Here is a 115343-nt window from a genome sequence, read left to right as displayed (position 1 = left end):
CATTCACTAAAAATTTGACTTGTTTGACCCATTTTTCGTCATTATAAACATCTACTACATGTACAAAACGAATGCGTTTTTGCTCTTCTAACGAGAAATTTGACAAGATCATTTGCTCGCGCTCTACTGCTAAGAACGGATTTTTAATATTACGTTCCATTTGAGCAGAACCTAATGCCAAAACGACATAGTGGCTTTGTTGTAAGGCAATTTCAATTGTCTGCATATGAGCTAAATGAAATGGTTGAAAACGCCCTATAAAAACGAGATAGTCAAATTTATACATAATTAGATTTTCACTTTTTATGAACTCACCAGTTAACCGCATTACAAAAAATATGCGCCATAATGAGAACCTAAAAATTAACAACGTGGTTTAAAGCAAGGATAGTACGATGACACTTAGCTGTATTCAACAACCTCATCAACATTTACACGCAAATTTAGAAGGTGGCGTACTCACCTTAGCCATAAATCGCCCAGAAGCAAAAAATGCACTGTATGGCGAACTTTACTTATGGATTGCCAAAGCACTTGATGAAGCTGATCAAGACAAAGATGTACGTGTAGTCGTTCTACGTGGTGTAGAGCAAGACTTTACCGCTGGTAATGACATGAAAGATTTTATGGGTTTTGTACAAAATCCTAATCTAGGCCCAGCAGGTCAAGTTCCTCCGTTTGTACTCCTTAAATCTGCTGCTAGATTATCGAAGCCGCTTATTATTGCAGTAAAAGGTGTGGCTATTGGTATTGGTGTTACGATTTTATTACATGCAGATTTAGTTTTTGCTGACAATACCGCCCTTTTCCAAATTCCATTTGTAAGTCTTGGCCTTTCTCCAGAAGGCGGTGCAAGCCAACTATTGGTTAAACAAGCGGGTTATCACAAAGCAGCTGAACTTCTATTTACTGCGAAAAAATTTAATGCAGAAACCGCAGTACAAGCAAGCTTAGTGAATGAAGTTGTTGAAGATGCTTATGCATCTGCTCAGGCAACCGCTCAACATTTAGCAGCTTTACCACTTGCCTCATTAAAACAAACCAAAGCCTTGATGAAACATAATTTAGATCAAATTATTGAATGTATTGATCATGAAGCTGAAATCTTTATGCAACGCGTTCAATCTCCAGAAATGCTAGAAGCTGTACAAGCATTTATGCAGAAACGTAAACCAGATTTCTCGCAGTTTAATTAAAAATCAATTTCTATGATTTGAATAAACTCAAAGGCAGGCTCTTCATAAGGATGGCTTGCCTTTAATGCTTTTGCCACAGCCTTTGCATTTTCTTCAATTACAATTGTTTCAACTCGCCACTCATCTACTTGCTCAAGTTCACCCAGCTCTCCGATATAAGGATCTGCACCTTTGACTGGTTTAAATTGCCCTATTCCTTTCACTTGCCATGCGCAGTTTTCGTAATTACCGATACCCCCCGCACCAGCAGAAAAAATAGCTTGTTTAGTCGACTCAAGATGTGAATCAGGCACGTAATAAATCAGCTTTAACATAAGTAGAATGACTCAAAACTAGTAAACTTGCTTTAAATCATACCGTTAAAAAAGCTTCTAAATCAAAGTCAGCTCATCATTACCAAATAATTTGCTCCAATAAAGAGGATTTGAATGGCAAGCGCCAAGCCAAACAAGCGCCAGCCCTTATCTTTGGTATACATTGTTCTTATGTGATACTTATTTTTCATCATTTTGATCTCCGATTTTTATCGTTGTTACAGAGAAAGCAAAAATTGATCCAATTTTGAACAAACTATAAAGTGTTAAATAGCCGAATGTCTATAGGCTTATAATTTTTCTAAAATGCTTAAAAGAGCTACACTCATTTATATGTAGCTCTTATTCTGAACAAAATTTTAAATTTCAGTGTGATAGCTGCATCTTTATAATTTTAAGCATTCGATTTCTTTAAATATCTGTTCTCATATATTGTCATCATAAATGCTAAACCACATAAAATGACGAAGCCGCCAGTCATTGGTATTAATGTACCGTTATATAATTGCCCAATAATAGATGCCAGAATAAGTGACAAAACGGAGGATGCTGCACCAATAATGGCCGATGCCATACCTGCAACATGCCCCATCGGTTCCATTGCAATTGCGTTTAAATTTCCAAATAAAGTTCCAAATAATAAAAATAAAATGCAGGCATAAAGCATAAACATCCAAAATGAAACAGCCACACCTAAAAGTTGAATTCCTAAGAAAACTAAAGAAATTAGGCACAAACCTAGAAAGCCGTAAATACAGATTGGACGCATACCAAACTTCATGACAATTTTAGAATTTGTAAATGAAGCGATTCCCATCACACCTGCAAGCACAGCAAAATAAGCACTAAACTCTTGCCCTGTTTTACCAAACTGCTGCATAAAAATTTGCTGAGAAGTACCTAAGTAACCAATGAATCCACCAAAGCAAAAACCTGCACATAGCAAATAGCTCATGGTAGTTTTATTACTTACAACTTCTTTAAAGCCCTCTTGAAATGCTTGTAGGCGCATAGGTAAACGATTTTCGGGAAGCAACGTCTCTTCCAAACGTAAAGCAACCCATGCCCCCACAACTGTGGCATAGATCATATATAAAACAAAGATCTCACGCCAACCAAAGAAATGGATAATGAGCTGTCCCAAACTTGGTGCAATTGCTGGGGCAACCATAAACACCATCATAATTAAAGACATGATGCGGGCCATTTGAGCCCCACTGTATTTATCCCTAACAATTGAAATAGAAGCCACGTAAGGACCTGATACACCAACCCCTTGAATAAAACGTCCAACTAAAAACCATTCAAAACTTTGTGTTGTAAAGCACAACAAACTTCCAAGAAAGTAAATAACAATTCCAGTGAATAAAATACGTTTACGGCCAATTGCATCGGATAGAGGGCCAGCAATCAGTTGACCAATCGTCATACCGGAAAAAATACCAATAATGACCCACTGTGTCTGATTATTATTTTTTAAGTCAAAAATTCGTCCGATTTCGCCCAAAGCAGGTAGGACTGCATCTATTGAAAAAGAAACAATAGACATGAGCAATGCCATTAGAAGTGCAAATTCATGGAAATGGATTTTTGATTTCATTTTTCTTCTCTCAATTTTTTATATTAAATGAAAAATTATCTTCCTTTCTGAAACTCCCAAGTTGAAAATAAAAATACAGCCATCGTACCAGCTAAATTAACTGCAAGTTCAGCATGTCTTGAAGCTGGTCTAAAGTTTATTTTACCTTGACCATGAGCATCACTTATTCGATTTCGCAGAGCCCCCAACCCTTCAATAACAGAAGTACAACCACCTAAAATTTGTTTAAATACCGATTGAGTATGGTCAGAAGGTGCTATGTTGAGTTGTTTAGCTGTTAATCTATATAAATGGTTCAAATCAGGTGTAGTTCCATAATCCACATTTTTATCATCAAGGATATATTTACAAGTTGATTCTAAAAGTGTACGAGCAATTGTAATAGCACCTTCAGGATCATCTTGACGACGCTCCAGTGCTTTTTGCCATGTCAAATGAATATATTGCGAATCAATATTTTGGATAGCTGCTTTAATTACAGTATCAGATGGTGAAATATTAATTTTTTCTAACTTCTCAAATAATGGTTGAAATGATTTCCAAATAAAATCTCTCCTCTCAGCATAAGTTCCATATTCAAATTTAATAAACTGCCAAAATTGACTTAAATTTCTACAAGTTACTAAATATCTTGGGACTAATGAACTATCAAACCCATTAGATAAAATTTGATGCCTTAACTTCTGATACTCAATGTCATTTTCACTCCCGCCTGTAGCATGTGAAATCAATAAATTTTGTAATGTTTCTAACGTTATGAGTAAATTATCCATTTTCCAATTATTAGAATTAAAAGTTAATCATACTGAAAAATTTCTCTCTTTTAATAGTTAAATACGACTAAATACACATTAAAAAGCCCCTTTCGGGGCTCTTTAAGTAATAAATTTTATTAACCAATAAACTTACGTGCGTTACGGAACATACGTAACCATGCACCATCTTCAGTCCATTCTTCTGGACTCCAAGAGTGTTGAATTGCACGGAAAGTACGCTCTGGGTGTGGCATCATGATCGTTGCACGACCATCTTTAGATGTTACACCAGTAATCGCTTCCGGCGAACCATTCGGGTTCAATGGATAATGTTGAGTCGGGTTACCATGGCTGTCAACATAACGCAAAGCAACTTGATTCGCTGCATTCAAGCCTGCAATATCAGCTTCACTCGCAACTGCACGACCTTCACCGTGTGCTACAGCAATCGGTAAAATCGAACCTTCCATTCCATTAAGCAATACAGAAACAGATTTTTCAACACGAACGTTTACACTACGAGCTTCAAAAACTTCTGACATATTGCGGTGGAAACGTGGCCAATGTTCAGCACCTGGAATAAGTGGCGCTAATTGTGACAACATTTGGCAACCATTACAGATACCTAAGCTAAACGTGTCTTCACGATGGAAGAATTGTTCAAACTGATCACGTAATTTCGCATTGAACAATACAGATTTTGCCCAGCCACCACCAGCACCCATTACGTCACCGTAAGAGAAACCACCACAAGTCACTAAACCTTCAAAATCACTTAGGCTAACGCGACCAGCAAGTAAATCACTCATGTGCACGTCAACGGTATTGAAACCAACCTTATCAAAGGCTGCTGCCATTTCAATATGACCATTTACACCTTGCTCACGCAAGATCGCCATATTTGGGCGACGTGTATTAATGAACGGTGCTTCAATAGGTTCATTCAAGTCAAATGTTGGTTTAGCAATTAAGCCTTGATGTGATTTATCTGCAATTAAAGCAAATTCTTGGTCAGCAGTTTCAACGTTATCACGTAAACGTTGGATCTGATGAGATACTTCAGACCAAGCTTGTTGCAATTCTGCACGCTCTAGAGTCAAACCGTTTACAGATAATTGATCTGTGTTGTTTACACGACCAACTACAGCAATTGCATCTTTTAAGCTAGAAGCAGCAACTTCTGCTTGTAAAGCTTCCCAATCAGCTGCTTTGATTTGAACAACTGCACCAATTTCTTCAGCAAACAAACTTGCTGGAGTTTGATCTTCTAATGCAACACCTAAACGTGCAGCAAACATCATTTCAGCAACAGTTGCGAGTAAACCACCATCACCAATGTCGTGATAAGCTTGAATCAAGCCACGGTTGTTCCAATCTTGAATTAAAGCAAAGAACGCTTTGAAATCATCAAAACTATCAACGTCTGGAGTGATTGAACCGATTGCTTTATATACTTGCGCAAGAATCGAACCACCTAAACGGAACTGGCCTTTAGATAAATCAATACGTACAAGTACTGAATCTTCTAAATTCTTAAGTTCAGGTGTTAAAGTTTTACGAACATCCATTACTGGAGCAAATGCGGTAATTACACCAGTCATTGGAGACGTTACAGCTTTATCTTCGCCGTTGTCATTCCAAGTGGTACGCATTGAAAGTGAGTCTTTACCTACAGGAATCGCAATTCCTAAAGCTGGACACATTTCCATACCAATCGCTTTTACACCTTCGAACAACGCTTGGTCTTCACCTTTTTGACCAGCAGCAGCCATCCAGTTTGCAGAAAGTTTGATATCGCTAATTTGTTCAATGTTTGCACATGCAATATTAGTAATTGCTTCAGCAACTGCCAAACGAGCAGACGCTGCTGGATTTAACAATGCAACTGGTGGACGTTCACCCATAGCCATTGCTTCACCAGTGAAGCCTTGTAAGCTTGTAGTCGTCACTGCCGCATCTGCAACAGGAATCTGCCAACGACCAACCATTTGGTCACGCGCAACCATACCAGTAATTGAGCGGTCACCAATGGTGATTAAGAATGATTTAGAAGCAACTGTAGGATTTTTCAATACACGGAAAATCGCATCTTTCAAATCAACTTTTGAAGCGTCAAACTCGTTACCTTTACGCTCAATTGTTTCATAAGAACGTTGCATACGCGGTGTACCACCAAGCATTACTTGCATTGGGATATCAACTGCATTGTTTTGGAACAATGGATCTTCAACAGTTAAATGACGTGCTTCTGTTGCTTCACCTAACACGGCAAATGGACAACGTTCACGAGCACAGATTGCTTCGAACTGTTCTAAAGACTCTGGACGAATTGCAAGAACATAACGCTCTTGTGCTTCGTTTGACCAGATTTCCATTGGGCTCATGCCCGGTTCTAATGAAGGAATCTTACGAAGGTTAAGAACTGCACCCAACTCATGGTCATTCACAAGTTCAGGCATAGCATTTGATAGACCACCCGCACCAACGTCATGTACAGAAACGATTGGGTTGAAGTCTTCTAAGCGCCAGCATGTATCGATTACTTCTTGGCAACGGCGTTCCATTTCTGGATTTTCACGTTGTACAGAAGCGAAATCAAGGCTTTCACCCATTGTACCGCTATCTACAGAAGATGCTGCACCACCACCAAGACCGATTAACATTGCAGGGCCACCCAATACAATGAGCAAGTCACCAGGTTGAATCGCATCTTTTTCTACATGGTCAGGACGAATGTTACCGTAACCACCAGCGATCATGATTGGCTTATGGAAGCCCTTCACTTCACCATTTACATTTTGTTCGAAAGTACGGAAATAACCATTTAATGCAGGACGACCGAATTCGTTGTTAAATGCCGCGCCACCTAATGGACCTTCAATCATGATTTGTAATGGCGATGCCATACGTGAAGGTTTACCGTAGTTTTCTTCCCAAGGTTGTTCAAAACCAGGAATATTTAAGTTAGAAACTGTAAAGCCTGTTAAACCAGCTTTTGGTTTACCACCACGACCAGTTGCACCTTCATCACGGATTTCACCGCCTGAACCAGTTGCAGCACCAGCAAATGGAGAAATTGCTGTTGGGTGGTTATGAGTTTCAACCTTCATTAAAATATGAGCTGCTTGGCTCTTATATTTATAAACAAAGTGACCATTTTCATCCGCTTTTGGATAAAAACGCATCGTGTCATAACCCACAATTACTGAAGCATTATCTTTGTATGCAGATAAAACATCAGTTGGTGATTCTTTGTAAGTGTTTTTAATCATTTGGAACAATGATAATGGTTGTTTTTCACCATCAATTGTCCATTCAGAACCGAAGATTTTATGACGACAGTGTTCAGAGTTCGCCTGTGCAAACATCATCAATTCGATATCATTTGGATTACGACCAAGCTTACCGAATGCTTCTGTTAAATAATCAATTTCTTGTTCAGATAACGCAAAACCGAACTCATTGTTCGCTTTAACCAAAGCTTCTTTGCCTTGACCCAAGATATCAATTGAATTTAATGGTTTTGGAGCTGTTTCTGAAAATAATGCTTTTGCATCTTCAATTTGAGCAAAAACTGTTTCTGTCATACGGTCGTGAAGTACTTGTTTAACTTCATTCGTAATTTCAGTAACGCCTTTTAACGTGAATAAAAGACCACGTTCTAAACGGTGTACTGGCGTATTACAGTTTTTGAAAATATCAGTTGCTTTAGAAGACCAAGGTGAAATAGTACCCACACGTGGTGTAACTAAAATCTGAATCTCATCACTTGCAGATTGACGAAGTTCAAAAGACTCACCGTCATTCAATAATTGCAAAGCAGATTGATGTTGCTGCTCGTTGAGCGCTTGATCAAACAAATAGACCCATTGGCTGTCAAAAGATTGAACAGAACTAATTGACGATAAACGTGTTAATAGTTGAGCTTTCTTAAAAGAAGAATGTGCTGCTGCACCGGCCACGATAAACATGTTGATTTTGGCTCCACGGGCAGGTCTTGTGAACCTTACCGCAATGTGACTTTAGAGAGAGCGCATATTCTACTGCTTCTTGGTAAAATCAGCTAGATGTAGAATCAGTATTCTGTAACCTAATTCTGCAAGAAGTGATTTGTTTTTTGTTCAAAATCATTTTTTTAGTCATTCCTGCTAAAAATAAATTGTTGCATGTTTATTCAATAACATAATAAAACCCGAACTAAGACAAACTATGTCGCACCAAGCTAGTGCTTTTAAGTTTTTTTTGGCATGATCAGGTTTTATAGTTTTGAATAATGATAAATGGAACAAATGCGTTGGTTAGAACTGCTGTCTGCAGTTCGTTTAGGTAGCAAAAAAAGTAGTACAGAACTGGCTCGTAGCCCATTCCATAAAGATTATGACCGCATTATATTTTCTCAAAGTTTTCGTCAGTTAAACCGTAAGACGCAAGTTCACCCTCTAGCACAGCATGATGGCATTCATACCCGCTTAACTCACTCCCTTGAGGTTTCCTGCATTGGTCGCTCAATGGGCATGCTTGCCGCAGAAAAAATAAAAGACGAATTCCCCGTTTGGATTTCCCCTGCCGATGTCGGGGCAATTATTCAGGCAGCTTGTCTGGCCCACGATATAGGTAATCCCCCTTTCGGACATGCGGGTGAATACGCAATTCGCGAATGGTTCGATGATGCTTCACATGATGATTTTTTAAAGAAACTAAGTCCCGAAGAAGAAGCCGATGTACGTCAGTTTGAAGGTAATGCTCAAGGATTACGTTTATTAAGTCGCATTGACTATCATCCAAATGATGGCGGTATGCGTTTAACTTATGCAACTTTAGGTGCTTATCTAAAATATCCATGGCTTTCAAAAACAATTGCTTCGCAGGGTGACCGCCCTTCCCATCAAAGAGCAAAGTTTGGTTGTTATCAGTCTGAAAAAGAAATTTTAAAACAGATTGCTGAACAGCTCGGGCTGATTCAACTCGGTGAATATCATTATTGCCGTCATCCACTCACCTACCTGCTAGAAGCTGCTGATGACATTTGCTATGCATTAATTGATTTAGAAGATGGCATTGTCTTGAATATGCTGAGTTACCAAGAAGTTGAACCAATATTCCTAAATCTTATTGCCGACTATGGTCAACCTGAAGAGTTATCTCATCCAAACAGTACATGGCAACAAAAGATCTCAGCATTACGCGGCCGCGTTATGAAACGTCTTGTTGATGAAGTCACTACGGCTTTTGCCAAAAATCACTACGAAATCATTACAGGTCAGCTTAAAGGCAATCTTTTGCAATATTGTTCGCCAGATATTGCAATTGGTATCGAAACTGCCAAAAATCTGGCACGTGATAAAATTTTTGAGCACCCGCAGAAGTCTGGTTTAGAAATTATTGCGCACCAAAGTTTACAAACGATTTTAGATGCATTTGTACCACTCACAACTCCGCATAAATCTTTAAGCTTTAAAGAACAACGTTTAATGTCTATCCTTAATCTATATGGTGCTAACTTTAGCAATAATCACTACAGCAATATCATGCAAGTCCTCGATATTATCAGTAAGTTCTCAGATCATCAGGCTTATAGCTTGGCGCAAGAGCTACAAGGCAATAAAATAGGTTTGTTTTAAGCTGGCTTGATATAGAAAGAAATAAAACTAGTGTCGTTTTCAATTCATTTTAGAACGACCAGATTTACAGTTATGAATAAGTGAAATTACGCTATGATCGGATGTTTAATTGGCGAAGTGTTTGCCCTAGAAGCCCCTACTGTCTTACTAAATGTGAACGGTGTGGGTTATGAAATTGATACGCCACTTTCAACATTTTGCCAATTACAAAAAGGCCAGAAAGTTACGTTATGGACGCATTTGGTTGTTCGTGAAGATGCTCAACAACTCTACGGTTTTAGTGATGCTCAAGAGAAAACAATTTTCCGCACCTTATTAAAAGTAAACGGTGTCGGTCCGAAAATGGCATTGGGTATTTTATCGACGCTAAGTGTTGAGTTATTGGTTCACACCATTGAACATGATGATATTAATACGCTGGTCAAAGTTCCAGGGGTTGGCAAAAAAACAGCTGAACGTTTAATGATTGAACTCCGTGACCGTTTCAAAACATTGGCTCAAGGCACTTCAACTGTGGCGACCATGCCTCAAATTCAATTTGCTGCAAACTCTCCTGTTGCAGAAGCAGAAGCTGCTTTGCAATCTTTAGGTTATAAGCCACTTGAAGCACAAAAAGCTGTTGCTGCGGTTAAAGCCGATTACACAGAATCAGCCGATATTATTCGCGCTGCTCTCAAATCCATGATGAAGTAAAACACTTATGCAAGACCGTCTAATCAGTGGAATAGAAAAACCTGAAGATCATTTTGATCGGGCTATTCGCCCAACTTCTCTTGCCGACTATATTGGGCAACCAGTCGTACGCGAGCAAATGGAAATTTTCATTGGCGCTGCTCGTGGTCGTGGTGAAGCTCTCGACCACACACTGATTTTTGGTCCGCCCGGCTTAGGTAAAACCACACTAGCTAATATTATTGCACGTGAAATGGGTGGCAACCTCAAATCGACTTCAGGGCCTGTCTTGGAACGTGCAGGCGATTTAGCGGCAATGCTGACTAACCTTGAAGAAGGCGATGTTTTATTTATTGATGAAATTCATCGTCTTTCACCGGTGATTGAAGAAATTCTGTATCCAGCGATGGAAGATTACCAACTCGACATCATGATTGGTGAAGGCCCTGCTGCTCGTTCAATTAAACTCGATTTACCCCCTTTTACACTCGTCGCTGCGACCACACGTGCGGGCTTACTGACCTCACCATTACGTGACCGCTTCGGTATTGTGCAACGTCTTGAGTTTTACTCTGTAGAAGACTTGACTCACATTGTGTCGCGCTCTGCAAACTTAATGGATGTACCCATTACAGTTGAAGGCGCAGAAGAAGTAGCACGCCGATCACGCGGAACACCTCGTATCGCCAACCGTTTATTACGACGTGTTCGTGACTATGCCCAAGTGAAAGGCACAGGCGAAGTGACCCATGAAATGGCACAGCGTGCGCTTGATATGCTCAATGTTGATAAAGCTGGCCTAGATACCCTAGACCGACGTTATTTGAGCATGTTACTCGAGCGTTTTGATGGTGGCCCTGCTGGAGTTGAAGCGCTTGCAGCAGCGATGGCTGAAGACAGCGGTACGCTTGAAGACGTGATTGAACCTTATTTAATTCAACAAGGTTATGTCATGCGTACTGCACGAGGTCGGATTGCAACCAACCAATCTTATTTACAGTTTGGAATGACACCACCCGAGCCTAAAAACTAATCAAAGGAAGAGAATTTTCTCTTCCTTTTTTAATTTAATCTCTCTATCCAATTAAAATAATAATTGTCTTATCAATAAATTAGTCACTCTATACCTTTTAAGTCTTTCTTTATACCTTATTGATTTTTTAATATTTTTAAAAACTGAATTATAAGAAATCTAGATAGCAAATCTTATGAACAATAATATTTTTAGGATAAGGATATGTACAAAAAAGCCGCTTTGATTTTTCCACTCGCTTTAATGAGCCAGCTGAGCCTAGCAGATTGGGTAAAAGATGCTGCACAACAAAATGAAAATCAGGTAATTCAATTAAGACAACATATTCATGAGCATCCTGAACTTGGCAATATGGAATTTAAAACATCTGCACTAGTTCAAAAAGAATTAAAGTCCTATGGCATTCAAGTCAAAACAGGTTATGCGAAAACAGGCGTTATTGGTATTTTAAAAGGGAATAAACCCGGCCCTATTATTGCACTTAGAGCCGATATGGATGCACTACCTATGGAAGAAAAAAGTGGTGTTCCCTTTGCGAGTAAACAAAAAGCAATTTATCAAGGTAAAGAAACTTATGTGATGCATGCCTGTGGACATGATGCACACACAGCAATGTTATTAGGTGCAGCAAAAATTCTGGCTGCGAATAAAGATAAAATATCGGGTACCGTTGTCTTTGTTTTTCAACCCGCTGAAGAAGGGGGAGCAGATATAGACAACTTTACGCAAGGTGATCAAATCGGCTCAAGAAAAATGATCACAGATGGCGCATTTAGAGATTATAAACCCGAGGCTATTTTTGGAATGCATGTCATATCTGGTATGCAAAGTGGGCACCTTTATTATAAAGATGGTGCCATTTTAAATAGTGCAGATCACTTGCGTATTCAGGTCAACGGCAAGCAGGTTCACGGCTCAACCCCTTGGTTAGGTAGAGATCCGATTTATGCATCGGCACAAATGATTAATAATTTACAGAGCCTTATTAGTCGAAGAACTGATCTCACCCAAGGCATGGGCGTTGTCAGCATCGGTAACATTCAAGGGGGTACGGCAGGAAATGTGATTCCTGAACAGGTCAATATGATCGGTACTATTCGTTCTAATAACGAACAGATACGGGCAAATATCTTAAAAAGTTTACCTGCCATGATAGAGCATAACGCTCAAGCCAATGACGTGACCGCCAAAGTTGAAATTGCTCCTTACGCTCCAGTAACCATGAACGACAAAGCGCTCACTCAATTTATTCAGCCAACCCTGGCCAAAGTTGTTGGCGATTCAAAACTCCATGTTTTAGATCATAATGCAAGCGCAAGTGAAGATTTTGCCTATTATGGCAAGTTAATGCCATCATTCTTTGTTTTCTTGGGTGCAACACCAGAAAATCAGGACTTAACTCAGGCGGCACCAAATCATAGCCCTTATTTTATTGTAGATAACAAGGCTTTAAAAACTGGGACCGAGCTACATGTAAGATTCGTATTAGATTATCCGAATATATCAAAACAAGTTCAAACTTCATGGAAGCCCTCTTAACTTAAAAAGCTTGCTAGCCATAAGATATAGCGTTTTTAGATTAGAAATACAGCAACCGCAATTGAAAGGTTGTGCCATAGGACTTAGTATGCAATCTGCTAAACTGCCCCGTATTTAAAAGCAGATGTATGGCTGTTGAATAGAGCTGATGTTTTATTCAAAGCCATATTTTAAATATAAAGCTCTATAGTGAACTAAAACGGAATACTCTCATGGCGAATCATTTTGAATTCAACATTCGTGTTTATATTGAAGATACGGACGCAGGTGGTATTGTTTACCATGCCAACCATATTCGCTATATGGAACGTACCCGTACTGAATGGCTCCGTGCTTCTGGCGTTGATCATTACTGGCATCAAAAAGACTACAACTTTGTCGTACACAAAATTGACGTAAAATACATGCGTCCTATTTTAATGGATGATTTAATTACTGTTACAGCACGTGTAGTTTCATGTAAAGCTGCGTCATTTGTGTTGCAACAAAATATTTATCGTGGTGAAATCTTGCTTGCTTCTGGCGAGGTTGAGTTGGCATGTTTAAGTAAAGAACTTGTAGCTCGTCGTCTTCCAGAAGAAATACGTGATCTTATTCGTAAAGAATTGGAACAAGACTAAAAAAACAACCGGCATATGTAACCTATGGCAACAAACATTGAATCAACCCTGCATATTTCTGACCTTATTTTACAAGCAAGTCCAGTCGTTCAGTTGGTCATGCTAATTTTATTGTTAGCATCGATCTTTAGTTGGTATCTGATTGCCAAGTTACATATGAGTTATAAAAAAGCACATCAAGACGATGAACATTTCCAAAAAATGTTCTGGTCTGGTGCTGAACTCAATACACTTTATAACAATGCCCAACTCAACTCAAAGCGCTCTGGGCTTGAAGATATTTTTTATCAAGGGTTGAGCGAATTTTTTAAACTCAAAAAGCGTCAGGCTCCTGTTTCACAAACAATAGAAGGCACTGAACGTATTTTGCGTGTAGGTTTGAGTCGTGATCAGAGCCATTTAGAATACGGCTTAGGTACTTTAGCAAGTATCGGTTCTGTAGCACCGTACATCGGTCTATTCGGTACTGTTTGGGGTATTATGAATGCCTTTATCGGTTTAGCTGCGGTCGATCAGGTAACTCTAGCAACTGTTGCACCGGGTATTGCCGAAGCACTTATTGCAACTGCAATTGGTTTGTTTGCCGCAATTCCTGCTGTATTAGCTTTTAACCACTTCACTGCTAAAAGTGAAAGTGTTTATTCTGATCGCGCTTTATTTGCTGAAGAGATGATTGCTTTATTGCAACGTCAATCTGTGGGTTCATCACAGGAAGATGCATAATGGCAATTCAGCGTTCAGGGCGCTTTGAGCGCATAAAAAAACCATTAAAAAGTGATATGAACGTCGTACCTTATATTGACGTTATGCTCGTGCTTTTGGTTATTTTTATGGTAACTGCCCCTATGATTACCAGTGGTATCAAGGTCGATTTACCTCAAGCAAATAACCATCCAATTGAATCAAAAGATATGCCAGCCATGGTAACAATTGGCAAAGATGGCAATATTTATCTTCAGTATGAAGATTACAAAGATAATGAACCATTATCTCGTGAAAAGCTTGAAGAAGTTTTAAGCGATGCTCAAAAACAAGCTGAACAAGAAAATAAACAACTCACAGTTTTAGTCAATGGTGATAAGTCTCGTCCTTATGGAGAAGTCGTATCATTGATGGCGAGTTTACAAGAAGCAGGTTTAACTCAAGTTGGCCTTCTGACAGAGCCTTTAAAATAAGCTATGAACAAAAATCAAAAGCCGCCCTTTAAACAAAATGCGATTGCATTGAGCTTTACACTCGGAGTTCATGCAATTGCCATTGTTGGCTTGCTTTTTTTAGGCTTGAGTAAACCACCTGAACAGCCAAAAAAGCTTACAACTATTTTAGTTAAGCCAGAAGATTTGCCTCCTCCTTTAGCAAAAGAAGTTGAACAAGAGACTACAGCTACCAATGAAGCAAAAGAGGTATTAGCCCCTGTTGTGGATGAAACGCTTCCTCAAAATCTTCCGACTACGCCTCCTCCTCCAACAGCTCAACAACTTGCTGCCCAACAGCAAAAGGCCGAACAGGCACAACAAGCTAAGTTAGCTGAGCAAAAACGTAAAGCTGAAGAAGCTGCAAAAATGAAACAAGCAGCGGAACAGCAACGTAAAGAGGAAATACAAAAACAGCAGGCTAAAGCTAAAGCAAAATCAGAAGCCGAACAAAAGCGTAAGGCCGAACAAACGGCAAAAGCTCAAGCAGATGCCAAAGCTAAGCAAGAGCAAAGTGAAGCTCGTAAAGCTGCTGAAGACGCTAAACGTAAAGCTGAGGCTGATGCAAAATTAAAACGTGAAGCTCAAAAGGCCGAAAATGCTAAGCTTCAAGCACAACAAGAAGCTAAGCGAAAAGCTGAAGCAGATGCTAAAGCCAAGCAACAAAAAGCTGCCGATGACGCTAAACGCAAAGCTGAAGCTGCTGCTAAAGCCAAACAGCAAAAAGCTGCAGATGATGCTAAACGTAAAGCTGAAGCAGATGCTAAAGCTAAGCAACAAAAAGCTGAGGAAGCTAAACGCAAAGCTGAGGCCGATGCAAAAGCTAAGCAACAAAAAGCCAATGACGAGGCTAAACGTAAAGCTGATGCCGATGCAAAAGCTAAACAGCAAAAGGCTGCTGACGATGCTAAACGTAAAGCTGAGGCCGATGCGAAAGCCAAACAGCAAAAGGCTGCTGACGATGCTAAACGCAAAGCTGAGGCTGATGCTAAAGCCAAGCAAAAAGCTGCTGACGATGCTAAGCGTAAAGCTGAAGCAGAGGCCGAAGCCAAAGCTGCATCTGCTCAAAAAGCACAAGAAGAAGCAGCTCAAAAGAAAGCTGAAGCTAAAAAAGTTGCTTCTTCAGCTAGACGCGATTTTGAACAAAAAATTCGACGCTCTTGGGACGTTCCAACTGGCAGTAGTGGTAAAACAGTTGGTGTTCGCTTCACTCTCTCCGATTCGGGAAGCGTTAACTCTATTGTGATCACGCGTTCAAGTGGTGATGATGCCTTAGACGCAAGTATTAAAGCTGCAATTCAAGCCGCAGCACCATATCCTATGCCATCAGATCCAGATGCAAGACGTGAAGCAAGAAGTGTCAGCTCTACATTTAGAGCGCAATAATTTTGAAAGAGTTACATGCTTTAAATAGTTTAAGGCATGTAACTATGCTACAAAATCAACAGTCACAAAAATCCCTGCTATGACTTTAAACTTATGAATACGAGCCGCAAACACCTGCTATCTTTAGCACTGATCACAGCCTTAAGCCCTATTGCTTCTACAACTGCTTTTGCCCAGTTATATCTGGAAATTGCTAAAGCTCCAGATCAGGCACCCAAAATTGCTATTGTCCCGTTTACCAATGACAATGGGCTCTATCCTATTGTTGAAACAGACTTAAACCGTTCTGGGCGCTTTACAAGCTCATCTAAAAATTTGCCTGCCAATGCTGCTATCAATCAGATTCAAGCTTCTGACTGGCAAACTGCTGGTATTCCATATGTAGTTACTGGACAAATTAAACAAACAGCGACAGGTTTTGAAGTTCACTACCAACTTTATGATGTACAAAAGCAACAATACATTTTAAATGAACTTTTAAATGTACCAACTGCACGCATACGCCAGGCTGGCCATATGGTAAGTGATGCTATTTATCAAGCGCTTACTGGTATTCCAGGTGACTTTAGTGGCCGTATTGCATATGTACTAAGAAACCCTGCAACACCTGCCGAGCGTTATACACTACAAATTGCAGATACGGATGGTGAACAACCAAAGACCGTTTTATCATCTCGTGATCCAATTCTTTCTCCGGCATGGACACCAGATGCCAAAAAAATTGCTTATGTTTCTTTTGAAACTAAACGTCCAGCAATTTATTTACAGGATTTATCAACTGGAACACGTGAAGTTCTTACCAGTTTCCGAGGTCTAAACGGCGCACCAAGTTTCTCACCAGATGGCCAATCAATGCTGTTTACAGCATCTATGAATGGCAACCCTGAAATCTATCAAATGGATTTATCAACTCGCCAAGTCAAACGCATGACAAATGACTCGGCAATTGATACCGAAGCACGTTATACACCAGATGGAAAATCCTTTATTTTCACTTCTGACCGTGGTGGCTCTGCCCAAATTTATCGTTACACCTTTGCTGATGGCTCAGTAAAGCGTTTGACATTTAAAGGGTCATTTAATGCACGTGGAACTCTGAGTGCAGATGGCAAAAAGATTGCACTTGTTCATCGCCCAAGTGGCAGCAGTTATAAAGTTGCAATTCAAGACATTAATACTGGCATCACCAATATTCTTACCCCAACTAGTTTAGATGAATCACCAAGTTTCTCACCAAATGGGCAAATGGTGGTCTACGCAACTCGTGAAGGCAACCGTGGCTTGTTGTCTATTATGTCTACTGATGGACGTTTCCGTATGAATTTACCAAGCGAACAAGGTGAAGTACGTGAACCAGCCTGGGCACCAAAATAACTTTTAATTCCATTGACGGAGATGATCATGAAATCAATTAAATATTTAGCTCTACCCTTTCTTAGCGTAGCACTCGTAATGACAGGCTGTGCTAGCCGTAAACCTGCAGCGACGACCACGACTGGTACAAATCCAAGCACGGTAAACACTTCTGGTTTAAGTGAAGATGCTGCATTAAATGCTCAAAATTTGGCAGGTGCTTCATCTAAAGGTGTAACTGAAGCAAATAAAGCGGCTTTGGCTAAACGCGTTGTTCACTTTGATTATGACAGCAGCGATTTATCTACTGAAGACTACCAAACACTTCAAGCTCATGCTCAGTTCCTTATCGCAAATGCAAATTCAAAAGTTGCATTAACAGGCCATACAGATGAACGTGGTACACGTGAATACAACATGGCTTTAGGTGAACGTCGTGCTAAAGCTGTACAAAGCTATTTAATTACCAATGGTGTAAACCCGCAGCAACTTGAAGCTGTAAGTTATGGTAAAGAAGCTCCTGTTAATGCGGGACATGATGAATCAGCGTGGAAAGAAAATCGCCGCGTTGAGATTAATTACGAAGCAGTCCCTCCTTTATTAAAATAAGGGATATGCATAAAAAAACGCTCATAATAATATGAGCGTTTTTTTATTACTTAAGAAGATTTCTTTTCTTCTTCAGGATGTTGCATGGACTCAATCAAATCATGCTTATTAAAATCTTTATATTCAGGTTTTGCCTCGTAGTCTTTCCAAGCTTCCTGAACATTTTCTTTCGAAATTTCATCTAGATTGATTGGTTCCCCTGCCGTGGGGGTCGCATCAAACTTCTTTGTTGTCATTTCGATTCTCCTAAAAATATACAATCCTTTGTAATGCAATCAACATACCATTTTAATTGGGCCTTGTAAGCATAAATCCAACACAAATAAAGTAAGATAATTTTTATTTTGTGACATTCTCATCTAGAATATGCCACGTATTTATCTGACTCATTTTGATGCTTGAAGCACAGGAGCGTTTTTTTATGTCCAACCTCACTTTGTCCCAATTTTTACAACAACAAAAAGGGAATCTAACACCTGAGTTGGCTCAAGTCATCGATACTATTGCCGCGACCTGTAAAACAATCGACCAAGCATTACAAAAAGGTGCACTCGCTGGTATTTTAGGTAGTGCTGGCAATGAAAATGTTCAAGGCGAAACACAGAAAAAACTTGATGTGATTTCGAATGACTACTTAATTGATGCTTTAAAAATACACCCGCACGTAGGCGGTCTCGCTTCTGAAGAGCTTGATGAGTTCACACCTGCACAAGAAAATGGTAAATACCTCGTTTTATTTGATCCATTAGATGGCTCAAGTAATATCGATATTAATATGTGTGTAGGTACGATTTTCTCTATTTTGCCTGCAAAAAATGCAGTAACACAAGCAAACGATTTCATGCAAGCTGGTACACAGCAAGTTGCTGCTGGTTATGTGCTTTATGGTCCATCAACTATGATGGCTTTAACTGTAGGAAATGGCGTAGCATTCTTTACTTTAGATCCAGAAACTCAAACCTTCTTGCTTACTAATGAGAATGTACAGGTTGCAGCAGATACTCAAGAATTCGCTATTAATGCATCTAACCAACGTCATTGGGAACAACCCGTAAAACAATATATTGATGAATTACTCGCGGGCAAGACATCTGTTCGTGAAAAAGATTTCAATATGCGCTGGGTAGCATGTATGGTGGGTGATATTCACCGTATTTTATGTCGTAGTGGTATTTTCCTTTACCCATACGACTTAAAAGATCCGAAAAAAGCTGGTCGTTTACGTTTAATGTATGAAGCGAACCCAATGAGTATGCTCATTGAACAAGCAGGCGGTGCATCAACTACTGGCCGTGTACGCATTCTAGAGATTGAACCTACAGAACTTCACCAACGTGTACCTGTAATCATTGGTTCTAAAAATGAAGTTGAACGCGTAACAAGCTATCACTAATAATTTTAATTACTTAGGGCATCATAGTATGATGGTGCCCTTTTGTTGGATATTTTCTTATGGCGGTTATTTTTTTAGAATCAAAAGACAATGCAAAAATTAAACATTTGCGTGGATTAATCGAACTCAGTAACGCCCGAAAAAAGCACCAACAAACCGTTCTTGAAGGCACACATCTTTGCTTGGCTTGGTTACAACAGCAAAAAAAGATTTTTTCTTTATTTACTACAGAACAAGCATTAGAACACGAAGATTTAAAGAAAATAACAGAACTACATCAAGGCCATATCTTTGTTATTAGTGAAGTTTTATATAGAGATTTAAGCACATTAGGTACAAGCTTACCTTGTTTAGCGATTATTGATCTACCTAAAACTGCATCAACCATCGACTACAATGTAGACACCTTAATTCTAGAAAATATTCAAGATCCGGGTAATGTAGGTACTTTGCTACGTTCAGCAGCAGCAGCAAATATTAAACAAATCATTTGCACACAAGGCTCTGCATCACTTTGGTCACCACGAGTTTTAAGAGCAGGTATGGGCGCTCATTTTAGCTTAGATTGTTTTGAAAACTTCCAGCTGACAGATATCCTTCCAAAATTTCAAATCCCGGTTTTTGTTACTAGCTCTCATCGCTCAACTAGTCTTTACTCAAAAGACCTTTCTAAACCGTGTGTGTGGATTTTAGGAAATGAAGGTCAAGGCGCTAGTGAGTATGCATTAGATCACGCACAATCAGTGACTATTCCTCAACCAGGTGGACAAGAGTCATTAAACGTGGCAATTGCAGGATCTATTTGTTTTTTTGAGATGGTCCGCCAACGCCAATAAAACGTTAATTTATTTTACATCGCACATATTTGTGAAAAAAATCAATTACACTAGTAAAAAATAACCGATTGTTGTCAACCTCCCACCTCTTTTCAACGTTATATAAGAGATATATTGAAGATAAGGTGGGTATGTCCAATGACAGGATTTTCCATCTCCATGGATTTAGCACCGAAAAAGTCTCGATCGGAAACATCTAGTGCTCATGCCAGCACGGCTGAGCAACGCCTGAAAGTTTTTATGCAAGATGTTACTGGTCGTGCTTTGGTGATGATGGAGAGTGCTACCCAAGGTCAACAAGGTATTGCGATGGATTTGGTTCAAGAAGCATTTATTGCTTTACACAAATCTTATGCCGATAAAAGTACTGAAGAATGGTATCCCCTGTTTTACACTATTTTGAATAACAAACTTCAGGATTGGCGCCGCAAAGAAGCTCGTAGAGCAAACCCATTTTCATTCTTCAAAAAAGTTAGTCTGGATAATGACGACGACGAAGTTATCGATGTAGTTGATGAAAAAGCCATTAATCCTGCAGATTTTCTCGATCAAGCGGTAACGATAGAGGAAATTCGGGAAGCGATTGAAAAACTACCTGTTCGTCAACAACAGGCATTTATGTTACGTGCGTGGGAAGGGTTTGACACCCATACAACAGCTCAGATCATGAACTGTACCGAAGGTAGTGTGAAAACCCATTATCACCGAGCAATTCAGGGACTTAGAGAATATTTGGCACATTTAAATCCCTTGGGAGGTTCTGATGAATCATGATGATTTCACTAAAAAGGTGATATCCAAACTTGATAGTTTGGCAGATCACCATAAAAATAAAACAGTGGTCATGAATCATGTGCTTGACCATATTCAACAAAAACCAGCCTCTTATTATAGTGTCTGGAAAATGACTGGTTTCGCACTTGCCGCAGCAATTACAGGTTTTGTGATTCTGCCTAACTCAGTCGAGATTGTGGATAAGCCACAAAATCAAGTGATCGTAAATCCTAAATTATCTCCACAAATGGTGGAAGATTTAGAGATGTTAATGGTGTTGGGTGAGGATAAAGTACAACATGGCAGCTAAAAAATTAGCGCTTATCCTGTGTTCATTAAGTTTCTTGCAGACAAGTTTTGCAGGTTTTGAACGCTTTTGGATTTTTTCTAAAGATGCCAATGCACAAGTCGATGACACATGGGATGCCCTTTCCGAAGAAGAGCAACGTGCAGTCATTAAACGTTACCAGAGTTTAAAAGAGCTACCAGCGAATCAAAGCACCAACTTACAGCAACGCATGGACTGGTTTACTCAACTTCCTGAAGCTGAAAAACAAAAAATGCGTGAAGCATGGCAAAAAATGAGTACGCAAGAGCGAAAAGACTTACGTGAGCGGATGCTTAAAGCGAATGGTGAAGAAAGAACAGCAATTCGTGAAGAATACATGAACAAGTATTTAGAACACTAAGTTCTTATTTGGCTATCAAAGATAAGGCATCTAATCACTTAATTATTTTGATTTTATTTCTTATAAAAAGCCTCCAATTGGAGGCTTTTTTTATTCTTTGAGTTTATTTACGATAGCGTCTATAAGCTGCTAAACCAAGTAACGATGCTAAAGATAAAATTCCCAAGCTGCCACCACCGCCTCCACTATTACCACCTCCAGCAGTAGTATTACTACTCACTAAACTGATAGTACCTGCATTTGAAATTTTATTATCAGCATCATATACGTAATAAGTTAATGTATCATTGAAGTTATTAAAACTATTTTTAGCTTGAATATAAATATTACCACCATAACAAGTATTATCCTTATCTTCACCTGGACAAGGGCCTTCTCTATCTGCCTTAACTACTGTAAAAATTCCATCTTTTGAAGTTTTACTTGGCAAATATATAGGCAAGTCTGCAAACTGAGGTTTATTAGGCTTTGTAATAAGTGTATTAGCTGGACCATCTCCATCATCATTTGCGTATTTAAGTAAATTTAATGGAATTATTTCATTTGCTAAATATTGGAATACAACTTTACTATCACTTGCTACAGGTGCAACATTATCAAATCGTGCTTCTAAAAGACCAGATGATTGAGTAGAACCATCTTTACTACTAATCGTATATTTACAATAGTTGTAGTCACCAGCTTGAGTAGTAATATCATCCGATCGATAGAATATAATTTGCTGTAAAGCACTATTCCACTCACAAAAAAGTTTATCGTCTTTTTCCGTGCTTGCAACTTTGTCATCTATCAATCCTGTTCCAACAGATTCAAGATTAATATTATAGTCCGTACTATTAAAAAACTTTAGAAGATGGCTACTATCTTCATTTGGCAAAGGTAAGCCATTTGCCTTCAAATCAATATAGATCGCTCGGTATTTTGCATTTGCTTTAGTTTGATCAAGAAGATTTTTATAATTTGCCAAATCTATTTTTAAGACATTCCACAAATATGAATAAAGTGGATTAGTGAGATTTTTTTCTGCAGTATCATACTGGGTTTGGTATCCCTCAAGTAAAGTAGTGAGAGAGCTGTTGCCTAAACCTCTTAAATCACCAGCAGTTAATTTCATTAGTTCTACTGAACCTATATCACAGCTATTACGAGCAATGTTATCGGGCTGATAATATAGTTTATTAGTTGGGAGTCGAGCTAAACCACGTTGATCTATATCAGCGCATATAGCTTTACCCTCAGGGTCTACATCTATTAAATCTTCTTTTCCAGCAGCTACCAATGGAAAATAAAGTGGTAAAAAACCAGTTACTGCTGCAGCTTTTTCATGGCGCTCAAGTAAAGAGTTAAATGGAACACCTGAAATATCAATTGTCTTATTAGCTGACGAAAGTACCTCTGTTGGTAAATCACATTTATCAGTATTATTACTTAAATTTAGTGCATTAAAAGATAATCTAAGACCTGAGTTCTTCAAATCAGCTGCTGAGCCTGCTAAATATCGACAAGCATATCCAACTGGATTGTATCCAATTATATTAAAATTCAATTCTTTCCCACCTAAACTGTCATATAGGAAAGTTGTATGTGCGTTATTTTCAACAATAGTGTTATTTTGTAGCTTTAAACTACTTCCACCACTTAAAATAGTTGATGGATTTGTTGTATTACTAGGAATCGCATCTCCTGTAAATTTTAAAATAACCCCATTTACAGTGCTGGCAATATTTTGAGCAATTGTATTAATTGTAAAAGTAGCTTTCGGCTCGCCACAAAATTCAAATGTACTAGCAGAATTGCTCGAACCATTCTTGATAATACTTGAGGATGTAAGAGTAACCTCTCGTTTGGCATACTCAGTACCATTTTTACAACTCATAGCTAACACGCTACCAGTACTTGCTTGATTGCCTTGCAAGAGGGAATGAGTTATTGATAAATTTACTCCGCTACCACCAAGAAAAACAGCTCCACCTTTTGGAGCTTGAGAGTTTAAAATTTGAGAATTTAATAATGTAACATTACCACCCGCATAAATAGCCCCACCTTGATTTGAAGCTATACCATTTTCTATAATAATATTTTGCAGGAATAGAGCTTTTTGATTTTCCGCTGTGTTAAATATACGCGACTTGCCCGCAGCATTAATACGTGTTTTAAGTTCTGGTAGAGCAGGATAGTCATTTGTTAAAACATTCTTTTCTGACCAAATTTTATCTTCTTCACGTTCACCATAGCCATAAATAGAAATATTAGCATTGGGCACCAATTCTTTATTTAAAGTATAAGTTCCAGCTTTTAACTGAATTACCTGATCAGTATCGAGGCTAAATACAGTACACCCATAAGCGGATTTACGAGTTTCTGCAACTTTAATAGCTTCTCTTAATGAACATGCGTTCGTATTTTCACCATCTTCATCAGCAAAAGTTGTGACCTCAATTCTTTTATTTGTGGTATCAGCAAAAAGTGGCATATTTGCAAGCACAGCTAACGCTAATAATGCCTTTTTATAATTTTTCATAGTCTCATCCCTGATTATGACTTGAAACGGCGTAAAGCAATTAAACCTAATAAACTTAAAATAAAGGCCCCACCAACACTACCTCCACCTCCGGTACTGACAGATTTGTCTTCAATTCCAGATAAAGGATCCTGAACAATTCTTGTCGGGATAGTGATATATTGAAACTCTACGCCTTCATTAAATCGAGACACACTCGTAACAACCTGAATACTAAAAATATCCGCGCCATGCCAGTTCCCATTTGGTGTATAAATTACATTTCCATTTTGATCTAAAGTTATATTGCCTTTAGAAACTGGTGTGTCTGTACTTTGTTTAATTCTAAGGCATCCTGGTTGCCATTCTTTTCCATCAGCTCGCTCGCCAAACAATCGCTTACACGTAGCTGGAGTCACTAAATCTGCTTCACTTAGAGAACCAAGAATATTAAATTTTGCAACTTGGCCATATCTAATATCTTGACCTACTGAGGATATCTCAGTATCTAAAATATATTCAATCGCTCCAAGATCACATAGCTCATCATAACCGCTACGTTTTTTCCCACGTTGATCAACACTTTCACAGCTTGCTAATCCGACTGAAGTGCCGTCACTATATAAACGACCTTTATTAATAATTAAGGAGTCAGCTAAAGTATTATAACTTTCTAAAAGTCGAGGCTTAAAAAAACCTAAAAAACTATCTTTAGGAGTGTTAAAAGGACAAAATAAACCTTCTTTCGCTGTTACATCGCATACTCCCTCATCTGTACTACCTGCTATTAATTTTTCATTAGCAGGATAAAGAATATTAGGGAGCTTAGAGGTCGCATTTCTATTACATTCTGTTGTCACCAAATTACTTTGTATAATTGCTTTATCGGCACTAGTAGCCTGGCAGTTGATCGTATTTCCAACTAAAACACTATTTGAAATAGAAGCATTACCTTGGGGAGCATCTAGAAATAATCCTTTATCATTTTTAATCATCGTAATGTTATTAACAAACATCCCATCTTGAACATTTGCAATAAAACCTACTTTATTATGAAAAAAAGTACTGTTACTCAGACCGGTAGAACGCTGGCTTAAATATCCCCCTGTACTTTCATCATCAAATTTATTTGCACTGAAGAAAAGTGATCCAGCAGCAGAACTAACTTCATTGTCTCGAATCACAGACTGCGTGATCAAATACAAAGGCTGCTCACTATAAATTACTCCACCTTCTGTTGCTTTATTATTTTGAATAAGAGTATTGGTAATTGTGACGAACCCATAGGTCTGGCCACTTTTCGTGACCAATCCTCTATTATAAATTGCTCCCCCTTGAGCTGCGTATCCATCAATTAAACGAGAGTTTTGAATTTTCAATATTTCATGATTATCAATCAAACCACCAGTGACGGCTTTAAATTTTAAACCCGCACCTTGTAAATTAAGATCAGTTAGCGAAACAGAAATTGATGCTTTTTCAATACTTTCATCATCAATTTTAAATAACTGATCAGTACCAATCATTTTTATTGTAGCGTTATGCGAACCTGGTTGATCGGTATCAACTAGCGTAGAATCATTTTTAGCAGTACTAATTGTCAGAGGAGCTGTTATCTTTATTTTTTCATTAAGTGTGTACTCTTTATCTCTTTGCAAAATAATATTATTTGAGTCACCACTAGCACAGCCACGATAACCATCTTTTACAGACGCAACAACCTTAGAATCGCTTGAATTAAGTTTATTTAAAAGTTCGACAGCCTCGCGTAATGAACAGACCGTGTTATCGACGTCTTCATCAGTTGTAGTTGTGACTTGAATATCGGCAGAATAAGCGTGTCCAGCAGCAGCCAATAAAGCAAAAGCAATGCTCCGTTTGAGCATACCCATCTCCTTACATCTTTTTTCATTTTTCTTTGTCAATATTGCAAAATTTCCGCTTTTGCAATCGCATCCTTTGTGCGTACTTTGTCACAGGAAGTAGAATTTCTCAAGACATTTTGGTCGGTCTGTAGAGTCATTTTTGAGCTAGATTACAAAAAGCTTCGTAGACCTAAAAAAGTTTTTTAAATACAAAAAATTGTCGTATTAAAAAATTAAAAAAGAATTTATAAGTTATAAATATAGCTTTTCTGAAATGAAAAAAACTTATGTAGGGAAAGCCATTTTTTAAATTGTATGAGTTTAATTTAAGCAAAACAGCAAATTTAAGCTAGAAACTCTACTGTTGATACTCATCAATCAAAGCATAAATTTGTCTTAAAGTCGCATTAGAAAGTTTTGTTTTTTCACCTTTGAGTAGTTTTTCTAACTGAGCAACAGTTTGCAGTAAAAGAGATGCTTGGTGAGGACCATGTAATAATAAGTAATCAACAATTTGTTGGTCAAAGTGAATACCCCGTCTAGCCATTACAGATGTCACCAAGGCATAGCGGTCTGCATATAGACTTCCACTTGGCACTTTTACACTAACGGCTTGTGTAAGTCGTGATTGTAGGTCTGGTAATTCCAGCTTTAATTCAATCGGTGCTACACGCGACGAAAACACCAGTTGTCCTTCGTGATTATTCATTAAATGAAAAACAGCTTTCTGCCAGTGAGGCACACCACTAATCGATTCAATATCATCCAAAGCAACAAGATCATAATGTTCTAAAGAGGTAATTGCCTCAATAGGTGCATCAAGCAGTTCGAGCAAAGATACTTTAATAGCAGATTTGCCTATTTCTAAATAAGAATCACAAATTGCAGAAAGTAAATGACTCTTCCCCGTCCCCGCTCCACCGTAAATATAGAACCTACTCACCAGACCAGCATGTAGTTGACGCACGGCATCGACTACATGCCCCCAACCCGGTCCCGAAAAATCACTGATTCGGGCATCAAGTTGAGGTTCTATATCCAGTTGGAGTTGACGCATATATTGAATTAACCTTGAAATTATTTCTGGTTAGGAGATTTTAGTTCATCTGTATCTTGCTGTGTTTTAACTTCAAGATCAAGCTTAGTGCTTTCGGTTTGTACATGAATTTGCTCAATATCGCCATGTTGGATCACTAATGTAGATGGTGGAGCATAAAGTGAGCTTCTTTCGTAATTCTCTCTTAAATGCTTCAACAACACTACAATAACCGCAGCAACAGGCAATGCAATTAACATTCCCAAGAAGCCTGCAAGTTGTGCACCTGCCAATACTGCAAAAACAACTGCTACAGGAGATAAGCCAATTTTATCACCCAGTAGGAATGGCTGTAGGATATAGCCTTCTACCGCTTGGCCAATCATAAAGACGATACCAACCAGTAATAGATGCATCCAATCTAATCCAAACTGGAACAGGCTGGCAATAACAGCGGCAATAATACCTACGGCAAATCCTAAATAAGGAATAATACTAGCAAGCCCTGCGACCATACCAATAATAAGGCCAACTTCCAAACCGATGAGTTGTAAACCAACTGCATATACTACGCCAAGCAAGAGCATGACAAGAAACTGACCTTTAACAAATGCCCCTAAAACGCTATGACATTCACCAACGATCTGTAAAGTAGTTGCTTCATATGGACGCGGAATGAGACGGCGTAAGTTTTGTAACATACGTTCCCAATCAAGCAAGAAATAGAAGGCAATAATTGGAATTAAAACAACTGTCCCACCAATCTGAATAAAATTCAAACCAGATTGAGCCAGTTTTAATAACACTGCCTGAATGCTGTCTGCGCTATAGTTTGTTTGGACATATTCCATGACAGCTTTAGACAACTGCTCTGTGTCAATTTCCATTTGCTGGACATTAAATGTGGAAGACACCCAAGGTAAAAAGGTAGCGTTAATCCAGTGAATACCTGCTGGAATACTATCTCGGGCATAAACTAATTGTTTCCAAATCAGTGGAACTAAATACCAGAGTGCAATAGTTAAGGTTACACCTATTCCAACAAATACCACGCTAATTGCTAACCAGCGAGGCAATTTCATTTTTACCAGCACATCAACAAGTGGACTGAATAAATAAGCCAGGAAAAAAGCACCGATAAAAGGAATGACTACAGGCTTGAGTAAGTACAACACCCATACCAGCAATACAATACCTGCGAGTAAAAAAATACGGCGCAGTATACGATCTTGCATAAAATCTAGCCTTTTTTGATTTAATCGTTATAAATGAAAAAATATTTTTATTAAAGATAGCATTTTCGAGCATAAATAACATAAGAGTTTCGTATATTCAGGTTATAATCTGCCGCCAATGCGGAGACTTCATTTATGAGCAACTCAACTTCTACCCCAAATACCGGTTTAAGCTACAAAGATGCGGGTGTCGACATTGAAGCGGGCGACGCACTGGTCGATCGTATCAAGTCAGTCGCTAAACGTACAAGTCGTCCTGAAGTAATGGGCGGGCTTGGTGGCTTTGGTGCACTATGCAAAATTCCTAAAGGTTATGAAGAGCCTGTTTTAGTTTCTGGAACCGATGGTGTAGGAACTAAATTACGTTTGGCCCTTAATCTCAATCGTCATGACACAATCGGCCAAGACCTTGTGGCTATGTGCGTAAACGACCTTTTAGTTTGTGGCGCAGAACCATTATTCTTCCTTGATTATTACGCGACTGGTCACTTAAATGTTGACGTTGCTGCAAATGTTGTTACTGGTATTGGTAAAGGTTGTGAGCTTGCAGGTTGCGCACTTGTAGGTGGTGAAACCGCGGAAATGCCAGGCATGTACGAAGGCGAAGATTACGACCTTGCTGGTTTTGCCGTTGGTGTTGTTGAGCAAAGCAAAATTATTGATGGCTCTAAAGTAAAGTCTGGTGACGTACTTATCGGTGTTGCATCAAGTGGTGCTCACTCGAATGGTTACTCATTACTACGTAAAATTTTAGACGTTAAAAACGTTGATTTAACTCAAACGATTGATGGTCGCCCGCTTGCTGATGTAGCAATGGAACCAACTCGTATTTATGTAAAACCAGTTCTTGAACTCTGCAAACAAGTTGATGTTCATGCTATGGCGCACATTACTGGTGGTGGTTTACCAGGTAACTTACCTCGTGTATTGCCAAATGGTGCTCAAGCGGTTATTGATGAATCTTCTTGGGAATGGCCTGAATTGTTCCAACTTCTACAACGCGAAGGCAATGTAGAACGCTTTGAAATGTACCGTACATTTAACTGTGGTGTAGGTATGGTTATTGCTGTTGATGCAAATGATGCTGAAAAAACAATTGAACTACTTAATGCTCAAGGCGAAAAAGCTTGGAAAATTGGACATATCCAAGAAAATTCTGAGTCAGTGGAAGGTGCAGACGAAAAAATTCGTGTGATCTTTGCATGATAAAAATTGCTGTTCTAGTCTCTGGGAATGGCAGTAATTTACAGGCCTTGATAGATGCAAATCTATCAGGGCAAATTGTAGGTGTACTGTCTAATAAAGCAAATGCTTATGCCCTAGAGCGTGCTCAAAAAGCCAATATTGCTACGGCGGTTATCTCCCATAAAGACTTTCCAACGCGCGAAGTTTTTGATGAGGCAATGCATCAGCAACTCTTAGCTTGGGAAGTAGATGTAGTTATTTTAGCTGGCTTCATGCGTATCTTAACACCAACCTTTGTCAACAAATGGCAAGGGAAAATGCTGAATATACATCCCTCGCTTCTTCCAGCTTACAAAGGTGTGAATACTCATCAACGTGTTTTAAACACAGGTGATCGTTTACATGGTTGTACCGTACACTTTGTAACTGCTGAACTGGATTCTGGTCAATCTATTGCCCAATCAGCTATATCAGTTAAAGAACATGATACTGCCGCTTCATTAGCAGATCGAGTGCACACACTTGAGCACTTTATCTACCCACAAGTTGCAGAGTGGCTGTGTAACGGTCAACTTACATGGAAAGATGGGCAAGCCTATTTCCGTAATCAAGTTCTAAAAGACCCTATTCGTTTTGCAAGTTGGTAAAGTATTTTACTAACAAACAAAAATAAAAAAAGGACATGCTGGCATGTCCTTTTTTTATAAGCTTTAAATTAATTTAATTAATGATGAATCAATTTCTTTATAGAATTTACTGTATCAATAGGATGCTCTAGAGGGAACATATGGCCCCCTTCAACCACAGTAAATGGGATTCCCATTTTTCGCTTTGCCATTTGAGGAAAGCCTCTTTTTAAGAAATCACTTCCTTTACCCACCACTAAATGCACAGGCATCTTAGGTTTTGGCATAGGCAGCCACCACCAAGAAGGATTTTTACGGAAAATTGCAACTTCATCTTCACGAGAAATCGTTAAAGTTACTCCACCGCGAATCGAATCTTCTTTCAAAGCATAATCAATATAAGCCTGAAAACAATCCTCATCAAAATCTTTATAAAATCCTTTAGGACGAAGTAACTCAGCAGCCTGCTCTCTCGATTCCCAATGTTCACGACGACGTGCAGATAAGCCCGCCGGTGTCATCGCATCAACCAATTTAGGACGAAATAATTTTGCCATATGAAAAGCAAATGAATATCGCCCTAAAATAAGAGGCGGATCTAACATAATGACTTGAGAAAACAGTTCAGGACGTCGAAAAGATGCCATCAATGTTAAAACCGAACCAAGAGAATGGCCTAATCCGATGACTTTACGTCCTTTCGCCTGACGCACAATACTATCAATAACTTGATCAACCAAAGCAGGCCAATGGTTAGTCACAGGATAACGTTTGTCAGGACCAATGAGTGGAACATAAATTACGTCATACTCATCTTTTAATTGATCAAACAATTTTTGATACACCATAGATGGCACACCATTGGCATGTGCAAAGTGTATAACCGGTTTCATTGACATACCGTTATCCTAAAAATACAGATTTATTGTAATTTTGCGCTTTGACTAGTCTGCACCTCTTGAGCAATAGATTCACTTACTCCTTGCCCGATTTGTGCCCCCATACGACCCAAAATGGATTGTAGTGGGTTACGCTCAATTGTGTAGTCAACTTTATTATCAAGGTTTAGTTCGCGCATCAAGCTCGTAATATTACCTGAACGGTCAGCAACACCTAATTGAATTGCTTGTTCACCCGTCCAGAATAAGCCAGAAAAAATAGCTGGATCATTCGATTTCAAACGCTTACCACGGCCTTCTTTCACTGCGGTAATAAAGTGAGTATGAACATTATCAAGAACAGATTGAATATGTTGCTTTTGAACAGGATCAATCGGTTTTGTCATACTTAAAATGTCTTTATTCGTTCCGGCAGTTAAAGTGCGGTCTTCAATACCGAGCTTCTGAGCTAAACCAGTAATGCCATAGTTAGGCATAATTACACCAATTGAGCCCACTAAACTTGATGGGTTGACAATAATCTCATCCGCAGCAGAAGCGATATAGTACGCACCCGATGCCCCCATATCACCAATAACGGCATAGACTTTCTTATCAGGGTGCTGTTTTTTCAAATAACGAATTTCCTGCCAGATTTCATCAGACTGAACTGGAGAACCGCCAGGTGAGTTAATGTTAAGTGCAACAGCCTTACTATTTGAGGCTTCAAAAGCACGTTTAAGCGCTTTATTCGTATCTTCACTATTTACCGCTTGATTACTCGAAGCATCAATCGTTCCAATAATATCCACCACTGCCAAATGAGCACTACTGCTACTTACAGCAGAGCCTTCTTTGCTGGTTGAACAGCCTTTGCCCATGAGTACAATAATGAATAATAGATAAATAAAAGTTAATGTTTTAAAGAAGATACCCCAACGACGACTACGGCGTTGCTCTTCTACTGAAGCAAGTACAGCCTTCTCAAGAATTTGCCATTCTGGTCCATTTTGTTTAGGGATTATAGGTTCATTTTGTGGTTTTGGTGGCCAATCGGACATAAAATTCCAATCCAAATCAATCTAAAATGATGTCATTATATACGTTGATTTGATAAAAACTGTCTAAATTATATGATTTCATTTATAATATTTTTATCTTTTTTTACTTGTTGCCTCCTTTTTACCGCGATAGATGACCAAACTAGATGTAAAAAGCATGAACTATTACTTACTCAAAACTTTTAGCCGTCAACCCATTCAATTTGGACGTTTTATTGCCCGTATGTTGGCAGGGTTAGTCAATACTTTAAAAATTACTAGAACATCAAAAAGTATAGAACTTAACTTACAAATTGCTCTTCCCCACTTAACACCACAGCAACGAATAGATATTACACAACAAGCTATTCGTAACGAGTTAACCTCATACTTCGAGTTTTTAAGTATTTGGGGCTCATCAAATAGTAAGAATATTTCACGTATTCACCATATTGAGGGTGAACATTACTTTCATGAAGCACTAGCAGCAAAAAAAGGTGTGGTTTTGATTGTTCCACATTTTGGTACATGGGAAATCATGAATGCTTGGTGTGCCCAGTTCACTTCTATGACTATTTTATACAAGCCTGTAAAAAATGAAGATGCAGACCGTTTTGTTCGAGAAGCACGTAGCCGTGAACAAGCCAACTTGGTACCTACCGATGAGACTGGTGTTCGACAAATTTTTAAAGCACTCAAACAAGGCGAAACCACTGTAATTTTACCCGACCATACACCTAATGTTGGTGGGGATATGATCAATTATTTTGGTGTACCACTTGCCTCAAGTAATTTAAGCGCCAAGCTCATCCAAAAAACAAAAGCCAAAGCATTATTTCTTTATGCGATTCGTAATGAACACAACGGTTTTACGATGCATATTGAACCTATGGATGAGAAGATTTACGAAGGTAGTGCCGATGATGGAACTTTTGTTATTCATCAAGCCATTGAACAACTGATCCAGCACTATCCAGAACACTATCACTGGAGTTATAAACGTTTTAAAGCAAATCCCGCTTTAGATAATATTTACAATATTGATCCGAATGAAGCACTTCAAATTGTAGATAGACTTAAAGCAGAAGCTTCACAAATTCCTGTGAAGCCAAGTACGCTCGAGACGTCGAGTGTATAAAACCATCTCTTGATTGCGAGATACAAAGCTCAATGTTCCTTGCTCAACTGTGCTTTTAAATGGAATATTAAGCTCTTGTATTCTCGCTAAAACCTCTTTGCTTGGATGACCATAACGATTATTAAAGCCAGCAGAAGCAACAACAAGCTTGGGGTTTAACGTCGCTAAGAAGTCGTAAGCTGAACTATGTTTACTTCCATGATGACCTAATACCAGAACATCTACCTTGAAATCAGGATATTCTTTCATGAGTTGATATTCTGCTTCCCACCCTGCATCACCCATAATTAAATAATTTTGATAGCCATTTATCTGTTTTAAATGAATATAAACCACACAAGAATATTGATTTTGATTTGAAGAAACTAAGTTTAAATCTTTTTCTTTAGGCCAAAGGATTTCAATATCTAATTGTGGATATTGCCATTTTTGACCTTGATGACAATAGGTAAATGGTTCTTTAATTTGCTCTGTCCATCGTTCATTTGATATGACTTGTTTAATAGGAAAAGCCTGAGCGATTGAAGGAAATGCTCCGCTATGATCTTGATCAAGATGAGACAGTACGACGTGATCCAGTTGTTTAATTCCCTTTTGACGTAAATATGGAATCACCACATTTTGACCAATACTAAAAGCTTTCTCATCATAAGACCCACCCGTATCGATGAGCCATGTCTGCTGCGGGTGCTGCAAGAAAATAGCTTGCCCCTGTCCTACGTCTATAATATTTAATTGAACTTGCTGGGACGACTTATCTGGAATGATCAAGGGTAAACAGCATATTAGCCCCCAAGATTTTGGTAAAACCCCACGCGGTAAAAATAAGATAATAATAACGAAGCTAAGGCAAACTAAAGCAAGTGGTGTCAGGCTAAAACCTTGTAATGGTAGAGATAACTTTTCTAAAAGATTAAAACATGACAGTACTATACTAATCAGGACGTCATTAATTTGAAAAAGTAAATTTCCGAATGATTTAAAAATAAGCCATACACAAGCTGCAAAAATATTTAAAGGAACAATCACTCCTCCGAGTAAAGGAACTGCAATAATATTTGTAAAAGGAGCAACCCATGAAATCTGTTGAAAGAAAATCAGCATTAAGGGACATAAGGCAATAAATATTTTGCCTTGAGATTCAATTAAAATTTTACTGAAAAGAATGATTCTAGATAACAGACTAGTTGAAACAACATTTGGAGCCTGCTCTATAGTTTGATAAATCCGTAATAAAATAAAGCAAGAACCATAAGACAGCCAAAAACCTGCGGATAAAACACTGAAGGGATCGAAAAGTAAAAGTAGACTTGCACTATAAACCAAGAGTGAAAATGGTTTAACAGGCACTTTAATCAATACCAAAGAAGCAAATAAAAATACTGAGAGTAAAGTTCTTAAGGCAGGAATTTCAAAACCAACAAATGCCGTATAAATCAAAACACCAAAACATAATGGAATCATGGTCCAAATTTGTTTAGGTTGACGCAAATAAAGCTGCGGATAATAACGTCTTATTAATTGATGTAATACCCAAGACAACATGATAGCAAAAATGAGTACATGAGGCCCTGAAATGGCTAACAGATGAGAGATTCCTAATTCCTTAAATTGATTTTTAATCTCATCATTTAAGAGACTTTCGTCCCCTGTTAACAAAGCTAATAACAGACCTTTATTTTGCAAAGGAGATTGTTTTAACATTAATCTAAATGTTAGGCGCAACTTTTCTACATTTAACTTTTGTCTGTTAAAGAATTTTTGTTGCTCTTTTAAATGATGTTGATAACCCAACTGATAAATTTCATCAGAGCTTAAAGGCTCAATATGCTGAACACTAAAAGCGGACATTATATTTCGTTGAATGAACCATTGTTCTTGGTCAAAAACACCAGCCACTGCGTAACTATGAGCAGGTTTGGTTTTGCCAGAAATTCGATAATAATGACCTAATTGTAATTTTGGCTCATCTATAGCTGAGATTACTTTTTGATTTTTTAAATATAATAGCCAATTGACGGGATGTAGGGACTGCCCTAGTACCTGAACGGGTTGTTGTGTTTTATCTTCTTTTTCTTCACTTATACGATCGACATACACGATAATATCTAAAGATTTAAGCTGCATTTGTCGCAGTTCTAATCTTTCATTTAAGGCATGCTGAGCATATTGATGTCCTATAGTAAAAAGACTAATAGCACAGACTAGACAGTAAATAGCTTTTAATATGGGGCGATTTAAGAATAAATTTCTCTTAAAAATATAAAGAATAAAGCCGATAACAAGCAAGACTTTACCTAACCACCCATATTGCATTATTAAAGGGATATCTATCCCCATAAATACAATACCCCCAATCCACCCCATTAAAATAAGTTTTAACATTCAAGTCATATCGTTATCTTTTTAGGGGCAAAATTAAAGCCCAACTCAGTGGGCTTTAACAATGTGATTTAATGACAATTTTTAAGAACCACTCACCCATAGTCCATCTTGCATGTGCAAAATAGAATCAGCAGCCTGAGCTAAATGCTCATCATGGGTCACAATTAACATCGCCATGTTGAGTTCTTTCTTCAGATCGGTCAGTAACTCAAAAATACCTAGAGCTGTTTTACGGTCTAAATTACCTGTAGGTTCATCAGCCAGAACAACCGCAGGTTTAGTGACTAAAGCACGCGCTAAAGCCACACGTTGGCGCTCACCACCCGAAAGCTCCCCTGGCTTATGATCCATACGATGAGATAACCCAACTCGATCAAGTAAATATTCAGCTTGCGCTTTTACAGATTTAAATTGGCTATCTGCACGAAGCATTAAAGGCATCGCGACATTTTCAAGCGCAGAAAACTCAGGTAATAAATGATGAAATTGATAAACAAAACCGAGGTATTGGTTGCGCTGAAAACCACGTTCAGCTTCACCTAAATTATCAAAACGCTGACCATTTAAAAATACTTGCCCTTGAGTTGGCTGCTCTAAACCACCTAGTACATGAAGCAAAGTACTTTTACCAGAACCACTCGCACCAACAATCGAAACAAACTGCCCTGCTTCAACTTGTAAAGAAAGACCTTTAATGACTTCAACTTTAGATTTACCGTCATCAAAATGTTTATATATTTCTTTCGCTTCTAAAACAATTTTACTCATAGCGCAGAGCCTCGGCAGGTTGAACTTTGGCAGCACGAAGCGCCGGATAAATAGTCGCCAAGAAGCTTAAAAGTAAAGAAACAATCACGATAATCGTCACATCTTGCCATCTCAAATAAGAAGGAAGGTAATGTACAAAGTAAGCATCAAATAGATTTAAGCCCAACACATTGTTAAACCATGAAATGATATCGCTAATGGTTAAAGCTAAAATTACACCTAAAACCGTACCTGCAACTGTACCAATCACCCCAATCACGGTACCTTGAACCATAAATATTTTAGTGATCATCGACGGCGAAGCACCTAATGTACGCAAAATTGCGATATCAGATTTTTTATCAGTCACCACCATGACCAATGATGAAACAATATTAAATGCTGCAACCACAATAATAAGGACAAGCAATAAACCGACTAGAGTTTTTTCCATTTGAATGGCATTAAATAAATTACCATGCGTATAGGTCCAGTTCGTAGCATAGAAATTGTTTGGTAAACTTTTTACTAAGTCGTCAGCAACTTGTGGCGCTGCAAAAATATCATCTAGTTTTAAACGGACACCTTGGGCACCATCTGGTAAGCGTAATAAAGTTGAAGCATCGTATAGGGCGATATAACCCACCATAGAGTCGACTTCAGCGCCTACACTAAAAATACCAACCACTTTAAAACGCTTGAAACGAGGTACAACACCTGCTGGAGACGGTGTTGCTTCTGGTAAAACCAATGTCACACTATCATTTAGACGTAAGCCCAATGAATCAGCCATATCTTTACCAAGAACAATACCAAATTCACCTTTTTTAAGTGAATCTAAGCTTCCGGCAACAATATGATTTTGAATAATAGAGACATTCTTTTCATATTTTGGGTCAATACCCGTCACCATAATACCAGCGACTTGCCCTTGCGCAGTTAACATACCTTGCAATTGCGTAAAAGGTGCAACCCCTGTTACATGTGGATGATGTTCAACTCGCTTCACGAGTTCAGGCCAATCCGTGAGGATTTGTGTAGATGAAACTGTTGCTTGCGGCACCATTCCTAACACACGGTTTTTCAATTCGCGATCGAAACCGTTCATGACAGAAAGTACTGTAATCAGCACAGCGACACCTAGTGTCAAACCGACCATCGAAACCAATGCAATAAAAGAAATAAAATGATTACTGCGTCTTGCGCGAGTATATCTCAACCCTATATACAGTGAGATTGGTTTAAACATACCTTCTAAATCCAAGGTCATTGATGGAAAATATAAGATGTTGATGGCAAATTGCACCAACATCTACTATTTGGCCATACCGTTAGATGCTGTATTAAGGTTTAAAAATCAGTAAGTTCTGACTTATCCTTAATAATCCTAATATTATATTGCTGCGCTATTTTCTACTAGTTGAGTTGGGAGATCAATTTGATCGTGCATTTCGCTACGAATTAGAACAATTTAATGAATAAGCTCAACAAATTACCCAAATCTTCTCCTATTTAGACTTCATATGTTGAGCAAAGTTCCGGTTTGCCTGAATATCTTTATAGAAATATAAAAAGAGTCCAGACAAGATAATGAAAGCACCTACAAAAACCATAATTGAAAGTTGTTCATGGTTTAAAGCAGCCCCAATGATCATCGCTAACATAGGGGTAATAACTGTCGTTAAAGATAAAGTCGTTGCCTGAATATTTTGTATAAGTTTGAAATAACAGAACATGGCAACGAGTGAAGCCATGAGTACCGTATAAATTAGGGCAAATAGTGATTTGGCTTCTGGCAAATGTGTCGGTGCATATTGCCAAATAAATGGAATAAAACAACTAGCAAAAATAGAAGACACTAAAATAGAGCCTGTTGCCTGAGCCATCGGCTGGATCTGTGCATTAACTTTCTTAACCCAGAAAATTGAAAATGAATAAACAAACACACTGATCAGCATAAGAACAATACCAAACGGGTGTACATGCTGATTCGCACCGCTCAGACAAATAATAGCTAGCCCACAGACCGCAATTGCCATACCCAACCATTGCAGCTTATAAAGTTGTTGGCCAAAAGCAAACCGACCAATAAGCCCCGCCATAATCGGTGCTAAGCCAAACATAAGCGCAATCATGCCGGAACTTAAATATTGGGTCGCGGCATAAGTGAAAATTTGAGAACCAATTAAGCTAAAAGATCCGGCAATGTAGCTATGAACTGCTTGTCGATGCGTTGGAAAAGGTGTTCTCAAAATTAGTAATATGATGACAGCCAAAGGCAATGCAATAAAAAAGCGTAATAACAATGCCCACATCAGATGTAGATCAGACACACTCCAGACAATTGCCAACGGAGTTGTTGCCCAGATAAACACTAACAAGGCATAGGTTAGAGCCAAATTGGTTTGCGATGGCATGCGATGCTCACTTAGCTGTTTTACGTTTTTGCTTTAAAATCGTTTGATCTAATGAACTTGAAAATTCACGTTTATCTCGTTCGGAAATAGGAGGCGGTCCACCAGTTTGCACACCTGCACCACGGAGCGTATCCATGAAATCACGTAGATGTAAACGCGCTTTAACATTCGCCGTTGTATAGACTTCACCACGGGGATGAATAGCAACTCCACCTTTCTCGATCACCTGAGCTGCCAGTGGAATATCCTGCGTAATGACAATGTCATTTTCAACCATACGATCAACTATTTCTTTATCTGCCTGATCGGCACCACTTAAAACCTGTATTGATTTAATACGAACAGAAGGCGTAATCCCAACATTTTGATTGGCTACAAAAATGACTTCTAATTGATAACGATCTGATGCACGTAAAATCACTTCACGTAAAATTTTCGGTAAGGCGTCTGCGTCTACCCATAGCTTAAATGGCAGCACGTTATTCTCTATTTCCACTAAAAATATTAGTCTAACAGATGCTTTTCTAAGGTGAGTAAAAATAACGATTAAACTGATTTTTAATTTCAACATTTAAATTTTTTATAAGTTAAACGTACTTTTAACTTATAAATAGAAACGTTGCTTCCCCTTAAATGACTAAATACGCGCTTTTACAAGAGAATTTACATATGGTGACTTGAAAAATAGCAAACACCCTCGATTTAATATAACAAGTAATGTGAACCCAACAGCATCGTGCTTATGAAAAATCAAAACAGTCCAGAAGTTATTAAAGTAAATGACCAAAATTTTGGTAGTCATGGAGAACATTGGAATCTATTGACCTCCCATCCCGAAACAGATGTACCAAAATGGTTAGGACTGGCACTTGATGCACCTGTAATGCCAATGGGTTTGTGTGAACATGAAGAAGACATGGATCAATCTTTTTGGCTCATTCAAGGTCCACAAGACCAAAAAGTTACCATCAATCAAATTATTGCTGTTGAAAATCAAAAACCTCGCGCGCTTAAAACAGCCTTCCCAAGTTTTGAAAGTCCATATCAATATAATGCGAAAATTGAACGCATCATTACTTGCGCCTCTGCTACACAAGCCGTGTTAAGTTTAAGATTAAATAAAAATACAACTGTTTATGCATTTGATAATTTATTTAGTGTTAACTACTGTCAATATGATAAAAATCAAAACTATCAAGTCCAATTTAATGCATGGGCTTATGAATTAGAACCTGTTCCAGCAGGTGAAAAAATCATTGTTGATGACCCCGCTTCTATTAAACATCACCGTGCATTAAATGCAATTTTAACTGAACATAATGGTGTTGCTCCTGAAAACTTACAGGAACTCATTAATGAATGGCAACCAAAAACTCCAGAAGATCAAGAACCTGTAACCGTTGATTTTTCTAAAATGGTCGCTTATTTATATGGCGAAAATCTTGGTCAAGAAGATGAAGCATGGTTCCAAGGTAATATTGTTGGTAAAACTTCTATGACATTTATGGGGGCAGAATATACCCTTTATGATGTCACTTTGGTTTTAGAAGATGATCTTCCTGCCATATTAGTGCGCATTGCGACCAAAAACGATTTGTATAAAAACTTTAATATTGGCGAATATATTCGCGGTAATATCTGGATTCAGGCGACTATTTGTGCTAAAAAGGGTGAAACTAATTGAATTTCACTAATATTTTAATAATTAGGTTATTGAATGAAGATTATACCCGAACAAACTACCAGCCTCATTCAATCCAGTAGCCTGCGCGTAAAGGTCGATACTGGTGCGTTTTGCTTTTTTGTCTTGGGTATGTTCTTAGCTGCCCTATTCATGCACCAGTTTGGTTTAGTGCCTTTTTAATTTATAACTTATTCAATAAATAAAGCCCTCATTTGAGGGCTTTATTTATTTGATTTGCTTAACCATTACGCTTTGCAAAATCATCCATAAATTTGATTAAAGCCTGTACGCCTTCTAATGGTACGGCATTATAAATACTTGCACGCATACCACCTACAGAACGGTGTCCAGCTAAATTCAACAAGTGATTAGCTTCCGCTTCTTTTAAGAATTGCTTTTCCAAAGCTTCATCTGCCAAGGTAAACGGTACATTCATAATTGAACGGTTTGGAATTGCGATCGGGTTATTGTAGAAATCGCTTGAGTCGATATAACCATATAACAACTGAGCTTTTTCAAGGTTCACTTTATGGATCGCCTCTACCCCACCCTGCTCTAGCAACCACTCAAATACCAAACCAGACAAGTACCAAGCGTAAGTCGATGGCGTATTTACCATAGAACCATTTTTGGCTTGGTCACCATATTTTAAAATACTTGGAATTTCTGGTTTAGCTTGATCAAGTAAGTCATCACGAATAATGACAATTGTTAAACCAGCAGGACCAATATTTTTTTGTGCGCCAGCATAGATTAAACCAAACTTGGTCACATCTAATGGAGCAGATAAAATACTTGATGAATAGTCACAAACAAGTGGAGCCTTTACATCAGGAATTCCTGCGAACTGTAAGCCACCAATCGTTTCATTATCCGCATAATGTACATATGCTGCATCGTCAGATAAATTCCATTCACTTTGTTCAGAAATTGCGAACTTGCCATCTACTTTAATGCCAGCTTCTACAACATTAATATCGCCATAACGTTTTGCTTCTTTTAACGCTTTTTCAGACCAGATGCCGGTGTGAATATAATCGGCTTTACTGTTCTTACCTAAAAGGTTTAAAGGAATCGCAGAAAATTGTAATGACGCACCGCCTTGTAAAAATAGTACTTTATAATTTTCTGGAATATTCATTAACTTGCGTAAATCTGCTTCAGCTTTTTCAGCCACAGCAACATAGTCAGCACTACGGTGACTCATTTCCATGATGGATAGACCTTTACCTTGCCAATCCAACAATTCTTGTTGAGCTTTTTCTAAAACGGCAGTAGGTAATGCAGCAGGACCAGCACAGAAATTGTACGCGCGCATGATTTTTCCCTTGTATAAAGTCAAACACAATAAAAATGGCATTTAACCACAGATTGCTTAAGCTTGCAGCAGCTTCTCAAGTAAATATTTCAATGCTGGACTGTATTTAGCTTTATTTTTTCAATTATTGTTGTCGTTATTTCTTTAGTTTTAATGACCAGCTTCCTCATTTAAAAAATTTTTTAAGCAAAAAGATCAACTTGACTTGTGATTATCATTTCACATACCTTGATAGCTATTACAAAAATATTGGCTTAGTAAATTCAATAATTAAAGGAGCTAAAAACCACCATGTTTTTATACAAATGTATAATAAACAAGATGATAATTGAATTTAATAACAAGAAATTTAAACTATAAGGGATGCCAAAAATTGTTATTTAAAATGCCAACACATCGATATAGACAGTCTATTTTTCCCTTTTCATTTAAACCCAAACATCTTGCTTTGGCTTTAGGCTTTTTTTTCACTAATCACTTATACGCCGAAAGCTTAAGTTATGCTGAAGCAGAACAACAAGCTTTGAAAAGTTCATATAGCACTCAGGCCAACCAGGCATTACAGCAAGCATCTCAATTAGAAGCTGAAGCAGTAAAAGGCCTCGGATTACCTAGAGTTGATTTAAATGTCAGAGCCTACGCTTTTCATAGTGAAACAGATGTTCCCCTTGGTTCTTTTAAACAAAAACTTGAGAATGATTTAAGCCAAGGACTAACTGACAAACTTTCACAGTGGAACAATGTCATTCCATCAGATGTGCTGGGACAAGTTCAAGAAGGTGCAAACCAAACCATACATGATGGTATAAATCGCTTTCCTGATTACGCAAACCTGACTATCGAAGATCAGGTGGTACGCCCTTCTATTTCAGTCGTAATGCCACTCTATACAGGCGGCTTAACCAGCAGTGCTAAAAAAATAGCAAATATACAAGCACAGCGCTCTGAACTTTCAAACCAACAACAACAAGATATACAGCGATTTGAAGTAGTACAAAGTTACTTTAATGTGCAGTTACAGCAGCAGCTGGTTGCAAGTAGCTTATTTAACTTTAATGCAATGCAAAAACATTACAGCAATGCCCTAAAGCTCGAACAACAAGGATTTATTAGTAAAGGGCAACGCATGCAGTTTGAAGTCGCTCGTAATAATGCAGAACGTACTTTACAAAATGCTCAAGCTAACTTAAACGCCAGCCGCTTTAGCCTTAATAATCTTTTACATCAACAAAATAATGTCGATTTAAGTACACCATTATTTGTAAACAACACTCCCAGCCAGTCTCTAGAATCACTTTTAACCAGTTATTCACAAAAGTCTAGCCTTGTACAAAAAATGCAGATGGATACTCAACTGGCTAACGTAAATATTCAAGCTCAACAAGCAGCAAAAAAACCAAGTCTATTTGCATTTGGTGAATATGCTCTTGATGAAAATGAAAACTGGATTGTCGGTGTAATGGCAAAATACAACCTATTTTCTGGGGTAGATAAAAATAAGAATATTCATGCCGCTGAATTAAAGCGCTACGCTTCTGAACTCATGACTGAACGAACTAAACAAGAGATTGAAGCACTTTTGAATAAATCATATAACGAGCTCAACTCTGCTCAACAAAGTCATCAGCTTTTACAAAGAAACGTAAATGCCGCTCAAGAAAACCTACGTATTCAAGAACTTTCTTTCCGCGAAGGAATGGGTACAGCAACCCAAGTGATTGATGCGCAAAATGCATTAAGTGCGTTAAAAACTGAAATGGCTTTAAATGCTTATAAATATGTCATGTCACTCGCGACTTTATTGCAAAGTCACGGCTCAATTGACCAGTTTAAAGCTTATGTCAATCAACCACATACCGACTATATTCGTTAATGGGAGTATAAAATGAATCAAGACTCAGCTCATTCAGAACAAGATTCTCCTGTTGCGGATACGGCAGAAACCACCCAAGTTCAAAAAGATGATCAAGTTAGTGACCATCAAGAATCAAACACAAATAAAGATGATTCAAAACCACCTAAAAACTCTAAAATTAAACTGATTATTGGTGTAATTATTATTGCCCTATTAGGTTTAATTATTTTTGGTTTGTGGAAAAGCTATCAGCCGAAACCTATTGAACTTCAAGGCCGAGTTGAAGCTGAAACTATTCACGTAAGTACAAAAGTTCCAAGTCGTATTGAAGAAATTTATGTACAAGAAGGCCAGAAAATTTCCAAAGGCCAGCCCCTTGTTCGTTTGGTTAGCCCTGAAATAGAAGCTAAAAAGCAACAAGCCTTGGCTACCTTACAATCGGCTTTAGCATTTCAATCTACGGTAGACCGCGGTTCGCAACAAGAAAATATCGATACTCTCTATGCCAACTGGCAAAGCACCAAAGCACAAGCAAACTTGGCAAAAACCACTTACCAACGCGGTGAAAATTTATATAGACAAGGTGTCATTTCACGTCAAAGACGAGATGAAATGCTCGCAGCACAGACCTCTGCTCAAGAATTAAGTGAAGCCTCTTATCAACAATATGCTCGTGCAAAACGTGGAAGCACTAGCCAGCAAAAATCTACAGCAGATGCACAGGTTGAAATTGCAAAAGCTGCGGTAGCTGAAGCAAAAGCTTTAGAGGAAGAAACACGCTTACTCTCTCCGATTTCGGGTACAGTTTCAAAAACTTATGGTAAACCTTCTGAATTAGTCGCTATGGGCGTGCCTGTTGTCAGCATTTTAGAAGATGATGATTTATGGGTAAGTTTAAACGTGGGTGAAAACCAATACGCTTCTGTTTATAAAAGTAAAACCCTTAAAGGATTCATACCTGCTCTTAATCAGAATGTGAATTTTAAAATTAAGAATATTGATGCTGAAGGTGAATTTGCCACCATTAAAACGACTCGCCAAACTGGGGGCTATGATATTCGTAGCTTCAAATTACATCTGGTGCCTGAACGTCCTGTCAAAGATTTAAAGGTTGGTATGAGTGTTCTATTTAAAATTAAAGAAGAAAAATAAAGCATGTTTGCCAGTATATTACGGGAACTAAACTATCTAAAAAGCAATAAATGGGATTTGTGTATGGTGACACTTATCCCTGCTTTTATCATTTTCATGTTTAGCAGCATGTTTTACGCAGGTAAAGCTGAACACTTACCAATTGCGATTATTGATCAAGACCAAAGTGAACTCAGCCGTAATATTGAAAAGTATCTTTCGTTGAATCATACAGTAGACATTAAAACAATTACGGCAAGCTCTGCTGAGGCTGAACAACTACTCAATGAAACTAAAATATGGGGTTATGTTTTTATTCCAGACGGTGCTGAAAAGCGCTTCGTGAAAGCACAAGATGCTCAAATCAGCATTGCATTTAACCAGTCTTTTTTTAGTGTCGGAAATACGATTTCTTCAGCAATGCTGATCAGTACCCTCAATGCTTTAGCAGACTATGCTGGTCAAAGTTATCTTGTAAATAGTATTCCCTATTTAGATGTTCCTACAGCTCATGTAAAAATCTCAACGCTTTATAATCCAAGCATGAGCTATGAGTTTTATTTAGAACCCTTCATGGTTCCTGCTGTATTGCACTTATTGCTGTGTTGCTGTGTTGCCTTTGCTATTGGACAAGAACTTAAACGTGGCACATTAACAGCATGGGTAAACCGAGAAAGTTTTATTCAAGGCTTATTGGCCAAAAATCTGCTTTATAGCCTTATATTTTGTGCATGGACATGGGTATGGATGTTTTGGCTAGTCGAAATCCGGGGCTGGTTCGTAGCAGGTTCTCTTAGTTTATTGTTATGCGCACAGTTTTTACTGTATTTTGCCTATGCTTTGATTAGTAGTACCGTCATTCTTGCAACCAAAAATTTAAGTAAAACTTTTGGCTTTATCGCAGTATATGGCGGCTCTTCTTTAAGTTTCGCAGGCGTTACGCTACCTTTAAATAATGCCCCTATTTTCACCAAGTTTTGGTCACTCATTATTCCGTATACCCCTTATGCCAAGCTTCAAACCGAACAATGGGTGATCGGCAGTCCAGTTTTCATTTCAATGATTCCTTTTTTAATACTCATCGGTTATTGCCTGATTTATTTCTTTTTAAGTTGTCTATTGCTTAAAAAATTAGTTCAAGGGGCAACATAATGAAAGAATTCTTTAAGGCTTATGGGCAAACATTTAAAGACATTGTAAGTAATAGCTCAGTTTTCACAACTTTGATTTTATCGGTCATTCTTTATAGCTTTTTTTATCCTACCGCCTATAAAGCTGAGCGTGCAGAATCTATTCCAATTGTGATTGTCGATGAAGAACAAAGCCTCTTAACTTCTCAATTGATTGGACAAAGTGCAAATAGCCCCCATGTTCATATCGTTACAGTTACCAGCAATTTTTTACAAGCTGAACAAATGGTCCGTGAGCAAAAAGCCGATGGTATTTTACTTTTACCAAATAACTTAACCCAAAGCCTACGCCGCGGAGAAACAGGTGGAATCGGCTTATACTTAAGCACAACCAACTTTTTAAAAACTAAAGAAATTGGTTTAGGTCTAGCAACCTCAATTGAAACCACATTAAAAGAATACATTGAGAAATTTGGACAACGTACGCATTTCCAGCCAGCGCTTTCTATTCATCAAGTGCCGTTATTTAATCCACTTTCAGGATATGGAAGTTATATTTTTCCGGCTGTGGCATCGTTAATTATTCATCAAACGATTGTGCTCGGTTTGGCAATGCTAATTGCAAGTTACTGTGAACAAAATGAAAAAATTACAACTGTTCGCTTTGCTGGAGTTTTCGCAAGTATATTTACGATTGGTTGTTTAGGGTGCTTTTATCTTTTTGGTTTTACCTTGTGGTTCAATGACTATCCACACGGTGGAAATTTTATAGGTCTACTCATTGCCGTTCCAATTTTTATTAGTTGTGTGATTGGATTAGGCATGCTGATCGGTTCACTTTTAGATATGCCGGAACGTGCCGGACATATTATTGTGTTTAGCTCAGTACCTTTATTCTTATTAACCGGAGCTGCTTGGCCTCATCAAGCCATGCCTGAATGGCTACAATGGTTTGCGTGGTGTTTACCTTCCACACATGGGGTACAAATGTTTGTGCAACTTAACCAGATGGGTGTTCCATTATCCACGGTTGTACCAAAGCTGATTTTTCTTGGGACCCTTGGATTAATATTGGTGAGTTTATCTTATTATCGGCTTGTTAAAAAATCTTCTTCATAAAAATAAAAAAAGAAGCTTATGCTTCCTTTTTTATTTAAGTTTTACTTACTCTTCAGAAGCATCTTCATTATTTGATACAGCTTCTTCGCTATCAGTCTCGGTAGTATCTACTTCGCCTTCGAGAAACTCTTCTTCATCTTCGACAGCTTCAATAGACACAACGCCTACTAGAGTTTCTTCTTCGCTTAAGCGAATTAGACGTACACCTTGTGCATTACGACCAGTCATTGCAACTTCAGCAGCACGCGTACGAACTAATGTACCGCCATCAGAAATAAGTAACAATTCTTTGGTTTCGTCAATAGACACTGCACCAACGAGCTCACCGTTACGTTCGCTTGTCTTAATCGCAATTACACCCTTACCGCCACGTTTCTTGGTCGGGAAGTCATTTACTGGAGTACGCTTACCATAACCATTGGCACTTGCACACAGTACTTCACCTGTTTCAGGTACAACTACAAGCGATACGATACGGCTTACTAAATTTGAATCTGCTGAATCGTCATTGTCATCTGATTCATCATTTTCAACATCTCCATCTTCTTCACTTAAAGTACTGCTTGCAAAGCTCACGCGCATACCACGAACACCTTTCGCAGTACGACCCATTGCACGTACGTCAGTTTCAGCAAAACGGATTGCCTTACCTTCGTTCGAGAACAACATGATTTGCTGATTACCATCAGTAATCGCAACACCAATTAAGGTATCTTCTTCATTGAGTTCAATTGCGCGTAAACCATTTGAACGGATATTAGCGAATTGCTCTAAATCAACACGTTTAACCGTACCTGATGCTGTCGCCATAAACACGTAATGGTTTTCTGGGAACTCAGTTAACGGCAAGATAGCTGTTACTGTTTCATTCGCATCTAAAGGTAACAAGTTCACAATCGGACGGCCTTTGGCACCACGTGATGCTTGAGGTACTTCAAACACACGAAGACGATATACTTTACCTACGTTGGTAAAGCACAGCACAGTCGCATGGTTTGAAGCTACAATGAGATGTTGAATAAAGTCATCATCTTTCATTGAAGTTGCAGACTTACCACGTCCACCGCGGCGCTGAGCCTGATAGTCTGAAAGTGGTTGAGTTTTTGCGTAACCTGTTTGTGAAACCGTTAATACAACTTGTTCTTCAGGAATTAAATCTTCACGGCTAAAATCAATACGTGATTCAATAATTTCTGTGCGACGTCCATCACCATACTGTTGTAGTACCAGTGCTAACTCTTCGCGAATTACAGCCATCAATAAATTGAAATCATTCAAAATTGCAGTAAGTTCAGCGATTTGACCTAAGATCTCAGTATATTCTGCATGTAATTTGTCTTGCTCAAGACCAGTTAAACGATGTAAACGTAATTCTAAAATTGCGCCTACTTGTGTTGGTGATAAACGATAAATCGATTCAGTTAAACCAAATGGACGATTTGGATCTTCACCTTCGATTTCATCTGGACGAACAGAAATTGCGCCAGCTTTTTCAAGCAATGAAACCACACCACCACCTGCCCACTCACCTGCAAGTAAACGCTCACGCGCTTCAGCAGGGTTAGCAGAAGTTTTAATCGTCTCGATAATTTCATCGATATTGGCTAAAGCAACGGTTAAGCCTTCTAAGATATGACCACGTTCACGTGCTTTACGCAGTTCGAACATGGTACGGCGGGTCACAACTTCTTGGCGGTGACGGATAAATGCCGCAATAATATCTTTCAGATTCATCAATTTTGGTTGTCCGTTATCAAGACAAACCATATTGATGCTGAATGAGTTTTCAAGTTGAGTATTTAAGAATAAGTTATTTACAACGACTTCAGCGTTTTCACCACGCTTTAAGTCAATTGCAATACGCATACCTTCTTTGTCAGACTCATCACGAAGTTCTGAAATACCTTCAAGTTTTTTCTCTTTCACTAACTCGGCAATACGTTCAATAACTCTTGCTTTGTTTACTTGATATGGAATTTCAGTAAAGACGATGGTTGTACGGCCTGTCTTTTCATCTTCTTCGAAATGGTACTTACCACGAATGTGTAAACGGCCTTTACCTGTACGGTAGGCATCAACAATACCCGATTTACCGTAAATAATACCGCCTGTAGGGAAGTCAGGACCAGTAATATATTCCATCAATCCTTCAATCGAGATATTTGGATTGTCAGCATAGGCTAAGCACGCATTTACAACTTCTGTCATGTTATGCGGTGCCATGTTGGTTGCCATACCTACGGCAATACCAGCAGCACCATTAATTAACAGGTTAGGAACACGTGTCGGAAGTACTTCAGGAATACGCTCAGATCCGTCGTAGTTATCTTCCCAGTCAACCGTGTCTTTTTCTAGATCTGCAAGAAGCTCATGTGCAAGCTTGGTCATACGGACTTCGGTATAACGCATTGCAGCTGCGCTATCACCATCAATCGAACCGAAGTTACCCTGACCATCTACCAATAAATAACGTAAGCTAAAGTCCTGAGCCATACGTACAATGGTTTCATAAACAGCTGAGTCACCATGAGGGTGATATTTACCGATTACGTCCCCAACAACACGCGCAGATTTCTTGTAGGCTTTGTTATAGTCATTGCCCAATTCGTACATGGCATAAAGCACACGACGGTGAACAGGTTTCAGACCGTCTCTCACATCCGGCAATGCACGAGATACGATTACACTCATCGCGTAATCTAAATATGAATGCTTGAGTTCGTCCTCAATGGCAATCGGTCGGATTTCCGATACGCTCATGCATACTCCTTCTTACAGATAGAAATTTCCATCTGCTTATATGTCTTGATCTTGCAAAAAATTTAGTTCCGGAAACTGAACTAAAATCGAAAAAAATATAGCTGTATACTATAGCATAAAAGCACTGTGTAATGTGCGGAATCTACACCGCCAATCTGGTGATATTTGTATAATTTAATTGCATATTATTCTTATCATATCGCCATAACGAGCATGTTCTATTCTTAATAAAACTATGTGATTTTTATTCTATAAAAATCAAACCTCAAATGAGATAAAAGTCTCAGTTATACATTTCAGATCAGTATTCATAATAAAAAACCCCTAGTAAAAACTAAGGGTTTTTTAGCTTTAATCAGTAAAGATTAAAGTTTAGATACCAATTCTGGTACTACAGTGTTCAAATCACCAACTAACCAGTAGTCAGCAACACTGTTGATTGGCGCTTCTTCGTCTTTGTTGATTGCAACAATAACTTTAGAATCTTTCATACCAGCTAAATGCTGGATCGCACCAGAAATACCTACAGCAACATAAAGCTCAGGCGCAACGATTTTACCAGTTTGACCAACTTGGAAATCGTTAGGTACAAAGCCCGCATCAACTGCTGCACGTGAAGCACCTTGTGCTGCACCAAGCTTGTCAGCTAATGGATCAAGTACTTTATGGTAGTTCTCACCAGAACCTACACCACGACCCCCAGAAACTACGATGCGAGCCGCAGTTAATTCTGGACGATCAAGCTTAACGATTTCTTCAGATACGAAGTGAGAAATACCCGCATCTTTTACTTCGCCAACTGTTTCAACAGCAGCTGAACCCCCTTCCGCAGCAACTGGATCAAATGCTGTACCACGAACGGTACCAACAATGATTGCTTCGTCAGATTGAACAGTTGCAATCGCGTTACCAGCGTAGATAGGACGCTTGAATGTGTTCGCAGATTCAACAGAAATGATATCTGTGATCATGCTTACATCAAGAAGAGCTGCAACACGTGGAAGAATGTTCTTACCAGTCGTTGTAGAAGCAGCTAAAACGTATTTGTAACCTTTAGCCAAGTCAGCAACTAAGCCAGCTACGTTTTCAGCTAATTGGTTTGCATAAGCAGCGTTGTCAGCAAGTAAAACTTTGCTTACACCAGCAACTTTAGCAGCAGCATCAGCAACTGCTTGAGCACCAGAACCAGCAACTAATACAGTAATATCACCACCGATTTTTTGTGCTGCAGCAACAACGTTTAAAGTAGCACCGTTAAGTACTTGGTTGTTGTGGTCAGCGATAACTAAAATACTCATGATTTTATCCTTCCGTATTAGATCACTTTCGCTTCATTTTTCAATTTTTCAACAAGCTCATCTACAGATTTCACTTGTACGCCAGCTTTACGTTCTGCTGGAGCTTCAACTTTAACAGTTTTAAGCTTAGTACCAGCTGTAACGCCATAATCAGCAGGAGATTTAGTATCAAGTGGCTTCTTACGAGCTTTCATGATGTTAGGCAATGCTGCATAACGTGGCTCGTTCAAACGCAAGTCAGTCGTAATAATTGCAGGAAGTGTAAGCTCAACAGTTTGTAAACCACCGTCAACTTCACGAGTCACTTGTACTTTACCGCCATCAACTTTCACTTCAGAAGCAAATGTACCTTGACCAGCACCTAATAATGCACCAAGCATTTGACCTACTTGGTTAGAGTCATCATCAATTGCTTGTTTACCAAGAAGGATAAGTTCTGGTTTTTCAGCTTCAACAACACCTTTTAAAATTTTAGCAACTTCTAAAGCGCCAATTTCATCAGTAGTTTCAACCAAAATACCACGGTCTGCGCCTAGAGCCATTGCAGAACGGATTTGTTCTTGAGCTTCTTTAGGACCTACAGAAACAACAACGATTTCTGATACTGTTCCTTTTTCTTTTAAGCGAACCGCTTCTTCCACTGCGATTTCACAAAATGGGTTAATTGACATTTTTACGTTGGTAAGGTCAACCCCACTATTGTCCGGCTTAACACGAACTTTAACGTTGGCATCAACCACGCGTTTTACAGCAACAAGAGCCTTCATGTAATCCTCGGCTGTTCTAGCAAAAGTAAATGTTGAGAAAAGTATATTAACTCTTCAATTAAAATTTTTTAGGTACCCTATCTTGCAATGTGTTTGGCATTTCGGTCAAGTCACAATTTCCGCTACTGCTATAAAAAAGATGAAATGCTCAGTTCATAAAAAATTTTTAAACTGCTATTAGGATCTATTTTATTCTTTTTACACTCTATTTTATATATTGATTTTTATTATCTTTTTATCTTATTTAGCATATTAGCTAGAAACATAAGATTACTTTTTAAAGCCTTCAATTCAAGGTTTTTTAGACCCAGTCGTCCACAAAATACTCAAAGATCAAAATTGTCAATTGGGTAGTTTCCCTTATTTCTCTTAAACAAATTTGTAAAAAAATACAAATGATCTCTACATTCACCTAAAACATCTCAATTTAATTATCTTTGATTGAGTCTATTTTTTAACTTTTAGCTTTTATGTGCCCTTGGATGAGCTTGATCATACACTTGAGCCAAATGATCGAAATCAATATGGGTATAAATTTGTGTTGTAGATAAATTACTATGGCCTAGCATTTCTTGTACTGAACGCAAGTCACCGCTACTCGATAGCATATGGCTAGCAAAACAATGTCTGAGTAAATGTGGATGTAAATCGACATTTACACCTGCTCTTTGTGCCTGAAGCTTCACTCGTTTTTCAATTTGCCTTGGAGTAAGCGCCCCTCCTCGTAAGGAAATAAAGACAGAATCATTTTGATCAAAATGTCCTTTCCAAATTGTATAAACTTTCATCCAGTTCAATAGACTTTCTTTTGCTTTTTTCCCAAATGGTACTATACGTGTTTTATTTCCTTTACCTGTAATACGAACAAGTTGGCGATTAAAATCTACATCTTTAACAGTTAATCCCTGCAATTCAGCCAGACGTAAACCACTTGAGTAAAGTAACTCGAGCATCGCTTTATCTCTTAACCAAAGCTGCTGATCAATTGGTTTTTCAGGCATAGGTTGATCTAAAATTTGATTAACTGTTTCTATGTCGATCATGCCTGGTAAAGGTCTAGGTTGGCGTTTTAACTTAAAATCGTCAGTAGGATTAATTTCTAGATATTTGCCTTGTTCAGCCCACTTCATAAACTGGCGAATTGAGGTGAGATGACGTTGCATGCTACTTGAACTAAACTGGTCCTGTTCGACACGCTGCGCTAAGTACTCTCTTAAATCTGAAGCTTCAATATTTCTCAAATCTAGTTGTTTGTGCTCACAGAACTCAAGAAAGCTTTTAACATCTCGTTCATAAGCAGTAATCGTGTGCTCAGATTGATTCTGTATTTTTCTTTCTTTTAACCACATTGAGAGCAGCTGTAATGCAAAATCCAAATTGCTCTCCATTTATTTGCTCATTTTTTTTGAGTGTACCAAAAACTATGTGATCATGAAAATTTGATACCGCACAATCTAATGCTGATCTAATTTATATATTACAATTTAAACCAAGTATTCATTGGACCTTGCTGCCATGACCACCATACTCATTCCTTATTTAATTGCGATTACCTTACTTACACTTACCCCGGGTTTAGATACGACTTTAATTATTCGTACAGCAACACTTGAAGGTAAATCGAAAGCGTTTCAAGCAGCAGTAGGTATTTGTCTTGGCTGTATTGTATGGGGAATTGTGGTTGCTTGTGGTCTGGGTGCTTTACTCATGGCTTCTGATTTAGCTTTTAATATTCTGAAATGGATGGGTGCTGCTTATTTAGCGTGGCTGGGTTTGAATATGATTTTAAAACCACGTAACCAAATCGCAGACATGCAAGAGAATAGTTCAGACATATCCCCTTCACAGAATTGGTTTATTAAAGGTTTTTTGGGTAATTTACTTAATCCCAAAGTTGGTATTTTTTATATTTCATTTCTTCCGCAGTTTATTCCACCAGAAGCATCAGCAGTTACTTGGGTGATGGGACTGGTAATGATTCATGTGGTGATTGGAATGTTATGGTCAACTTTATTAATTTTGGCTATGCAGCCACTGTCACGTTATCTTAAGCAACCCAAATTTGTGAAATATATGGATCGGATTACTGGCAGTATTTTTGTGTTGTTTGCTTTGAAATTAGCTTTGAGTAAAAGATAAATTTTAAAAAGCGTGCTAACACAGCACGCTTCCGTTTTTAAAAACTTACTTCATCTTTTTTAAATAATCTTTAATTTGTGTGGCCACTTCATCAGCATGTTCTTCTGCCAATTGATGGTCGCCATTTTTCACAACATATAACATCGAATTTTCAAATTTTTGATTTAAATATTGACCCACCTGAACGGGGCTCACTGGATCGTTATCGCCCCAGATTAATAAAGTTTCAATGTTTATATCTGATAAAAACTCTTCGTAGTTAACATTGGTAGTAATAAACCAATCAGGATATTTTAAAAATGTTTGGCGGTATGCTTCACGCCAGTCTTGTACATTAAATCGTTCAAGGTTAATTCCACCTGAAGTTGCGATCAAGACCAACCCTTTCACCAGTTGAGTTTTTTGTAGCGCTGCGGCAACGGCAAAAATCCCACCCATAGATTGCGCAACAATAACAGATTCTTCATTAATTTGATCAACCACATGATTTGTTAGGTCTTCAAAACTTTTGACCTCAAGGGATTGTGGTGTATCTCCAAAACCGGGGTAACCAATAATTTTTGTCTGGTAATGCTGAGGTAATTTTTCAATTAAGGGATGCCAAAATGCAGTACTGCCTGACGCACCAGGTAAGAAAATTAAATTATTCATATTTTTATAAAGTAATAAAATTAAAAAATTATTGTACATATAAAAGAAAGCCTCTTTTATCAATTTAGCTGATGAAAAGAGGCTTCTATTTAGGTCATGCGATTAACCTTGAAAATAACGTAAATCCAAACGCCCATCATATACATGAGTTGTTGGACCCGTCATCCAGACCACATCACCTTCTTGCCATTCAATTTGTAGCTTACCACCAGCAAGTTCAACTTCAACTGAGTTCGCAAGTAAGCCACGGCGCATACCACTTACCGCAGCAGCACAAGCACCTGTACCACATGCAAGTGTTTCACCGACACCACGCTCAAATACACGTAAGCGAACATGTTTTTCATCAATTACTTGCATAAAGCCAGCATTAACACGTTCAGGAAAACGTTTATGTGACTCGACTTGTGGACCAATGCCAGCAACATCTGCAGTTAATACATCTGGAACAATAGTGACAGCGTGAGGATTGCCCATATTGACCACATCAATATTAATGTTCTGGTCGTTAGCTAACTCAAGTGTATATAAAGCTTCTGGTTGTTCTGCAATGAATGGAATTTCATTCGGCAAGAACTTTGGGTAGCCCATATTGACGCGAACCCAACCATTTTGTCCCAATTCAGGTTTTACAATACCTGCTTTGGTTTGGACAGTAATACTAGTTTTGGTTGTTAAATGGCGCTCATGTACAAAACGAGCAAAACAGCGTACACCATTACCACATTGTTCAACTTCAGAACCATCAGCATTAAAAATACGATATTTAAAATCTGCTTCCGGTAAATCTGGTGGTTCAACAATTAAAAGTTGATCAAAACCGATGCCAAAATGACGATCGGCTAAGCGTTGAATTGTTTCTGTATCCAAATAGGCACGTTGGCTGATCAGATCAACCACCATAAAGTCATTGCCTAGGCCATGCATTTTAGTAAATTCTAACAACATTTCATTTACTCCTCAGGCAATAAGCGTTCATTTTCCCAAAGGGATTCAACCGTTTCACGCTCACGAATCAAATGGGCTTTATCACCTGACACCATCACTTCTGCGGCACGGCCACGTGTGTTGTAATTTGAACTCATTACAAAACCATAAGCGCCAGCGCCAAGAACAGCTAACAAGTCATTTTCTTTTAAAGCCAATGAACGATCTTTACCAATGAAGTCACCTGTTTCACAGATTGCTCCAACGAGATCCCAAGTTTTTTCTTCAGTATCTGAACTTGGCACTACAGGTTGGATATCCATCCACGCTTCATATAAAGCAGGGCGAATTAAATCATTCATTGCTGCATCAATAATGGCAAAGTTACGGTGGCTCGTTGGCTTGAGCAAATCAACTTTTGTTAAAAGCACACCTGCATTTGCACTAATGCTACGACCTGGTTCCATATAAACCTTGAGACCTAACTTTTCTAAAGCAGGTTTCATTGAGTTGGCATATTCTTCAACACTTGGCGGTGTTTCATCTTTATAACAAACACCTAACCCGCCACCGATATCAATGTGTTTAAGAGTAATACCAAGTTTTTTTAGTTCTTCGATCATCAACATGACACGATCTAAAGCATCAACGAATGGTTTAGTCTCGGTTAATTGCGAACCGATGTGGCAGTCAATTCCAATAATTTCAAGGTTTGGTAAAGATGCAGCATATTGATAGGTTTCATAAACAGTATCACTAGGAATACCAAATTTATTCTCTTTTAAGCCAGTTGAAATATAAGGATGAGTTTTTGCATCTACGTCTGGATTTACACGTAAAGAAATTGGCGCTTTTTTGCCTAGACGTGCTGCAACCTTTTGAAGACGGTCTAGTTCTGCATAAGACTCAACGTTAAAGCAAGCAATGCCTACATTTAACGATGTTTCGATATCGGCTTCAGTTTTACCTAAACCAGAAAAAACAACTTTAGATGCATCTCCACCCGCTTTTAAAACGCGTGCAAGTTCACCACCTGATACGATATCAAAACCAGCACCAAGTTTTGCCAACACATTAAGAACAGCTATATTTGAGTTAGATTTCACCGCAAAACAGATTTGATGATCAATAAAATCAAAAGCACGGTCCATATCTAAGTAATGTTTTTCAAAAGCTGCTTTTGAATAAACATACAAAGGTGTGCCAAATTGCTGCGCAAGCTGCTCCATAGAACATTGCTCTGCATGCAATACTCCATTAATGCGAGTGAAACTCATGAATGTGTCCTTATTTCAAAGCTTAAGGTGAAGTTGTTTGGGTTGGGGCTGATGCTTCAACTGACTGTTCAGCTTGTTCATCCTGTTGCACAACTTGTTTCTGTTCTTTATTACGATAGAGCAAGTATTTCGCACGTTTGTCATAATTCGGATCAGAAGGTAGCTGTAATGCTCCTGACTGACCACAAGCGCTAAGCAAAATACTGCTGCTCAATAAACTGATGAGGCAAATGACACGACGCATCTGAGCACCTGATTTAAACAATTCGATGCAGTATACCGTGATCATGCAGGCGGCTAAAGAGTAAACTTAAAGAGAAAAACAATATGCATAAAAAACGCCAGCTTTTCAGCCAGCGTTTGATCATAAGCAAATAAATTTAATTACTTTTTATGACGTGGTTTATAGAAGAAGAAATAACCAATGATCAAGATAAGAAACCAAATTGGGCTGACTTTAAGCGCTTTGAACGTATCTGGTTCTAAAGACAGCACATAAATCATACCAATAAAGAAAATAATCGTGATCCAACATGTAAATAGACCGCCTGGTAATTTAAATGTTGATTTTGCATGTAGCTCAGGACGCGTAGTGTAGTAACGGATATAACTCCAGATAATGAGTAACCACACGCAAATGAACAGAATCGTTGAAAGTGTTGTTGCAAGCGTAAATGCCTCAACTGTATTTGGTACAAAATACTGTAATGCTGCACCTAACAATAAACACGCAGCAGAGAAATACAATGCATTTGCAGGTACCGCACGTCTGTTCAATTTACCAAAAGCTTTTGGTCCCTGATCTTCACGAGATAGACCAAACAACATACGGCTTGTTGAAAACACGCCACTGTTCATTGATGACATCACTGATGACAGTACCACCAAGTTCATCAAGATCGCTGCTGCTGCAACACCAGCTTGGCTAAACAAGTTTACAAATGGACTGATCGCAGGATCAATTTTATTCCAAGGTGTTACAGACATTACGATCAACAATGCCAATACGTAGAAAATAATGATACGGATTGGAATTGAGTTAATTGCTTTTGGTAAGTTACGTGCTGGGTCTTTCGTTTCCGCAGCCGTTGTTCCCACAAGTTCTACACCAACAAAAGCAAAGATTGCAATCTGGAAGCCTGCCAAGAAACCATGTACACCTGTTGGGAAGAAGCCACCGTTAGCCCAGAGATGAGTAAATGATGCAACTTCACCTGTACTTGAGGTAAAGCCTGTAAAGATCATCCATAGGCCAACAGCAATTAATATAATAATCGCAAGAATCTTAATGAGCGCAAACCAGAACTCTAACTCACCAAACAAGCGAACTGTTAACAGGTTTAAACCCATAATAAATACAATCGCGGCAACACTGATCATCGCCCCTTCAACAGGCGAGAAAGGTAGACCATTATTGAAGAACTGTAAGTAATAGATAATTGCAGAAAGGTCAGCGATACCAATCGTGATCCAACATAACCAGTATGTCCACCCTACAAAATAACCTGCCCATGGACCGATTAAATCTGTTGTGAAGTCAATAAATGATTTATAGGCAAGGTTTGAAAGAAGTAATTCGCCAAGCGCACGCATGACAAAAAACACCATCACACCAATAATCAAATAAATGAATAAGATCGACGGACCAGCAAGACTAATTGTTTTGCCTGATCCCATAAATAATCCGGTACCAATTGCACCACCAATCGCGATTAGTTGTAAATGCCGATTGGAGAGGCTTCGATGGAGCTCACCTTGTTCATGAGGCTCGCTCAGATTTTGATTCGACATTTTATAAATACACTCCAGTAATTTTTTTAGTCCGTTAGCTAAATTCAAATCAAAAAGACGATATCGCACCATTTGCAGGTATCTTTTAAATGTATATTTTTTGACAACTTTTCAGCTAACCAATTTGTCTGTATTGCTGAGGATTCCAAGCTACATACAATTAAATCCGATAATACGCACAAGCCCATAGCAATACAACGCACTTTTTTGGAACATCCAGTTTCTCATTTAATGATCAATCTCATATGAAAAAAGGTGGTCAATATGACCACCTTTTTTCATATGAGATTGTTAAACTCTAGCTTCCTGTTTTCTTAACTTGCGCATTCAGTTCTTGGTTTTTCTTCAATCTTTCTTCCCAGAATGTCGCATTTTTAATTCCTAATTTAATAGGGTCAAATGTGTACTCTTTTACTCCCGCTTTTTGTTGTTCTTCGTAATCTTTTAATGCCTTAATCGTTGGTTTATAAATAAAGTACGTTACGACAATACCAATAATATTAATCCATGCCATTAAGCCTACACCAATATCACCAATACCCCAGATATAACCTGTGGCACTCAGTAAACCATAACCTACAGCAAGAATGATTGAACATTTCACAATGAACAATAATGACGGTGATTTTGTAATGTAGCTCAAATAAGCAAGGTTTGTTTCTGCAATATAGTAATAAGCTACGATAGTGGTGAAAGCAAAGAAGAATACGGCTAAAGCAACAAAGATCTGACCAAAATTACCAAAAATAGTGCTCACAGCCATTTGTGTAAATGCAGGAGAACCAATTTCAGTCGAGGCAGGGACATTTTGAACAATGAATTGACCTGCTTCTAAAGCCCCCTGAACATTATATTGACTTGTCATTAAAATCATAAATGCAGTAGCAGAACAAACAATTATACTATCAAAGTGAATTGAAAAAGATTGTACTAAACCTTGTTGAGCTGGATGTTGAACTTCTGCTGCCGCTGCTGCGTGTGGTCCTGTTCCTTGGCCTGCCTCATTGGCATAAACACCACGTTTTCCCCCCCAACCGATTGCAGCACCAAGACCTGCCATTGGCGTAAATGCATCTGTAAAAATCAGGCTTAATACTTTTGGAAGATCTGAGATGTTAACCACAACAATGATAACAGCCATGAGGAAATAACCAATTGCCATGAAAGGTACAACCAGTTCAGCAAACTGAGCAATTCGTTTAATCCCACCGAAGATGAGGATAGCCAGCAAACCAATCACGACGACCAAAGCAACGAGTTTATAGACACCAACATCACCAAAAACAATTGCGCCTTCACCTGTAATCTGTGTAAATGCCTTACCTACTGCATTGGCTTGAATACCCGGTAAAAACAAACCACAAGCGACAATTGCTGCAATAGCAAATACAATTCCTAACCAACGCTGACCTAGTCCTCTATCAAAATAAAATGCTGGGCCACCGCGATATTGTCCTTGATACTCAACTTTATAAAGCTGACCAAGTGTCGATTCTACATAAGCTGTACCGGCACCAAAGAATGCAACCATCCACATCCAAAAAACTGCACCGGGTCCACCAAAGCCAATTGCTGCTGCAACACCCGCAATGTTACCTACACCAATACGGCCTGCTAAAGATACTGATAATGCCTGAAAAGATGAAACGCCCTGCTCTGAAGAAGTACCTTTTATTAAAAGTCTAGCCATTTCCTTAATTTGGCGGACCTGAACAAATCTTGTCAAAATAGAAAAGAATAAACCAACGCCTAAACATAAATAGATAAGCGCCTTACTCCATATAATACTATTTACCCAATCAACAATTTCTGCTGCACTCATAGATATCAACCTTTTGTATTTCTAAAAATACAATACTCATATTATTTTGTTCGTTTTCACTTCAGCAATATCCATGCCATATCTATAATAAACAGCTAGATACATACTCCAGTAAAAACACCTTCCTTGGGGAATAGATTAGATTTTTTATATCCATTGAAAACAAACTTTATCTGACTTGTAAAAATCCAATATCGTGTTATTTTTGATGTCTTTCCCTTATTAGTTCCTTAGAAGATCCCTTCAAATTTCCTCAATATCTTTTATGATAATTTTAGGAAAGAAGAACGAAGAACTTCCTAAGAACTATATTTATATAATATCGAGCAAAATTTCAATTTTTTATGAGCAAAGTCAAAACTGTTTACCGTTGCGAGCAATGTGGTGCCGATCATCTTAAATGGGCTGGTCAATGCTCAGAGTGTGGTGAATGGAATTCTCTGACTGAAGTTAAACTTGAGCCAACCACTGCTCACCGCGCACGTCCTAAAATTGGGGGCTATGCGGGTCAAGTTGCTAATATTACAACGCTAAATAAAGTTTCCGTTTCTCATGAAACCCGCTTACCTACAGGCATTAGCGAATTTGACCGAGTGCTTGGCGGCGGTTTGGTGACAGGTTCTGTGGTGCTGATTGGTGGTGACCCCGGTATTGGTAAATCAACCATTCTTTTGCAAACTGCAACGCACATGGCAAGCGCAAAAAGCTCTGCACTTTATATTACGGGTGAGGAATCTTTATCTCAGGTAGCGCTTCGTGCGCAACGTCTTGATCTACCAACCGACCAATTAAAAGTCATGGCTGAAACCTGTGTAGAACGCATTTGTGAGGTTTTAGAACAAGAAAAACCTGTAGTCGCTATTCTAGATTCGATTCAAACCCTTTATACAGAAACCCTCCAATCTGCTCCGGGTGGTGTTTCACAAATTCGTGAATCAGCTGCTTTATTAACCCGCTATGCAAAAAATAGTGGCACAGCGCTATTTATTGTTGGCCATGTGACCAAAGAAGGTGCACTGGCAGGTCCGCGTGTTTTAGAGCATATGGTGGACTGCGTACTTTACTTTGAAGGTCAATCAGACTCTCGCTATCGCATGATTCGTGCTGTTAAAAACCGTTTTGGCGCCGTCAATGAACTTGGCGTATTTGGCATGACTGATAAAGGCTTACGTGAAGTTGCTAACCCTTCTGCCATTTTCTTAAGTCGTTATGATGAAGCGATTCCCGGTTCAATTGTCATGATTAGCCGTGAAGGAACTCGGCCTCTTTTGGTCGAAGTGCAAGCTTTAGTTGATGATGCTCAAGGACAACCACGACGTGTTGCACTTGGTCTGGAACAAAACCGTTTAAATATGCTACTTGCTGTAATGCATCGTCATGGCGGCGTGCAAACCACTGGACAAGATGTATACGTCAACATTGTAGGTGGCTTAAAAATTACCGAAACAGGTTCTGATTTGGCTGTCTTATTAGCCTGTGCTTCAAGTTTACGTACTAAAGCATTACCTCAACAACTTGCAGTTTTTGGTGAAGTTGGTCTCTCAGGTGAAATTCGTCCTGTTCCTAATGGTCAAGAGCGCTTAAAAGAAGCAGCAAAACATGGCTTTAAATATGTCATTTTACCAAGAGGAAACGCCCCTCAAAAGGCAATTCCGGGCGTACAAGTCATTGCTGTTGCTCGATTGCATGAAGCCTTGACCGAAGCCATGCAACTCAGTGATGAATTGACATAAAAAAACATACTTTTAAGGTTGAAATTTAAGGTAAATACCTGCATAAATACTATTGTAAATTAACTTTAAACAGGAATTTCCTATGGAAGTACACCAGCGTGGCTTGATTACCGGTATTTTAATGGCTGCTTTAGCAATTTCGCCTCTTGCTGAAGCTAAACGTGCAGGTGGTGGTAAAAGCCACGGTATGGCACGATCTACCACTTCAAGCCAGTCTTATCAACAACCTCGTCAAGTGACTCCAGTTCAACAAACTACTACAGCGCCTCAGAAATCTGGTCCAGGCGTTGGTTCAATGGTTGCAGCTGGTGTGGCTGGGGCTGCCGTAGGTGCTGTTGCAGCAAATGCTTTAGCTGATGACAAACCAACATCTACTGAACAACAAGCAACACAGGCGCAAGCACAAGAAGAGAAAAAAGGTGGTATTCCAAGTTGGATTTGGGTATTACTTGCAGCAGCTCTAGCTTTCTTTGTATTCCGTAAATTGGGATCAAAAAAAAAATTAGCAGCTAATAATCCTTACGCACCAAATAATGGCGGTCAAAACCCATTTGGCCGTTCTGCTGCACCACAAGCAACTCCACGTAATGCTGGCGATAATACAAATATCTTTGGTCAATCTGTGGGTGGCGGTGCAGCAACGCAAGCACCTTTTGGCGGTGTTACAACGAGCAATGGCAATCAACTTCCAGATGGTAGTGAACCAGCTGCGTTCTTACGTATTGCACGTCAACGTTTTAATCACATCCAATCGATGAATACTGCAAGTAACATTGAAGAAATTCGCCGTTACTTAACACCAGAACTTTATAGTTCTATGTATAACGACATCATGGCCAACCAAGATCAAGACGTTGCTGAATTTAGTAACTTGAATGCGATGGTTGTAGATAGTGCGACTGAAAATGGTCAATACGTAGTAAGCGTACGTTTCACTGGTACAGTAAGTGAAGACTTAAACAGCTTGCCACAACCGTTTACCGAAATCTGGCACTTTGTTAAACCTGCTGGCTCTCAGCAAGACTGGGTTGTTGCAGGTATTCAACAAGCTTAAGCTAAATAAATCCTAAATAAAAAAGCCACAATATTGTGGCTTTTTTATTTGTCAGCGTTTAAGCAATTTCTGCTGGAAAGGTCACTACTTTTTCAATTTTGACCTGATCCATTGCAACCATGAGTAAACGGTCTACACCTAAAGCGATACCTGAGCATTCCGGCATATGAGGCAACGCTGCTAACAGATGCTCATCTAAAGGCATAACATGAAGCCCCTGCTTAGCCCGCTCTGCATTATCTGCTTCAAAGCGTGAACGTAACACATCTGCATCGAGCAATTCATCGTAGGCATTGGCTAGCTCTAAGCCTTCAATATAAACCTCGAAACGCGCCGCGACCTCTTCCCCATCTTCATCTACTTTCACTTTTGCCAAAGAGGCCATTTCTGCTGGAAAGTCAGTTAAAAAAACTGGAGCATCAAAACCTAAACTTGGTTCAACAAAATGAGAAAATAACAAATCCATATAAGCTAGGCGATCATCACCCAAGTCGAGATTTAACCCCACACGATTTGCCGTATCTTTGAGTTGTTTCAAAGTTGCCTGCAAAGGGTTGATATCAAGACGATCTTGAAAGGCATGTTTATAACTTAAAACAAAAGGACGAACTTCACCAAAACGATGCTGCAAACAGGTTTGCAATAAATCGGCTGTTTCATGCATTAACGCTTTTAAGTCCAGACCCGGACGGTACCATTCAAGCATGGTAAATTCACTATTGTGTTTACGCCCGTGTTCATCATCGCGGAACACCTTACAAATCTGGTAAATCGGCCCACTACCGCTCGCCAATAAACGCTTCATCGCAAACTCTGGTGAAGTCTGTAAATATTGCGTTTGCAATTTGCCATTAATATGGCGCAAAGCCTGAACCGAAGCTAGATGCACATCGGTGACACCTGCTTGTGAAACGATCGGTGTTTCAACTTCCATAACATCACGTTCCGCAAAAAACTGACGAATTTGGGTATAGAGCTTGGCACGTGCTTTTAAGGCATCAATTGAACAAGTAGGTTGATAACTTAAACTCATGCCTGTGGTCCCCCATGTGCTGCCCATTCACGGCGCAGCGGATAATTTTTACGTAATAAATCAAATGCTTTTTGCTCTACTTTTCCGTCTTTAATACAGGCACGAATGTTGGCATCATCTTGAGCAATATCATAAATTTGAGATAGTTTTTGGTTTAACACCGCTTTTAAATCATATCCTGAAAAATAGTCTTCGCATGCAGGTAGCTGAGTTTCAAAACGCTTATTAATGTCGTATCCAAATTCTTGGCAAAACGCTTCATAAATCATTTGGGTACCGCGGGCTTTTCCTTCAAGGCTATAACCAGCAATATGCGGTGTTGCTAAAGCCAACATGTCTATGAGTTCTTCTGATATGACTGGTTCATGCTCAAATACATCAAGCACCACTTTACGCTGTGTACGTTGAATATCTTCCATTAAAGCGGCTTCTTTCACGACTGGACCACGTGCACTATTAATTAAAATCGTGTCAGGTTGAAGCGCTGCAAAAGCTTTTTCATCAAACAAATGATATGTGGGATGTTGACCGTTTTTTGTAAGCGGCACATGAATTGAAATGGCATTGGCTTGTTGCAACAGAGTTTCTAAGCTTACATTTTCAATTGTGTCTAGTTTCACATATGGGTCAAAGCCAATTACATTCCAGCCAAGTAACTGAGCCATATAAGCCAAGCGCTTACCGACGTTGCCAAGGCCAACAATACCTAGGGTAAATTTTTCTTGTTGTTCTAAAAGGTTTGCATCTAAATGAAGTAAAGCAGTAATGACATATTCAGCAACCGCTTGCGCATTACAACCAGCCGCATTTGCCCATGTAATTCCTTGTTTTTCTAACGCCGCAATATCTAAATGATCGGTCCCGATTGTGGCACTGCCCACATATTTTAATGCTGTGTTTTCAATTAAACTTGCGTTAACTGCAGTAACCGAGCGGACCAGTAAAGCTTCAGCATCTTTTACATCTGCATGGGTTAAAGTGCGCCCTGCTTTGTGTTGAATATCGCCAAACTCAGAAAAAAAGTAATCGGTAAATGCCAAATTTTCATCTGCGACGATTTTCATTGTCTGCAACCCATAGCTTATAAAAACGTTATTATCCTTTGAGTTGTAGCAAAGCACAATGTTAATGCCTTTAAATTCACGATTCTAAACTTTGACGGTTTGCAAATTACAAGCCACCACCAAAGTAGAAATAGGCCATTACGGCCAGTGTGATCCAAACTAGAATAATCAACACAGCAACCAAATAATTTTGAGGTCGACGCTCCTGTTGATCTAACCATTCTTCAGCTTGTTGTTCCGCATCTAAAATGACTTGTTGAGGTGTAAAACGCATAGCTAACCAAATCAGCATCGGTAGAATGATGGCCTCATCTAAAAGGCCTAAAATAGGAATAAAATCTGGAATTAAATCGATTGGACTAAAGGCATAAGCCACAGCCACCACAGCAATAACTTTTGGGAACCATGGCATTTGAGGATGCTTTGATGCAAACCAAAGCATAATAATTTGTTTTTTTAGACGTTTTGCCCATTCTTTTAGTGATTGTAACCAAGACATTTGGACAGACTCTGAACCTTTAGAGTTTTATAATAATCCATAAAACCTATCCTTAGCTTAAAAGCCAAAGAAATGTCAGATGAGCTCTATTTTAGGTTCTTCATCTTGAACAATATATTTTAAATTTCTGTATATAAAACAAATCTATCTCCTCTACAAAAACTCGCCAAAGTCAGGCCAGATTGTTTTGCTAATTGAATAGCCATGCTGGTAGGTGCTGAAATTGACGCCAGTAGGCTGATGTTCAGCTGAGCACATTTTCGTATTAGCTCATAACTTGCCCGACTGGTCATCACCACAAAACCTAAACTGGTGTCGTAGTTTTCTTGCGCTAAATAACCGATTAATTTATCTAAAGCATTATGGCGGCCAACATCTTCAAATAAAGCCACGATTTGTCCATCAATCACCCATGCTGCGGCATGTGCGCCACCCGTTAAAGCGGTAATTTCCTGTTGGGCTTTTAAGTGAGAAATGGCACTCGGAATTTGCTCAAGCCATATTTTTGATGCATGCGTTGTAATTTTAGGAACATCTAACTGAAACTGCTCTAAGCTTTCAATTCCACATAAACCACAGCCTGTACGGCCTACCATCATTCGGCGATGTTCTTTTAATGCAGCAAACGCTCTAGATGAAATGGTCATTTCAACCGTAATGCCCAATTCATTTTGATGTACATCAAGCGCATATAGCTCTTTTAAGCTTGTTAAAATTCCTTCGGAGAGACTAAAGCCTTTGGCAAATAAATCAACATCAGTCGGTGTGGCCATCATCACCGCATGCGAAATACCGTTATACACCAAGGCGATTGGGTACTCTTGCACAATATGATCTAAAACATTTTCAGAGTTGGTTTTGTTAAACCGCTGTACTAGTAATGTTTCAACCCCATAAGAATGTGGTGTCAAAATTATTTCCTTTATTTCAAAATGGCGCTTGTTTAGAGCGCCATTTGTTTGGATGATATTTTTTAATATTGCCTTTGATTAAAGGTTGCTTACTTTCTTATCGGCATCTTCAGGGGCTACTGCGGTTGCCAAGTTAAAATGCTCTGGCGCATTTCCGGGATGCAAAATCACAGGAACGCTTTTTGAAGCAGGAATCTTGGCATATTTATCATGACTACTTAATGCCACCAAAGGATTAGTTTCTGGATAGTAAGCGGCTAAACTGCCTCGCGGAATGTTGTACGGCACAATACGGAAACTATGCACGATACGTTTCACACCGTCCGAGAAAACACTTTCAATATCGACCCATTGGTTTGCTTCGAAACCAGCTTCATCAATATCAGCTTGGTTCATAAACAACACACGGCGCTGACCAAACACTCCGCGGTAACGGTCATCTAGACCATAAAGTGTCGTGTTGTATTGGTCATGAGAACGCGTGGTCATTAAGGTATAAACTTTACTGTCGGTATATGCGGCAGCGTACTGATTTTCTTTATCGGCATAGACTTCACTCAGCGGTGTAATCATAAACTGCGCTTTACCACTTTTTGTATTCCAGATGTGCTGATTGGCTGGATGTTCAAGGTGGAAGCCACCCGGCTTATAAACACGTAAATTAAAGTCATGGAACTCATCAAATACATCGGCAATTGAGTCACGAATACGGTCATAGCTTTCGATATACCATTTCCACTTAATTTGGCTGTCTGGAAGCACTGCTTCAGCCATTCGGGCGACGATATCTGGTTCAGACAAAATATTGTCAGAAATTGGAGCGTTACGCCCTGCTGACAAATGAATATTACTCATCGAATCTTCGACTGAAATTGCCTGTGGGCCATGAAGCTGCTCATCAATTTCGGTACGCCCTAAACATGGCAAAATAAGTGCATCTTTACCACACACCAAATGGCTACGGTTTAACTTGGTTGCGACATGAACGGTTAAATTACACTTTCTAAGTGCTTCTTGGGTATGCGGCGTATCTGGCGTTGCAACTGCAAAGTTCCCACCCAAACCAATAAAGACTTTGACCTCGCCTTCAGCCATGGCTTTAATGGTCTCAACAACACCATGCCCATTTTTTCTCGGTGATTTAATTCCAAATACGCGGTCAATGTTATCGAGTAATTTAGGGCTAGGCAGTTCATTAATACCCATGGTTCGGTCGCCTTGCACGTTACTGTGTCCACGAACTGGACATAGCCCTGCACCCGGTCTGCCAATTTGTCCACGCGCCAACAATAAATTTGCCAGCATATGTACGTTAGCTGTGCCGTGGCGGTGTTGCGTGATACCCATTCCCCAACAGAAAATTGAACGCTCTGATTCTAAAAAGAGTTTGGCGAGTTTTTCTAAATGTTCAGGCGATAACCCTGAGTGTTTATAAATATCTGCCCATTCAGTTCTTTCAACCTCAGCAATCATTTCATCAAAACCAACGGTATTAACCGCAATAAAGTTTCGGTCAAAAACGCTTGGTTTACCTGAGGCAAGTGCTTTTTTATCCCACTCATTTAAGTGCTTTAACATCCCTAACATTAGTGCATAGTCGCCCCCAATTTTAGGTTGGAAATAATAACGACTAATTGGCGTACTACCGTTAGTCATCATTTCAAGCGGTGCTTGCGGGTCTTGGAAACGCTCAAGACCTCGCTCTTTAATTGGGTTAATCGCAATAATGTTGCCGCCACGTTTAGATACTTCACGCAAAGTACCTAACATACGTGGATGGTTGGTTCCGGGGTTATGACCAAAACTAAAAATAGCATCGGCTACGTCAAAGTCTTCTAGGGTGACTGTGCCTTTTCCTAAACCAATCGAGTCAAGTAAGCCAACACTTGTGGTTTCATGACACATGTTCGAGCAGTCTGGAAAGTTATTTGTACCAAAGCTTCGCACAAATAATTGATATAAAAATGCTGCTTCGTTACTGGCACGGCCAGAGGTATAAAATGCCGCTTGGTCTGGGTTGTCTAGCACATGTAAATGTTGAGCAATGAGTTTAAATGCATCGTCCCATGAAATAGGCACATATTTATCGGTTGCAGCATCATAGCGAACTGGGTCTGTTAAGCGGCCTAAGTCTTCGAGGAAAAAGTCACTTTGTTCTGATAACCAACTGACGGTATGCCCTGCGAAATATTCAGGAGTCACTGTTTTACTGGTTGCTTCAAAGGCAACTGCTTTTGCACCATTTTCACAGAAGTTAAAGGCATGAGCATCTTTCTTTTCTGGCCATGCACAGCCGGGACAGTCAAAACCTGTAGGCTGGTTAATGTTGAGTAAGGTAATTGAACCTTTACCTAAAATATCTTGTCGCTTTAAGTTTCGAGCAACACTAAGGAGTGCGCCCCACCCGCCAGCAGGATGAGTATATGGCTCAATTCGCGCAAAACCGTTATTTTCCTGTATATGCTTTTGTTCTTCTGAATTATCCACTTTTTCATCCTCTTATTTCTTCTTAGGCATTCAACAGATCCAATAAAACCACAATTTAATTATGCTTATATTAAGAATCGCTGCTGTCTATCTTATGGGCAGAGTCCGCTTGGTATGTTATTCACCATATTTTAAAAAGCTGGCTCAACTGTTCTTATAATATGTGCCATATTTTTTACAATTACAATCATTTAGGCCAACGGCGCTATTTATAGAAAAACATATAAAACAATGAGTTAAAAAGATAGAAACTCCGCCTTTTACAGATCAAAACATTATTGGCTTTTATTTTTAACAGATTGAAAGCCTTTTAAAATTGATGTTTACATGTCTTTATCTATGTTTTTTTCGTATTAAACAGTATAAAACAATTAAAAATCTATCCACATTAGAGCATTTATGAAGGTTGTGATCGCCCCTGACTCATTTAAAGACAGCTTATCTGCTTTAAACGTAGCTCAGGCCATTGCCAAAGGATGGCAAGAAGTTTTTCCTCATGCAGAAACGATTTTATGCCCGATGGCCGATGGCGGCGAAGGAACTATTGAAGCAGTGTTAGAGGTCTGTGAAGGTGAATGGCGTGAAAAAACTGTAGTCGGGCCATTAGGTCAGCCTGTTCAAGCCAAATGGGGCTGGTTAGAAAAACAAAAAATCGCCATCATTGAAATGGCTCAAGCGAGCGGCATACAGTTAGTCCCACCGTCAGAGCGTGATGCTTGCCACAGCACAACGTTTGGAACAGGCCAGCTCATTCTGGATGCTTTAGACGCAGGCGCAAAAGACATTATTTTAACTGTGGGTGGTAGTGCTACTAATGATGGCGGCACAGGATTACTGAGTGCTTTAGGTGTGGTTTTACTCGATGCCAACCAAGAGGTTTTACCCGCAGGTGGTCTCGCTCTAAGCAACCTATCAAAAATTGATTTAACACATTTCGACTCACGTATTCAGCACACGCGGTTTTTACTGGCTGCCGATGTGAGCAATCCACTTTGCGGTCCTAACGGTGCATCATCTATTTTTGGGCCACAAAAAGGAGCTTCTCCTGCTCAAGTACAACTACTTGATGAAGCGCTTTCCAATTTTGCCGATGTCTCTGCGGAACTTTTAGGTTTCGATAAACGAGATGAAGCGGGTTCTGGTGCTGCAGGAGGTTTAGGCTTTGCAGCCAAAAGTTATTTAAATGCAGACTTTAAAGCTGGAGTCAAAGTCGTGGCTGAACTGAATCAGCTTGAGCATAAAATTTCTGACGCAGATTGGGTCATTACCGGTGAAGGTAAATTTGACCAACAAACCTTAAGCGGTAAAACCGTTTTCGGGGTAAGCCAAATTGCCAAAGCCCACAATGTTCCTGTCATTGTGATTGCAGGAACTTTAGGCCAAGGCTATCAAGCACTTTATGAGCACGGCGTTACGGCTGCTTTTTCGCTAACAAATGGTCCCATCACATTAGAACAAGCCTGCGAACATGCAACCAAACTCATTTATGAGCGAACCGTCGATATAGCGAGGTTAATTCAGTTTAGCCAAACCAGCTTGAAAGATAAAAAAAGTTTAATCGGCTAACTTTAAAAGACTCTCTTTACAGCTTTCCAATATTTCATCGCTAAGGATTGATTGGTCTGGGCATGCGCGAGACAAGGCAATTGCCCCTACGGATTGAGCAAGAATATTAATAGCTTGCTTTCTCAACTCTGGCGCTTCCAAAGAAGCTTGTTTTGCACGTTCATTCATAATGAACTGAATAAGTTGCTCAATGCCCTCTTCAAATTCGACTTTTACTTCGTCTGGTTGTCTTGCAGCATCACAAGATAATGCTGTTAGAGTACATCCCAAATCTCGATTATCTCGATGAGTGCGAGACACATAAAGCTGAATAAATTGAGTTAAGTTTAAGCCTTCTATTCTTTTTAAGACTTGCTCAAGCCCATGTTTAACAGTAATTGAGACAAGGTCTGTTTTCGAGCTGAAATGTTTATAAAACCCACCGTGGGTAAAGCCTGCGCTAGACATTAATTCAGCAATGCCTACACCGTCATAGCCTTTGCTACGAAACAGTTGAGTCGCCTTCTCGACAATTTTTTCTCGGTTTTCTTTTACCTGAGTTTTACTGACTTTCATGTTGGCCTACCCACTTTTACTCACCCTATTCGTCACAATTATACATTGATTATGGTTGACATCAAAACTTGCATATTTTAGATTATAGTTATCATCTAAAAATTAAAGCGTGGAGACATCACATGTCAGCTCAATCGAAAGTACTTATTACAGGAGCTTCGTCAGGAATTGGTTCTGTCTATGCAGACCGATTTGCTCAACGTGGCCATAACTTAATCTTGGTTGCACGAGACACCAACCGTCTAGATAAAATCTCAAAAGATCTTCAAGAAAAATACGGCGTACAAGTCGAGTTCATTCAAGCCGATCTATCAAACGATCAAGACATCAGTAAAATTGAAGATGTACTCAAAAACGATGCTGATATTGAAATCTTGGTAAATAACGCTGGCATTGCACTGAACGGAAACTTTTTAACTCAAGATATTAAAGACATTGAAAAACTTATTAATTTAAATATGACTGCGGTTGTTCGTTTGTCTCATGCAATTTCGCAATCACTTAGACATAAAGGTAAAGGCGCAATTATTAATTTAGGCTCTGTGCTTGGATTAGCGCCTGAATTTGGTTCTACCATTTATGGCGCAAGTAAATCTTTCATCCAATTTTTTAGCCAAGGCTTATATTTAGAATTAAAAAATCATGGCGTGCATGTTCAAGCCGTATTGCCTTCGGCAACTAAAACCGAAATTTGGGAACGTTCTGGCATCGACTTAAGCCAAGTTCCACCATTAATGGATGTCAATGATTTGGTCGATGCCGCTCTGATTGGTTTTGATCGTAAAGAAACAATTACAATTCCTGTGCTGAAAGACGAAAATCAATGGAATAATTTTGAAAAATCACGTATCACATTACTACCAAACTTTTCTTCGGCTGATGTAGCCCAACGTTATAAAAACTAACGAGTACCGCTACCCAACTCTTAAGTAGGAAAATCTTATGAATGTTATTGATGCCATCCGTAACCGCCGCGCAGTTAAACGCTTCGACCCTGCTTTTCAACTTTCTGAAGATAACAAAAAGCAGTTGTTGCAAGAAGTTTTAGCAAATGCGCCAAGCGCTTTTAACTTACAACATTGGCGTCCAGTCATCATTGAAGATACTGAGTTAAGACAAAAAATTCGCACCATTGCTTGGGATCAACCACAAGTTACAGAATCATCATTACTAATTGTGTTGTGTGCAAAAGTAAATACATGGGAAGTTGATGCTAAGCGTGTGTGGGATGGCGCGACTCCAGAAGTACAAAATATTATGGCTGGCGCAATTGACCAATATTACCGTGACCGTCCACAAACCCAACGTGACGAAGTTATGCGTAGTGCAGGTATTTTTGCTCAAACCTTGATGCTTCTTGCTCAAGAGCATGGTTTAGACAGTTGCCCTATGGATGGTTTTGACTTTGACGCAATGGCGAAGCTCATTAACTTACCTGAAGATCACGTGGTATGTTTAATGATTGCTGTTGGTAAGTCAGCTTCCGAACCTTACCCACGCGTGGGCAAACTTCCTTACGACGATGTCATTATTCAAAATACATTCTAAGTTTTTAGTCAGATTTTAGGCCCTCATGCTATTTATAGCATGAGGGCCTAATTGTTAATGACATTCTATTTTGTAAAATCATTTGGCCTTTTTGGTGTTTAACTTATTGGTTAAACGACGAACTAAAAGAAAAAATAAAGGCACAAAGAAAATAGAAAGTAGAGTTCCCGAAATCATCCCACCAGTTACGGCGATACCAATTTCTTTTCGGCTAACAGCCCCTGCTCCTGTAGATACAGCCAATGGAAGAACACCTGCAACAAAAGCCAGAGATGTCATAATAATTGGCCGTAATCGCTGACCCGCACCTTCAATAATAGCGTCCATTAATGCCTGCCCAGCCTCTAACTTGGCTGCCGCAAATTCAACAATCAAAATGGCATTTTTGGCAGAAAGCCCAATGGTGGTAAGCATAGCGACCTGAAAGTAAATATCGTTAACAAAACCTGCCAGACTTGCAGCAACTACAGCCCCAATAAGACCTAAAGGAATCACTAGCATGACAGAGACAGGAATAGACCAACTTTCATAAAGTGCTGCCAAACATAAAAAGATAAAGATGATTGAGGCTAAATATAACCAGATCGTTTGGCCACCCGCTAGTTTCTCTTGATAAGACAACCCACTCCACTGAAGATTAAAACCTTGTTGTTGGTCTACTAACTGCTGCATCTTATCCATAGCCCCACCAGAACTCTCACCAGCTGCCGCAGAGCCTTGTATTTGAACGGCTGAAAGACCGTTAAAGCGTTGCAGCATTTGAGGGCCCATCTGCCATTTCACAGAAGAGAAGCTAGAAAATGGCGTCATCTCACCAGTAGCACCGCGAACATACCATTGCCCAATATCTTGAGGTAAGGAACGATAGATTGCCTCTCCTTGCAAATAAACTCGCTTAACACGTCCCTGATCTATGAAATCGTTAATATAAGATCCGCCCCACGCCGATGAGAGCGTATTACTAATATCTGCTTGGGCTAATCCAAGAGCACTGGCTTTTCTTTGATCGATATCGACTTGTAACTGGGCTTTATCTTCTAAGCTATTTAAACGTACTGCAGCTAGGACAGAATCAGCATTTGCTGCTTTTAACACATTATTTTGTGCTGCGAGTAAAGCATCTCGTCCTTTATTTTCAGCATCTTGCAACCAAAATTCAAAGCCACTAGATTGCCCAAGGCCTCTTACAGCAGCGGGTGAAAGTACCTGAACACGTGCGTTACGCAGTGACTTAAAATGTGCATTTGCACGAGCAATCACAGCTTCGGCTGTATTTTCACTACCTTCTCGGTCATCCCAATGTTTGAGTCCGGCAAATGCCATTCCCACATTTTGCCCACTGCCTGCGTTATTTCTACCCATCACCATGAAAATCACATTGAGATTATTCTTTTCTTTCGTCAAAAAGTAATCTGCAATCTGATTACCAACCCGCTCTGTTTCAGCTAGTGTCGTGCCTACAGGCGTACTAAATTGAACCATAACCGAGCCTTGGTCTTCTTGTGGTAAAAACCCCGTATTCATACGCGTATATTGCCAACCTAACAAAGCTGTAATACCTACGAATATGATCATAAAGACTTTGGGTTTACCTAAAACAGCAACTAGCTTTGTGCGGTAGCCTGACTGCCCTTGTTCGACTTTACGATTGAACCAAGTAAAGAATTTTCTCTGCTTATGTTTTTCATTTGCAGGTTTGAGTAATGTTGCACATAACGCAGGTGAAAGTGTTAAAGCAACAATTGCTGAAAGTACCATTGCCGATACGAGCGTTACCGAGAACTGGCGATAGATAATCCCGACGGAACCACCAAAAAATGCCATAGGTAAAAATACCGCTGCGAGTACCATGGCAATACCCACGAGCGCACCCGATATCTCCTGCATTGAAATTAGGGTGGCTTGCCGAGCATCAAGATTTTGCTCATGCATAACCCGCTCGACATTTTCTACAACGACAATCGCGTCATCTACCAGTAAACCAATTGCGAGTACCATCGCAAACAAAGTCAGTGTATTAATGCTATAGCCAAGTACGCTCAACACACCAAATGTTCCTAACAATACAACTGGAACAGCAATTGCCGGAATTAAAGTCGCACGCCAGCTCTGCAAAAATAAGAACATGACAATAATAACGAGAACAATCGCTTCAGCTAAAGTTTTAATCACTCCATTTACAGAAGCTTCTACAAATGGCGTACTGTCGCGTGGGTATGCAACTTTTAAACCCGCTGGCATAGAGGCAGTTAACCGTGTGACTTCAGCTTTAACTCGTTCAGCCGTTTCTAATGCATTGGCACCAGAAGCAAGTTGAATAGACATACCCGAAGCTGGTTTTCCATTCAAACGTGTAGAAGTCTGATAACTCTCTGCACCACGCTCGACTCGGGCAACATCTTTAAGTAATACAACCGCACCATTTGTTTGTGTCCGCAAAATAATATTTTCAAATTGGCCCACAGTTTGTAGCCGAGATAATGCTGTTACTGTTGCATTTAGAGCCTGCCCATCACGCGTGGGTAATGCGCCCAATTCTCCTGCTGTAATTTGAGTGTTTTGTGCTTCAATTGCAGTTCTAACATCTGATGGCATTAATCCATAACTGTTTAATTTATGAGGATCAAGCCAGATGCGCATTGCATATTGAGCACCAAATACGGTGATTTCACCCACTCCATCGACCCGACTTAATGGGTCTTGCAGTGTACTCACCATATAGTCAGATATGTCGACAGAAGATCTAGTCCCACTTTCATCGTAAAGCGCAAAGACCAGTAAACTATCGCCTTGTGACTTTGTCACAGTGATCCCTTGCTGCTGAACCTCTTGAGGCAATCGACTAAGTGCCTGATTCACAGCATTTTGCACCTGCACCTGAGCAGTGTCAGGATTGGTATTCTGATCAAAACTAAGACTTATCCTTGCTTGCCCCGCCGAACTACTACTCGATGAAAAATAAAGTAGACCATCAATCCCTTTAATTTGTTGCTCCAAAATCTGGGTAACACTGTCTTCAACAGTTTTGGCAGATGCTCCCGGATAGTTTGCAGTAACATTTACACCCGGTGGTGCAATGTCAGGATATTGTTCAATGGGTAACGTTAAAATCGAAATCGTCCCCAATGCCATAATACAAATAGAGAGGACCCAAGCAAAAATAGGTCGTGCAATAAAAAAACTCGACAACATACGCAATCCTCAACTCATTGGGGTAGGTTCAATCGTCATGCCGGCACTTAAGCCTTGCAGACCCTCAACAATGACTTGATCTCCTGCTTTCAAGCCAGAGGTCACTAACCAACGATTATCAATTGCATCACCTAGAGTAATTTTTCGTTGCTCGGCTTTATTCTCTTTTCCAACAATCCAAACAAGTGGATTTCCTTCTGCGTCTCGGAACAGCGCACCTTGAGGAATTAAGACGCTGTTAGGACGTGTTCCCGTTCCAAGTTCTGCCCGCACATACAGGCCGGGCAATAACGCATTATTGGGATTGGGAAATGCTGCACGTAAGGTGACACTTCCTGTCGCCTCATCTACAGCGACATCACTAAACTTAAAAGTCCCCTGTTCTACATAGGCAGTGCCATTCTCAAGCTTCAAACGTACTGAAAGTTCAGTCGGTTTTATTCCATTTTCAGCAAGTTGTTTACGCAGTGCCATGTATTCATCACTCGACTGAGTCAAATCGACATACATGGGGTCCAGTTTTTGAATCGTTGCTAAAGGATCTATTTGAGCAGAGGTGACTAAAGCCCCACGTGTAATCGAAGAGCGCCCTATCCGTCCTGAAATTGGCGCACTAACTTGTGTGTAACGTAAATTGGTTCGTGCTGTTTTCAGTACAGCTTCATTTACGGCAACAGTCGCTTTCGCTTGCTCATATGCACTTTGAGCATTATCAAGCTCTTGTTGACTCACCCCATTTACTTTAATTAATTCTTTATAACGCTCGGCTTGAAGGCGAGTCGAATTTACAGTGGCTTTTGCTAATGCAAGATTACCAGCGGCTTCATCCACACTATCCCGATAGAGTGATGAATCAATTTTATAAAGTGGCTGCCCTTTGCTTACTTGCGTGCCTTCTTTAAATAATTGCTCTATTACTACTCCATTGACTTGTGGACGGACCTGAGAAATTTCAGAGGCCACCGTTCTTCCAGCCAATTGATAGGTAGATTCAATCGTCTCTGGTTTTATAGTGATCGTACCCACCTGCTGAATATTTTTAGGGGCAGGCTGATCAGAATCACATCCATTTAAAAAAACAAATAAAGGCAATAAATATATAAACTTACGGTAATTAAAACTTAGATCAAGCATATCTGGGACCCCAGACTTATAGACAATTTATTTACTTTACTGTAAAGTAAATAAATAAGATGTGCAAGAAAGCCGATATGTTAAAAAAATCTCCAGGTCGTCCCTCTCGAATTCGCCCTACTATCATTGCTGCAGCACGCGAACTATTTCTAGAGCATGGATTAGAAGTCCGTTTAGAGGCTGTTGCCACGAAAGCCGGTACAAATCGACAAACTTTATATAACCACTTCCCGACCAAGACAGCGTTACTCATCGAAGTCTTTGATCATTTAAAAGCAGAAATGGAAGCACCTTTCATTGAGCAGCATGAATTGAAAAATAAGCGTCTAGATCAATTATTGTTAGAAATTGGACAGTCTGTACAAAATCATTTTTATCATATTGACGTCATTCGCCTGCAAAGATTGCTGATTATTGCCTTAGTTGAAATGAAAGAAATTCTTCCTAAAATTCAGCAACGTACTCAAGGGAATATTAAAAGATCTTTAACCGATATTCTTGTAACTGCACACAATGCTGGTATTGTTAAAATTGATCAGCCAGAGGAAGCAACAAAGGCTTTCCTCGGTGCGGTAATGGGCTATACCTATCCCGCTACGTTGATTAGTGGAAACATTCCGACTCCAGAAGAACTAAAACAGTTAAATGAAGAAGTGTGTCGTACCTTTTTAAAAGCATGGCAATATAAAGAATAGCCCCACAACAAAAGCCCTTAAGACAAAAAGGGCTTTTTTAAATTAGACATTTAAACGTCGTATCAATTATTAGTGGCTTGAAGAAACATCCAGCAAACTTATTTAAGCAGATTTAGCATGGATATTTTCATGCTTCATTCATCCTATTTAAACTGCTTCAAAAAACATTCTAATATCATCTCTCTATCCCCTACTTGAGCCGAGCTTAAAAGCTGAATAATGGTTCCTTCAATCATATATAAAAATAATTTGGCGTCCTGAAAGGAAACATCTTTTTTTAGTTTTATTAACTGACTATAGATTTCATTAAGCAACCATGTTCTATATCTCATTGCGGTTATATAGGCTTTTGGATAGGTCAGTTTGGTCTCAAAAATTGCTTTAAATAATAGATAGTAAAGCCCTTCCAAATCGGTATGTAAGACATAAAGTTTTTTAAGTTTATCCACCACACTTGTTTGACTAGTGTACTCAACCATTGAAACTACTTTTTCTTTTAAACGTTCTTTTTGCACGATCATGCAGATTTCAATGAACCGTTCTTTAGAGTGAAAGTAATGATAAAAAGTCGCTTTTGGAATTTGAGATTCTTTCACGATTTTGTCGATTCCAACGGTATGAAATCCGTGATGGTGAAACAGATCAATTGATTTATTTACGACTTGTATGGCACGTGGGGAGATCACTAAATGTGGCATAGTTTTACCGTTATAAAATTATTGTTGTATGTAAACGAGATACTTTTTTGGGAGAAAAAAAGGCATAGCAAAGCCGTAAAGACTATGCTTGGCACATCTCAAGTTTTATTGTTGATTAAGTTTTGGTCGCGACGAATTAAAGCCTAAAAGCGCTAATCGCTATCAAGCTACTTATAAATTTAAGTGGTGTCGATATAGACTTTGGCAGTCGCTGCCAAGAAATTAAGAATGTGCAAAGCCAACTCCTTTTATTGGGAGTTCTGCCAGACATGAATAGGAATTATGGTGGCAGAACGAAAGGGGGTTAGCAGACTGGCTCAAGACCCAGCACACCCGAAGGTGTCCCCCTTCCGTCCTACCGCTACAAAAAGGGAGACGAACGGGTCTACATCAAAAAAATGAATTTTTTCAATGTTCTTGAGCACGGTCTGCTAAAACCGGCTGGCAATGTGGCCAGCAGGCAAAGAATAGTGCCCTGTTCTATTGCAGTCAAGCACACAAAATGACATTTGTTTTAATTTAGATCATTAAAAAGTAAGGATAAATAATGCGTGGGTTATTGTTAAATGGGGGTTTATAAAAGCATAAAAACAGAAAAATTATTAAACAACTATTTGTTATGTTTACACGAATATTCAGTGTAAGGAAAATGATAGATCTTCATTTGAATTAAATTTAAAAGTTATTACACAAACACTGATAATTATAAAAACACAATCCTCTAGACGCGCTAGAATTTTAAAAAATGATTTTTACATAAGGCATCGGATGAACAGACAGAAAATTGGTGTAGATCTTGGAGGTACTAAATTATTAATATTATGTGATGAAATTGAGGAGATATTTAGTACAGGAATTTCATTCACCCCAGAAGAATTAATATCACACCTACAATCTTTTATTTTAAAACATGGAATTAAGCCCGAAAGCATAAGCCTAGCAGTGCCGGGTCTAGTTAACGAATATGGGCACATTGTTAATTGTGATGTCCTCCCTGCATTTATAGGTTGGCAAGGAAATGAAGCATTAAAATTATTATGTAGTAAAACAATTATCTTAAATGATGTAAAAGCTGCCATGCATGCGGAACTAAATGATTCCTCGTCTCATCTCGCAAGCGGCATTATTATGATTGGTACAGGTATTGGGGCTGCATTCATAATAAATGGAAAACCCTTACTGGGAGCTAGTGGTTGGGCTGGTGAGCTAGGTTACTTACCAGTAAAAAGTAATGAAGGAATTAAGCGTCTAGATGAAGTTGCAAGTGGCTCAGCAATTACAAAGCAATGTGCACTCAGTCCATCTAATCTAGCATTAATGGCTAACAATGGAGATCAAACAACTTTAACTGTTATAAAAGAGGCAGGTACTGCTTTCGGTCTTGGAATAGCAACTGTTATTAATCTTTTAAACCCATCGCAATTAGTAATAGGAGGAGGAACAATAGAATTACCCGGTTATTTAGACGCGGCTTTAAAGTCTGCTAAAGAAAACTGCCTTCCTGAGCTTTGGCAAGATTGCGACATATCAAAAGTAAAAGCGGGAAGAAAAGTAGCTGCTTTAGGTGCTATACGTGCAATTGAACAATAAAATAATATGAGTATTTTTCTGATCCGACATGCTGAGAGTGAAGCCAATATTAATGGAAAAACCCTTTCGCATGCTTTGATTACTTTAAGTGAACATGGGCATAAACAAGCTCAAGCACTCTGTTCACAACTACCTAAAATTGATCATGTAATTGTGTCTCGATATTTGCGTACACATTAAACAGCTGCCCCACTTTTGGAAAAATATAATTTCACTTATGAAATAGATGAACATTTGCATGAGTTTAGCTATTTGTCTGAGCGTAAGTGTGCCAATACAAATATGGATGACCGTAAAGCTTGGGTAACTGCATACTGGGAGAAAATGGATTATCAGCATAGAGATGCCGATGATGCAGAGTCTTTTGAAGATCTATATGTTCGGGTTCAAGCTTTTCATGAAAAGCTAAAGGCATTAACTGAAAATTATGACCAAAAGAATTTGGCTGTGTTTAGCCACGGACAGTTTTTACAACTTTTGATGATGCAAATACAGCAGCCTCAGCCGTTATCCAAAGAGTTGATGCAGCAGTTTAGATACAACTTGGTTAATCAGCCGATTAGAAATACTGAGTTTTTTACTTATTAAACTGGTAAATTTAACATAAGCTGTATTGTGTATTTTAGGAAATTTTCATTTTTTCTAAGTCTAATAAAAAGGAAATATATGTCTTCATATTTTGATAGATATACATATTTAATAGGATTTTTTCTGGGATATTTAGATATTTTTGAAAGCAACCAAGATATTTTAAATTATTTTCAAAAAAATCCTGATGAAATTCCTATATGCATTGATGAAATTTCAAAGCTAATAAATGATGATTTATTAGATTGGAAGATCTTTACAGATGAAGCAAATATTTACTTTCAATCTAAAACAGATTTTATTAATTTTTTTAATTGGCTCAAAACTGAATTAAACAAAATAACTTTAGAATAAAGTATTTATTAAGATATCTACTATATAAAATTAAAGAAAGGCAATATGGAAATTTCCTACGTAATCACGCATGGTCCACAAAGCTCTATCATAGATCCTATTGTTTCATCAGAAATTGAAGGTACTTTGATAATTAAAGTTAAAAATAAAATTATCTTCAAGGAAGAAGATCTACTATTATTAGAATTTGCCATTTACTTAAAACAATGGCTTGATAGAGATGAGAAGCAAAATTTTTCTTATTCCTCTATGGAGTTTGAGGAAAAAAATATTCTCACTTTTGCAAAAGAAAAAGATAATTTATGGAGAATCAACTCAGTTTATTTTAATAAAGATAAAAATAATATTTATGTAATGTATCCAGAGATAATAAATGCTTGTATTAACTTTATAAACAAATTAAAAAATGATTTTAAAGGTATAACTTTTCAATATTAGAAAAAATATAAAATTAGGAGAGACAAACTATTGCAGACTACTTTACACAAAAAAGATTAATATTTATACTGACAGAATTAAAGGTACTCTAAAAAATTAAATAAAGTTTCCATACTTCATGTTTTTTTAGAAAGTGATAAAATCAGATTATTCTTTAAAATTGGGATTCTTAAATGTTAAATACAATTTTATTTAGTATTACATTGGGAGTATTCACTTCCATAGTCTCAATTTTTCTTACAGAAAAAATAACAAATGTATTTTTTAATAAAAAAGAATTTTCTGAAAATTATATAATGTTTTCAAAAGTCTTCTATACTTTTTTGTTTATGATTTTTTCAATCTTTTTCTCTATCCTCATAAGAAAAGGTTACCCTATTTATTTTGAAGAAAGCTTAAGACATGTTTTTATAAAAGGATACTTCTCGACCTATTTTATAATTTTTATCATTTTTGTTTTCCAAAAGAATACTTAATATTTTCTGACACACATTTTTTAGTAAAAACCAAATTAGCAGCAAATAATAATGTATAAATTATTTTATTTGATTTCAGATTTAAAAATAGATACTCAATAGACTAATAAATACTGCCTCATTAGATAGGGAGGCAGCATTTGGATATAAGGTCTATTTTAAAGAGGTGTTCCACAAATATCTGTGGTACCTGTTGGATAAGTAAATTGTAGTTTTGAATGATCAGATACTATTTCATATGATATTTCTTTTCCAAGTGAACTAGAGTTGGAAGTATAAAACCCTTCTTCAATGGCAATACCAAATTTCATTTTGCTTAATGGATTTGTATAACTCCATGTGTATCCCCTATCTACTCCATTTACAATATAACCAATTTTCTTGCTGATTTGATTGTAATAAATTCCCACTCTAACTATTTCATTTGCTAAAACTTCTTTTTGTGTCTGATTTGGGGTTATGTTTCCAGAAATAGAACTCATGAACAAATTTTGCTGTGAACCATACGCACTTCCAAAACTTGGCGCGGCAAAAACAATACCGTCATAATTACTTGTTCCTGTGATAAATCCTGAAGCTAGTTCATTTGAGTTTAGATTTATTGGTTTCTTGAAAATATATTCAAAAGCAACAACATTAGACTGAGCAATATTGGTATCAGTTTTAGTTTTTATAAGTGTTCCTATGTTTATATTAGCCAAAGCCTTAGTTAACACTTTCTGACCAGTTATTGTTATATAGTTGCTTGGATTTGGTGTCCCTTCTGGTGTTTGTGAAGCGCTTGGATCAATCTCTAAATCACCAATTTTACATTCAGCCCAGCTCTGTGCACTGACAATTAATAGGCTAAGAATCAATATATTTTTTCTCATTATTTCACCTTAATTTTATTGTGATTTTTGATTGTATGGTAAAAGTTTAAGGTTTAGAAATTTTTCAGATAAAGAGATAATAGGTCAAGTATGCTAAGAATTATTTGATAGCTAGTCTTCTAAAATTAATATAAATCTTGTTCCGATAACTTTGGGTTTCCTTTAAAAATAAATAATCCAAAAGCTAAGCCCCGATTACCGAGACTTAGCTTTTAAAAATAATTTTAAATTAAAAAATTACTTATTTGATGTCTGCAAATTCAGAAACAGGTTTGTTCACTTCAACTTTTGTTCCACCGAATTTTTCGCTTACAAACTTTTGAACTTTAGGTAAGTGGTAAAGTTCACCCAGTTTTGTATAGATCGGGTCGTTTTTGTTCGCTTCAGCAACACCCAACAAATTCACATAAAGCTTTGTAGACTGGTCAATAGGCTCACGGAAGATAGAATCTTTCATTACATTGAGGCCACCCTCAAGTGCCAATGTATTACCCAACACAATTGCGTCTACATCGTTTTTAACACGAACTGCTGTAGTCATTTGAATTGGTTTTAATTGTAAGTTTTTAGGGTTTTCAACGACGTCATTGGTCGTCCCTTTTACAGGATCAAAGTCTGGTTTGAGTTTAATCAGTTTAGCAGACTGTAATAATGTTAAAGCGCGCGCTTCATTGGCAGTATCGTTTGGAATCGCGATAGTTGCGCCTTGTGGGAACTCTTCAACAGATTTAACTTTATTTGCATAAATACCCATTGGCTCTAGGTAAGTTGTCGCAACAGCAGCAACTTTAGCTGTATTTGAAGAGTTATAAGCTGCCAAATAGTTAAATGACTGGAACGCATTTACATCTTGTTCGCCACTTGCTACAGATGTATTCAATACAACATAGTCTGTCAGGTTAGTCACTTCGAGTTTAATGCCCGCTTGAGCAGTTTCAGGAAGCGTTGCAACATATTTCCATACGTCAGTGTCTGAACCTGTTGATACCAGTTTAATAGTTCGAACTGATTCAGTTTTGTCTTTAGCTGATGCTGTATTTTCAGTTTTTGCAGGTTCTTTATTACATGCAGTCAGTGTTAGAACAGATGCGCTGAACAAAACACTAAATAATTTTTTCATAGATACATCCTAAAATAGGAAACGCCTATCTTACAAAAGAGTCAGGCATTGCCAACCAATGGGTCAAAATACAATTTTGGGGCGGAAATAATTTCCAGGTATCGGGTTTAGAAAACTGAATTCAGCATCATTCCTTCCTTGAACTTGCTCGCTGAACAATAGAATTATGTTTTGAAACAGTTTCTAAATATTGGCTCATCATATATCAATAAATGAATATTCTACAAATAACTTGTTCGATTCTGTTATATAGAAGCTTAATTGATAAGATATTGAAAATAAAAAATATATTATATAAATATAGTAATTTTGATTAAAATATATACTTATTTGATTTATATGAAATTTTCAGGATTTATTAGCAGTATTTAAGCTAAATCTTACTGTAATGTAGACACTAGGTATAAAAAAAAAGCCCTTGTCATTAACAAGGGCTTTTAAGAATCTGGCGGAAGCGGTGAGATTCGAACTCACGGAGGACTCACACCCTCGTCGGTTTTCAAGACCGGTGCATTAAACCGCTCTGCCACGCTTCCAACGAGCGCTATAATATAAATAAAAATTGAAGTTGGCAAATCTTTTATTTAATTTTTAATTCAACCGCTCAAAATAAACACAAATCTATTTAAATTTCTGAGTTTTCCGTCTTTTCATAGCGAATTGTATTGATATACCACAGCTTTTTTCCAGATGGCGTGTGTACTTCAACCTCATCATCAACTTCTTTGCCGAGCAATGCGCGAGCCATAGGCGACTCAATCGAGATATGTTGAGGGTGATGATCATAAATTTCATCAATTCCTACAATACGTAAAGTTTTTTGCTCACCTTCTTCGTTTTCAATCTCAACCCAAGCGCCAAAGTAAACTTTGCCGTCTTGCTCAGGAGAGTAATCAACAATTTTTAATTCTTCTAAGCGTTTTCCTAAATAACGTACACGTCGATCAATTTTTCTAAGGAGCTGCTTATTATATTGATAATCCGCGTTTTCACTGCGGTCACCTAAGCTTGCAGCCCAATTTACTTTTTTAGTGATTTCCGGTCGTTCTTCATGCCAAAGTTGTTTTAATTCAGCAACTAATTTGTCATGCCCTGACCGAGTGATTAAGTTAGATTTCATGATAAAAAACCACTGTTCAACAACATATCGCTTACAAGATGTAGCATTTTATACCCTATTTTCTCACATCAGAAGTGTATAAATTTTCTTCCTTAAGAAATTCATGTGTTTATGATGATATATCGAAGTTTTAATTGTACAAAATTTGACATTACTTTTTTTCAATATTATGATGCGCGCAGTTTAAATGTTGAGCATTTTTTAACCCACTCGAAAACTATGTAGATTTTCTACACAGTTTGTTTTTTTCATTTCATGTCATTTTGAATGACGTCATGACTGCCCACCCCTTATTGAATTTATCAACTTTTAGAAGTTATGGCAGCTTTTTGTCTGACTTTTAGGGCATAAATTATCTGTAGCGGAGACAACATGCACAGTAATTCAAGTTCTGGGTCGAGGCTTTGCCTTAACTCTTTATTTTCTTCTCTCCCGTTAAAAGCTCTTGCACTTAGTACTATATTTCTCCCATTTCATAGTCTTAATGCAGGAAAAACCCTACAGTACAATACTGTAGTTAACACAAACACTTTAACTGTTGTTGCGGTAGAAAGCCCAACAACCGTTTTCAAAGAAGATCAGTTTTTACACGGTTTTGGTTACGACTTAGCACGTAACTATGCACAGAATCTAAATGTAAAGCTGGACTTTAAAATCGTGGCAGACAATACCACTGCACTTAGATGGGTTCAGCAAGGTAAAGCAAACTTTGCGATGACTACAGCTGGTTTAAGCACAATCGAAAACAAAGGTTTGATGTCTTTTTCTGCAACTTGTGGTGACACAGCGAATTTGCAAAAAAATGGCTTAAATCCTGAGTTAAGTTGGGTATTTAAACAGGCTGATGACCCACTCACTCAGACCGCCAGTGGCTTTGTATGCCAAAGTAAGCAAAATGGTGTGACACAACAGCTTGCCTCTTTTTATAACCGCAATGTGGTGAAACCAGAAGCATGGTCAACCATTCAACGTGACTTAAGTACACGTTTACCGATCTACAAAGCAAGCTTTAAACAAAGTGCCGCGAAGTATGATCTAGATTGGCATTTACTTGCCGCAATTGGTTATCAAGAGTCATATTTAAAGCCAGAATCTGTTTCTCCCACAGGTGTTCGCGGCTTAATGATGTTAACCAATAGCACTGCTCGAGCAATGGGTGTAAGCAATCGTAGCGATCCTGCTCAGAGTATTCAGGGCGGCGCGAAGTATTACGATTTGATGCTAACTGAATTTGATAATATTCCGTTCCCTGATCGGAACTGGTATGCGCTTGTGGCCTATAACATGGGACCGGGTGCGGTAAGTCAGATTCAGAAGCGCTTGCAATCTCAAGGGAAAGATCCGAACAAATGGGTTAATCTCTATGACTATTTGCAAAGCAATAAAGCGCGAAATGGTCGATATAAGCAAGCAGTTCAATATGTCACTCGTATCCGTGCTTATCTTGAACATATCAAAACGGCGCAAACACGAATCAATATCTAATTTTTATTTTCAAAAGTTGATAAATTCATGGTTTGTATCAATAAAAAGCTTACCTCTTCGGGTAAGCTTTTTATATGAATTCTTTTAGGATTAAGCAGTATGCTCTAATACTTTCTTAAACAAATCTTTTTGTTCTTGGCTTGGCTTAGCTGTTTGTAAAGCCATTAATTGAGACATATCGCCCTGAACTTTAATTTTACCAGTCATGAATGCCTGCATAGCAGCAGCCATATCAAACTCTAAGAATACTTTACGTAAAGTTTCAGCATCCATATTTAAAGTTGTTTTGGCATTTGAAGACAAACCTTTTTGGATTTTACCCCCATCTAACGCTAATTCGGTATTTCCAGAAGCATCTGTAACTACTAAATTAATTGCCAAATTCGCAAGAGCTGGTGGCAAATTAAGATCACCTGCTTCAGCAGTTAATTTTTCGACAGTCGCAAACCAATCTTCAGTTAAAAATGCAGGCATGATTCTTCCTCAAATTTATTTGTTCAATTTCTCTGGTTGTCTATCCAGACAACATCATGTGAAGCAATTCTGCTTGTGCGTTGTTATAGCATGTAATTTAAATTTTGGGCTATGACTTTTTGTACGGAACATTCATTTTTTAGTATTTTGATACATTAAAGGCACTTGTTTATAAAGTGCCTTTAACATTGTCTACACTAGCTTTTATTCAGCAGCAAAGCTTAAGTTCACGACATCTAAACGGTTCTTCAGCTCTTCCGGATCTTTAATATCTAGCTCACGCTGAGAATCTAGAGCTTCAAAATCAAACAATTCACGGTCCGCTAACTGAGACGGAGATACATTTTGTAACGCCCCGAAAATGCTGTGTAAGCGTTTTGGATATTGTTTATCCCATTCACGTAGCATTTCGTTAAGCATGGCACGCTGTAGGTTTTCCTGCGAACCACAAAGGTTACATGGAATGATTGGGAACTGACGAATCTCGGCATATTTAATAATGTCTTTTTCTTCAACATATGCCAAAGGACGAATCAAAATGTTCTTTTTATCTGACGATAAAAGCTTTGGAGGCATCGCCTTTAAGCTACCGCCATGGAACAAATTCAAGAAGAACGTTGCAATGATGTCATCACGGTGATGACCTAAAGCAACTTTAGTGGCACCAATCTCATGTGCAAAGCCATATAAAGAACCACGGCGTAAACGTGAACATACTGCACAGTAGGTTTTACCTTCCGGCGTTAAGCGTTTAGTAATGGTATAGGTGTCTTTTTCTAAAATGTAATATGGAATGTTGTTCTCTTCCATATAACGAGGCAAAACATCTTCAGGAAAGCCTGGTTGTTTTTGGTCGAGGTTAACCGCAACCACCTCAAAATTAATCGGTGCGATACGCTTAAACTGCAACAAAATATCGAGCAAGGTATAACTGTCTTTACCACCAGAGACACACACCATGACCTTATCGCCATCTTCAATCATATTGAAGTCACGAATAGCATGCCCAACTTGACGGCGAAGCTTCTTGAGCAAACGGTAATAGGCCGAGCTTGTTGGAAGTTCAGGCTTAAAATTAAATCCCTGATTGGACTCAACTGGCGCGTACATAGACGAGATATACCCATAAATAAAAATACCGCGCAATTTTATATGATTCAGAAGAGAATCGCATCAAAAGAATAGTTTCAATTCTTGAAGTCGTCACATTGCTCGTGCATGATGCAAAACACATGCTCTATTTTGACTGAAGCGTTCAAAATTTGTGCAAAATGCTTACTTTTTGGACTTTTCCACAGTTTTCCACAAAACCTGTGGATAAAATTGTGGATTTCTTCGTACTTGACAAACTGTTTTGGCCTTCTGTTAAGGGTTTTCTTTAAATTGATCATTTTTTAACCAATGTTTTTTGTTATTAACAATCAACAAGTTAACCATGTCAATAGAATCATTTTAAAAAAATTTTTTAATTTTTTTTGATGAGCATTCGAACAAATCAGCTTGATTTTTTGAAAGAGTCGAAATAAAAAAAATTACACAAATCTTCTTTAAGTAATATTTTTTGATAAACTCTTTTGCAAGTTTTGAGTACCTAAAATTGTGAATAACATAAAATGAAAAATTCGGTTCAATTTCTTGTTTCTTGTTTGCTGGGGATGACCACTTTTACGGTCGGCACAACCTCGAGTTCAGCGGGTCAAATGTATATTTACCAAGATAAAAACGGTAGTACATTGCTCACCAACCGAAAAAGCTATGACCACTCTCTTAAAAAAGTAAAAGTGACCTATTACCCTGATAGTAATATTCACAGTTATACAAACTGGGGAGCATCAGAAGCTTCTGTTCTGCCAAGCTACAATAAGAATAAAAATGCTTTCGACCATATTATTAGACAAGCTGCACAACAACATGGTGTTTCAGAAGGTCTAATTAAAGCCGTTATGCACACCGAGTCAGGATTTAACGTAAGAGCTCGTTCGCCAGTAGGTGCTCAAGGCTTAATGCAGCTCATGCCTGCGACTGCCCGTCGTTTTAATGTCTCTAACGCCTATGACCCGCAACAAAATATTTTTGCAGGCGCTAAATATTTAAGCTGGTTACTCAAGCGTTTTAATGGAAACACGCAAATGGCGCTTGCGGCTTACAATGCCGGGGAAGGTAATGTCGACAAATATGGCGGTATTCCCCCTTTCCGTGAAACACAAGATTATGTGCGCCGTGTAACAAGTCGATACCAAAACCTATATGCATCGGGTTCAGGTTTTTCATCTTTTACGAATGCTTCAGTACAAACCGTTTCACATCCTTCTAATTTGGCAGAAAACACAACAGCTCAAATCACGACTCAATCACCTAAATATTCATCTTCTCGTCAAATCGTGACTTTATCTGACGGTACCTATACCGATGCGCCAACGGGCACTTATGTCACCAATAATGCCACCGCAATTGCCCATATAAGAATTGAATAAACAGTAAAGAAGAACGGCGGCTCGCAGTTCTATTTAGGTTAGTTTAGATGTTTTAAATTGTAATGATCTATTACCCGATCTTTACCATTTTGACGAATTTAGCCAATTATTCTTTAAATTTAGGTACATTCTGCTACATGAAAGAATGTATCAATTCCTTATTTTTTTCTTGAATTTTTCCCCCAAGCCCCGCATATTAGCTTCATGATTTCGAATTTGTAAATCAGATAACATTTTATTTATAAGAGGATTTTCTCAATGATGCGGATTGGTTTGTTTTTGCTTACCAACCTCGCGGTACTGGTTGTAGCTGGCATTATTTTGTCACTCTTCGGTGTCGGTAGTTACCATGGCGCGGGTGGCTTGAATCTAGGCAACCTTTTAGTGATCTGTTTTGTGTTTGGTATGGTGGGATCTTTAATCTCGTTATTCATGTCAAAATGGATGGCTAAGAAAACGACCGGTACAGAACTGATCGACCCGAATGCTCCTCGTAACCAAGCTGAAAGCTGGTTATTGCAAACAGTCGCTGAACTTTCTCAACGTGCTGGTATCAACATGCCAGAGGTTGGTATTTTTCCATCATATCAATCCAATGCCTTTGCAACAGGCTGGAACAAAAATGATGCTTTAGTTGCCGTTTCATCTGGTCTACTTGAACGTATGAACAAAGATGAACTACGTGCAGTGCTTGCGCACGAGATTGGTCACGTTGCGAATGGTGACATGGTTACCCTAGCGCTCATCCAAGGTGTTGTGAACGCCTTTGTTATGTTCTTTGCGCGTGTCGTTGGTGACTTTATCGACCGTAACGTATTTGGTCGTCAAGACGATGAAGCCCCTGGTATGGGTTACTTCATTATTACCATGGTATTGGATATCGTCTTTGGTATTCTCGCTTCTGCCATTGTGATGTGGTTCTCTCGTTATCGTGAATACCGTGCTGATGAAGCAGGTGCACGTTTAGCAGGTAAACAAGCAATGATTTCTGCATTATTACGTCTCCAAGCTGAGACAGAAATGCCAGATCAAATGCCAAAAGAAATGAAAGCCTTCGCAATTGCGGAAGGTAAAGAACAAGGTTTCAGCTTAGCTGCTTTGTTCCAAACCCACCCAACAATTGAACAACGTGTGGCAGCTTTACATCAATTAGATTGCCCATAAAACGTTTAATGTAAAAATAAAGCCTCCAAATGGAGGCTTTATTTTTTATTACATGGTTTGATAGAGACTCCAAAGATAGCTTGCGCCCCACCAAACAGCTAATCCAATTAAAAGCAGTACAAGCGCACCTACTAAATCGGGAATATGCAACCATAACCAACTGACAACAGGATTTCTCCAGAAAGCTGAGTTCTGCTGCTTCTTTTCGAGCTTTTCATGTAAGTAGGGATGAACGACATGAATATCACTTTGGATCTTATATTCTTCGCGTATATGCGTATGAACTACATCTAGTGCTTTTCGACTTGGTCTTATAAAAATATCAAAAATAGTCCCAGCCACAGGAACAAATCCGACTACAGCATCTACAAAGGCAAGTTTGATGACTGGAGTCAATTTATGCTGAGGCACACCAATTTGTTTGGCTTTATAAATCGCATAACACGTCAATGCGAAACCAGCGACATCACCTGCAATTGGAATCGTACTGAGCGCAGCATCGGCACCAATACCTTGCTTTGTAAAAGGAATGCGAACCGCACTATCCATCATGGTTGCAAACTTAGCCAGATCTCGTTCTAGTGCGATAACCTGTTGCTCTGTTAATTTTTTTTCTTGAGGCATCTAAATCAAATATATAAAGAGAAAGTTAATCTTAATATACTTGATTTAATACCTCTTTTTAAATTGTTTACTTTTAACTAGTAGTTTTCGATCTAAACAGCGAACGCAGTAATACGTACATAACTGGAATAAAGAAAAGAACCAGTACTGTACCAAACATAACGCCACCTAAAATACTAATACCGATTTCTTGACGGCTTACAGCCCCTGCCCCTTGTGCAAAGACCAAAGGAATCACTCCTGCACCAAAAGCTAAAGAAGTCATTAAAATCGGTCTTAAACGTAAGCTTGCGCCTTCTAAAGCTGCTTCAATTGCACTCTTCCCTTTTTCTTGCGCCAAGGCAGCAAACTCAACAATTAAAATTGCATTTTTACAAGACAATCCAATTGTGGTTAACAGTGCAATCTGGAAATACACATCATTTGGTAGACCAAAAAGATAAGAGAATATGACACTTCCTCCCACCCCAAGCGGAATAGAGGTCATTACCGCAGCGGGAATGCTTAGACTTTCATAGAGTGCAGCTAAACATAAGAAGATAAAGCCTGCCGAGATTAAATATAACCAGACAGCCTGATTTGTCGACTTCTGCTCTTCAAAAGATAAACCTGTCCACGCCAAGCCAACATCCTTTTGCTGATTTACAAGTTGTTCAACATCTTTCATTGCCTGACCCGAACTGCTACCACTCGCAACATCAGCTTGAAGTTGTAATGCACTATAACCCATATAGCGTTTTACAATTTCAGGAGCACCACCCCAACTGAAGTTAGCAAATGAGCTAAAAGGCACCATCTCATTTTGATTATTACGTACAGACCAATTATATAAATCTTCCGGTTTCGATCTGAACTCGGCATCACCTTGGATCATAACGCGTTTGATACGACCACGGTCAATAAAGTCATTCACATACGTTCCACCCCATGCACTCGACAAGGTATTGTTAATCGCGGGGAGCTCTAATCCATTTGCTAATGCTTGTTTCTGGTCAATTTTGATATTGAGGTTTGCTTTACTGTTAGTAGATTGCTTATCAAAGTTCTCAAAACTTGAATAGCTTTTACTCTGCGTTTGCAACTGGCGGAAGGTATTATCCAGAAAATCTTGCCCTTGGCCATTTAAATCCTGAATCCATAAATCCAACCCATCAGTTTGGCCCAAACCATTGACTGAAGCAGGTAATGTCACATTAATTTGTGCATTATTGAACTGACTAAAATATTTCATTGCACGCTTTTGTATAGCGTCAGCCGAATTTTCCTTACCTGTACGTACATCCCAAGGTTTTAAGGCAATAAATCCTTGCGCCAAGTTCTGCCCTGTACCAGAATAATTTCGGCCATAGCGGATTAAAACCAGATCCACATTCATATCTTCTTGAGTTAAGAAATATTGGCGGACTTGTTCTCCAATTTTCTGACTTTGCGAGATTGGCGCACTATCAACAAGTTTAATTTGAACACTTAAAATGCCTTGATCTTCTTTAGGAATAAATCCACTTTTTAAACCGCTATAGAACAATGCAAAAACAGCAATCAAAGCCACAAAAATCACGATAACCGATTTACTATACCGAATGGTTGTCTGGACAATCTTGATATATTGATTTTTGAGTTGATCAATTTTTTTGTTAAACCAAACTGCCCAGCGCATAGGCTCTGGATTAGGCTTTAAAATTAAGGCACATAAAGCAGGTGTTAACACTAATGCCACGACGAGTGATAACGCCATAGCGGCAACTAAAGTAATAGAAAACTGACGGTAAATCACGCCAATTGAGCCACCTAAAAACGACATTGGAATAAAAACAGCAGTTAAAACCAATGTAATTCCGACTAAGGCACCACTAATTTCTCCCATCGACTCAATGGCTGCTTCTTTCGGCGTTAAATGCTGTTCATGCATGAGCCGTTCAACATTCTCAACCACCACAATCGCATCATCTACTAGCAAACCAATGGCGAGCACCAATGCAAACAGCGTCAAGGTGTTAATACTAAAACCGAGCACATATAAAACAGCAAAAGTTCCCAAAATAACCACAGGAACGGTAATACTTGGAATGAGTGTAGCGCGCCAGCTTTGCAAGAACAGGAACATCACCAAAATAACTAAAATAATGGCTTCAATAAGCGTCTTTACAACTTCCTTAATAGACTCTTGGACAAACGGCGTATTATCTCGTGGATAAACAATTTTATAGCCAGCAGGTAGCTTGGTTGTAAGCTGATCTAGAGTTTGATGGATGAGTTTTGAGGTCTGAATCGCGTTTGCACCAGAAGATAGTGAAATGCCTAAACCAGCGGCCGGATAGCCATTAATAGTGTTAAAAGACTGATAATTTTCTGCACCCAACTCGACTCTAGCAATATCTTTTAAGTAGACATAGCTCGCTGTTTGATTTGCTTTCACTACAATATTTTTAAAATCTTCGACTGTTTTTAGTCGAGATCCTGCGGTGACTTTAGTATTTAAATATTGTCCATCAATGACAGGTAAATCACCGATTGCACCTGCGGCAACTTGTGTATTTTGAGCAGTGATTGCATTCGCAACATCACTTGGCATTAAATTATATTGTTTTAATTTCTCTGGATTTAGCCAAATTCGCATTGCATATTGCGAACCAAAAACATCAGACTCACCCACCCCTTCAATACGGTTCAGGTCATCTACCACATGTGTCGTTAAATAGTCCGATAGCTCAATATTGCCCGATTTACCAGTTGAGTCATATAAGCCTACCACCATAAAAGTATCGCCAAGTGACTTGCTCACAGTCACCCCTTGGCGTTGTACTTCATCGGGTAAACGTCTTATGACGCCACTAATACTATTTTGTACTTGGACCTGTGCTGTATCTGGATTTGTGCCATTATCAAAACTAATGGTAATTCGGCTACGTCCTGATGAATCACTGGTAGAGCTAAAATAAAGTAAATTATCAATACCTTGTATTTGTTGTTCTAAAATCTGAGTAACACTTTGCTCAACCGTTTGCGCATCCGCACCACTATAACTTGCCGATACTGTAATTTTAGGAGGGGCAATATCAGGATAGCGCTCTACGGGTAAATTCAGCACCGAGAAAATACCAAATGCCATAACAATAATTGCTAGTACACTGGCAAAAATGGGACGCTGAATAAAAAATTTAGATAGCATGGCTGCTCAGAATTAGGTCGTCAATTAACAGATGGCAATACCAAATTTGCCCTCTTGATCATCGACGAGCAATATAAAAAAGACAAGTAGAATTAACACAATAAATGCAATTAGAACAAAAACAAAGCAAGAACTCGCATTTCCTACAAACCCATAAACAAGGTTTTAACAAGTGTCACTGAAAATTCATGAATTCTTCATGATCACGTCAATTTCAAGCATCAGACTAATTGCGTTTCGACTAAAACAATATGAGTAGAATTATGTTTAAAAAAGCACTTTTATGCTTAAGTTTAATTAGCTTGGCTGGATGTAATGACGATGATAAAACTGAAAACTCACCAACCACACCAGAATATCAACTTCCTAAAATTTTAGTAGTAGGACACCGTGGCGCAAGCGCTTTACGTCCAGAACATACATTAGCTTCATATCAGAAAGCGATTGATGATGGTGCAGATTTCATTGAACCTGATCTAGTTTCTACAAAAGATGGCGTATTGGTTACTCGCCATGAAAATGAGATTGGTGGAACAACCAATGTAAGCACTTTAAGCCAGTTTGCAGATCGTAAAACAACAAAAAATATTGATGGTAAAGACTTAACTGGCTGGTTTACAGAAGACTTCACTTTAAGTGAATTACAGCAGCTTAAAGCACGTGAACGTATTCCAGAGTTCCGCCCAGCAAACACAGCCTATAACGATCTTTACCCTGTCCCGACGCTAGAACAAGTGATTGAGCTGGCTGAAGCAAATTATAAAAAAACAGGAAAAATTATTGGGTTATATATTGAAACCAAACATCCGACCTACTTTAAAAACCAGAAACTGGCAATGGAAGATACCCTTCTTAAAACCTTAGCCAAGTATAAATATACACGTGAGATTGCACCTGTCTATTTACAGTCTTTTGAAGTGAGTAATCTAAAATATTTAAAAGATCAGCTCGGCCTTCATAAAACGATTAAACATGCACAAATTATTCAATTATATGACGCTAAAACTTCGCAACCAGCCGACTTCGTTGAATCTGGTGAAACTAAAACTTATGCTGATTTAGCCACAGCAGAAGGCTTAAAAGACGTAGCTAAATATGCAAACGGTGTAGGACCAAGTAAAGGCTATATTCTGAACTTTAATGACGATGGCTCAGTTCAAACGACTTCGTTTATTTCTGATGCGCATAAAGCTGGCTTAAAAGTACATCCTTATACTTTCCGCCCAGAAAATAATTATTTACCAACACCTTTAAAATGTAGTCAAGATAAACCAGCGGAGCGCTGTCCATCTGGTGCTTTAAAAGAGTTTGAAGCCTATTTTAAAGCTGGAGTTGATGGAGTCTTTACAGATGACCCGGCACTTGGCCGTGAAGCCGTTATTAATTATGAAAAAACCGCAAAATAAATAAAGTTTTTAATAAAAAAACAGGGCAATAAATGCCCTGTTTTTTTATTTCTCTACAACATTATCAAAATAGAGCGGGATCCACTGATATTGCTCGGCATTTACTTTATAAACATGACCAATGCCCGGGAATGGTAAATGTGGTGCGGCAACCCATTGTTGCTTATTTGAAATTTCTGCAAACATTTTGAGACGGGTATTAATTGCCTGCTCAGAATTCACATCAAAATCTACCCCAGTTTTTGGAGCATCAAATTGCAATGAATGTGAGTGGACAATGTCTCCAACAAAAATGATTTGCTGATCATTACTTTTTAAGCGGAAGCTATGATGACCTGGTGTATGACCACGAGTATCGATTACCTCAAAACCTTGAATGACGTCGCCATCTTTAAATGTCTTGAATGCTTTTTTTGCTTGGTATGGAGCAAGAGCAGTTTTTACGTTTTTAACAGTACCCAAATAATTTTCTTTTTTGTCTGCTGGCACTGTTTTTTCAGAAGCTGGATTTAACCAGTAATCAGCTTCATGCTCATGTGCATATACAGTTGCATTTGGAAATACGGCTTTTCCATTTTGAGCAATACCGCATACATGGTCTGGGTGTAGATGAGTAAGTAAAACAGTTTTTACATCAGCAAGCTTATAACCAGCCAATTCAATATTTTTTGCAATCGAGCCAAGTTGCGGGCCAAAACAACTTGCTGCACCACTGTCTACAAGCGTTAAGCTTTTTCCATCATCAACTAAAAATGCATTTACCGAGGTTTGAATCCCTTTCTCATTAACAGCAGCATATTTCGTTAAGATTTTAGTTTTCTGAGCCTGATTTAAGTTTTTGAATAAATCAGGATTTAAATAAATCGTACCATCAAGCAAAGAAGTTACGCGGTAGTTTCCAAATTGATGGTGATAATATCCTGGTACTTGCGGGGTTGCTGTTGGCTCAGCATAACTTGCATGGATGCTTCCAATTGCAAGGCCCAACGCTACACATAATTTTTTCATCTTTTCTTCTCTATTGAGTTATAAAGTCGAAATCTTTAAAAAAGATTTAATAATTTTTTAAGACCCAAATTATATAATGCATGAAAAGTGTCAGAAATATAAGTATATGAATAGCTATTCTCCCTATAAGGGTAAAAGCGGTCTTAAGCGCATATTAAATGCAACGGGCTACTCTATTTCAGGATTTAAAGCAGCTTATAAAAATGAGGCAGCTTTTCGCCAAATTGTTTTGATTAATATTATTTTGATTCCGGTTAGTTTTTTTCTTGATGTGAGCCGTAGTGAACATGTATTACTGATTATTGTATGTCTTTTTGCAATGATCGTTGAGCTATTCAACTCTGCTATTGAGGCTGTGGTTGACCGAGTCTCTCTTGAAAAACATCAGCTTTCTAAAAATGCAAAAGATATGGGAAGTGCTGCCCAATTTGTTGCACTCTCTATCATTGCTATTACCTGGTTAATTATTTTATTAGGCTAAAAAAAACCATGCCTACAAGTAAATAAGCATGGTTGTAACAAAAGAGGAACTTCTAGCTGCTGTTCCTGTTTTTAATATAAATAATGGAACTTAATTATTTCTTAAAATTACGTGAAAAATAAAAAATCCCTGCATAAGCAGGGATTTTTTGGTTAAAGCGTTGATGCGTTATTACATCATGCCTAACATCATTATTACCTTATATGAACTAGTATGAAGCAACCACTTAATCCAATGTCACACAGTATTTTTATACTGAACTAGTATGAACTAGCCTTACATGACATTACCGAATTTTGTGAGTAAGATTGTGAGTAAGGTCTCTCAAAAATAGCGTTACTCACACTTTATGTTAAACGATCTAAAAATCAAACGATTAAAACCAACTGAAAAAGTCTTTCGCGTTGCTGATCATTCAGGTTTATGTTTAGAAGTCCGCCCATCTGGTGGAAAGTTCTGGCGCTTCCGTTATCGCTATCTAACTAAAGCAAACATGCTAACAATCGGCCAATATCCAGAAGTTAGTTTAGCAGAAGCTCGTTTAAAAACTCTAGAATTTAGAAAACAATTAGCCAACGGCGTAGATCCTTCAAGCTACCAACAAGAAGAATTATTAAAAGCCATTCAAGCAAACACTGGTACATTTAGTTTAGTTGCAGCTGAGTTTCTCGAAACGAAAACAGGCCAGCAATCTGAAGAATGGTTTACACGCCGTAAAAGTTATTACAAAAAAGATATCTTCCCTATTCTCGGCAATAAGCCAATTCATGAAGTTGATTCAATTGATATTAAAAATGTGCTTGATAGTACTATGGCCAGAATTAGGAAGTCAGGTAAAGGTACTGGAGAAGCACGTGGAATTTTCGTAAGGCAAATTATTGGTGAGGTTATGACTTATGCCATTATTACTAAACGAATCTCTATTGATCCCACTTATGCTTTAAGAGGATATATCAAGCTTCCAGAAGTTACCCATGCTAGACCATTAACCGAAGCTGAGAAAAAGGAATTATTCCCCAAGCTAAATGCATATGGTGGCTCAAAAAGCACTAGTAATGCTATTAAAGCGGCGACTTATTCTTGGCTCAGATCAATTGAAATCAGACGCGGAAGAAAAGAGTTTATTAATTTTGAAGATGAAACTTGGACTATTCCGGCTGTATCAAGAGCTGAAATTCTTGCTGGTAAACGTAATATGAAAAAAAACAGGATGCATATCGTTCCTTTATCAAAACAGCTTATTGAAATAATAAAAGAACAATTTGAGCTATACCCAAATAGTGAATATATCTTTCCGGGTGAAGATGGTGAGATGATAGGGAAAACTACTCTAAATACAGCATTAGATAATCTGGATATTGATTTTACCATGCATAGCTTAAGAGCTACCGCCTCAACAGTTGCTAACGAAAATGGATTTAATCAGGACTGGGTAGAACTGCAACTTGCACATGTATCAGATAACAAAACACGTGCTTCATACAACCACGCCCAATGGCTAAATGATCGTAGAAATATGATGCAATGGTGGGCAGATCATGTAGATAGTTGGGCCGACCAATTTCCGACCAAATGCACCAGAGTTAACGACAAGTTTTGACTTTTGTTTGTTTATCCACAAGTTTTTAAATTTGAATTTGTTAAGCCTCAGCTCTACCATTAACTTGAATTTGTTACGATTTCAAAATGGTATGAAAAGGCGAATTTTTGCACTCGTAGATGTGAACAATTGCTATGCAAGCATTGAGCGTTTCTTTAACCCCCAGCTTAATAATAGGCCGGTCATAGTTTTGTCGAATAATGACGGCTGTGCCGTTGCTCGTAGCGCGGAAGCTAAAGCTATTGGAATTAAGATGGGTGAACCACTATTTAAAATAATTGATCTGGTTAAGCGTAACAATGTAGCCGTACTTTCAAGCAACTACCCCGTCTATGCAGAGATGAGCAAGCGATTTCATGCAATCTTAAAACAGTTTGTTGCCCCACATGAACATGAAACATATAGCATTGATGAAGCTTTCTTAGAGCTAACAGCATACGAATATAAATATGATTTAAATGCTTATGCAAAGTTAATGAAAGACAGAGTTTTTATGTGGATTGGTCTACCGGTTTGTGTTGGTATTGGCAGATCTAAAACAGAAGCAAAAATTGCCAATCATCTTGCTAAAACTTATCCGAATTTTAACGGCGTTTGTAACCTTGTTTCCTTTCAAGAAAACATTCGCAACTTACTTTATAAACAGACAAAAGTTTCGGAAGTTTGGGGTGTGGGGAGGCAGCATTCTAGAAAGTTAGAAGCGATGGGAATAAATACCGTATTTGATTTGATGATGGCAAATCCGTATCACATCGAATCTTTATTTAGCGTTGTAATGAAAAGAACTGTTCTTGAGCTAAACGGAATTGCATGCATCGAAATAGAAGATACACCACCAACAAGAAAACAAATCATTTCATCAAGAGCATTTAAACAAAAGATTATTGATAAAGATGATCTAAAGGAAGCTATTGCCAGAAGGACGCAAGAAGCTTTTACAAGGGCTAGAAAAGATCAAGTGTTGTGTGGCTGTATCGTAGCATTTGCTCACTCAAGCCCGTTCGATGTGAATAAGCCTTTTTATAAAGGCGAGTTATCACAATCATTTAGTGTTCCGACAGATGACGTAAGACGCTTGGTAAAGGCTTCAACTTCAATGATTGATTATATCTATAGATATGGAGTGGATTTTAAAAAATGCGGGGTGGTTTTGACTGCGCTAGAAAGCAAAAATTCTTATACTTATGACTTGCTGACAGACTATAGTGATTTAGAAAAAACTGAAAATTTAATGTGTGCAATAGAATGTATTCAAGAGAAATACGGAAAATATAAACTCGGGTTCGGTGGGAGCATGTATCAAAATCGAGTCTGGTCGATGTCTCAAAATCTTAAATCGAATAATTATTTTACTCTTGAAGGCATGCTAAAGATTAATAATTAGATGCTCATAATAGGCGCAAAACTTGATATAAAATGCCAATCAATAATTTAGCAATAAAATTTACTGTATTATTAGTTTTCAATAAGTTAAAAACTTTATAGAAATTTGGCCATAAACTCGAGAGAATTTGGCCAAATTTTTTATTGGCACAAAATGTCAATTAACAACACACTGTACGCAAATGCTGACTCTAATATTATTTTTGATCGTATAGGCTGTGCAGCCAGATAATAGAATACACAGCAATAACGCCCTAAACATCGATCGGAACCATGTCGACCGTTTGACCAGCCAATTCATGATGACAGTCAGATAAAAATTGAATCTTCCCCTCAGTCAAAAACAGATGGCATCGGCTTTCTGGGGAATGATCATTAACAAGTAATGAAGGGGTAAATGTTGGCTTTTCAACATCACCATTAAAGTTCCAAATACTACCATTATGATGTGCGCCCTCTTTTACATGGAAGGGATGTAAATATTTGCAACCGGGGCACTTAAACATATAGATGCCGCTGCTCCAGTATTCTAAATATGGAGTGAGCTCAGTTACTGTTTCTGCTTGAGTCATTTAGATCACCACTCGATTAGCAATCCAACCGTAAAAAAATTGCTCTTGGCTTTTATTCCGCTCACAAATCTCGATATAGCGTTGTCCTTGCATAATATTAAGTACACGGACTAATACCTTTTCACCTTCTTTGCCCCGCTTGGCTAAAAATGTTTTAAGTGCATTTAAAGTAGCTGGACCATAAACCCCATCTACTGATAAGTCAGACCAGCCCGCTTTACCCTGATTGTTTAGCAAGTTCAATGCACGTTGCAATAGAGGCTTTGCGAATCCAGTACCACAGTTCACACCAGTATCTAATAGTTCTTCAGCTACAGCAGAGCTAATTGTATTCACCTGATCAAAACGCGGAGCTGTCCAATAGTTTTTGCGATAAATAGACTTGGCGACATCAAGCGGCAAATCTTTCATGTTTCCTTTAAATCCGTTTGCTCGAGCAACTGCTTCAGTAATACCGTATTTAGTTGCACCACCTCGATCAGCAGGGTTATTTACATAACCACCTTCACGCTTGATTAGTTCTTCAAGATATTGTTCGATGTTCATTTCAATTTTCCTCAGATAATAAAAAACCGCCCGAAGGCGGTATTTAAGGTTGAATAGTTACTGATGATTTGAATCTTCAGTTTCTTTCTTTTGTTTATTGGTAGATCCAAAATAGAAGGCAATCACAGCACTTGATAACCCAAGCAACGTGCCTAGTGACACGTTTAATAAATCACGGTTTTTGTCTGGATATTCAATAAAGAACAAGCCAAGAACACAGAGGAATGACATAGCAATTACCATGTATGCCAAATATGTCCGGGTGTTTTCACTACTCATCACCATCACCTTTTAAACGTTTTTTAGTCAGCTCGTATTGCTTTGTTTGAAGCTTATGAATCTCGTCCTTACGCTTCTCATCTCGTTTTTTGAAATAAAGATTTGTTAGGTAGGTTGCTATACCGATTAAGATTGAAAAGACAACGGCCCAATCAATTTTGCCTATTACACCGATCAAGCTGCCTCCTACTACATAGCCATAAGTGAATTTTGTTGCAGTCGCGGCAGCCGTACTTGCAGCTGCTTCTACAACACTATTTGTTTGATCGTTCATGCATGCCTTCCTCCAGATCTTGGGCAATAAAAAAGCACCCTTTTGGGTGCTCTAAGTTCTTTCAAAGTATTAAAGGGTTTGTAAGATTTTCCCTCCATTTATCAATTGTGTCGTTAGTGGTGCTACTCCAACAATTGCGGTACCACCCGCTCCTGGTTGGCCTTCAGTTGTACCATGATATTGCCAGTTCCATGTCCCATCATTGGTAGACTTAGTACCACGTTGGCCCCAGCCTCCTCCATCACCAGATAAAGGTGATACATAACGACCATCATTAGGAGTTCTATATCCCTTACCTGGAATCTCAGCTTCAGCATCTGTAACTTTAACAACCAATAAATAACCCCCTTCGAGATACCAACGCCAGTCCTGAGTATCATTGTAGATTGGCTGTCCAGTCATAACTCGACCAAACGGTGCTCCAGCTCCACCAGGAACACCTTGAACTCCATAATTCAGCCCCGTGTAAATACCACTTGGTGTAGCCCCACCACCTGAGCCCCCCCGAGCCAATGTTCCGCCATCTATGATCAGGTTCAATTTACTATGCCGGTTCATTAAACCCGGTGCGCCCTGAAACCCATCACGGCGGGCTTTAGCAAAGTTGTAATCTGGGTCATTTGATAGTCCTGCATATGCTAAATGTGGTAACCCTCCATCGCCACCGCGCCCTACAACAGAACCTTTGATCGTAAGATTTACGGTAAGACCAGAAGGAAACTCTCCAGTATCAATCGCTGGTAACTCAGGTGCAGCAGGAACAATAAATTCAAGGTTCTGTCTGTCATAATCAAATTTATAAACCATTCGTGTTTCAGGTCTAAGAGAACTAGAACTCGAAACCAAAGCACCAGCTTCAACAATAAAGCTAATTTCACCAGTTGTTGGCAAATCACCTCTTTGCATCTGATATAGACGTGCAAGATTAATATCTAACTGGTCATATCGAATGTAAATCGGTGAATCATCAACTGGCACGTCAATAAAGTCTTTATCGTTGAGGTAATAACGCACATCGTAATTGACTGCAGTAATCGTATTTGAGAACTTATCAACCGGATCTTTCTTAGCAACCAGATAAGGTAATGAATCCTTTGTATCATCATTAACAACCGTATAAATGGTATTAACAAAATCATCAGAACTTAGTTTGAGTGCACCGTTTGGCAAACGTCCTAAGATCATCTTATTCTTAGCTGATCCAGCAGTAACAGGAATTAGATCAACGCTGCCATCTCCCATTTGCAGATAAATCACATAACTCTTGCCTGCAATGAAATCGACATCATGGCTTAGGGTAAGAATTAATCCCTCTTGCTGAACTACATCACCGCTTTGATGAATACCATTTCGATAATCCGCTACTGCAATCCGGTCACGTAAAACCAGTAATTCTGATTCTGGTGCCGCATCAAAGGTAATGGATTTGCGCTGGAAGCGAAGCTTGTTCCAAAGCCGGTACGCATTAAAATGAGCTTGCCACTTGTTACGCACACCTACAGATTTCACCTCTTTGGGGTTCTTGGCCCCTTTATCCGGTAGATAGATATTGATACGACTATCGTCGGTCGGATCCGTGTATTCATAGATCAGTCCGTCGTAGTCATCCATCACGCCAAAGGTCAGGTCATGCTTGTAACTATCCGGAATGATATTCCTGAAGTTAAACAGCATTACCGAGTTATCAGTTGGACGTTCAAAATAAAGCTTGAGCTTATTATTTTGCCGATATGCAGTACAAAACACGGCATCACAAAGATTGGTGACCAGCTCTTCAAAAGACAGGTTTGTATCATCAATCGTAGTACAGAACTCAGCCGCAAGTGGTGTACCAAAATAATCAACTACATCGTTATAAGTCCGATAGATATTTTCCAGATCTATTTCGTCGATCGTACGGCGGCCTATCTTGTCATCCAGTGCCATTGAAACCAATGCATCAGCAAAGCTTGATGTTGGAAATAGCTCTGTCGTCATTGCGCCGTTTTTAAAAGTCGGTAACATCCGCTGAAGATCAAAATTGATCTTGCGGGACTTAACAGATAAAGCTCCAGTGGTTGCATAAGTGCGCGCACGAAAAACCGTTTCATGTTCATACACTGTGCTTTGCAAAGGATAAGCACCATAAAGCGCCTGCCACTTTACTTCATCTACTACCGTTGTAACCGCCGGTGTTGGTGTTAAACGACGTGCACGGACACTACAGCGACCTTGAAATGTCACCATATCCAGCGTTGCGCCAACTGTCTGACGTGACTTTGCCGAACCCTTTAGAATGATCTGCTTTAGCATTGGATTACCAATGGCTGCACCCGATTCATTTACCGGCGTTACTTCTACTTCAATCGTGACGTTTACAGCTCCCTGATTTCCACCTGAAGAAACTGTGTAAAGTCCATTTGTGGCCACAAAGTTACATAGCACCCGACTTCGTTCGACATTGTCCAGAATGAATGGACCAATCCACTTTTCACCTATTGAACTGATCTTTGGTGATAAAGCTGCTGTTTGCTGGGCACTTAACTCTTTAACTTTTAACCAGTTAGCATTAACGGCCGCCGGATTTGATAACGTCATTCGATCATCAGCTACCGATAGAACACTGTAAGTACCGTTTAAATCATAAGTCTGGCCGTTAAACGTGAATGAGGCATTCGTGATTTCTACGCGGTCATTACTTACAAACTTAGTGGTTAAATCTGTGTTGTTTGCCGTTGCCCGAAGAATCTCGTTTGGATATGCAAAATGAAGGTAGTTCGTACCTTCTAAAGATTGTGTATCAGCAGGACGTAAAACTTGGCCATTAACAGAAGTTTGATGCTGAACTGTTAAGGGTGGAGTTGTAATTTCGGTACCAAGCGAGAAATATGGCTCACCCGAGACAATATCGACACCCGGTCGAAAGACTTCTACCGATGCGCCGGCAATATCAACAATGTTGGTTTCACCGTCATATGCACCGTTAATTTTATAGTGACCACGACCAATACAACCAACAACATGCTCTACTTCGACATTGTTTTCATATACCTTGTAAGGCACAGTAATCAGATCAGGGGTATCGTGAGCGGCACCATAAATATCTGCGATACGACCATTTACGCGAGTTTTATTTTCACGGTTTGATAATTCGTTATTTGCAGACGAGGATTGATTGTTATTCTGGTTGGTTTGGGTAATTGAGGGCACAGGCATTAATAATGCAACAGCCACACCCATAACTATAGAAGCAACCGCTATCCAAGCTAGAGTTATGGGGTCTATACCCTTGGGATTCTCAATTACAATGAAAGTGCCTGGCAAGAAATCGAGCTGCTTTAATTCATATGCATTCTTCGGTGTGACTTCATTCGCAAATGAAATTTCCGCATGATCCATATTGCTTATGGTATGAAAAATACGGACATGCTCAGGCATATGGTCATATTTTGAAGTAAGCCATTGACCCAAAGTTTCAGCGTGTTCAATTGTTTTGTCTTCGGATAAAGGGTCTTGTTTATAAATAATCTTAATCATAGAAACTCACACGATTAAATCCAAATGCTTGAACGACTTGAATTGGCATCCATGAAACGCCTGATTCCTGCAAATGCAAAATACGCCCCAAACGAAAAAGCCCCACATGTGGGGGCTTGTTTCGGTATCTAGAGTGAAAGGCGACTATGCAGCCTTCCTTGGGCATGGGCAATGGATTTAGTAACTTCAATCTTGATGGCAGAAATACCTTCTCTTTGACGGGCTTCATAAAAAACTCAAGCGCCTCTCCTCGATCAATATCATATAGATCCATTGCAGCTTCATGCGCGAAGTGAACACAGTTGTAGTGTTCCTCGTCATATTGCTTATCGAGCAAATGATCGTGACTCTTCATATAGCCCCCTTCAAACCACTAAAACGATCAAGCGAAAAGATATCTCCAGTCTTCGCAGTATTTAATCTTGGTGATTCAGCCTTGAATGTCACAGCTTTATGGTTCATTGCAACACTGGAGAGTTGCAGTCCGAGTAAATAAAACATTGGAGAATTCAGATTGTCTGAACTGTAAATCCGGTAATTTACTGTTGGCTTTACATCGGGATATTGGCCTTCGATTACCCGTTCAAACTCATCCGGCATTACATCCCCTAAACCAGATATAGAGACTGTTAATGTCTGGTCCAGATCACCCAGCATTCCGGATCTTTGAATAGATGCTGGCAAAAATTCATAATAGACCTGACCGGATCCCTCCTTATGTTGAACATAAACACCTCGGTCATCATTACGGACTATTCGGTATGTATTCATAAAAGAAGGATGAGAAAGCTCAATACACTCCAATTGATAGACATCAACTTTCCGATTGAAAAAGAATTTGGCATATTCGTTATCCATTAGACCTCCCAATCCTTAATCAAAGCGATATCGGCAGTAAGGTTAGGCTGGTTTTGAACAACTTCGAGCTGTGCATTTACCCGGTAAAGGTTGCCATTCACTTCATTGGTCTTGAACGAGTTTGGAATGAAATTGCATAGATATTGCTGACGTGCTCCCTGATCAATCACCAGATCCGCATAAAATGAAGCTGGCTTATTCTGATAGATCCGCCAGAAGGCCATCATTTTATTGAAATCGGTTTTACTTAAATTCCAGTTCACATCAACAATGTGGCTATTACGTTTTACATCGATGTAATAGCGACCACGTCCGCCATCCATCTGCTGACGTTTCACATCATCACCTGGTGTTACGCCATAGCCGCTGGTCTGAGGATTTAGCTTTAACTTGTACATAACTTTCCTTCAGGTAATAAAAAAACCACCCCGAAAGGTGGTTTTATTGATTAACGGTTTCGTCTTGCAGTTGTATTCTCACTCAAAGAGCGGCTAATTAGAGAGTTTGGATTTTTAATATCCTCGCTTACTAATCGTGGTACCGCTTTTGGAAGTTGCTTATCTAGTTCTTCCTTGACGATGATTCGGACTGTTTTCTCATCCAGTTTTTCAGCTTCAACAGTAGCCCCACTCACATGATTAATGACTTCAATTTTAAAATTGATTGTCGGTGAAATAGACTCAATTGAAGGCATAAACTCAGCTTGAGGGCGCGGAGATTGACCTGAGGTAAAGTCCTGCACATCTTCAAGATTTGTTCGATCCTGAACTAAACCATTGGATGAGAAGTAGACCTTGCCATCGTGGAATAGATCAGAACTGGCCGAAGAAGAAGCGATAGGTACGCTTCTATTACCCTTATAAATAATCTGAGTATCTTGAACCGGTTGATTAAAGATATCAGATTGCTTTTGGCTTTCTATAAAGGCATTAGAGCTCATCATTGCACGGCGCATGACACTATCTGCTGAGGCATTATTATTGAGAAAAGCTTCAGGGTTTGCACTCTTACGCATTTTCTCAACTAAACCAACTCCCCCCCAGCGTTTAATGTCTTCTTGGGACCAGACCACCTCTCCTTTGTGCACAATGCCTGCTGGAGTATGTTTAAGCCCATTTCCTGTATAGCCGCCATCAGAGAAGCCGGCTATAGTTTGTCCAGCGATTAGACCAACATTCGCCATCCCCATCCCAAGCACAAGGTTGGCTGCTGTTGATTTGCTAATTACATCCAAATACCACGGACTTGCTAGAATCTGGTTATACGCCTGTAACGCGCTAATTGTGGCTGAGCCAATTGCGAATGCTTGCTGTGCTATATACATGCCCTTGTATATACCAGATTGCTCGCCCGCTGCATTTTTAACAATTCCAGTCATATTTGACCAGTAGCCACTAAGCTGACTTGTTAAGCTACTAAGTTGCCCCAATTGGGTTTCAAAAAGTGAGCTATTCAGGTCCCGTTCATCTTGAGCATATTTTTCATCCAGTGCTTTTCTGGATTGTAAATATTGCTCTCGCGCTGCCAATAATTGCGAGTTCCTCTGTTCCTCATCAGCAATTAGATTAATACCATTAATTTGGTCTATATATGTATTTAATAGCCCTCCTGCATCAGTTGAATACCGATTTTGCAAATCCCATTGAGCATACTCTCGCGGGTCATTTTGTTGAAATACTTGTTGTGAAGCATTAAAACCGCTCTGAAAAACCTTATCTGATGCGCTATCTAAAGTCTGAAATTGCCCCATATTATTAGCGCTAAGCAACCCAGCTTTTAGTTTGGCATCTCTAACTTTTTCAATCTCTTTTAACTCGGCTTGATACCGCCTTACTGCTAGCTCAGTCTCGCCCATGTATGAGCTTTTCGCCTCAAGTAACTGTTTTTCACGAGCCAACTCTATAAGCTCAAGTTCTTGCTGCTTTTGCAATTTCAGGCCATCTAAAGCAACCTTTCTTTGATCTTCAGAGAGTTTGCCTTCAGCAACTAATCGCAAAGAATTAGTTTCATATGTGTAATCAAGCTTTTGTTCTTCAGTCCACTTATAACCATTTACTTCAAAATCAAATTGCTTCTGAGCTAACTTGTCTTCAGCATCATAACGCTCATTAATTTTTGGGATTAAATTTGATTGACCTAAAATGGTTGCTTTGTTGATTTCCTCCTCACGTTTTTTGCTTCTAGCAACTGTTTCTGAATCATATGTTGCTTGGAGCTGCTTAACTTCCTCAAGAGTTTTAGCACGTGCCTTATATGCTTCATCTTCGAACTTCGAAAGATCGCCGATTGCTTTTGAGGCTGCTTCGGGGTTATCTCCTAAAATTTTACTAAGCTGATTATAGTAAGAGTCTTGTTTGGCTAAATGCTGTGAAGCTTTAGCTTTGCCAAGCTTTTTCCCGTCATAGTCCCAGCCAACAAAATTTTTGGCAACAATTCTCTCTAAACTTCGATAGTCTAAATCGTCATTAAGAAGAGCTGCTTTAGATTTACTATAACTTTTGTCGGTCATCGCCTCTTGCACAGCATGTTTAGCCATTGCATCCAATGCATCTTGAGTTTGCTGGATTTTACCGTTTTTATCCAAGACTCCTTGCCCTTGTAAAGACTGCATTAATTTAGTTGAGCGACTTTTTTGCCATGATAAAAATCCTGTGTTGGTATAACCATTATTGGCATCTTTGTGACTACCAAACATTGCCTCATTTCTAAAATCAGTCTCTCGTCCAACTTGAGCTGTCATTACACGAGCTTGTTTATCGCCTAAGCCTGCATTACGGAAGGATTGGTAAACCCGAAGCATATTTCTCACTCGCTCATCATTTCCAGCAAGTAGAACAGCTTGTTTGGCAAACTCTTTGGTTTGTTTTTCAACCTCTTTTGTTTGCTTTCTGCTAGATTCGGTAATACTTTCTTGTAAGTCCTTGGCTTCCTTCTGCTTCTTATACCAAGCCTCAAAAATTGCAGCTTCCTGACTAGTTAAACTTCTAGTCATCGGAATTTTATTGTCGGTATAAAACTCTGATGCCGCACGCGCCTTATCAAGACCCTTTTCGCCACCACCAAATGCCTTAGTGTTTTTTATAAGAAAATCATTTTTCAGAATATCTTTGTTGGCGTTGTCTCGTAACTTATTTAACTTTTCTTGTGCAGCGACTTGGTTATTTAATTCATTTGTTTCTCCTTGTTGAGCACCAAGTACAGTTTGATGTTGTTTTAGGTACTCATTACGTAAGTCGTTTTGTTTCTTCAGCTCAGCATTAGCCTGATTCAACGCAATTTTAGACTGATCCGTTTTAGTAGCATAATCCTGTAACCCCTTGATATTTTCAGCAGGAACTTTGGCAGTACTGTTGAACTTACTCACAGCATCAGTTGCTGAAATTTGATTTAAAGAATATGCCTGGATTACCTTATTCAACGATTTAACTTGTTCTTCGCTACCACCATTTAACCGAATGAATTCTACTTGTGCTCGTAATGAATCAAGCATTTGTGTTTTCATGTCAGTGAAATTTTGAGTAGCGACTTTTGTTAAGTTTGTTTGAATTGTTAATTGCTTAATTGATTCGGCCGTTACCTCAACATGTTGTCCAGAAGTAGCATTTAAGAGTTTTAGAGCAGTATTACCCTGCTCAATCTTATTTTTAGATTCTGCTACCGCACTAGAGAACTCAATGAGTTTATCAATTTGGTTCTGACTAAAACGACCAGATGAAATCATCTTTTTTAAGAGATCACCTGCATCGCTTGCACCTGTAGCAATAGACTTAATGGCATTTTGATAATCTTCATAATCACTGCCAGATAATTTAAATAATTCCTTTTGGATATAAGCAAAACGTTTGATAGCTCCACTAGCATCATCAATTGCATCATTTTGCTGCTCAATCTCTTTGCGTAACCGCACACCCTCTGTTAATGCTTGCACAGTATTTAACTTTATGTACTTATCTGTTAAATCACTAACCGAGTCAGATTGTGTTGCAAGAGACTCTTTGACTTCATCCGAACTGCTGCTTAGTAAATAGAAAGATGCGGCTGTTGCTGCAATTGCTAAACCCATTGGGCTAAAAATCGCCATAAGCGCTGACTTTGCCAAAGCTAAACGACTTGTAGCAACAGATTGCGCTGTTAAGGCTGCTGATAATCTTGCAGATGATGCTGATTGAGCTGTTTCTGCGGCAGCAACCTCTAACGCAACTTGAGCTTGTAATCGTCCAAGCTGAGCCATTCGTGTGATGGTAGCCGTGCGACCTTGTTCAGTGATTTGGGCTTTTAAACGAACTTTTTCGAGTTCTATTTCTGCCATGATCTGAGCATGAGTAGCTTTGATGTTCGTTAGTGTCACCTGCGTACTTTGTGCTTCGGCAAGCGCAGATTCCACCTCAGCTTTTGCTGCTGCAATATTTGCATTACGTTCAGCAATTGTGGCAAACACTTGTTTGGTTGACGCAGCAATACTCGCTTGTACAGCAACCGTTTTTGTTAAAACGGCTTTTGTCATTAAGCCAATACCTATGGCAAATGCACTGTCTGCAATTAAATTCAAATTATTTGCTAATAACTGAATCGATCCTGATAAAGCCTGTGCTGCTCCGCTTCCTTTACCAGCCTCTCCTACAAATTTAGTAATTTCATTATTAAGTAGAGTTAATGATTGACCAATTGTAATGTCAGTTTTAGCAAAAAGAGTATCAACTTCATCTTGGACATTTCTAAGTGCTTTCACGATTTCTTGTGAAGTAATTTTTCCTTCAGCCGCAACTGAACGCAACTCTCCTACGGTGATCCCCATGCCTTGAGCAATAGCCTTTGCTAGAGCTGGTGTTTGTTCCATAACTGAGTTGAGTTCTTCACCACGTAATGTACCGCTTGCCAAAGCCTGCCCAAATTGTACTAAAGCTGCATCAGCTGCTTCTGCACTTGCACCACTAATTGCTACAGCTTTAGAAACTGTTTCAGTTAAACGTGCTGTGTCATCCATAGTTAAATTCAGTGTTTTAGCATTGTCACTAAAGCGTTGATATACCTGTAATACAGAATCCCAAGCTGAATAGGTTTTTTGAGCAATTCGGAAAGTGTCTTCCGTTGCTTTATTTAGTTCAACTTGATTGTTAGTGACTAACTTAAGGCGATTTTGTAATCCAGTATATGTATCCATCTTTGAAATGGCTGAACCTACTGTTAATAAACCAGCCATGTGTCCAGCAAGTTGACGCGTAGCGACAGACAAACCATCCATAGACTTCGTGGCAAAGTCTCCCTTGCGCTCAATGCTATCTAATTCATTGCCTAGATTACGCGCATTTCGCTCTGCATTTTTTGCATCAATTACAATGACGAGACGTGATTCTTGTGCCATTTTACTTTCCTCTAGGCAATAAAAAACCGACCATTTATAGGTCGGTTTTAGGCTTTAATCGCTGCAATGATTTCTGGTAATTTCCAGATTAGGATTGGTATGGAAATTATGAATGATGACTTACATGCATCCCACCAATTATATTTTTCTTTCATCGAATGACCTCAATCAATTTGGCAGTTGCATTAAGTATGTTTGAAAACTGCCAAATCAAAATGCCAAGCAAAACAGATCCTGTTACTTTCCAGTAGCCATGTTCTTTCATAATTACCTCTACTTTTTGCACAATTACTGCTATAATTTCAGGCATAGATTGTATTTCTCCTTAATCTTGCTCCGGTTAAGTTGTAAAAAACCCCGATGTTGACGCATCGGGGTTTTGTTTTTGGTATTAAAAAAGCACCCTAGGGTGCTTTTTTAATACCAAGAAAATTATAATTTTGAAGCATCTGCACTTGCTTTACTATTAGGGTAGTAACTCACACTAACCTGAGCAAATGAAATACTTGCAATTGCAATTCGGCTTAACTCAATAGTAGTGCTATTAGTTTTCCAAGTTACAGTCTTTTCATCACTAAACTGAGGTTTTCCATATTTTTGACTAAGCAACTTATTTAATGAGGCAAATTGCAGATTAATAATTCCAGCACTCTCTTTTTCATTGCTAGTAATTATTGTCTCTATTAGATGATCTGAATTATCAAAAATAAAATTAACCGTATATTTACTTTTATCAATTTCTAGATCTTCTATCTGCACCTTACTTAAACCAGAGTCATATTTCTTTGGTTTAATAATTTGCGCCTTACCTTTTTCAGCCTTGACCACCTGTTCGGGATTCATTCCCCACTGAGTATTGCTGTAACCAAGCCCTTTAGCTAAAGCTATTACAGGAAATAAAACCAATGCCAATAATAAAATAAGTTTTTTCATATTAATCACTACAATTTAATACTTAATAAAATAAGAACACCCATGCCCTGAGTGCTCATGTTAATTACCAATTATTATCGACTTGTTGCTTAACCACATCAGTCTTATATTGTTGAACTACTTCTTTAAGTTTTGCATCAATTCGTTGCTGATGCTCAAGAATCAATATTGGTCTTTCTTGTCCAATATTATTAATTCCACCCTGAACATACGTTAATGAGGTTGCAGTTATGTCCGATATAAATACGCGAGCCTTATTGTCTTTTGTATCTATTTGAATAGTAAAATTAACCTTGTCTTTGCCGAAAGCACCACAATCAATAAACCCACTGCAAGGAAAAGGAATATTTCCTTTGCCAATAATACGTCCTGACGCCTTATCTTGATATTGAATTACATTGTTTGCTGACTTAAACGACCTAGCAATCCAAACTTTTGATTGTTCAAATAATTGATCTTTAGTTTTACCACCAACATCAACAACTTCAACTATATCTGTCATAGGTTTATCTGTAGGTGTTGGCATTGATACGCACCCTACCAAGCCGAATCCAAGAAATCCCGCCATTAAAACCTTTTTCATAATGTAATCCATTTGTTATAAAGTGTACTAACTTTAACAAACTGATCATTAAATGTCACATAAAGCAAGACCACCCGAAGGTGGTCTTTTAAATCAGGCTATGCATGTAAAAGTTTTTCAGCACCAGCAGCCAAGAAAGCCGATCGAGTAGTATATCTCTTACCTTTACCTACATTCTCATCAATTTTACGAATCAAACGGCTTGGTAAAGTAACATTGATTTTTTCTGGTTTACCCAGATAACGACTAACATCAACTTCGGTAACCGCCCAGATCATTCCTTTATATTTAGGATCATCGACAAATTTAACTAGTTCGGAAGCTAATGGGATTTCCTCACCATCTTCAGCCAATATTTCTAAATGGCCTGAAATAGCTTCTTTAACATTCTCAATAGCTTCTTCAAGTGTGTCACCAGCACTAAAACAACCTGGAATATCAGGAACAGTGACACCAAATGCCTCAGTATCTGATCCTCGTTCAATTGCAATTGGATATAACATCTCAACACTCCATGCCCTTGGCATAAACATATCGCCCACTGCGTTATGATTAGTTGTAAGGGATATAGTATTTAAAGTCGGGAAACAGCGGGTCAATTTAGACCCGCTTGTTTCAAAATGCTTTTAACAGTTCCGTTTGGTAAATCCTTTTTAGGATGTGGGATTGTAACTAACCCCTTTTTGGTTGGGTGTTTAAAGTGATGATGACTTCCTGAAACCCTAACCTCATACCAACCATCTGCTTCAATCATTTTGATTAAATCCAGACTTTTCACACCAATCCCTTATTAACTTGATGAGATAATAATAACCCTAGAGTTATTATATGTAAATAACTCTAGGGTTACTTTTTTGAGGACTTGGAATTTATTTTTTTATGGGCTTCATCTAAAAACAAGTTATCCAATGCAAAAATACAGTCATTAAAGATATGAGCAGCTACTGGTAAATCATTATGCTCTGCATAGACATTGATTGCCTGCTGATCTAAAGATAACGGGATGCCCTGCTCATACCGTCTGGATCGGCATATGGTGCTAAATGCCGAAAGAATGGAATCAGCCGCATAAGAATACTCTGGCGGATCAGGAATACGACCACCTAAGAACTTGATTTGTTCGATTTCGTGCGGCGTTTTCGACGCATACGTTTTTTGGTATTTGTAGAGCTCGATGACTTTCCCAGAATTAAAGCCTTGTCCTTGTCGGCTTCTTCCTGAATCTTCTGGGCCTGTTCTTTAATGAATAGCCAGATTGAAATACCAATATCACCAAGATTAAGAAGCTTTGAGGCATTCTCAGGTGTATATGGTTTTTCGGTCTCAACAGTTTTACCGTCTACGATTTCGGCAAATACCACACCTTTCCAGTCTTCAATTAAGTGGGCAGCACATGCATCCATTAAAAGCTCGTGGTAAAGCTTGGCATTTTCATCTTTGACCATCACATCATAGCCTTTAGACGAGATCTGATTTCCTGCTCGTTCAATAGCTACCTGAAAAGGCTTATAAGCGATACCACGGACTTTGAACTCTGCCTGTACCTCTCCATCAGCACCTTTGTATTCGCACCATTTTGATACGTCCGAGCTTTTAATAATTCCGACTTTTAAAGCCATAGCAACCTCTAATTTTTAGAAATAAAAAAGCCCATGGGATTCCATAGGCTTTGTTACTGAATAAGTTGATTACACAAGAGCACGTACAATCGTTGGACTGGTACGCACTTGGGCAAAATTGATATCTACAGTAATGATGTCATCTCCACCACCATCCGGATGATTTGCTTCCTTGACTTCAAGCTGTGGGAAATTAAATGAGTATTTACTTCCCTTGCTATCGGTAATATCAAAGGTCAGCGTAAATACATCACGAGTCTTGATTGCATCAATCCAAGCAGCAGATGTTGCTGAGAACATGAAATTGGCATTTACACCAATATCCATCATTTTTTCTAAGTAGAACTCAGGCGTGTACTTACCAGAACCGATACAACGGATCGCTTCCAGATTATTATTAAAGTTGATGGTGAGTGTCTGCAGACAAGCTTTACCTTGAATTGACTGACCATTAATAAGTAGCTTTTCAACGTTTGGCATACTCACTAGAGGGCGAGTCGAT

General features: G+C 38.7%; 104 protein-coding genes, 1 tRNA gene and 3 pseudogenes (1 of these 108 running past the window's edge). 45 read left to right on the top strand and 63 right to left on the bottom strand.

What is annotated here, in order from left to right; translation table 11 throughout:
- Positions 1-286, bottom strand: partial view of a nicotinate-nicotinamide nucleotide adenylyltransferase gene (locus J655_RS10120; RefSeq protein ID WP_075383547.1) — the beginning only. It extends 290 nt beyond the left edge of the window; 286 of the gene's 576 nt are visible here — the first part of the coding sequence; the start codon lies at positions 284-286; its stop codon lies off the left edge, out of view.
- Between the two features lie 109 nt (positions 287-395).
- Between J655_RS10120 and J655_RS10115 the strand changes: the two genes are divergently transcribed.
- A complete protein-coding gene (locus J655_RS10115) occupies positions 396-1196 on the top strand; it encodes an enoyl-CoA hydratase-related protein (RefSeq protein WP_032006993.1) in 801 nt (266 codons plus the stop codon).
- Here the strand turns inward: J655_RS10115 and J655_RS10110 are convergent.
- The 5 genes from J655_RS10110 to purL all read right to left on the bottom strand — a co-directional run bounded on the left by J655_RS10110 (position 1193) and on the right by purL (position 7836).
- Positions 1193-1510 (bottom strand): NGG1p interacting factor 3 protein, NIF3, encoded by a 318-nt coding sequence (locus tag J655_RS10110; protein WP_032006992.1) that lies wholly within the window; start codon positions 1508-1510, stop codon positions 1193-1195. The two genes, J655_RS10115 and J655_RS10110, sit on opposite strands and share 4 nt — an antisense overlap.
- Before the next feature lie 68 nt (positions 1511-1578).
- The gene (locus tag J655_RS25665) at positions 1579-1704 is read right to left on the bottom strand and encodes a KGW motif small protein (protein WP_002118600.1); all 126 of its coding nucleotides are present in this window, start codon (positions 1702-1704) and stop codon (positions 1579-1581) included.
- Positions 1705-1904: 200 nt separating this feature from the next.
- Positions 1905-3110 (bottom strand): multidrug effflux MFS transporter, encoded by a 1206-nt coding sequence (locus J655_RS10100; RefSeq protein ID WP_032006991.1) that lies wholly within the window; start codon positions 3108-3110, stop codon positions 1905-1907.
- Positions 3111-3145: 35 nt separating this feature from the next.
- Positions 3146-3883, bottom strand: coding sequence for an abortive infection family protein (locus tag J655_RS10095; protein WP_032006989.1), 738 nt, complete (start codon positions 3881-3883; stop codon positions 3146-3148).
- A 119-nt stretch (positions 3884-4002) separates the two neighbouring features.
- Positions 4003-7836 (bottom strand): phosphoribosylformylglycinamidine synthase, encoded by a 3834-nt coding sequence (gene purL / locus J655_RS10090; RefSeq protein WP_032006988.1) that lies wholly within the window; start codon positions 7834-7836, stop codon positions 4003-4005.
- A 309-nt stretch (positions 7837-8145) separates the two neighbouring features.
- Here purL and J655_RS10085 point away from each other — a divergent pair, with 309 nt between their 5' ends.
- From J655_RS10085 to pal, 10 genes are all read left to right on the top strand, one after another.
- On the top strand, positions 8146-9486 hold the full coding sequence (locus J655_RS10085; RefSeq protein WP_032006987.1) for a deoxyguanosinetriphosphate triphosphohydrolase: 1341 nt from the start codon (positions 8146-8148) through the stop codon (positions 9484-9486).
- Between the two features lie 93 nt (positions 9487-9579).
- The gene (gene ruvA, locus J655_RS10080; protein ID WP_002118762.1) at positions 9580-10179 is read left to right on the top strand and encodes a Holliday junction branch migration protein RuvA; all 600 of its coding nucleotides are present in this window, start codon (positions 9580-9582) and stop codon (positions 10177-10179) included.
- 7 nt (positions 10180-10186) lie between these two features.
- On the top strand, positions 10187-11191 hold the full coding sequence (gene ruvB, locus J655_RS10075; RefSeq protein WP_032006985.1) for a Holliday junction branch migration DNA helicase RuvB: 1005 nt from the start codon (positions 10187-10189) through the stop codon (positions 11189-11191).
- 204 nt (positions 11192-11395) lie between these two features.
- Positions 11396-12730 carry a M20 family metallopeptidase gene (locus J655_RS10070; RefSeq protein WP_017385824.1) on the top strand — a complete coding sequence of 445 codons (1335 nt, stop codon included), beginning with the start codon at positions 11396-11398 and terminating at the stop codon, positions 12728-12730.
- 212 nt (positions 12731-12942) lie between these two features.
- Positions 12943-13350: a tol-pal system-associated acyl-CoA thioesterase gene (gene ybgC, locus J655_RS10065; RefSeq protein ID WP_004699892.1), complete on the top strand. Its 408-nt coding sequence runs from the start codon at positions 12943-12945 to the stop codon at positions 13348-13350.
- Positions 13351-13374: 24 nt separating this feature from the next.
- Positions 13375-14073 carry a protein TolQ gene (gene tolQ / locus J655_RS10060; RefSeq protein WP_016140259.1) on the top strand — a complete coding sequence of 233 codons (699 nt, stop codon included), beginning with the start codon at positions 13375-13377 and terminating at the stop codon, positions 14071-14073.
- Positions 14073-14525, top strand: a complete 453-nt coding sequence (tolR, locus tag J655_RS10055; RefSeq protein ID WP_005067772.1) for a protein TolR — start codon at positions 14073-14075, stop codon at positions 14523-14525. Before tolQ ends, tolR begins: the two co-directional genes overlap by 1 nt.
- Before the next feature lie 3 nt (positions 14526-14528).
- Entirely contained in the window at positions 14529-15929 is a 1401-nt protein-coding gene (tolA, locus tag J655_RS10050; protein WP_032006983.1) for a cell envelope integrity protein TolA, read from the top strand.
- Positions 15930-16022: 93 nt separating this feature from the next.
- A complete protein-coding gene (tolB, locus tag J655_RS10045; RefSeq protein ID WP_032006982.1) occupies positions 16023-17303 on the top strand; it encodes a Tol-Pal system beta propeller repeat protein TolB in 1281 nt (426 codons plus the stop codon).
- Positions 17304-17330: 27 nt separating this feature from the next.
- A complete protein-coding gene (gene pal / locus J655_RS10040; RefSeq protein ID WP_002118513.1) occupies positions 17331-17891 on the top strand; it encodes a peptidoglycan-associated lipoprotein Pal in 561 nt (186 codons plus the stop codon).
- Positions 17892-17941: 50 nt separating this feature from the next.
- Here the strand turns inward: pal and J655_RS10035 are convergent, their stop codons facing one another.
- Positions 17942-18127: an NF038105 family protein gene (locus J655_RS10035; RefSeq protein ID WP_002118730.1), complete on the bottom strand. Its 186-nt coding sequence runs from the start codon at positions 18125-18127 to the stop codon at positions 17942-17944.
- Between the two features lie 185 nt (positions 18128-18312).
- Here J655_RS10035 and J655_RS10030 point away from each other — a divergent pair, with 185 nt between their 5' ends.
- The 5 genes from J655_RS10030 (at position 18313) to J655_RS10010 (ending at position 21583) form a co-directional block, all read left to right on the top strand.
- Positions 18313-19284, top strand: coding sequence for a class 1 fructose-bisphosphatase (locus J655_RS10030; protein ID WP_032006981.1), 972 nt, complete (start codon positions 18313-18315; stop codon positions 19282-19284).
- 59 nt (positions 19285-19343) lie between these two features.
- Positions 19344-20120: a TrmH family RNA methyltransferase gene (locus J655_RS10025; protein ID WP_032052336.1), complete on the top strand. Its 777-nt coding sequence runs from the start codon at positions 19344-19346 to the stop codon at positions 20118-20120.
- A gap of 159 nt (positions 20121-20279) precedes the next feature.
- The gene (locus J655_RS10020; protein ID WP_002118814.1) at positions 20280-20894 is read left to right on the top strand and encodes an RNA polymerase sigma factor; all 615 of its coding nucleotides are present in this window, start codon (positions 20280-20282) and stop codon (positions 20892-20894) included.
- A complete protein-coding gene (locus J655_RS10015) occupies positions 20884-21204 on the top strand; it encodes a hypothetical protein (protein ID WP_017399235.1) in 321 nt (106 codons plus the stop codon). Before J655_RS10020 ends, J655_RS10015 begins: the two co-directional genes overlap by 11 nt.
- Positions 21194-21583, top strand: a complete 390-nt coding sequence (locus J655_RS10010; RefSeq protein WP_002118619.1) for a DUF3106 domain-containing protein — start codon at positions 21194-21196, stop codon at positions 21581-21583. Before J655_RS10015 ends, J655_RS10010 begins: the two co-directional genes overlap by 11 nt.
- A gap of 103 nt (positions 21584-21686) precedes the next feature.
- Here J655_RS10010 and J655_RS10005 read toward each other — a convergent pair whose 3' ends face one another.
- From J655_RS10005 to cxpE, 4 genes are all read right to left on the bottom strand, one after another.
- Positions 21687-24104 carry a CSLREA domain-containing protein gene (locus J655_RS10005; RefSeq protein ID WP_032006979.1) on the bottom strand — a complete coding sequence of 806 codons (2418 nt, stop codon included), beginning with the start codon at positions 24102-24104 and terminating at the stop codon, positions 21687-21689.
- Positions 24105-24118: 14 nt separating this feature from the next.
- The gene (gene rbtA, locus J655_RS10000; protein WP_032006977.1) at positions 24119-25969 is read right to left on the bottom strand and encodes a rhombotarget A; all 1851 of its coding nucleotides are present in this window, start codon (positions 25967-25969) and stop codon (positions 24119-24121) included.
- 337 nt (positions 25970-26306) lie between these two features.
- On the bottom strand, positions 26307-27005 hold the full coding sequence (gene hda / locus J655_RS09995) for a DnaA regulatory inactivator Hda (protein ID WP_002118656.1): 699 nt from the start codon (positions 27003-27005) through the stop codon (positions 26307-26309).
- Between the two features lie 20 nt (positions 27006-27025).
- Entirely contained in the window at positions 27026-28219 is a 1194-nt protein-coding gene (gene cxpE / locus J655_RS09990) for a chloramphenicol efflux transporter CxpE (RefSeq protein WP_002118385.1), read from the bottom strand.
- Positions 28220-28354: 135 nt separating this feature from the next.
- Between cxpE and purM the strand changes: the two genes are divergently transcribed.
- Both purM and purN read left to right on the top strand, forming a co-directional pair.
- Positions 28355-29425, top strand: coding sequence for a phosphoribosylformylglycinamidine cyclo-ligase (purM, locus tag J655_RS09985; protein ID WP_002118876.1), 1071 nt, complete (start codon positions 28355-28357; stop codon positions 29423-29425).
- Entirely contained in the window at positions 29422-30051 is a 630-nt protein-coding gene (purN, locus tag J655_RS09980; protein ID WP_002118669.1) for a phosphoribosylglycinamide formyltransferase, read from the top strand. The genes purM and purN overlap by 4 nt, the downstream gene beginning before the upstream one ends.
- A 77-nt stretch (positions 30052-30128) precedes the next feature.
- Here purN and J655_RS09975 read toward each other — a convergent pair whose 3' ends face one another.
- Both J655_RS09975 and sppA read right to left on the bottom strand, forming a co-directional pair.
- The gene (locus J655_RS09975; RefSeq protein ID WP_002118584.1) at positions 30129-30929 is read right to left on the bottom strand and encodes an alpha/beta fold hydrolase; all 801 of its coding nucleotides are present in this window, start codon (positions 30927-30929) and stop codon (positions 30129-30131) included.
- A gap of 23 nt (positions 30930-30952) precedes the next feature.
- Positions 30953-31969, bottom strand: coding sequence for a signal peptide peptidase SppA (gene sppA / locus J655_RS09970; protein WP_002118954.1), 1017 nt, complete (start codon positions 31967-31969; stop codon positions 30953-30955).
- Between the two features lie 133 nt (positions 31970-32102).
- On the opposite strand from sppA, the gene J655_RS09965 reads away from it, so the two are divergent.
- Positions 32103-33086, top strand: a complete 984-nt coding sequence (locus tag J655_RS09965) for a lysophospholipid acyltransferase family protein (RefSeq protein ID WP_080612814.1) — start codon at positions 32103-32105, stop codon at positions 33084-33086.
- Here J655_RS09965 and J655_RS09960 read toward each other — a convergent pair.
- The 3 genes from J655_RS09960 to J655_RS09950 all read right to left on the bottom strand — a co-directional run bounded on the left by J655_RS09960 (position 33039) and on the right by J655_RS09950 (position 37467).
- Positions 33039-35471 carry a DNA internalization-related competence protein ComEC/Rec2 gene (locus tag J655_RS09960; RefSeq protein ID WP_032041965.1) on the bottom strand — a complete coding sequence of 811 codons (2433 nt, stop codon included), beginning with the start codon at positions 35469-35471 and terminating at the stop codon, positions 33039-33041. The genes J655_RS09965 and J655_RS09960 overlap by 48 nt on opposite strands.
- Before the next feature lie 81 nt (positions 35472-35552).
- Positions 35553-36239 carry a lipoprotein-releasing ABC transporter ATP-binding protein LolD gene (lolD, locus tag J655_RS09955; RefSeq protein WP_002118798.1) on the bottom strand — a complete coding sequence of 229 codons (687 nt, stop codon included), beginning with the start codon at positions 36237-36239 and terminating at the stop codon, positions 35553-35555.
- Positions 36232-37467 (bottom strand): lipoprotein-releasing ABC transporter permease subunit, encoded by a 1236-nt coding sequence (locus tag J655_RS09950; protein WP_031944989.1) that lies wholly within the window; start codon positions 37465-37467, stop codon positions 36232-36234. Before J655_RS09950 ends, lolD begins: the two co-directional genes overlap by 8 nt.
- Before the next feature lie 128 nt (positions 37468-37595).
- Between J655_RS09950 and J655_RS25510 the strand changes: the two are divergent.
- Positions 37596-37697 (top strand): annotated as a pseudogene (locus tag J655_RS25510) (PilZ domain-containing protein); the annotation flags it as partial.
- Between the two features lie 29 nt (positions 37698-37726).
- Here the strand turns inward: J655_RS25510 and J655_RS09945 are convergent.
- Positions 37727-38635, bottom strand: coding sequence for a DMT family transporter (locus tag J655_RS09945; protein ID WP_005067734.1), 909 nt, complete (start codon positions 38633-38635; stop codon positions 37727-37729).
- Positions 38636-38642: 7 nt separating this feature from the next.
- On the bottom strand, positions 38643-39131 hold the full coding sequence (locus J655_RS09940) for a YaiI/YqxD family protein (protein ID WP_078210287.1): 489 nt from the start codon (positions 39129-39131) through the stop codon (positions 38643-38645).
- Positions 39132-39377: 246 nt separating this feature from the next.
- Between J655_RS09940 and J655_RS09935 the strand changes: the two genes are divergently transcribed.
- Both J655_RS09935 and J655_RS25300 read left to right on the top strand, forming a co-directional pair.
- Positions 39378-40319, top strand: coding sequence for a hypothetical protein (locus J655_RS09935; protein WP_032052335.1), 942 nt, complete (start codon positions 39378-39380; stop codon positions 40317-40319).
- Positions 40320-40352: 33 nt separating this feature from the next.
- Positions 40353-40499, top strand: coding sequence for a hypothetical protein (locus J655_RS25300; RefSeq protein ID WP_017480543.1), 147 nt, complete (start codon positions 40353-40355; stop codon positions 40497-40499).
- A gap of 58 nt (positions 40500-40557) precedes the next feature.
- Here J655_RS25300 and serC read toward each other — a convergent pair whose 3' ends face one another.
- Entirely contained in the window at positions 40558-41637 is a 1080-nt protein-coding gene (serC, locus tag J655_RS09930; RefSeq protein WP_032007064.1) for a 3-phosphoserine/phosphohydroxythreonine transaminase, read from the bottom strand.
- A 385-nt stretch (positions 41638-42022) separates the two neighbouring features.
- Between serC and J655_RS09925 the strand changes: the two genes are divergently transcribed.
- Genes J655_RS09925 through J655_RS09910 form a run of 4 tightly spaced genes read left to right on the top strand, consistent with a single transcriptional unit; the run spans position 42023 to position 46872 of the window.
- The gene (locus J655_RS09925; RefSeq protein WP_032052334.1) at positions 42023-43510 is read left to right on the top strand and encodes a TolC family protein; all 1488 of its coding nucleotides are present in this window, start codon (positions 42023-42025) and stop codon (positions 43508-43510) included.
- Positions 43511-43522: 12 nt separating this feature from the next.
- Positions 43523-44644, top strand: a complete 1122-nt coding sequence (locus J655_RS09920) for an HlyD family secretion protein (RefSeq protein WP_032052333.1) — start codon at positions 43523-43525, stop codon at positions 44642-44644.
- A gap of 3 nt (positions 44645-44647) precedes the next feature.
- A complete protein-coding gene (locus J655_RS09915; RefSeq protein ID WP_212752016.1) occupies positions 44648-45775 on the top strand; it encodes an ABC transporter permease in 1128 nt (375 codons plus the stop codon).
- Positions 45775-46872, top strand: a complete 1098-nt coding sequence (locus tag J655_RS09910) for an ABC transporter permease (protein WP_032052331.1) — start codon at positions 45775-45777, stop codon at positions 46870-46872. The genes J655_RS09915 and J655_RS09910 overlap by 1 nt, the downstream gene beginning before the upstream one ends.
- Before the next feature lie 45 nt (positions 46873-46917).
- On the opposite strand, the gene gyrA is transcribed toward J655_RS09910, so the two are convergent.
- The 4 genes from gyrA to xerA form a co-directional block, all read right to left on the bottom strand.
- Positions 46918-49632: a DNA gyrase subunit A gene (gene gyrA, locus J655_RS09905; RefSeq protein ID WP_032052330.1), complete on the bottom strand. Its 2715-nt coding sequence runs from the start codon at positions 49630-49632 to the stop codon at positions 46918-46920.
- A gap of 365 nt (positions 49633-49997) precedes the next feature.
- Positions 49998-50930 (bottom strand): electron transfer flavoprotein subunit alpha/FixB family protein, encoded by a 933-nt coding sequence (locus J655_RS09900; RefSeq protein ID WP_002118921.1) that lies wholly within the window; start codon positions 50928-50930, stop codon positions 49998-50000.
- Positions 50931-50947: 17 nt separating this feature from the next.
- Positions 50948-51697, bottom strand: coding sequence for an electron transfer flavoprotein subunit beta/FixA family protein (locus tag J655_RS09895; RefSeq protein ID WP_002118903.1), 750 nt, complete (start codon positions 51695-51697; stop codon positions 50948-50950).
- A 461-nt stretch (positions 51698-52158) separates the two neighbouring features.
- Complete coding sequence (gene xerA / locus J655_RS09890) at positions 52159-53046, bottom strand: site-specific tyrosine recombinase/integron integrase (RefSeq protein WP_081403786.1); 888 nt, start codon at positions 53044-53046, stop codon at positions 52159-52161.
- 166 nt (positions 53047-53212) lie between these two features.
- Between xerA and J655_RS09885 the strand changes: the two genes are divergently transcribed.
- Complete coding sequence (locus J655_RS09885; RefSeq protein WP_032052328.1) at positions 53213-53836, top strand: LysE family translocator; 624 nt, start codon at positions 53213-53215, stop codon at positions 53834-53836.
- A 45-nt stretch (positions 53837-53881) separates the two neighbouring features.
- On the opposite strand, the gene J655_RS09880 is transcribed toward J655_RS09885, so the two are convergent.
- The 6 genes from J655_RS09880 to J655_RS09855 all read right to left on the bottom strand — a co-directional run bounded on the left by J655_RS09880 (position 53882) and on the right by J655_RS09855 (position 60304).
- Positions 53882-54487 (bottom strand): alpha/beta fold hydrolase, encoded by a 606-nt coding sequence (locus J655_RS09880; RefSeq protein WP_081403785.1) that lies wholly within the window; start codon positions 54485-54487, stop codon positions 53882-53884.
- Positions 54488-54589: 102 nt separating this feature from the next.
- Positions 54590-55435: a diaminopimelate epimerase gene (gene dapF / locus J655_RS09875; RefSeq protein ID WP_002118553.1), complete on the bottom strand. Its 846-nt coding sequence runs from the start codon at positions 55433-55435 to the stop codon at positions 54590-54592.
- A gap of 5 nt (positions 55436-55440) precedes the next feature.
- Positions 55441-56691 carry a diaminopimelate decarboxylase gene (gene lysA, locus J655_RS09870; RefSeq protein ID WP_005067709.1) on the bottom strand — a complete coding sequence of 417 codons (1251 nt, stop codon included), beginning with the start codon at positions 56689-56691 and terminating at the stop codon, positions 55441-55443.
- Between the two features lie 22 nt (positions 56692-56713).
- Entirely contained in the window at positions 56714-56935 is a 222-nt protein-coding gene (gene lptM, locus J655_RS09865) for an LPS translocon maturation chaperone LptM (RefSeq protein WP_016140224.1), read from the bottom strand.
- Between the two features lie 140 nt (positions 56936-57075).
- A complete protein-coding gene (locus J655_RS09860; protein WP_032052326.1) occupies positions 57076-58482 on the bottom strand; it encodes an amino acid permease in 1407 nt (468 codons plus the stop codon).
- A gap of 298 nt (positions 58483-58780) precedes the next feature.
- A complete protein-coding gene (locus J655_RS09855) occupies positions 58781-60304 on the bottom strand; it encodes an alanine/glycine:cation symporter family protein (RefSeq protein WP_032036024.1) in 1524 nt (507 codons plus the stop codon).
- A 344-nt stretch (positions 60305-60648) separates the two neighbouring features.
- Here J655_RS09855 and radA point away from each other — a divergent pair, with 344 nt between their 5' ends.
- Positions 60649-62037 (top strand): DNA repair protein RadA, encoded by a 1389-nt coding sequence (gene radA, locus J655_RS09850; protein WP_005073053.1) that lies wholly within the window; start codon positions 60649-60651, stop codon positions 62035-62037.
- A gap of 82 nt (positions 62038-62119) precedes the next feature.
- Entirely contained in the window at positions 62120-63091 is a 972-nt protein-coding gene (locus J655_RS09845; protein ID WP_032007052.1) for a Tim44 domain-containing protein, read from the top strand.
- A gap of 58 nt (positions 63092-63149) precedes the next feature.
- Here the strand turns inward: J655_RS09845 and epmA are convergent, their stop codons facing one another.
- From epmA to J655_RS09820, 5 genes are all read right to left on the bottom strand, one after another.
- On the bottom strand, positions 63150-64124 hold the full coding sequence (epmA, locus tag J655_RS09840) for an EF-P lysine aminoacylase EpmA (RefSeq protein ID WP_032007051.1): 975 nt from the start codon (positions 64122-64124) through the stop codon (positions 63150-63152).
- Entirely contained in the window at positions 64121-65188 is a 1068-nt protein-coding gene (locus J655_RS09835) for a 4-phosphoerythronate dehydrogenase (RefSeq protein ID WP_032007050.1), read from the bottom strand. Before J655_RS09835 ends, epmA begins: the two co-directional genes overlap by 4 nt.
- Before the next feature lie 106 nt (positions 65189-65294).
- The gene (locus J655_RS09830; RefSeq protein ID WP_032007049.1) at positions 65295-65687 is read right to left on the bottom strand and encodes a YkvA family protein; all 393 of its coding nucleotides are present in this window, start codon (positions 65685-65687) and stop codon (positions 65295-65297) included.
- 119 nt (positions 65688-65806) lie between these two features.
- On the bottom strand, positions 65807-66598 hold the full coding sequence (gene fdhD, locus J655_RS09825; protein ID WP_032041960.1) for a formate dehydrogenase accessory sulfurtransferase FdhD: 792 nt from the start codon (positions 66596-66598) through the stop codon (positions 65807-65809).
- A 78-nt stretch (positions 66599-66676) separates the two neighbouring features.
- Positions 66677-69085 carry an FdhF/YdeP family oxidoreductase gene (locus J655_RS09820; RefSeq protein ID WP_032007048.1) on the bottom strand — a complete coding sequence of 803 codons (2409 nt, stop codon included), beginning with the start codon at positions 69083-69085 and terminating at the stop codon, positions 66677-66679.
- Positions 69086-69484: 399 nt separating this feature from the next.
- Here J655_RS09820 and J655_RS09815 point away from each other — a divergent pair, with 399 nt between their 5' ends.
- Complete coding sequence (locus J655_RS09815) at positions 69485-70651, top strand: glycerate kinase (protein WP_032007047.1); 1167 nt, start codon at positions 69485-69487, stop codon at positions 70649-70651.
- On the opposite strand, the gene J655_RS09810 is transcribed toward J655_RS09815, so the two are convergent.
- Positions 70640-71206 (bottom strand): TetR/AcrR family transcriptional regulator, encoded by a 567-nt coding sequence (locus J655_RS09810; protein ID WP_032007046.1) that lies wholly within the window; start codon positions 71204-71206, stop codon positions 70640-70642. The genes J655_RS09815 and J655_RS09810 overlap by 12 nt on opposite strands.
- 122 nt (positions 71207-71328) lie before the next feature.
- Here J655_RS09810 and J655_RS09805 point away from each other — a divergent pair, with 122 nt between their 5' ends.
- Positions 71329-72111, top strand: coding sequence for an SDR family NAD(P)-dependent oxidoreductase (locus J655_RS09805; protein WP_032007044.1), 783 nt, complete (start codon positions 71329-71331; stop codon positions 72109-72111).
- Positions 72112-72148: 37 nt separating this feature from the next.
- Entirely contained in the window at positions 72149-72754 is a 606-nt protein-coding gene (locus J655_RS09800; protein WP_002118380.1) for a nitroreductase family protein, read from the top strand.
- A 78-nt stretch (positions 72755-72832) separates the two neighbouring features.
- Here the strand turns inward: J655_RS09800 and adeE are convergent, their stop codons facing one another.
- Together adeE and adeD are read right to left on the bottom strand one after the other, a co-directional pair.
- Positions 72833-75946, bottom strand: a complete 3114-nt coding sequence (gene adeE / locus J655_RS09795; RefSeq protein WP_032052325.1) for a multidrug efflux RND transporter permease subunit AdeE — start codon at positions 75944-75946, stop codon at positions 72833-72835.
- A 9-nt stretch (positions 75947-75955) separates the two neighbouring features.
- Positions 75956-77080: a multidrug efflux RND transporter periplasmic adaptor subunit AdeD gene (gene adeD / locus J655_RS09790; RefSeq protein WP_032052324.1), complete on the bottom strand. Its 1125-nt coding sequence runs from the start codon at positions 77078-77080 to the stop codon at positions 75956-75958.
- Between the two features lie 77 nt (positions 77081-77157).
- Between adeD and J655_RS09785 the strand changes: the two genes are divergently transcribed.
- Positions 77158-77775, top strand: a complete 618-nt coding sequence (locus tag J655_RS09785; RefSeq protein ID WP_032041956.1) for a TetR/AcrR family transcriptional regulator — start codon at positions 77158-77160, stop codon at positions 77773-77775.
- Positions 77776-77918: 143 nt separating this feature from the next.
- Here J655_RS09785 and J655_RS09780 read toward each other — a convergent pair whose 3' ends face one another.
- On the bottom strand, positions 77919-78473 hold the full coding sequence (locus J655_RS09780; protein WP_032052323.1) for a TetR/AcrR family transcriptional regulator: 555 nt from the start codon (positions 78471-78473) through the stop codon (positions 77919-77921).
- Between the two features lie 768 nt (positions 78474-79241).
- Between J655_RS09780 and J655_RS09775 the strand changes: the two genes are divergently transcribed.
- From J655_RS09775 to J655_RS25695, 5 genes and pseudogenes are all read left to right on the top strand, one after another.
- The gene (locus tag J655_RS09775; protein ID WP_032052322.1) at positions 79242-80063 is read left to right on the top strand and encodes an ROK family protein; all 822 of its coding nucleotides are present in this window, start codon (positions 79242-79244) and stop codon (positions 80061-80063) included.
- A gap of 6 nt (positions 80064-80069) precedes the next feature.
- Positions 80070-80651 (top strand): annotated as a pseudogene (locus J655_RS09765) (histidine phosphatase family protein).
- Between the two features lie 78 nt (positions 80652-80729).
- On the top strand, positions 80730-81005 hold the full coding sequence (locus J655_RS09760; RefSeq protein ID WP_032052319.1) for a hypothetical protein: 276 nt from the start codon (positions 80730-80732) through the stop codon (positions 81003-81005).
- Between the two features lie 45 nt (positions 81006-81050).
- Entirely contained in the window at positions 81051-81443 is a 393-nt protein-coding gene (locus J655_RS09755; protein ID WP_032052318.1) for a hypothetical protein, read from the top strand.
- Positions 81444-81616: 173 nt separating this feature from the next.
- On the top strand, positions 81617-81919 hold the full coding sequence (locus J655_RS25695) for a hypothetical protein (protein WP_032052317.1): 303 nt from the start codon (positions 81617-81619) through the stop codon (positions 81917-81919).
- 158 nt (positions 81920-82077) lie between these two features.
- On the opposite strand, the gene J655_RS09750 is transcribed toward J655_RS25695, so the two are convergent.
- From J655_RS09750 to greB, 4 genes are all read right to left on the bottom strand, one after another.
- The gene (locus J655_RS09750; RefSeq protein ID WP_032052316.1) at positions 82078-82791 is read right to left on the bottom strand and encodes a DUF4882 family protein; all 714 of its coding nucleotides are present in this window, start codon (positions 82789-82791) and stop codon (positions 82078-82080) included.
- Between the two features lie 241 nt (positions 82792-83032).
- On the bottom strand, positions 83033-83911 hold the full coding sequence (locus J655_RS09745; protein ID WP_002118503.1) for a MetQ/NlpA family ABC transporter substrate-binding protein: 879 nt from the start codon (positions 83909-83911) through the stop codon (positions 83033-83035).
- A 446-nt stretch (positions 83912-84357) separates the two neighbouring features.
- A tRNA-Ser gene (locus J655_RS09740) sits at positions 84358-84447 on the bottom strand.
- An 89-nt stretch (positions 84448-84536) separates the two neighbouring features.
- A complete protein-coding gene (gene greB / locus J655_RS09735) occupies positions 84537-85031 on the bottom strand; it encodes a transcription elongation factor GreB (RefSeq protein WP_032007037.1) in 495 nt (164 codons plus the stop codon).
- Positions 85032-85403: 372 nt separating this feature from the next.
- Here greB and J655_RS09730 point away from each other — a divergent pair, with 372 nt between their 5' ends.
- On the top strand, positions 85404-86516 hold the full coding sequence (locus tag J655_RS09730; RefSeq protein WP_032052315.1) for a transglycosylase SLT domain-containing protein: 1113 nt from the start codon (positions 85404-85406) through the stop codon (positions 86514-86516).
- 90 nt (positions 86517-86606) lie between these two features.
- Here the strand turns inward: J655_RS09730 and J655_RS09725 are convergent, their stop codons facing one another.
- Complete coding sequence (locus tag J655_RS09725; RefSeq protein ID WP_002118641.1) at positions 86607-86990, bottom strand: SCP2 sterol-binding domain-containing protein; 384 nt, start codon at positions 86988-86990, stop codon at positions 86607-86609.
- Between the two features lie 204 nt (positions 86991-87194).
- Positions 87195-88100: a tRNA 2-thiocytidine(32) synthetase TtcA gene (gene ttcA / locus J655_RS09720; protein ID WP_032052314.1), complete on the bottom strand. Its 906-nt coding sequence runs from the start codon at positions 88098-88100 to the stop codon at positions 87195-87197.
- Positions 88101-88603: 503 nt separating this feature from the next.
- Between ttcA and J655_RS09715 the strand changes: the two are divergent.
- Together J655_RS09715 and htpX are read left to right on the top strand one after the other, a co-directional pair.
- Positions 88604-89279 (top strand): annotated as a pseudogene (locus tag J655_RS09715) (lytic transglycosylase domain-containing protein); the annotation flags it as partial.
- 443 nt (positions 89280-89722) lie between these two features.
- Positions 89723-90628, top strand: a complete 906-nt coding sequence (gene htpX, locus J655_RS09710) for a protease HtpX (RefSeq protein ID WP_002118851.1) — start codon at positions 89723-89725, stop codon at positions 90626-90628.
- A gap of 48 nt (positions 90629-90676) precedes the next feature.
- Here htpX and J655_RS09705 read toward each other — a convergent pair whose 3' ends face one another.
- Both J655_RS09705 and J655_RS09700 read right to left on the bottom strand, forming a co-directional pair.
- Positions 90677-91252 (bottom strand): DUF4112 domain-containing protein, encoded by a 576-nt coding sequence (locus J655_RS09705; RefSeq protein WP_032007032.1) that lies wholly within the window; start codon positions 91250-91252, stop codon positions 90677-90679.
- Between the two features lie 73 nt (positions 91253-91325).
- On the bottom strand, positions 91326-94421 hold the full coding sequence (locus J655_RS09700; protein WP_032007030.1) for a multidrug efflux RND transporter permease subunit: 3096 nt from the start codon (positions 94419-94421) through the stop codon (positions 91326-91328).
- Between the two features lie 263 nt (positions 94422-94684).
- On the opposite strand from J655_RS09700, the gene J655_RS09695 reads away from it, so the two are divergent.
- On the top strand, positions 94685-95827 hold the full coding sequence (locus J655_RS09695) for a glycerophosphodiester phosphodiesterase (RefSeq protein WP_032007029.1): 1143 nt from the start codon (positions 94685-94687) through the stop codon (positions 95825-95827).
- A 45-nt stretch (positions 95828-95872) separates the two neighbouring features.
- Here J655_RS09695 and J655_RS09690 read toward each other — a convergent pair whose 3' ends face one another.
- Complete coding sequence (locus tag J655_RS09690; RefSeq protein WP_032007028.1) at positions 95873-96835, bottom strand: MBL fold metallo-hydrolase; 963 nt, start codon at positions 96833-96835, stop codon at positions 95873-95875.
- 106 nt (positions 96836-96941) lie between these two features.
- Between J655_RS09690 and J655_RS09685 the strand changes: the two genes are divergently transcribed.
- The 3 genes from J655_RS09685 (at position 96942) to J655_RS09675 (ending at position 100300) form a co-directional block, all read left to right on the top strand.
- The gene (locus J655_RS09685) at positions 96942-97316 is read left to right on the top strand and encodes a diacylglycerol kinase (RefSeq protein WP_002118962.1); all 375 of its coding nucleotides are present in this window, start codon (positions 96942-96944) and stop codon (positions 97314-97316) included.
- A gap of 349 nt (positions 97317-97665) precedes the next feature.
- Entirely contained in the window at positions 97666-98916 is a 1251-nt protein-coding gene (locus J655_RS09680; RefSeq protein ID WP_032042639.1) for a tyrosine-type recombinase/integrase, read from the top strand.
- A 91-nt stretch (positions 98917-99007) separates the two neighbouring features.
- Positions 99008-100300, top strand: coding sequence for a Y-family DNA polymerase (locus tag J655_RS09675; RefSeq protein ID WP_025467510.1), 1293 nt, complete (start codon positions 99008-99010; stop codon positions 100298-100300).
- Between the two features lie 253 nt (positions 100301-100553).
- On the opposite strand, the gene J655_RS09670 is transcribed toward J655_RS09675, so the two are convergent.
- From J655_RS09670 to J655_RS25400, 16 genes are all read right to left on the bottom strand, one after another.
- Positions 100554-100871, bottom strand: a complete 318-nt coding sequence (locus tag J655_RS09670; RefSeq protein ID WP_032052313.1) for a DUF6527 family protein — start codon at positions 100869-100871, stop codon at positions 100554-100556.
- A complete protein-coding gene (locus J655_RS09665; protein ID WP_032052312.1) occupies positions 100872-101417 on the bottom strand; it encodes a glycoside hydrolase family 108 protein in 546 nt (181 codons plus the stop codon). It abuts the gene before it with no gap.
- Between the two features lie 57 nt (positions 101418-101474).
- Positions 101475-101696 (bottom strand): hypothetical protein, encoded by a 222-nt coding sequence (locus tag J655_RS0104305; RefSeq protein ID WP_032052311.1) that lies wholly within the window; start codon positions 101694-101696, stop codon positions 101475-101477.
- A complete protein-coding gene (locus J655_RS09660; protein WP_032052310.1) occupies positions 101689-101970 on the bottom strand; it encodes a phage holin in 282 nt (93 codons plus the stop codon). The genes J655_RS0104305 and J655_RS09660 overlap by 8 nt, the downstream gene beginning before the upstream one ends.
- Positions 101971-102039: 69 nt before the next feature.
- Entirely contained in the window at positions 102040-105486 is a 3447-nt protein-coding gene (locus tag J655_RS09655; protein WP_032052309.1) for a host specificity factor TipJ family phage tail protein, read from the bottom strand.
- On the bottom strand, positions 105479-105841 hold the full coding sequence (locus J655_RS0104300; protein ID WP_000835156.1) for a hypothetical protein: 363 nt from the start codon (positions 105839-105841) through the stop codon (positions 105479-105481). Before J655_RS0104300 ends, J655_RS09655 begins: the two co-directional genes overlap by 8 nt.
- Positions 105838-106344: a DUF1833 family protein gene (locus J655_RS09650; protein WP_000368381.1), complete on the bottom strand. Its 507-nt coding sequence runs from the start codon at positions 106342-106344 to the stop codon at positions 105838-105840. Before J655_RS09650 ends, J655_RS0104300 begins: the two co-directional genes overlap by 4 nt.
- Positions 106344-106742 (bottom strand): hypothetical protein, encoded by a 399-nt coding sequence (locus tag J655_RS09645; protein ID WP_000277438.1) that lies wholly within the window; start codon positions 106740-106742, stop codon positions 106344-106346. Before J655_RS09645 ends, J655_RS09650 begins: the two co-directional genes overlap by 1 nt.
- A gap of 50 nt (positions 106743-106792) precedes the next feature.
- Entirely contained in the window at positions 106793-111706 is a 4914-nt protein-coding gene (locus J655_RS09640) for a tape measure protein (RefSeq protein ID WP_032052308.1), read from the bottom strand.
- 151 nt (positions 111707-111857) lie between these two features.
- Positions 111858-112016 (bottom strand): hypothetical protein, encoded by a 159-nt coding sequence (locus tag J655_RS25295; RefSeq protein WP_004793704.1) that lies wholly within the window; start codon positions 112014-112016, stop codon positions 111858-111860.
- A gap of 122 nt (positions 112017-112138) precedes the next feature.
- Positions 112139-112639, bottom strand: a complete 501-nt coding sequence (locus J655_RS09635; RefSeq protein WP_004793705.1) for a hypothetical protein — start codon at positions 112637-112639, stop codon at positions 112139-112141.
- 64 nt (positions 112640-112703) lie between these two features.
- A complete protein-coding gene (locus tag J655_RS09630) occupies positions 112704-113222 on the bottom strand; it encodes a DUF4468 domain-containing protein (protein WP_004793706.1) in 519 nt (172 codons plus the stop codon).
- 98 nt (positions 113223-113320) lie between these two features.
- Positions 113321-113725, bottom strand: a complete 405-nt coding sequence (locus J655_RS09625) for a type II toxin-antitoxin system HicB family antitoxin (protein ID WP_032052307.1) — start codon at positions 113723-113725, stop codon at positions 113321-113323.
- Between the two features lie 92 nt (positions 113726-113817).
- Positions 113818-114000: a type II toxin-antitoxin system HicA family toxin gene (locus J655_RS09620; protein WP_000838146.1), complete on the bottom strand. Its 183-nt coding sequence runs from the start codon at positions 113998-114000 to the stop codon at positions 113818-113820.
- A 325-nt stretch (positions 114001-114325) separates the two neighbouring features.
- A complete protein-coding gene (locus J655_RS09615; RefSeq protein WP_032052306.1) occupies positions 114326-114841 on the bottom strand; it encodes a hypothetical protein in 516 nt (171 codons plus the stop codon).
- 69 nt (positions 114842-114910) lie between these two features.
- Positions 114911-115343, bottom strand: a 433-nt coding sequence (locus J655_RS25400) for a phage tail tube protein (protein ID WP_032052305.1), incomplete at its 5' end; no start/stop codon positions are given.

This window comes from Acinetobacter sp. 1294243, assembly GCF_000588015.1.
GTDB classification, from domain to species: domain Bacteria; phylum Pseudomonadota; class Gammaproteobacteria; order Pseudomonadales; family Moraxellaceae; genus Acinetobacter; species Acinetobacter pittii.
Note: the sequence above shows the minus strand (reverse complement) of the source record. Positions and strands in the feature narration are given on the sequence as shown.

What these genes read in the sequence shown, in the direction of transcription:
- J655_RS10115 (WP_032006993.1), top strand. Translation starts at nt 396, where the DNA reads ATGACACTTAGCTGTATTCAACAACCTCATCAACATTTACACGCAAAT.
- J655_RS10110 (WP_032006992.1), bottom strand. Translation starts at nt 1,510, where the DNA reads ATGTTAAAGCTGATTTATTACGTGCCTGATTCACATCTTGAGTCGACT.
- J655_RS25665 (WP_002118600.1), bottom strand. Translation starts at nt 1,704, where the DNA reads ATGATGAAAAATAAGTATCACATAAGAACAATGTATACCAAAGATAAG.
- J655_RS10100 (WP_032006991.1), bottom strand. Translation starts at nt 3,110, where the DNA reads ATGAAATCAAAAATCCATTTCCATGAATTTGCACTTCTAATGGCATTG.
- J655_RS10095 (WP_032006989.1), bottom strand. Translation starts at nt 3,883, where the DNA reads ATGGATAATTTACTCATAACGTTAGAAACATTACAAAATTTATTGATT.
- purL (WP_032006988.1), bottom strand. Translation starts at nt 7,836, where the DNA reads ATGTTTATCGTGGCCGGTGCAGCAGCACATTCTTCTTTTAAGAAAGCT.
- J655_RS10085 (WP_032006987.1), top strand. Translation starts at nt 8,146, where the DNA reads ATGGAACAAATGCGTTGGTTAGAACTGCTGTCTGCAGTTCGTTTAGGT.
- ruvA (WP_002118762.1), top strand. Translation starts at nt 9,580, where the DNA reads ATGATCGGATGTTTAATTGGCGAAGTGTTTGCCCTAGAAGCCCCTACT.
- ruvB (WP_032006985.1), top strand. Translation starts at nt 10,187, where the DNA reads ATGCAAGACCGTCTAATCAGTGGAATAGAAAAACCTGAAGATCATTTT.
- J655_RS10070 (WP_017385824.1), top strand. Translation starts at nt 11,396, where the DNA reads ATGTACAAAAAAGCCGCTTTGATTTTTCCACTCGCTTTAATGAGCCAG.
- ybgC (WP_004699892.1), top strand. Translation starts at nt 12,943, where the DNA reads ATGGCGAATCATTTTGAATTCAACATTCGTGTTTATATTGAAGATACG.
- tolQ (WP_016140259.1), top strand. Translation starts at nt 13,375, where the DNA reads ATGGCAACAAACATTGAATCAACCCTGCATATTTCTGACCTTATTTTA.
- tolR (WP_005067772.1), top strand. Translation starts at nt 14,073, where the DNA reads ATGGCAATTCAGCGTTCAGGGCGCTTTGAGCGCATAAAAAAACCATTA.
- tolA (WP_032006983.1), top strand. Translation starts at nt 14,529, where the DNA reads ATGAACAAAAATCAAAAGCCGCCCTTTAAACAAAATGCGATTGCATTG.
- tolB (WP_032006982.1), top strand. Translation starts at nt 16,023, where the DNA reads ATGAATACGAGCCGCAAACACCTGCTATCTTTAGCACTGATCACAGCC.
- pal (WP_002118513.1), top strand. Translation starts at nt 17,331, where the DNA reads ATGAAATCAATTAAATATTTAGCTCTACCCTTTCTTAGCGTAGCACTC.
- J655_RS10035 (WP_002118730.1), bottom strand. Translation starts at nt 18,127, where the DNA reads ATGACAACAAAGAAGTTTGATGCGACCCCCACGGCAGGGGAACCAATC.
- J655_RS10030 (WP_032006981.1), top strand. Translation starts at nt 18,313, where the DNA reads ATGTCCAACCTCACTTTGTCCCAATTTTTACAACAACAAAAAGGGAAT.
- J655_RS10025 (WP_032052336.1), top strand. Translation starts at nt 19,344, where the DNA reads ATGGCGGTTATTTTTTTAGAATCAAAAGACAATGCAAAAATTAAACAT.
- J655_RS10020 (WP_002118814.1), top strand. Translation starts at nt 20,280, where the DNA reads ATGGATTTAGCACCGAAAAAGTCTCGATCGGAAACATCTAGTGCTCAT.
- J655_RS10015 (WP_017399235.1), top strand. Translation starts at nt 20,884, where the DNA reads ATGAATCATGATGATTTCACTAAAAAGGTGATATCCAAACTTGATAGT.
- J655_RS10010 (WP_002118619.1), top strand. Translation starts at nt 21,194, where the DNA reads ATGGCAGCTAAAAAATTAGCGCTTATCCTGTGTTCATTAAGTTTCTTG.
- J655_RS10005 (WP_032006979.1), bottom strand. Translation starts at nt 24,104, where the DNA reads ATGAAAAATTATAAAAAGGCATTATTAGCGTTAGCTGTGCTTGCAAAT.
- rbtA (WP_032006977.1), bottom strand. Translation starts at nt 25,969, where the DNA reads ATGCTCAAACGGAGCATTGCTTTTGCTTTATTGGCTGCTGCTGGACAC.
- hda (WP_002118656.1), bottom strand. Translation starts at nt 27,005, where the DNA reads ATGCGTCAACTCCAACTGGATATAGAACCTCAACTTGATGCCCGAATC.
- cxpE (WP_002118385.1), bottom strand. Translation starts at nt 28,219, where the DNA reads ATGCAAGATCGTATACTGCGCCGTATTTTTTTACTCGCAGGTATTGTA.
- purM (WP_002118876.1), top strand. Translation starts at nt 28,355, where the DNA reads ATGAGCAACTCAACTTCTACCCCAAATACCGGTTTAAGCTACAAAGAT.
- purN (WP_002118669.1), top strand. Translation starts at nt 29,422, where the DNA reads ATGATAAAAATTGCTGTTCTAGTCTCTGGGAATGGCAGTAATTTACAG.
- J655_RS09975 (WP_002118584.1), bottom strand. Translation starts at nt 30,929, where the DNA reads ATGTCAATGAAACCGGTTATACACTTTGCACATGCCAATGGTGTGCCA.
- sppA (WP_002118954.1), bottom strand. Translation starts at nt 31,969, where the DNA reads ATGTCCGATTGGCCACCAAAACCACAAAATGAACCTATAATCCCTAAA.
- J655_RS09965 (WP_080612814.1), top strand. Translation starts at nt 32,103, where the DNA reads ATGACCAAACTAGATGTAAAAAGCATGAACTATTACTTACTCAAAACT.
- J655_RS09960 (WP_032041965.1), bottom strand. Translation starts at nt 35,471, where the DNA reads ATGTTAAAACTTATTTTAATGGGGTGGATTGGGGGTATTGTATTTATG.
- lolD (WP_002118798.1), bottom strand. Translation starts at nt 36,239, where the DNA reads ATGAGTAAAATTGTTTTAGAAGCGAAAGAAATATATAAACATTTTGAT.
- J655_RS09950 (WP_031944989.1), bottom strand. Translation starts at nt 37,467, where the DNA reads ATGTTTAAACCAATCTCACTGTATATAGGGTTGAGATATACTCGCGCA.
- J655_RS09945 (WP_005067734.1), bottom strand. Translation starts at nt 38,635, where the DNA reads ATGCCATCGCAAACCAATTTGGCTCTAACCTATGCCTTGTTAGTGTTT.
- J655_RS09935 (WP_032052335.1), top strand. Translation starts at nt 39,378, where the DNA reads ATGAAAAATCAAAACAGTCCAGAAGTTATTAAAGTAAATGACCAAAAT.
- J655_RS25300 (WP_017480543.1), top strand. Translation starts at nt 40,353, where the DNA reads ATGAAGATTATACCCGAACAAACTACCAGCCTCATTCAATCCAGTAGC.
- serC (WP_032007064.1), bottom strand. Translation starts at nt 41,637, where the DNA reads ATGCGCGCGTACAATTTCTGTGCTGGTCCTGCTGCATTACCTACTGCC.
- J655_RS09925 (WP_032052334.1), top strand. Translation starts at nt 42,023, where the DNA reads ATGCCAACACATCGATATAGACAGTCTATTTTTCCCTTTTCATTTAAA.
- J655_RS09920 (WP_032052333.1), top strand. Translation starts at nt 43,523, where the DNA reads ATGAATCAAGACTCAGCTCATTCAGAACAAGATTCTCCTGTTGCGGAT.
- J655_RS09915 (WP_212752016.1), top strand. Translation starts at nt 44,648, where the DNA reads ATGTTTGCCAGTATATTACGGGAACTAAACTATCTAAAAAGCAATAAA.
- J655_RS09910 (WP_032052331.1), top strand. Translation starts at nt 45,775, where the DNA reads ATGAAAGAATTCTTTAAGGCTTATGGGCAAACATTTAAAGACATTGTA.
- gyrA (WP_032052330.1), bottom strand. Translation starts at nt 49,632, where the DNA reads ATGAGCGTATCGGAAATCCGACCGATTGCCATTGAGGACGAACTCAAG.
- J655_RS09900 (WP_002118921.1), bottom strand. Translation starts at nt 50,930, where the DNA reads ATGAGTATTTTAGTTATCGCTGACCACAACAACCAAGTACTTAACGGT.
- J655_RS09895 (WP_002118903.1), bottom strand. Translation starts at nt 51,697, where the DNA reads ATGAAGGCTCTTGTTGCTGTAAAACGCGTGGTTGATGCCAACGTTAAA.
- xerA (WP_081403786.1), bottom strand. Translation starts at nt 53,046, where the DNA reads ATGTGGTTAAAAGAAAGAAAAATACAGAATCAATCTGAGCACACGATT.
- J655_RS09885 (WP_032052328.1), top strand. Translation starts at nt 53,213, where the DNA reads ATGACCACCATACTCATTCCTTATTTAATTGCGATTACCTTACTTACA.
- J655_RS09880 (WP_081403785.1), bottom strand. Translation starts at nt 54,487, where the DNA reads ATGAATAATTTAATTTTCTTACCTGGTGCGTCAGGCAGTACTGCATTT.
- dapF (WP_002118553.1), bottom strand. Translation starts at nt 55,435, where the DNA reads ATGTTGTTAGAATTTACTAAAATGCATGGCCTAGGCAATGACTTTATG.
- lysA (WP_005067709.1), bottom strand. Translation starts at nt 56,691, where the DNA reads ATGAGTTTCACTCGCATTAATGGAGTATTGCATGCAGAGCAATGTTCT.
- lptM (WP_016140224.1), bottom strand. Translation starts at nt 56,935, where the DNA reads ATGCGTCGTGTCATTTGCCTCATCAGTTTATTGAGCAGCAGTATTTTG.
- J655_RS09860 (WP_032052326.1), bottom strand. Translation starts at nt 58,482, where the DNA reads ATGTCGAATCAAAATCTGAGCGAGCCTCATGAACAAGGTGAGCTCCAT.
- J655_RS09855 (WP_032036024.1), bottom strand. Translation starts at nt 60,304, where the DNA reads ATGAGTGCAGCAGAAATTGTTGATTGGGTAAATAGTATTATATGGAGT.
- radA (WP_005073053.1), top strand. Translation starts at nt 60,649, where the DNA reads ATGAGCAAAGTCAAAACTGTTTACCGTTGCGAGCAATGTGGTGCCGAT.
- J655_RS09845 (WP_032007052.1), top strand. Translation starts at nt 62,120, where the DNA reads ATGGAAGTACACCAGCGTGGCTTGATTACCGGTATTTTAATGGCTGCT.
- epmA (WP_032007051.1), bottom strand. Translation starts at nt 64,124, where the DNA reads ATGAGTTTAAGTTATCAACCTACTTGTTCAATTGATGCCTTAAAAGCA.
- J655_RS09835 (WP_032007050.1), bottom strand. Translation starts at nt 65,188, where the DNA reads ATGAAAATCGTCGCAGATGAAAATTTGGCATTTACCGATTACTTTTTT.
- J655_RS09830 (WP_032007049.1), bottom strand. Translation starts at nt 65,687, where the DNA reads ATGTCTTGGTTACAATCACTAAAAGAATGGGCAAAACGTCTAAAAAAA.
- J655_RS09815 (WP_032007047.1), top strand. Translation starts at nt 69,485, where the DNA reads ATGAAGGTTGTGATCGCCCCTGACTCATTTAAAGACAGCTTATCTGCT.
- J655_RS09810 (WP_032007046.1), bottom strand. Translation starts at nt 71,206, where the DNA reads ATGAAAGTCAGTAAAACTCAGGTAAAAGAAAACCGAGAAAAAATTGTC.
- J655_RS09805 (WP_032007044.1), top strand. Translation starts at nt 71,329, where the DNA reads ATGTCAGCTCAATCGAAAGTACTTATTACAGGAGCTTCGTCAGGAATT.
- J655_RS09800 (WP_002118380.1), top strand. Translation starts at nt 72,149, where the DNA reads ATGAATGTTATTGATGCCATCCGTAACCGCCGCGCAGTTAAACGCTTC.
- adeE (WP_032052325.1), bottom strand. Translation starts at nt 75,946, where the DNA reads ATGTTGTCGAGTTTTTTTATTGCACGACCTATTTTTGCTTGGGTCCTC.
- adeD (WP_032052324.1), bottom strand. Translation starts at nt 77,080, where the DNA reads ATGCTTGATCTAAGTTTTAATTACCGTAAGTTTATATATTTATTGCCT.
- J655_RS09785 (WP_032041956.1), top strand. Translation starts at nt 77,158, where the DNA reads ATGTTAAAAAAATCTCCAGGTCGTCCCTCTCGAATTCGCCCTACTATC.
- J655_RS09780 (WP_032052323.1), bottom strand. Translation starts at nt 78,473, where the DNA reads ATGCCACATTTAGTGATCTCCCCACGTGCCATACAAGTCGTAAATAAA.
- J655_RS09775 (WP_032052322.1), top strand. Translation starts at nt 79,242, where the DNA reads ATGAACAGACAGAAAATTGGTGTAGATCTTGGAGGTACTAAATTATTA.
- J655_RS09760 (WP_032052319.1), top strand. Translation starts at nt 80,730, where the DNA reads ATGTCTTCATATTTTGATAGATATACATATTTAATAGGATTTTTTCTG.
- J655_RS09755 (WP_032052318.1), top strand. Translation starts at nt 81,051, where the DNA reads ATGGAAATTTCCTACGTAATCACGCATGGTCCACAAAGCTCTATCATA.
- J655_RS25695 (WP_032052317.1), top strand. Translation starts at nt 81,617, where the DNA reads ATGTTAAATACAATTTTATTTAGTATTACATTGGGAGTATTCACTTCC.
- J655_RS09750 (WP_032052316.1), bottom strand. Translation starts at nt 82,791, where the DNA reads ATGAGAAAAAATATATTGATTCTTAGCCTATTAATTGTCAGTGCACAG.
- J655_RS09745 (WP_002118503.1), bottom strand. Translation starts at nt 83,911, where the DNA reads ATGAAAAAATTATTTAGTGTTTTGTTCAGCGCATCTGTTCTAACACTG.
- greB (WP_032007037.1), bottom strand. Translation starts at nt 85,031, where the DNA reads ATGAAATCTAACTTAATCACTCGGTCAGGGCATGACAAATTAGTTGCT.
- J655_RS09730 (WP_032052315.1), top strand. Translation starts at nt 85,404, where the DNA reads ATGCACAGTAATTCAAGTTCTGGGTCGAGGCTTTGCCTTAACTCTTTA.
- J655_RS09725 (WP_002118641.1), bottom strand. Translation starts at nt 86,990, where the DNA reads ATGCCTGCATTTTTAACTGAAGATTGGTTTGCGACTGTCGAAAAATTA.
- ttcA (WP_032052314.1), bottom strand. Translation starts at nt 88,100, where the DNA reads ATGTACGCGCCAGTTGAGTCCAATCAGGGATTTAATTTTAAGCCTGAA.
- htpX (WP_002118851.1), top strand. Translation starts at nt 89,723, where the DNA reads ATGATGCGGATTGGTTTGTTTTTGCTTACCAACCTCGCGGTACTGGTT.
- J655_RS09705 (WP_032007032.1), bottom strand. Translation starts at nt 91,252, where the DNA reads ATGCCTCAAGAAAAAAAATTAACAGAGCAACAGGTTATCGCACTAGAA.
- J655_RS09700 (WP_032007030.1), bottom strand. Translation starts at nt 94,421, where the DNA reads ATGCTATCTAAATTTTTTATTCAGCGTCCCATTTTTGCCAGTGTACTA.
- J655_RS09695 (WP_032007029.1), top strand. Translation starts at nt 94,685, where the DNA reads ATGTTTAAAAAAGCACTTTTATGCTTAAGTTTAATTAGCTTGGCTGGA.
- J655_RS09690 (WP_032007028.1), bottom strand. Translation starts at nt 96,835, where the DNA reads ATGAAAAAATTATGTGTAGCGTTGGGCCTTGCAATTGGAAGCATCCAT.
- J655_RS09685 (WP_002118962.1), top strand. Translation starts at nt 96,942, where the DNA reads ATGAATAGCTATTCTCCCTATAAGGGTAAAAGCGGTCTTAAGCGCATA.
- J655_RS09680 (WP_032042639.1), top strand. Translation starts at nt 97,666, where the DNA reads ATGTTAAACGATCTAAAAATCAAACGATTAAAACCAACTGAAAAAGTC.
- J655_RS09675 (WP_025467510.1), top strand. Translation starts at nt 99,008, where the DNA reads ATGAAAAGGCGAATTTTTGCACTCGTAGATGTGAACAATTGCTATGCA.
- J655_RS09670 (WP_032052313.1), bottom strand. Translation starts at nt 100,871, where the DNA reads ATGACTCAAGCAGAAACAGTAACTGAGCTCACTCCATATTTAGAATAC.
- J655_RS09665 (WP_032052312.1), bottom strand. Translation starts at nt 101,417, where the DNA reads ATGAACATCGAACAATATCTTGAAGAACTAATCAAGCGTGAAGGTGGT.
- J655_RS0104305 (WP_032052311.1), bottom strand. Translation starts at nt 101,696, where the DNA reads ATGAGTAGTGAAAACACCCGGACATATTTGGCATACATGGTAATTGCT.
- J655_RS09660 (WP_032052310.1), bottom strand. Translation starts at nt 101,970, where the DNA reads ATGAACGATCAAACAAATAGTGTTGTAGAAGCAGCTGCAAGTACGGCT.
- J655_RS09655 (WP_032052309.1), bottom strand. Translation starts at nt 105,486, where the DNA reads ATGATTAAGATTATTTATAAACAAGACCCTTTATCCGAAGACAAAACA.
- J655_RS0104300 (WP_000835156.1), bottom strand. Translation starts at nt 105,841, where the DNA reads ATGAAGAGTCACGATCATTTGCTCGATAAGCAATATGACGAGGAACAC.
- J655_RS09650 (WP_000368381.1), bottom strand. Translation starts at nt 106,344, where the DNA reads ATGGATAACGAATATGCCAAATTCTTTTTCAATCGGAAAGTTGATGTC.
- J655_RS09645 (WP_000277438.1), bottom strand. Translation starts at nt 106,742, where the DNA reads ATGTACAAGTTAAAGCTAAATCCTCAGACCAGCGGCTATGGCGTAACA.
- J655_RS09640 (WP_032052308.1), bottom strand. Translation starts at nt 111,706, where the DNA reads ATGGCACAAGAATCACGTCTCGTCATTGTAATTGATGCAAAAAATGCA.
- J655_RS25295 (WP_004793704.1), bottom strand. Translation starts at nt 112,016, where the DNA reads ATGCCTGAAATTATAGCAGTAATTGTGCAAAAAGTAGAGGTAATTATG.
- J655_RS09635 (WP_004793705.1), bottom strand. Translation starts at nt 112,639, where the DNA reads ATGAAAAAACTTATTTTATTATTGGCATTGGTTTTATTTCCTGTAATA.
- J655_RS09630 (WP_004793706.1), bottom strand. Translation starts at nt 113,222, where the DNA reads ATGAAAAAGGTTTTAATGGCGGGATTTCTTGGATTCGGCTTGGTAGGG.
- J655_RS09625 (WP_032052307.1), bottom strand. Translation starts at nt 113,725, where the DNA reads ATGTTATATCCAATTGCAATTGAACGAGGATCAGATACTGAGGCATTT.
- J655_RS09615 (WP_032052306.1), bottom strand. Translation starts at nt 114,841, where the DNA reads ATGGCTTTAAAAGTCGGAATTATTAAAAGCTCGGACGTATCAAAATGG.